This window comes from Pseudomonas simiae (genome assembly GCF_900111895.1).
Taxonomy (GTDB): Bacteria; Pseudomonadota; Gammaproteobacteria; order Pseudomonadales; family Pseudomonadaceae; genus Aquipseudomonas; species Aquipseudomonas simiae.
This window is the reverse complement of the sequence record NZ_FOKB01000003.1, coordinates 523765-638601: the sequence shown is the minus strand read 5'-3', so window position 1 is coordinate 638601 and position 114837 is coordinate 523765. Positions and strand designations below refer to the sequence as shown.

The 114837-nt window shown below is 60.8% G+C and carries 103 protein-coding genes (1 of these 103 only partly in view); 58 read left to right on the top strand and 45 right to left on the bottom strand.

Annotated elements, in window-relative coordinates; translation table 11 throughout:
• Positions 1-224, bottom strand: the 5' portion of a protein-coding gene (locus BMZ57_RS12980) for a sigma-70 family RNA polymerase sigma factor (protein ID WP_029529036.1). 283 nt of this gene lie to the left of the window's left edge; 224 of the gene's 507 nt are visible here — the first part of the coding sequence; it begins with the start codon at positions 222-224; the stop codon falls past the left edge of the window.
• A gap of 566 nt (positions 225-790) precedes the next feature.
• Here BMZ57_RS12980 and mnmG point away from each other — a divergent pair.
• The 17 genes from mnmG to BMZ57_RS12895 all read left to right on the top strand — a co-directional run bounded on the left by mnmG (position 791) and on the right by BMZ57_RS12895 (position 17041).
• Positions 791-2683: a tRNA uridine-5-carboxymethylaminomethyl(34) synthesis enzyme MnmG gene (gene mnmG / locus BMZ57_RS12975; RefSeq protein ID WP_010207706.1), complete on the top strand. Its 1893-nt coding sequence runs from the start codon at positions 791-793 to the stop codon at positions 2681-2683.
• Positions 2680-3324 (top strand): 16S rRNA (guanine(527)-N(7))-methyltransferase RsmG, encoded by a 645-nt coding sequence (gene rsmG / locus BMZ57_RS12970; RefSeq protein ID WP_038454092.1) that lies wholly within the window; start codon positions 2680-2682, stop codon positions 3322-3324. Before mnmG ends, rsmG begins: the two co-directional genes overlap by 4 nt.
• A gap of 18 nt (positions 3325-3342) precedes the next feature.
• Complete coding sequence (locus BMZ57_RS12965; protein ID WP_010207696.1) at positions 3343-4140, top strand: ParA family protein; 798 nt, start codon at positions 3343-3345, stop codon at positions 4138-4140.
• Between the two features lie 9 nt (positions 4141-4149).
• Complete coding sequence (locus BMZ57_RS12960) at positions 4150-5022, top strand: ParB/RepB/Spo0J family partition protein (protein WP_010207694.1); 873 nt, start codon at positions 4150-4152, stop codon at positions 5020-5022.
• 160 nt (positions 5023-5182) lie between these two features.
• A complete protein-coding gene (locus BMZ57_RS12955) occupies positions 5183-5590 on the top strand; it encodes a F0F1 ATP synthase subunit I (RefSeq protein WP_010207692.1) in 408 nt (135 codons plus the stop codon).
• Positions 5591-5606: 16 nt separating this feature from the next.
• A complete protein-coding gene (atpB, locus tag BMZ57_RS12950; RefSeq protein ID WP_010207690.1) occupies positions 5607-6476 on the top strand; it encodes a F0F1 ATP synthase subunit A in 870 nt (289 codons plus the stop codon).
• A gap of 133 nt (positions 6477-6609) precedes the next feature.
• Positions 6610-6867 (top strand): F0F1 ATP synthase subunit C, encoded by a 258-nt coding sequence (gene atpE / locus BMZ57_RS12945; protein WP_002555987.1) that lies wholly within the window; start codon positions 6610-6612, stop codon positions 6865-6867.
• 56 nt (positions 6868-6923) lie between these two features.
• Positions 6924-7394: a F0F1 ATP synthase subunit B gene (locus BMZ57_RS12940; protein WP_008439543.1), complete on the top strand. Its 471-nt coding sequence runs from the start codon at positions 6924-6926 to the stop codon at positions 7392-7394.
• Positions 7395-7406: 12 nt separating this feature from the next.
• Positions 7407-7943 (top strand): F0F1 ATP synthase subunit delta, encoded by a 537-nt coding sequence (locus tag BMZ57_RS12935; RefSeq protein ID WP_010207689.1) that lies wholly within the window; start codon positions 7407-7409, stop codon positions 7941-7943.
• 21 nt (positions 7944-7964) lie between these two features.
• Entirely contained in the window at positions 7965-9509 is a 1545-nt protein-coding gene (gene atpA / locus BMZ57_RS12930; RefSeq protein ID WP_010207686.1) for a F0F1 ATP synthase subunit alpha, read from the top strand.
• 50 nt (positions 9510-9559) lie between these two features.
• On the top strand, positions 9560-10420 hold the full coding sequence (atpG, locus tag BMZ57_RS12925; RefSeq protein ID WP_010207685.1) for a F0F1 ATP synthase subunit gamma: 861 nt from the start codon (positions 9560-9562) through the stop codon (positions 10418-10420).
• A gap of 27 nt (positions 10421-10447) precedes the next feature.
• Positions 10448-11824, top strand: coding sequence for a F0F1 ATP synthase subunit beta (atpD, locus tag BMZ57_RS12920; RefSeq protein WP_010207684.1), 1377 nt, complete (start codon positions 10448-10450; stop codon positions 11822-11824).
• A 44-nt stretch (positions 11825-11868) separates the two neighbouring features.
• Positions 11869-12285: a F0F1 ATP synthase subunit epsilon gene (locus BMZ57_RS12915; protein WP_003177061.1), complete on the top strand. Its 417-nt coding sequence runs from the start codon at positions 11869-11871 to the stop codon at positions 12283-12285.
• Between the two features lie 123 nt (positions 12286-12408).
• A complete protein-coding gene (gene glmU / locus BMZ57_RS12910; RefSeq protein ID WP_010207682.1) occupies positions 12409-13776 on the top strand; it encodes a bifunctional UDP-N-acetylglucosamine diphosphorylase/glucosamine-1-phosphate N-acetyltransferase GlmU in 1368 nt (455 codons plus the stop codon).
• A 228-nt stretch (positions 13777-14004) separates the two neighbouring features.
• The gene (locus BMZ57_RS12905) at positions 14005-14772 is read left to right on the top strand and encodes a DeoR/GlpR family DNA-binding transcription regulator (protein ID WP_010207681.1); all 768 of its coding nucleotides are present in this window, start codon (positions 14005-14007) and stop codon (positions 14770-14772) included.
• A gap of 10 nt (positions 14773-14782) precedes the next feature.
• Positions 14783-16615: a glutamine--fructose-6-phosphate transaminase (isomerizing) gene (gene glmS, locus BMZ57_RS12900; protein WP_010207680.1), complete on the top strand. Its 1833-nt coding sequence runs from the start codon at positions 14783-14785 to the stop codon at positions 16613-16615.
• Between the two features lie 60 nt (positions 16616-16675).
• On the top strand, positions 16676-17041 hold the full coding sequence (locus tag BMZ57_RS12895) for an avidin-fold protein (protein WP_021491439.1): 366 nt from the start codon (positions 16676-16678) through the stop codon (positions 17039-17041).
• 36 nt (positions 17042-17077) lie between these two features.
• On the opposite strand, the gene pbpC is transcribed toward BMZ57_RS12895, so the two are convergent.
• The 3 genes from pbpC to BMZ57_RS12880 form a co-directional block, all read right to left on the bottom strand.
• Positions 17078-19375 carry a penicillin-binding protein 1C gene (pbpC, locus tag BMZ57_RS12890; RefSeq protein ID WP_045791476.1) on the bottom strand — a complete coding sequence of 766 codons (2298 nt, stop codon included), beginning with the start codon at positions 19373-19375 and terminating at the stop codon, positions 17078-17080.
• A complete protein-coding gene (locus tag BMZ57_RS12885; protein WP_069672988.1) occupies positions 19356-25160 on the bottom strand; it encodes an MG2 domain-containing protein in 5805 nt (1934 codons plus the stop codon). The genes pbpC and BMZ57_RS12885 overlap by 20 nt, the downstream gene beginning before the upstream one ends.
• Positions 25161-25237: 77 nt before the next feature.
• On the bottom strand, positions 25238-25867 hold the full coding sequence (locus BMZ57_RS12880; protein ID WP_029529035.1) for a LysE family translocator: 630 nt from the start codon (positions 25865-25867) through the stop codon (positions 25238-25240).
• Positions 25868-26017: 150 nt separating this feature from the next.
• On the opposite strand from BMZ57_RS12880, the gene BMZ57_RS12875 reads away from it, so the two are divergent.
• Entirely contained in the window at positions 26018-26491 is a 474-nt protein-coding gene (locus BMZ57_RS12875) for an Lrp/AsnC family transcriptional regulator (protein ID WP_029529034.1), read from the top strand.
• Positions 26492-26513: 22 nt separating this feature from the next.
• Here the strand turns inward: BMZ57_RS12875 and BMZ57_RS12870 are convergent, their stop codons facing one another.
• Genes BMZ57_RS12870 through BMZ57_RS12845 form a run of 6 tightly spaced genes read right to left on the bottom strand, consistent with a single transcriptional unit; the run spans position 26514 to position 32194 of the window.
• On the bottom strand, positions 26514-27446 hold the full coding sequence (locus BMZ57_RS12870) for a phosphatidate cytidylyltransferase (RefSeq protein WP_010207670.1): 933 nt from the start codon (positions 27444-27446) through the stop codon (positions 26514-26516).
• A 1-nt stretch (position 27447) separates the two neighbouring features.
• Complete coding sequence (locus tag BMZ57_RS12865; RefSeq protein WP_021491443.1) at positions 27448-28068, bottom strand: lysophospholipid acyltransferase family protein; 621 nt, start codon at positions 28066-28068, stop codon at positions 27448-27450.
• Positions 28069-28077: 9 nt separating this feature from the next.
• Positions 28078-28521, bottom strand: coding sequence for a hypothetical protein (locus BMZ57_RS12860; protein WP_021491444.1), 444 nt, complete (start codon positions 28519-28521; stop codon positions 28078-28080).
• Positions 28511-29809 (bottom strand): phosphatase PAP2/dual specificity phosphatase family protein, encoded by a 1299-nt coding sequence (locus BMZ57_RS12855; protein ID WP_021491445.1) that lies wholly within the window; start codon positions 29807-29809, stop codon positions 28511-28513. The genes BMZ57_RS12860 and BMZ57_RS12855 overlap by 11 nt, the downstream gene beginning before the upstream one ends.
• A gap of 2 nt (positions 29810-29811) precedes the next feature.
• On the bottom strand, positions 29812-31560 hold the full coding sequence (locus BMZ57_RS12850; RefSeq protein WP_069672976.1) for a bifunctional alpha/beta hydrolase/class I SAM-dependent methyltransferase: 1749 nt from the start codon (positions 31558-31560) through the stop codon (positions 29812-29814).
• A 10-nt stretch (positions 31561-31570) separates the two neighbouring features.
• Entirely contained in the window at positions 31571-32194 is a 624-nt protein-coding gene (locus tag BMZ57_RS12845) for a CDP-alcohol phosphatidyltransferase family protein (protein WP_010207663.1), read from the bottom strand.
• 185 nt (positions 32195-32379) lie between these two features.
• Between BMZ57_RS12845 and hflK (BMZ57_RS12840) the strand changes: the two genes are divergently transcribed.
• The 8 genes from hflK (BMZ57_RS12840) (at position 32380) to cfaB (ending at position 41532) form a co-directional block, all read left to right on the top strand.
• Positions 32380-34284 (top strand): protease modulator HflK, encoded by a 1905-nt coding sequence (hflK, locus tag BMZ57_RS12840; protein WP_069672975.1) that lies wholly within the window; start codon positions 32380-32382, stop codon positions 34282-34284.
• A gap of 12 nt (positions 34285-34296) precedes the next feature.
• A complete protein-coding gene (hflC, locus tag BMZ57_RS12835) occupies positions 34297-35286 on the top strand; it encodes a protease modulator HflC (protein ID WP_031290624.1) in 990 nt (329 codons plus the stop codon).
• Complete coding sequence (gene hflK / locus BMZ57_RS12830) at positions 35283-36317, top strand: protease modulator HflK (protein WP_021491449.1); 1035 nt, start codon at positions 35283-35285, stop codon at positions 36315-36317. The genes hflC and hflK (BMZ57_RS12830) overlap by 4 nt, the downstream gene beginning before the upstream one ends.
• A complete protein-coding gene (locus tag BMZ57_RS12825) occupies positions 36314-38200 on the top strand; it encodes a cation-translocating P-type ATPase (RefSeq protein ID WP_021491450.1) in 1887 nt (628 codons plus the stop codon). Before hflK (BMZ57_RS12830) ends, BMZ57_RS12825 begins: the two co-directional genes overlap by 4 nt.
• A 115-nt stretch (positions 38201-38315) precedes the next feature.
• Positions 38316-38570 (top strand): BufA2 family periplasmic bufferin-type metallophore, encoded by a 255-nt coding sequence (bufA2, locus tag BMZ57_RS12820; protein ID WP_010207657.1) that lies wholly within the window; start codon positions 38316-38318, stop codon positions 38568-38570.
• 65 nt (positions 38571-38635) lie between these two features.
• Entirely contained in the window at positions 38636-39481 is an 846-nt protein-coding gene (bufB, locus tag BMZ57_RS12815; RefSeq protein WP_010207655.1) for an MNIO family bufferin maturase, read from the top strand.
• Complete coding sequence (locus BMZ57_RS12810) at positions 39472-40260, top strand: HvfC/BufC N-terminal domain-containing protein (RefSeq protein WP_010207654.1); 789 nt, start codon at positions 39472-39474, stop codon at positions 40258-40260. Before bufB ends, BMZ57_RS12810 begins: the two co-directional genes overlap by 10 nt.
• 87 nt (positions 40261-40347) lie before the next feature.
• On the top strand, positions 40348-41532 hold the full coding sequence (cfaB, locus tag BMZ57_RS12805) for a C17 cyclopropane fatty acid synthase CfaB (RefSeq protein ID WP_042571095.1): 1185 nt from the start codon (positions 40348-40350) through the stop codon (positions 41530-41532).
• Between the two features lie 5 nt (positions 41533-41537).
• Here the strand turns inward: cfaB and cls are convergent, their stop codons facing one another.
• Positions 41538-42977 carry a cardiolipin synthase gene (gene cls, locus BMZ57_RS12800; protein ID WP_044288081.1) on the bottom strand — a complete coding sequence of 480 codons (1440 nt, stop codon included), beginning with the start codon at positions 42975-42977 and terminating at the stop codon, positions 41538-41540.
• 131 nt (positions 42978-43108) lie between these two features.
• Here cls and BMZ57_RS12795 point away from each other — a divergent pair, with 131 nt between their 5' ends.
• A complete protein-coding gene (locus BMZ57_RS12795; protein WP_010207650.1) occupies positions 43109-43630 on the top strand; it encodes a DUF3617 domain-containing protein in 522 nt (173 codons plus the stop codon).
• Positions 43631-43677: 47 nt separating this feature from the next.
• Here the strand turns inward: BMZ57_RS12795 and BMZ57_RS12790 are convergent, their stop codons facing one another.
• From BMZ57_RS12790 to folE2, 7 genes are read right to left on the bottom strand one after another with little or no spacing between them, the layout of a single operon-like run.
• Positions 43678-45015 carry a dihydroorotase gene (locus BMZ57_RS12790; RefSeq protein WP_069672974.1) on the bottom strand — a complete coding sequence of 446 codons (1338 nt, stop codon included), beginning with the start codon at positions 45013-45015 and terminating at the stop codon, positions 43678-43680.
• A 3-nt stretch (positions 45016-45018) separates the two neighbouring features.
• Positions 45019-45579, bottom strand: a complete 561-nt coding sequence (locus BMZ57_RS12785; RefSeq protein WP_010207647.1) for a gamma carbonic anhydrase family protein — start codon at positions 45577-45579, stop codon at positions 45019-45021.
• Positions 45576-45989: a phosphoribosyl-AMP cyclohydrolase gene (hisI, locus tag BMZ57_RS12780; RefSeq protein ID WP_069672973.1), complete on the bottom strand. Its 414-nt coding sequence runs from the start codon at positions 45987-45989 to the stop codon at positions 45576-45578. The genes BMZ57_RS12785 and hisI overlap by 4 nt, the downstream gene beginning before the upstream one ends.
• Positions 45986-46864 (bottom strand): metal ABC transporter substrate-binding protein, encoded by an 879-nt coding sequence (locus BMZ57_RS12775; protein WP_021491456.1) that lies wholly within the window; start codon positions 46862-46864, stop codon positions 45986-45988. The genes hisI and BMZ57_RS12775 overlap by 4 nt, the downstream gene beginning before the upstream one ends.
• Before the next feature lie 11 nt (positions 46865-46875).
• Entirely contained in the window at positions 46876-47742 is an 867-nt protein-coding gene (locus BMZ57_RS12770) for a metal ABC transporter permease (RefSeq protein ID WP_010207641.1), read from the bottom strand.
• On the bottom strand, positions 47742-48413 hold the full coding sequence (locus BMZ57_RS12765; RefSeq protein ID WP_042571092.1) for a metal ABC transporter ATP-binding protein: 672 nt from the start codon (positions 48411-48413) through the stop codon (positions 47742-47744). The genes BMZ57_RS12770 and BMZ57_RS12765 overlap by 1 nt, the downstream gene beginning before the upstream one ends.
• A complete protein-coding gene (folE2, locus tag BMZ57_RS12760) occupies positions 48410-49306 on the bottom strand; it encodes a GTP cyclohydrolase FolE2 (protein WP_042571091.1) in 897 nt (298 codons plus the stop codon). Before folE2 ends, BMZ57_RS12765 begins: the two co-directional genes overlap by 4 nt.
• Before the next feature lie 128 nt (positions 49307-49434).
• Between folE2 and BMZ57_RS12755 the strand changes: the two genes are divergently transcribed.
• Positions 49435-50637, top strand: coding sequence for an N-acetylmuramoyl-L-alanine amidase (locus BMZ57_RS12755; RefSeq protein ID WP_010207638.1), 1203 nt, complete (start codon positions 49435-49437; stop codon positions 50635-50637).
• Here BMZ57_RS12755 and BMZ57_RS12750 read toward each other — a convergent pair.
• A complete protein-coding gene (locus BMZ57_RS12750) occupies positions 50634-51002 on the bottom strand; it encodes a hypothetical protein (RefSeq protein ID WP_010207637.1) in 369 nt (122 codons plus the stop codon). The genes BMZ57_RS12755 and BMZ57_RS12750 overlap by 4 nt on opposite strands.
• A gap of 126 nt (positions 51003-51128) precedes the next feature.
• Here BMZ57_RS12750 and dksA point away from each other — a divergent pair, with 126 nt between their 5' ends.
• Genes dksA through BMZ57_RS12730 form a run of 4 tightly spaced genes read left to right on the top strand, consistent with a single transcriptional unit; the run spans position 51129 to position 54420 of the window.
• The gene (gene dksA, locus BMZ57_RS12745; RefSeq protein ID WP_010207636.1) at positions 51129-51533 is read left to right on the top strand and encodes an RNA polymerase-binding protein DksA; all 405 of its coding nucleotides are present in this window, start codon (positions 51129-51131) and stop codon (positions 51531-51533) included.
• 27 nt (positions 51534-51560) lie between these two features.
• Positions 51561-52769: a zinc metallochaperone GTPase ZigA gene (gene zigA / locus BMZ57_RS12740; RefSeq protein WP_010207635.1), complete on the top strand. Its 1209-nt coding sequence runs from the start codon at positions 51561-51563 to the stop codon at positions 52767-52769.
• On the top strand, positions 52769-53413 hold the full coding sequence (locus tag BMZ57_RS12735) for a DUF1826 domain-containing protein (RefSeq protein ID WP_069672972.1): 645 nt from the start codon (positions 52769-52771) through the stop codon (positions 53411-53413). Before zigA ends, BMZ57_RS12735 begins: the two co-directional genes overlap by 1 nt.
• A gap of 44 nt (positions 53414-53457) precedes the next feature.
• Positions 53458-54420, top strand: a complete 963-nt coding sequence (locus BMZ57_RS12730) for a CobW family GTP-binding protein (protein ID WP_047542416.1) — start codon at positions 53458-53460, stop codon at positions 54418-54420.
• Here the strand turns inward: BMZ57_RS12730 and BMZ57_RS12725 are convergent.
• The gene (locus BMZ57_RS12725; RefSeq protein ID WP_010207629.1) at positions 54414-54809 is read right to left on the bottom strand and encodes a DUF3301 domain-containing protein; all 396 of its coding nucleotides are present in this window, start codon (positions 54807-54809) and stop codon (positions 54414-54416) included. The two genes, BMZ57_RS12730 and BMZ57_RS12725, sit on opposite strands and share 7 nt — an antisense overlap.
• A gap of 117 nt (positions 54810-54926) precedes the next feature.
• Between BMZ57_RS12725 and pdxY the strand changes: the two genes are divergently transcribed.
• Positions 54927-55799 (top strand): pyridoxal kinase PdxY, encoded by an 873-nt coding sequence (gene pdxY / locus BMZ57_RS12720; RefSeq protein ID WP_069672971.1) that lies wholly within the window; start codon positions 54927-54929, stop codon positions 55797-55799.
• 125 nt (positions 55800-55924) lie between these two features.
• On the opposite strand, the gene BMZ57_RS12715 is transcribed toward pdxY, so the two are convergent.
• A complete protein-coding gene (locus tag BMZ57_RS12715; protein ID WP_010207626.1) occupies positions 55925-56401 on the bottom strand; it encodes an acyl-CoA thioesterase in 477 nt (158 codons plus the stop codon).
• Positions 56402-56694: 293 nt separating this feature from the next.
• Here BMZ57_RS12715 and BMZ57_RS12710 point away from each other — a divergent pair, with 293 nt between their 5' ends.
• Positions 56695-58458 carry a cation:proton antiporter gene (locus BMZ57_RS12710; protein WP_010207625.1) on the top strand — a complete coding sequence of 588 codons (1764 nt, stop codon included), beginning with the start codon at positions 56695-56697 and terminating at the stop codon, positions 58456-58458.
• A 16-nt stretch (positions 58459-58474) separates the two neighbouring features.
• On the opposite strand, the gene BMZ57_RS12705 is transcribed toward BMZ57_RS12710, so the two are convergent.
• The 3 genes from BMZ57_RS12705 to uvrD form a co-directional block, all read right to left on the bottom strand.
• Positions 58475-58882, bottom strand: coding sequence for an SMI1/KNR4 family protein (locus tag BMZ57_RS12705; RefSeq protein ID WP_010207624.1), 408 nt, complete (start codon positions 58880-58882; stop codon positions 58475-58477).
• A 135-nt stretch (positions 58883-59017) separates the two neighbouring features.
• Positions 59018-59890 (bottom strand): Tim44 domain-containing protein, encoded by an 873-nt coding sequence (locus BMZ57_RS12700; protein WP_010207623.1) that lies wholly within the window; start codon positions 59888-59890, stop codon positions 59018-59020.
• Positions 59891-60103: 213 nt separating this feature from the next.
• On the bottom strand, positions 60104-62287 hold the full coding sequence (gene uvrD / locus BMZ57_RS12695) for a DNA helicase II (RefSeq protein ID WP_010207622.1): 2184 nt from the start codon (positions 62285-62287) through the stop codon (positions 60104-60106).
• Between the two features lie 247 nt (positions 62288-62534).
• Here uvrD and BMZ57_RS12690 point away from each other — a divergent pair, with 247 nt between their 5' ends.
• The 3 genes from BMZ57_RS12690 (at position 62535) to BMZ57_RS29775 (ending at position 66795) form a co-directional block, all read left to right on the top strand.
• Positions 62535-65408, top strand: a complete 2874-nt coding sequence (locus tag BMZ57_RS12690; protein ID WP_010207621.1) for an EAL domain-containing protein — start codon at positions 62535-62537, stop codon at positions 65406-65408.
• Positions 65409-65569: 161 nt separating this feature from the next.
• Positions 65570-66436 carry a transcriptional regulator HexR gene (gene hexR, locus BMZ57_RS12685; RefSeq protein ID WP_003177007.1) on the top strand — a complete coding sequence of 289 codons (867 nt, stop codon included), beginning with the start codon at positions 65570-65572 and terminating at the stop codon, positions 66434-66436.
• 161 nt (positions 66437-66597) lie between these two features.
• Entirely contained in the window at positions 66598-66795 is a 198-nt protein-coding gene (locus BMZ57_RS29775; protein WP_074900515.1) for a PA3496 family putative envelope integrity protein, read from the top strand.
• Here BMZ57_RS29775 and BMZ57_RS12675 read toward each other — a convergent pair.
• A complete protein-coding gene (locus BMZ57_RS12675) occupies positions 66725-67699 on the bottom strand; it encodes a LysR family transcriptional regulator (protein ID WP_010207619.1) in 975 nt (324 codons plus the stop codon). The two genes, BMZ57_RS29775 and BMZ57_RS12675, sit on opposite strands and share 71 nt — an antisense overlap.
• Positions 67700-67895: 196 nt before the next feature.
• On the opposite strand from BMZ57_RS12675, the gene BMZ57_RS12670 reads away from it, so the two are divergent.
• Together BMZ57_RS12670 and oadA are read left to right on the top strand one after the other, a co-directional pair.
• Complete coding sequence (locus BMZ57_RS12670) at positions 67896-69311, top strand: acetyl-CoA carboxylase biotin carboxylase subunit (protein WP_003195732.1); 1416 nt, start codon at positions 67896-67898, stop codon at positions 69309-69311.
• 11 nt (positions 69312-69322) lie between these two features.
• Positions 69323-71131: a sodium-extruding oxaloacetate decarboxylase subunit alpha gene (oadA, locus tag BMZ57_RS12665; protein ID WP_010207617.1), complete on the top strand. Its 1809-nt coding sequence runs from the start codon at positions 69323-69325 to the stop codon at positions 71129-71131.
• Between the two features lie 75 nt (positions 71132-71206).
• Here oadA and BMZ57_RS12660 read toward each other — a convergent pair whose 3' ends face one another.
• On the bottom strand, positions 71207-72499 hold the full coding sequence (locus BMZ57_RS12660; protein ID WP_042571084.1) for an autotransporter outer membrane beta-barrel domain-containing protein: 1293 nt from the start codon (positions 72497-72499) through the stop codon (positions 71207-71209).
• On the opposite strand from BMZ57_RS12660, the gene BMZ57_RS29155 reads away from it, so the two are divergent.
• Entirely contained in the window at positions 72498-72743 is a 246-nt protein-coding gene (locus BMZ57_RS29155; protein ID WP_137205824.1) for a hypothetical protein, read from the top strand. The genes BMZ57_RS12660 and BMZ57_RS29155 overlap by 2 nt on opposite strands.
• Positions 72744-72746: 3 nt before the next feature.
• On the opposite strand, the gene BMZ57_RS12650 is transcribed toward BMZ57_RS29155, so the two are convergent.
• Complete coding sequence (locus BMZ57_RS12650) at positions 72747-73577, bottom strand: amino acid ABC transporter permease (RefSeq protein ID WP_069672970.1); 831 nt, start codon at positions 73575-73577, stop codon at positions 72747-72749.
• Positions 73574-74395: an ABC transporter substrate-binding protein gene (locus BMZ57_RS12645; protein WP_047542424.1), complete on the bottom strand. Its 822-nt coding sequence runs from the start codon at positions 74393-74395 to the stop codon at positions 73574-73576. The genes BMZ57_RS12650 and BMZ57_RS12645 overlap by 4 nt, the downstream gene beginning before the upstream one ends.
• A 112-nt stretch (positions 74396-74507) precedes the next feature.
• Between BMZ57_RS12645 and BMZ57_RS12640 the strand changes: the two genes are divergently transcribed.
• A complete protein-coding gene (locus BMZ57_RS12640; protein ID WP_069672969.1) occupies positions 74508-75404 on the top strand; it encodes a homocysteine S-methyltransferase family protein in 897 nt (298 codons plus the stop codon).
• Positions 75405-75539: 135 nt separating this feature from the next.
• Here the strand turns inward: BMZ57_RS12640 and BMZ57_RS12635 are convergent, their stop codons facing one another.
• The 3 genes from BMZ57_RS12635 to BMZ57_RS12625 are packed head-to-tail and all read right to left on the bottom strand — an operon-like array spanning position 75540 to position 77303.
• Positions 75540-76211 carry a GNAT family N-acetyltransferase gene (locus BMZ57_RS12635; RefSeq protein ID WP_029529031.1) on the bottom strand — a complete coding sequence of 224 codons (672 nt, stop codon included), beginning with the start codon at positions 76209-76211 and terminating at the stop codon, positions 75540-75542.
• 10 nt (positions 76212-76221) lie between these two features.
• On the bottom strand, positions 76222-76668 hold the full coding sequence (locus BMZ57_RS12630; protein WP_069672968.1) for a GNAT family N-acetyltransferase: 447 nt from the start codon (positions 76666-76668) through the stop codon (positions 76222-76224).
• The gene (locus BMZ57_RS12625) at positions 76665-77303 is read right to left on the bottom strand and encodes an FMN-binding negative transcriptional regulator (RefSeq protein WP_010207606.1); all 639 of its coding nucleotides are present in this window, start codon (positions 77301-77303) and stop codon (positions 76665-76667) included. The genes BMZ57_RS12630 and BMZ57_RS12625 overlap by 4 nt, the downstream gene beginning before the upstream one ends.
• Positions 77304-77390: 87 nt before the next feature.
• Between BMZ57_RS12625 and pdxR the strand changes: the two genes are divergently transcribed.
• A complete protein-coding gene (gene pdxR / locus BMZ57_RS12620) occupies positions 77391-78929 on the top strand; it encodes a MocR-like pyridoxine biosynthesis transcription factor PdxR (RefSeq protein WP_010207605.1) in 1539 nt (512 codons plus the stop codon).
• Here the strand turns inward: pdxR and BMZ57_RS12615 are convergent.
• The 7 genes from BMZ57_RS12615 to aspA all read right to left on the bottom strand — a co-directional run bounded on the left by BMZ57_RS12615 (position 78926) and on the right by aspA (position 91232).
• A complete protein-coding gene (locus BMZ57_RS12615) occupies positions 78926-83503 on the bottom strand; it encodes a dermonecrotic toxin domain-containing protein (protein WP_069672967.1) in 4578 nt (1525 codons plus the stop codon). The genes pdxR and BMZ57_RS12615 overlap by 4 nt on opposite strands.
• A 92-nt stretch (positions 83504-83595) precedes the next feature.
• Positions 83596-84687, bottom strand: coding sequence for a polyamine ABC transporter substrate-binding protein (locus BMZ57_RS12610; RefSeq protein ID WP_010207600.1), 1092 nt, complete (start codon positions 84685-84687; stop codon positions 83596-83598).
• A complete protein-coding gene (locus tag BMZ57_RS12605; protein ID WP_010207599.1) occupies positions 84684-85718 on the bottom strand; it encodes a histone deacetylase family protein in 1035 nt (344 codons plus the stop codon). Before BMZ57_RS12605 ends, BMZ57_RS12610 begins: the two co-directional genes overlap by 4 nt.
• Positions 85719-85871: 153 nt before the next feature.
• The gene (locus BMZ57_RS12600) at positions 85872-86864 is read right to left on the bottom strand and encodes an AraC family transcriptional regulator (protein ID WP_010207597.1); all 993 of its coding nucleotides are present in this window, start codon (positions 86862-86864) and stop codon (positions 85872-85874) included.
• 50 nt (positions 86865-86914) lie between these two features.
• Positions 86915-87892 carry an asparaginase gene (locus BMZ57_RS12595; protein WP_047542435.1) on the bottom strand — a complete coding sequence of 326 codons (978 nt, stop codon included), beginning with the start codon at positions 87890-87892 and terminating at the stop codon, positions 86915-86917.
• Between the two features lie 77 nt (positions 87893-87969).
• On the bottom strand, positions 87970-89415 hold the full coding sequence (locus tag BMZ57_RS12590; RefSeq protein WP_010207595.1) for an alanine/glycine:cation symporter family protein: 1446 nt from the start codon (positions 89413-89415) through the stop codon (positions 87970-87972).
• A gap of 392 nt (positions 89416-89807) precedes the next feature.
• Complete coding sequence (gene aspA, locus BMZ57_RS12585) at positions 89808-91232, bottom strand: aspartate ammonia-lyase (protein WP_010207594.1); 1425 nt, start codon at positions 91230-91232, stop codon at positions 89808-89810.
• A gap of 182 nt (positions 91233-91414) precedes the next feature.
• On the opposite strand from aspA, the gene BMZ57_RS12580 reads away from it, so the two are divergent.
• From BMZ57_RS12580 to BMZ57_RS12560, 5 genes are all read left to right on the top strand, one after another.
• Complete coding sequence (locus BMZ57_RS12580; RefSeq protein ID WP_010207593.1) at positions 91415-92323, top strand: LysR substrate-binding domain-containing protein; 909 nt, start codon at positions 91415-91417, stop codon at positions 92321-92323.
• Positions 92324-92656: 333 nt separating this feature from the next.
• Entirely contained in the window at positions 92657-93148 is a 492-nt protein-coding gene (gene purE, locus BMZ57_RS12575) for a 5-(carboxyamino)imidazole ribonucleotide mutase (RefSeq protein ID WP_003195648.1), read from the top strand.
• Between the two features lie 11 nt (positions 93149-93159).
• Positions 93160-94245 carry a 5-(carboxyamino)imidazole ribonucleotide synthase gene (locus tag BMZ57_RS12570; protein ID WP_010207591.1) on the top strand — a complete coding sequence of 362 codons (1086 nt, stop codon included), beginning with the start codon at positions 93160-93162 and terminating at the stop codon, positions 94243-94245.
• A 104-nt stretch (positions 94246-94349) separates the two neighbouring features.
• Positions 94350-94595 (top strand): GlsB/YeaQ/YmgE family stress response membrane protein, encoded by a 246-nt coding sequence (locus BMZ57_RS12565; RefSeq protein ID WP_005792540.1) that lies wholly within the window; start codon positions 94350-94352, stop codon positions 94593-94595.
• Positions 94596-94672: 77 nt separating this feature from the next.
• Positions 94673-95209 (top strand): DUF3299 domain-containing protein, encoded by a 537-nt coding sequence (locus tag BMZ57_RS12560; protein WP_010207590.1) that lies wholly within the window; start codon positions 94673-94675, stop codon positions 95207-95209.
• Between the two features lie 66 nt (positions 95210-95275).
• Here BMZ57_RS12560 and BMZ57_RS12555 read toward each other — a convergent pair whose 3' ends face one another.
• Positions 95276-96175 (bottom strand): D-hexose-6-phosphate mutarotase, encoded by a 900-nt coding sequence (locus BMZ57_RS12555; RefSeq protein ID WP_010207589.1) that lies wholly within the window; start codon positions 96173-96175, stop codon positions 95276-95278.
• A gap of 58 nt (positions 96176-96233) precedes the next feature.
• Positions 96234-96638: an acyl-CoA thioesterase gene (locus BMZ57_RS12550; RefSeq protein WP_003176975.1), complete on the bottom strand. Its 405-nt coding sequence runs from the start codon at positions 96636-96638 to the stop codon at positions 96234-96236.
• 454 nt (positions 96639-97092) lie between these two features.
• Between BMZ57_RS12550 and BMZ57_RS12545 the strand changes: the two genes are divergently transcribed.
• The 8 genes from BMZ57_RS12545 to BMZ57_RS12510 all read left to right on the top strand — a co-directional run bounded on the left by BMZ57_RS12545 (position 97093) and on the right by BMZ57_RS12510 (position 107408).
• Positions 97093-98382 (top strand): MFS transporter, encoded by a 1290-nt coding sequence (locus BMZ57_RS12545; protein WP_010207587.1) that lies wholly within the window; start codon positions 97093-97095, stop codon positions 98380-98382.
• Positions 98383-98561: 179 nt separating this feature from the next.
• Positions 98562-99548, top strand: a complete 987-nt coding sequence (locus BMZ57_RS12540; protein ID WP_010207586.1) for a phosphate ABC transporter substrate-binding protein PstS — start codon at positions 98562-98564, stop codon at positions 99546-99548.
• Positions 99549-99932: 384 nt separating this feature from the next.
• Positions 99933-101966: an ABC transporter permease subunit gene (locus BMZ57_RS12535; protein ID WP_175439659.1), complete on the top strand. Its 2034-nt coding sequence runs from the start codon at positions 99933-99935 to the stop codon at positions 101964-101966.
• A 15-nt stretch (positions 101967-101981) separates the two neighbouring features.
• The gene (pstA, locus tag BMZ57_RS12530; protein WP_021492577.1) at positions 101982-103652 is read left to right on the top strand and encodes a phosphate ABC transporter permease PstA; all 1671 of its coding nucleotides are present in this window, start codon (positions 101982-101984) and stop codon (positions 103650-103652) included.
• 205 nt (positions 103653-103857) lie between these two features.
• Positions 103858-104691 (top strand): phosphate ABC transporter ATP-binding protein PstB, encoded by an 834-nt coding sequence (gene pstB / locus BMZ57_RS12525; protein WP_010207582.1) that lies wholly within the window; start codon positions 103858-103860, stop codon positions 104689-104691.
• A gap of 70 nt (positions 104692-104761) precedes the next feature.
• Positions 104762-105523 (top strand): phosphate signaling complex protein PhoU, encoded by a 762-nt coding sequence (gene phoU, locus BMZ57_RS12520; protein ID WP_010207581.1) that lies wholly within the window; start codon positions 104762-104764, stop codon positions 105521-105523.
• A 168-nt stretch (positions 105524-105691) separates the two neighbouring features.
• Positions 105692-106600, top strand: a complete 909-nt coding sequence (locus tag BMZ57_RS12515; RefSeq protein ID WP_069672966.1) for a response regulator — start codon at positions 105692-105694, stop codon at positions 106598-106600.
• 145 nt (positions 106601-106745) lie between these two features.
• Positions 106746-107408 (top strand): M23 family metallopeptidase, encoded by a 663-nt coding sequence (locus BMZ57_RS12510; RefSeq protein WP_010207576.1) that lies wholly within the window; start codon positions 106746-106748, stop codon positions 107406-107408.
• Positions 107409-107411: 3 nt separating this feature from the next.
• Here BMZ57_RS12510 and BMZ57_RS12505 read toward each other — a convergent pair whose 3' ends face one another.
• The 3 genes from BMZ57_RS12505 to phoB all read right to left on the bottom strand — a co-directional run bounded on the left by BMZ57_RS12505 (position 107412) and on the right by phoB (position 111080).
• Positions 107412-108752 carry a hemolysin family protein gene (locus tag BMZ57_RS12505; RefSeq protein WP_010207573.1) on the bottom strand — a complete coding sequence of 447 codons (1341 nt, stop codon included), beginning with the start codon at positions 108750-108752 and terminating at the stop codon, positions 107412-107414.
• 270 nt (positions 108753-109022) lie between these two features.
• Entirely contained in the window at positions 109023-110309 is a 1287-nt protein-coding gene (gene phoR / locus BMZ57_RS12500; RefSeq protein ID WP_197999134.1) for a phosphate regulon sensor histidine kinase PhoR, read from the bottom strand.
• An 81-nt stretch (positions 110310-110390) separates the two neighbouring features.
• Positions 110391-111080 (bottom strand): phosphate regulon transcriptional regulator PhoB, encoded by a 690-nt coding sequence (gene phoB, locus BMZ57_RS12495; protein WP_010207570.1) that lies wholly within the window; start codon positions 111078-111080, stop codon positions 110391-110393.
• A gap of 155 nt (positions 111081-111235) precedes the next feature.
• On the opposite strand from phoB, the gene BMZ57_RS12490 reads away from it, so the two are divergent.
• Positions 111236-111613 carry a COG4315 family predicted lipoprotein gene (locus tag BMZ57_RS12490; RefSeq protein ID WP_010207569.1) on the top strand — a complete coding sequence of 126 codons (378 nt, stop codon included), beginning with the start codon at positions 111236-111238 and terminating at the stop codon, positions 111611-111613.
• 111 nt (positions 111614-111724) lie between these two features.
• Here the strand turns inward: BMZ57_RS12490 and ubiA are convergent, their stop codons facing one another.
• Together ubiA and BMZ57_RS12475 are read right to left on the bottom strand one after the other, a co-directional pair.
• Positions 111725-112615 (bottom strand): 4-hydroxybenzoate octaprenyltransferase, encoded by an 891-nt coding sequence (ubiA, locus tag BMZ57_RS12480; RefSeq protein ID WP_069672965.1) that lies wholly within the window; start codon positions 112613-112615, stop codon positions 111725-111727.
• Positions 112615-113178 carry a chorismate--pyruvate lyase family protein gene (locus BMZ57_RS12475; protein ID WP_029529030.1) on the bottom strand — a complete coding sequence of 188 codons (564 nt, stop codon included), beginning with the start codon at positions 113176-113178 and terminating at the stop codon, positions 112615-112617. Before BMZ57_RS12475 ends, ubiA begins: the two co-directional genes overlap by 1 nt.
• Positions 113179-113374: 196 nt before the next feature.
• Here BMZ57_RS12475 and BMZ57_RS12470 point away from each other — a divergent pair, with 196 nt between their 5' ends.
• Both BMZ57_RS12470 and BMZ57_RS12465 read left to right on the top strand, forming a co-directional pair.
• Positions 113375-113542, top strand: a complete 168-nt coding sequence (locus tag BMZ57_RS12470) for a rubredoxin (RefSeq protein WP_010207566.1) — start codon at positions 113375-113377, stop codon at positions 113540-113542.
• Between the two features lie 37 nt (positions 113543-113579).
• The gene (locus BMZ57_RS12465) at positions 113580-114728 is read left to right on the top strand and encodes an NAD(P)/FAD-dependent oxidoreductase (protein ID WP_010207565.1); all 1149 of its coding nucleotides are present in this window, start codon (positions 113580-113582) and stop codon (positions 114726-114728) included.
• The last annotated feature ends 109 nt before the right edge of the window (positions 114729-114837 follow it).

The window sequence follows — 114837 nt, the reverse complement described above, 5'->3', positions numbered from 1 at the left end:
CGGTAACGATCAATCACCAGGCCCCTGGCGATGGTCGCCAGGTAGTCACGTGGTTCAAGGATCTGCGCTGCATGTCGCCCACCCAAGATACGCACGAACGTATCGTGCGCCACATCGGCCGCATCGCAGGCGTTATGCAACTTGCCTTTGAGCCACCCATGCAACCAGGAATGGTGCTGCTCGTAGATGTTCTGGACCGCAGCCGTGTGTGAAGAAGGGGACATAGGGCATGACAAAGTAGGTTAATGATAATCGCTATTATTAACTGCCCCGCTGTTTTCTCACAATAGATCTCTTTTTTGGCTGTGCTTACTACCGGGTGGGAGGTTTCGGATGGCTTCGTCGTGGACGAAATACCCAGGGGTGTGGCGATTTATGTGGATTAAGCCCTGTGAATAACCGCCTCTGTGCCCAGTTGATAACAGGCCCTGAAACCTGAGTAAAAACCCCTCTGTGGATAACCATCGCTTTAATCCACAGGCTTAAAGCACTTATCCAAGGGCCTCATTGGCACATGACCACAGACTTTTGAATCTCTGTACACGAAGTAAATAGGGGCCTGTAGAGATCTATCCACAGAAAGGTTGCTCAGTATAAATAAACATAAAAACAAAGATTTAATAAATTTCTCTCTTTTAATTTCTATTGTCTGTGATTCATCCACAGCTGGTTAAATTTTGTGCAAAGGGTTCTTTAGGAAGGGCTAAGTCCCTATACTTGCCGCCAAAGCTCTAAAACTCTTTCAACAGACAATTCCTGATTACCTACATAAGCAGGCACGAGGTGCGTGGTGGATTTCCCTTCCCGTTTTGAAGTGATCGTCATCGGCGGCGGTCATGCCGGTACCGAGGCAGCACTGGCGTCAGCACGCATGGGCGTAAAAACCCTGTTGTTGACGCACAACGTGGAAACCCTCGGAGCAATGAGTTGCAACCCTGCCATCGGTGGGATCGGCAAAAGTCACCTGGTCAAGGAAATCGATGCCCTTGGCGGTGTGATGGCCATGGCTACCGATAAGGGTGGTATTCAATTTCGTGTGCTCAACAGTCGCAAAGGCCCGGCCGTACGTGCTACCCGTGCTCAAGCAGACCGCATCCTGTACAAGGCTGCCGTGCGCGAAACCCTGGAAAACCAGCCGAACCTGTGGATATTTCAACAAGCAGCGGATGACCTGATCGTCGAACAAGACCAGGTACGCGGTGTTGTCACCCAAATGGGCCTGCGGTTCTTCGCAGAATCCGTGGTGTTGACCACCGGTACGTTCCTCGGCGGACTTATCCACATTGGTATGCAGAACTATTCCGGCGGTCGCGCCGGTGACCCGCCGTCGATTGCCCTGGCAAAACGCCTGCGTGAATTGCCACTGCGTGTCGGCCGCCTGAAAACCGGGACCCCGCCGCGAATCGATGGGCGTTCCGTGGATTTCTCGGTGATGACCGAACAGGCCGGCGATACGCCGATCCCGGTCATGTCGTTCATGGGGTCCAAAGCGCAGCACCCGAAACAGGTGAGTTGCTGGATTACCCACACCAATGCCCGCACCCACGAGATCATTGCCGCGAACCTCGACCGTTCGCCGATGTATTCCGGGGTAATCGAAGGCATCGGCCCGCGTTATTGCCCGTCGATCGAAGACAAGATCCACCGCTTTGCCGACAAGGAAAGCCACCAGGTCTTCATCGAGCCCGAAGGCTTGACCACTCACGAGCTGTACCCGAACGGAATATCCACGTCCTTGCCGTTCGACGTGCAGATCCAGATCGTGCAGTCGATCCGCGGCATGGAAAACGCGCACATCGTGCGTCCGGGCTACGCCATCGAATACGACTACTTCGACCCCCGCGACCTGAAGTACAGCCTGGAAACCAAAGTCATTGGCGGTCTGTTCTTCGCCGGGCAAATCAACGGCACCACCGGTTACGAAGAAGCCGGCGCCCAAGGTTTGCTGGCCGGAACCAACGCTGCGCTGCGTGCGCAAGGCAAAGACAGCTGGTGCCCGCGTCGCGACGAAGCGTACATCGGTGTATTGGTCGATGACCTGATTACCCTGGGCACCCAGGAACCGTACCGGATGTTCACTTCCCGGGCGGAATACCGTTTGATCCTGCGCGAAGACAACGCCGACCTGCGCCTGACCGAAAAAGGTCGTGAACTTGGGCTGGTCGATGATGTGCGTTGGGAAGCCTTCTGCAAAAAACGTGAAAGCATTGCATTGGAAGAGCAGCGCCTGAAAAGCACCTGGGTTCGCCCGGGGACTGAACAAGGCGATGCGATCGCTGAAAAATTCGGCACGCCGCTGACCCACGAGTACAACTTGCTCAACCTGCTGTCACGTCCGGAAATCGACTACGCTGGTCTGGTCGAAGTGACCGGCCAGGGCGCAGAAGATCCACAGGTCGCCGAGCAGGTCGAAATCAAGACCAAATACGCCGGTTACATTGACCGCCAACAGGACGAGATCGCTCGCCTGCGCGCCAGTGAAGACACCAAGCTGCCTGCGGACATCGATTACACCGGGATTTCCGGGCTGTCGAAAGAAATCCAAAGCAAGCTGGGGATAACTCGGCCGGAAACCCTGGGGCAGGCTTCACGTATCCCAGGCGTCACCCCGGCGGCGATATCGCTACTGATGATTCATTTGAAAAAACGCGGCGCGGGCCGTCAGTTGGAGCAAAGCGCTTGAGTTCGTTGGTCACCTCGCAACACGCCGAAGAGTTATCCACAGGTGCACGCCAGTTGGGCGTCGACCTGACCCCGGCCCAGCATGAATTGCTGCTGGGCTATCTGGCCCTGTTGATCAAATGGAACAAGGCTTACAACCTGACAGCGGTGCGTGATCCCGACGAAATGGTGTCCCGTCACTTGCTCGACAGCTTGAGCGTGATGCCATTCATCGAAAACGGCCGTTGGTTGGACGTTGGCAGTGGCGGCGGCATGCCTGGCATTCCGTTGGCCATCCTGTTTCCCGGCTCCCAAGTGACCTGCCTGGACAGCAACGGCAAGAAAACCCGCTTCCTGACCCAGGTCAAACTCGAACTCAAGCTGGATAACCTGCAGGTTATCCACAGTCGTGTCGAAGCCTTCACGCCTGAACAGCCTTTCACCGGAATTGTTTCCAGGGCATTCAGCAGCATGGAGAACTTCAGCAACTGGACTCGCCATCTTGGCGACCGCGACACCCGCTGGCTGGCAATGAAGGGCGTCCATCCAAGCGATGAGCTGTTAGCATTGCCGGCAGACTTCCACCTCGATAGCGAACACGCCTTGGCTGTACCCGGTTGCCAAGGCCAACGCCATCTGCTGATACTGCGCCGCACGGCATGATTGGGAACACAAGCAAGAATGGCTAAGGTATTCGCGATAGCGAACCAGAAAGGTGGCGTGGGCAAAACCACCACCTGCATCAACCTCGCAGCATCCCTGGTCGCGACCAAGCGCCGGGTGCTGTTGATCGATCTCGATCCACAGGGCAACGCCACCATGGGTAGCGGTGTGGATAAACACGGCCTGGAAAACTCGGTCTACGACTTGCTGATTGGCGAGTGCGACCTGGCCCAGGCCATGCACTATTCCGAACACGGTGGTTATCAACTGCTGCCGGCCAACCGCGATTTGACCGCGGCGGAAGTGGTGCTGCTGGAAATGCAGATGAAAGAAAGCCGTCTGCGCAGCGCCTTGGCGCCAATCCGTGAGAATTACGACTACATTTTGATCGACTGCCCGCCGTCACTGTCGATGCTGACCTTGAACGCGTTGGTGGCCGCCGATGGTGTGATTATCCCCATGCAGTGCGAGTACTACGCGCTGGAAGGTCTGAGCGACCTTGTGGATAACATCAAGCGCATCGCCGAGTTGCTCAACCCGAACTTGCAGATCGAAGGCCTGTTGCGGACCATGTTCGACCCACGCCTGAGCCTGATGAACGATGTGTCGGCGCAGCTCAAGGAACACTTCGGTGATCAGTTGTACGACACGGTGATCCCGCGCAACATCCGTTTGGCCGAAGCCCCGAGCTACGGCATGCCGGCCCTGGCCTACGACAAGCAATCCCGTGGCGCCATTGCCTACCTGGCGCTGGCCGGCGAGATGGTTCGTCGCCAACGCCGCAACTCACGCACCGCTGCAGCCCAGCCAACTTAAGGAATCCCCATGGCCGTCAAGAAACGAGGTCTCGGACGTGGACTGGATGCACTGTTGAGTGGTCCGACCGTCACATCGCTTGAAGAACAAGCGGTGCAGGCCGACGAGCGCGAGCTGCAACACCTGCCGTTGGACCTGATCCAGCGCGGCAAATATCAGCCGCGCCGCGACATGGACCCCCAGGCACTGGAAGAACTGGCCAATTCGATCAAGGCCCAGGGTGTGATGCAGCCGATCGTGGTGCGCCCGATTGGTGGCGGCCGCTTTGAAATCATCGCCGGCGAGCGCCGCTGGCGTGCGAGCCAGCAGGCTGGCAAGGAAACCATTCCGGCGATGGTGCGCGATGTGCCGGATGAAACCGCCATCGCCATGGCGCTGATCGAGAACATCCAGCGCGAAGACCTCAACCCGATCGAAGAAGCGATCGCTCTGCAGCGTTTGCAGCAAGAGTTCCAGCTGACCCAGCAACAAGTGGCCGAGGCGGTGGGTAAATCCCGCGTGACCGTGTCCAACTTGTTGCGCCTGATCGCGTTGCCGGAAGTCATCAAGACCATGTTGTCCCACGGCGACCTGGAGATGGGTCACGCCCGTGCTTTGCTCGGTTTACCGGAAAATCAACAGGTTGAAGGGGCGCGACACGTTGTCGCACGAGGGCTCACCGTTCGCCAGACCGAGGCGCTGGTTCGCCAGTGGCTCAGCGGTAAACCTGCACCGGTCGAAACGGTTAAACCTGATCCGGATATCGCTCGTCTCGAGCAGCGCCTGGCCGAGCGCCTGGGCTCTGCGGTGCAAATTCGCCACGGTAAGAAAGGCAAAGGGCAATTGGTCATCGGATATAACTCCCTCGACGAGCTTCAAGGCGTCCTTGCCCACATCCGTTGAAACATTCACTGAAACATTTGCTCATGTAGCGCGTGATCGGAAATCACTACCCGACAGTTGAATAGGGGCAGAACCGCCCCTATACTCTGCGCGCATTTTGTCGGCACAAATTATGCCAAGTTATTGATATCGGGCAGCCGACCATTGAGGAGCAAGAGTGATGGAAACCCGCACGCCAAACACGTTGCCGTTCCGTCGCTTGGCCGTTTTTCCGGTTTTATTGGCTCAATTTGTCATTTTGCTGATCGCCGCATTGGCGCTTTGGTACGGGCATGGAGTCGTTGCCGGATATTCAGGACTCTGCGGAGGCCTGATAGCCTTGCTGCCCAATATGTATTTTGCTCACAGGGCCTTTCGGTTTTCCGGCGCCCGAGCAGCCCAGGCTATCGTCCGGTCATTTTATGCCGGCGAGGCGGGGAAACTGATTTTGACGGCAGTGCTGTTTGCACTGACCTTTGCAGGTGTGAAGCCATTGGCGCCGCTGGCTGTATTCGGCGTCTTCGTGTTGACCCAACTGGTCAGCTGGTTCGCTCCCCTGCTAATGAAAACAAGACTTTCGAAACCTTAGGGCGTTTGAGGCAACCATGGCAGAAACAACCGCTTCGGGCTATATCCAGCACCACTTGCAGAACCTGACCTTCGGTCAGCTTCCTAATGGCGGCTGGGGCTTTGCCCACTCCGCAGCAGAGGCCAAAGAAATGGGCTTCTGGGCTTTCCACCTGGATACTCTGGGCTGGTCGGTCGCATTGGGTCTGATTTTCGTCTTCATTTTCCGCATGGCGGCAAAGAAGGCGACTTCCGGTCAGCCAGGTGCTTTGCAGAACTTCGTTGAAGTACTGGTCGAATTCGTCGATGGCAGCGTGAAAGACAGCTTCCATGGCCGTAGCCCGGTGATCGCACCGCTGGCACTGACCATCTTCGTCTGGGTGTTCCTGATGAACGCCGTCGACCTGATCCCGGTTGACTGGATTCCTCAGTTGGCCATGGCGATCAGCGGCGACCCACACATTCCATTCCGTGCCGTATCGACCACTGACCCTAACGCTACCCTGGGCATGGCCCTGTCGGTATTCGCGTTGATCATTTTCTACAGCATCAAGATCAAGGGCATTGGCGGCTTTATTGGCGAACTGACCCTGCACCCGTTCGGCAGCAAGAACATTTTCGTTCAAGCCCTGCTGATCCCGGTGAACTTCCTGCTGGAATTCGTGACCCTGGTCGCCAAGCCGATTTCCCTGGCCCTGCGACTGTTCGGCAACATGTATGCCGGCGAGTTGGTGTTCATTCTGATCGCTGTGATGTTCGGCAGCGGCCTGCTCTGGCTTAGCGGCCTGGGCATTGTTCTGCAGTGGGCGTGGGCTGTGTTCCACATCCTGATCATCACCCTGCAGGCCTTCATCTTCATGATGCTGACCATCGTCTACCTGTCGATGGCGCACGAAGAGAACCATTAAGACCAGTCTCGACTAGTCTGATGTCCTTCCCGGTCAAACGGGAAGGTGGCCCACCAGGGCTATGAAACGATTTGTTTTACCGCTTTAAAATCTAAAAAACCTAAACCATACGACGTAAAAGTCGGGAGGAAAGATGGAAACTGTAGTTGGTCTAACCGCTATCGCTGTTGCACTGTTGATCGGCCTGGGCGCCCTGGGTACTGCCATTGGTTTCGGCCTGCTGGGCGGCAAGTTCCTGGAAGGCGCAGCGCGTCAGCCAGAAATGGTTCCAATGCTGCAAGTTAAAATGTTCATCGTCGCCGGCCTGCTCGACGCCGTGACCATGATCGGTGTTGGTATCGCTCTGTTCTTCACCTTCGCGAACCCTTTCGTTGGTCAACTCGCCGGTTAATCACTCGTTTTTTCGAGTGATTGGTGTGTTGTGCAACGAATGAGCGAGGTATTGGCGTGAACATTAATGCAACCATTATTGGTCAGTCCTTAGCGTTCTTGATTTTTGTCGTTTTCTGCATGAAGTTCGTATGGCCTCCGGTCATCGCAGCTCTGCACGAACGTCAGAAGAAGATCGCGGATGGGCTGGACGCTGCAGCACGAGCAGCTCGCGACCTGGAGTTGGCCCAAGATAAAGCGGGTCAACAACTGCGCGAAGCGAAAGCTCAAGCAGCCGAAATCATTGAGCAAGCCAAGAAACGCGGTAACCAGATTGTTGAAGAGGCTGTTGAAAAAGCCCGTATCGACGCTGACCGTGTGAAGGTTCAGGCTCAGGCCGAGATCGAGCAGGAACTGAACGGTGTCAAAGATGCGCTGCGTGCCCAACTGGGTGCTCTGGCCGTCGGCGGTGCTGAGAAGATCCTGGGTGCCACAATCGATCAAAACGCGCACGCGGAGCTGGTAAACAAACTGGCTGCTGAAATTTAAGCGAGGGCGATCATGGCAGAATTGACCACGTTGGCCCGACCTTACGCTAAGGCAGCCTTCGAGCACGCCCAGGCCCACCAGCAGCTGGCCTCTTGGTCAGCCATGCTCGGCCTGGCTGCAGCAGTGTCGCAAGACGACACAATGCAGCGCGTGCTCAAGGCCCCGCGACTGACGAGCGCAGACAAGGCCGCCACTTTTATTGAAGTGTGCGGCGACAAGTTTGATGTGAAAGTGCAGAACTTCATCCACGTCGTTGCCGAAAACGACCGTCTCCTGCTTCTGCCGGAGATTGCCGCTCTGTTCGACCTGTACAAGGCCGAGCAAGAGAAGTCGGTAGACGTTGAAGTGACCAGTGCTTTTGCATTGAACCAAGAACAGCAAGACAAACTCGCCAAGGTTCTCAGTGCACGACTCGACCGGGAAGTGCGCCTGCAAGTTGCGGAAGACAAGTCCCTCATTGGGGGCATTGTCATTCGCGCCGGCGACCTGGTTATCGATGGCTCGATTCGCGGCAAACTCGCGAATCTTGCCGAAGCATTGAAATCTTGAGTTTGAAGGGGCAGCAGAGCAATGCAGCAACTCAATCCTTCCGAAATAAGTGAAATTATCAAGGGCCGCATCGACAAGCTCGATGTGACCTCCCAAGCCCGTAACGAAGGCACTGTCGTCAGCGTATCTGACGGTATTGTGCGGATTCACGGTCTGGCCGACGTAATGTCCGGCGAGATGATCGAGTTTCCGGGCGGCGTCTTCGGTATGGCCCTCAACCTGGAGCAAGACTCCGTAGGTGCCGTTATCCTGGGCGCTTACCAGTCTCTGGCTGAAGGCATGAGCGCCAAGTGCACCGGCCGCATCCTGGAGGTTCCGGTTGGTAAGGAACTGCTGGGTCGCGTAGTCGACGCACTGGGTAACCCTGTTGACGGCAAAGGTCCACTGGGCAACACCGAGACCGACGCGGTCGAGAAAGTTGCTCCAGGCGTGATCTGGCGTAAGTCGGTAGACCAGCCTGTACAGACTGGCTACAAGGCTGTCGATGCCATGATCCCTGTCGGCCGTGGCCAGCGTGAGCTGATCATCGGTGACCGTCAGATCGGTAAAACCGCTCTGGCGATCGACGCGATCATCAACCAGAAAGACAGCGGCATTTTCTGCGTCTACGTAGCCATCGGTCAGAAGCAATCGACCATCGCCAACGTGGTTCGCAAGCTGGAAGAGAACGGCGCACTGAAAAACACGATCATCGTGGCTGCCAGTGCTTCGGAATCGCCTGCACTGCAATACCTGGCACCGTATGCCGGTTGCACCATGGGTGAATTCTTCCGCGACCGCGGTGAAGACGCGCTGATCGTTTATGACGATCTGTCCAAGCAAGCAGTGGCTTACCGCCAGATTTCCCTGCTGCTGCGCCGTCCACCAGGCCGTGAAGCTTACCCAGGCGACGTGTTCTATCTCCACTCCCGTCTGCTGGAGCGCGCATCCCGCGTTTCGGAAGAGTACGTAGAGAAGTTCACCAACGGCGCAGTGACCGGCAAAACCGGTTCCCTGACCGCACTGCCGATCATCGAAACCCAGGCTGGCGACGTTTCCGCGTTCGTTCCGACCAACGTGATTTCCATCACCGACGGTCAGATCTTCCTGGAATCGGCCATGTTCAACTCGGGCATCCGCCCTGCAGTGAACGCCGGTGTTTCGGTATCCCGTGTGGGTGGTGCCGCTCAGACCAAGATCATCAAGAAGCTCTCCGGTGGTATCCGTACCGCTCTGGCTCAGTACCGTGAACTGGCGGCATTCGCCCAGTTCGCTTCTGACCTGGACGAAGCGACCCGTAAGCAACTTGAGCATGGTCAGCGCGTTACCGAGCTGATGAAGCAGAAGCAATACGCCCCAATGTCGATCGCTGACATGGCGTTGTCGCTGTATGCCGCTGAGCGTGGGTTCCTGACTGACGTCGAAATCGCCAAGGTCGGCAGCTTTGAACAAGCGCTGATTGCTTACTTCAACCGCGATCACGCCGACTTGTTGGCCAAGATCAACGTGAAGGGTGACTTCAATGACGAAATCGACGCTGGCCTGAAAGCCGGTATCGAGAAGTTCAAGGCCACCCAAACCTGGTAAGCCGCAGCGGGAGCCGCAAGGCTCCCGCTTGCTAACCTGATAGGTGTTACATGGCAGGCGCAAAAGAGATTCGCAGTAAGATTGCGAGCATCAAAAGCACGCAAAAAATTACCAGCGCCATGGAAAAAGTGGCGGTCAGCAAAATGCGCAAGGCACAAATGCGCATGGCTGCTAGCCGTCCTTATGCGGAGCGTATCCGCCAGGTAATTGGGCATCTGGCCAACGCCAACCCGGAATACCGCCACCCATTCATGATCGACCGCGAAGTTAAGCGTGTAGGTTATGTGGTTGTGAGCAGTGACCGTGGTTTGTGCGGTGGTTTGAATACCAACCTGTTCAAGGCCCTGGTCAAGGACATGGCGGTAAACCGCGAAAAAGGCGTCGAGATCGATCTGTGTGTTGTTGGTAGCAAGGGTGCGGCCTTTTTCCGCAACTTCGGCGGTAACGTCGTAGCAGCTATCAGCCACCTGGGTGAAGAGCCGTCGATCAATGATTTGATCGGCAGCGTGAAGGTGATGCTGGATGCGTACCTGGAAGGCCGGATTGATCGCCTCTCCGTGGTATCCAACAAGTTCATCAACACCATGACCCAGCAGCCAACCGTGGAGCAATTGATTCCACTGGTGGCGACTCCGGATCAGGAACTCAAGCACCACTGGGACTACCTCTACGAACCAGACGCCAAAGAGCTGCTTGACGGCTTGATGGTGCGCTACGTGGAGTCGCAGGTGTACCAGGCGGTGGTCGAGAACAACGCAGCTGAACAAGCGGCGCGGATGATCGCGATGAAAAACGCTACCGATAACGCCGGTGATCTGATCAGCGATTTGCAGCTGATCTACAACAAGGCGCGTCAGGCTGCGATCACCCAAGAGATCTCGGAAATCGTCGGCGGCGCTGCCGCGGTTTAACGGTTCAAATATTCAGAGGATCCAGCTATGAGTAGCGGACGTATCGTTCAAATCATCGGCGCCGTTATCGACGTGGAATTTCCACGCGACAGCGTACCGAGCATCTACAACGCGCTGAAAGTACAAGGCGCGGACACTACTCTGGAAGTTCAGCAGCAGCTGGGCGACGGCGTAGTTCGTACCATTGCGATGGGTTCCACCGAAGGCTTGAAGCGCGGTCTGGACGTTGTCGACTCTGGCGCAGCCATCTCCGTACCGGTCGGTAAAGCGACCCTGGGCCGGATCATGGACGTACTGGGCAACCCGATTGACGAAGCTGGTCCGATCGACACCGAAGAGCGTTGGGGCATTCACCGTCCAGCACCTTCGTTCGCGGAACAAGCTGGCGGCAACGACCTGCTGGAAACCGGCATCAAGGTTATCGACCTGGTTTGCCCGTTCGCCAAAGGCGGTAAAGTCGGTCTGTTCGGTGGTGCCGGTGTAGGCAAGACCGTAAACATGATGGAACTGATCCGTAACATCGCCATCGAGCACAGCGGTTATTCCGTGTTCGCCGGTGTGGGTGAGCGTACCCGTGAGGGTAACGACTTCTACCACGAGATGAAGGACTCCAACGTTCTGGACAAAGTGGCACTGGTTTACGGTCAGATGAACGAGCCGCCGGGTAACCGTCTGCGCGTAGCACTGACTGGCCTGACCATGGCCGAGAAGTTCCGTGACGAAGGTAACGACGTTCTGCTGTTCGTCGACAACATCTATCGTTACACCCTGGCCGGTACTGAAGTATCCGCACTGCTGGGCCGTATGCCTTCCGCAGTAGGTTACCAGCCGACCCTGGCTGAAGAGATGGGCGTTCTGCAAGAACGTATCACTTCGACCAAGGAAGGTTCGATCACTTCGATCCAAGCGGTATACGTACCTGCGGATGACTTGACCGACCCGTCGCCAGCGACCACCTTCGCCCACTTGGACGCCACCGTCGTACTGTCCCGTGACATCGCTTCCCTGGGTATCTACCCAGCGGTCGATCCACTCGACTCGACTTCGCGCCAGCTGGACCCGAACGTGATCGGCCAGGAGCACTACGACACCGCTCGCGGCGTTCAGTACGTGCTGCAGCGTTACAAAGAACTGAAGGACATCATTGCGATCCTGGGTATGGACGAGCTGTCGGAAGCCGACAAGCAGTTGGTAAACCGTGCTCGTAAGATCCAGCGTTTCTTGTCGCAGCCGTTCTTCGTGGCTGAAGTCTTCACCGGTGCGTCGGGTAAATACGTTTCCCTGAAAGACACCATTGCTGGCTTCAAAGGCATCCTCAACGGTGACTACGACCACCTGCCAGAACAAGCGTTCTACATGGTCGGCGGCATCGAAGAAGCGATCGAGAAAGCCAAGAAACTGTAATCCAGGCGCCCGGAAACGGGCGCTCATCAGGTTGAGGCAATCAGATGGCTATGACAGTCCATTGCGATATCGTCAGCGCGGAAGGGGAAATCTTCTCCGGTCTGGTAGAGATGGTGATTGCACACGGCGAACTCGGTGACCTTGGTATTGCCATGGGTCACGCGCCGTTGATCACCAGCTTGAAGCCAGGTCCGATCACTCTGACCAAGCAAGGCGGGGAAAAGGAGGTGTTTTACATCTCCGGTGGTTTCCTCGAGGTTCAGCCGAACATGGTCAAGGTACTTGCCGACACCGTGCAACGTGCTGGCGACCTGGATGAAGCCTCCGCTCAGGAAGCCGTCAAGGCTGCTGAGAAGGCCCTGAACGAAAAGGGTGCGGACTTCGACTACAGCGCTGCTGCTGTACGTCTGGCCGAGGCTGCAGCTCAGCTGCGCACGCTCCAGCAGATCCGCAAGAAGTAAGCGGCCATGCCGTCATGCTTCAAGCGCGATTGATTAAAAAGGGTAGCCTCGGCTACCCTTTTTCTTTTTTTGCAAAACACTTCTTTGGTCTGAAGCCGGACCGCCTAGGATTGGTAGCCACTCATGTCTCTTGAAATCGTCATTCTCGCCGCAGGCCAGGGCACCCGTATGCGTTCGGCCTTGCCCAAGGTGCTGCACCCGGTTGCCGGTAATTCCATGCTGGGCCATGTTATCCACAGTGCCCGGCAGCTCGACCCACAGCGCATTCACGTCGTAATCGGGCACGGTGCCGATGCGGTGCGTGAACGCCTCGCCGCGGATGATCTGAATTTCGTATTGCAAGACAAGCAGCTGGGCACCGGCCACGCCACCGCCCAAGCCGTGCCGTTCATCACCGCCGACACCGTGCTGATCCTCTACGGCGACGTGCCGCTGATTGAAGTGGAAACCCTGCAACGCCTGCTCAAGCACGTAGTGCCTGGCCAGATGGGCCTGCTGACCGTTGAACTGGATGATCCCACCGGCTACGGACGTATCGTGCGCAACGCCGATGGCAAGGTAGCCGCCATCGTTGAGCACAAAGACGCTAGCGAAGCCCAGCGTGCGATCACCGAGGGCAACACCGGGATCCTGGCTGTCCCAGCCGATAAGCTCGGCGACTGGATGAGCCGCCTGTCCAACAACAACGCCCAGGGCGAGTACTACCTCACCGACGTCATCGAAATGGCCGTAAGCGATGGCCTGCTGGTTGCGACCGAACAGCCCCACGACCCGATGGAAGTGCAGGGCGCCAACGACCGCAAGCAACTGGCCGAGCTGGAGCGTCACTATCAACTGCGCGAAGGCCGCCGCCTGATGGCCCAGGGTGTGACCCTGCGTGACCCGGCGCGTTTCGATGTGCGCGGGGAAGTGACCGTCGGCCGCGACGTGCTGATCGATATCAACGTGATCCTCGAAGGCCGTGTGGTCATCGAAGACGACGTGGTAATTGGTCCTAACTGCGTGATCAAGGACAGTACCCTGCGTAAGGGCGTGGTGATCAAGGCCAACAGCCACATAGACGGTGCGGTGATGGGCGAGGGCAGCGACGCCGGCCCGTTTGCGCGGCTGCGTCCAGGTAGCGTGCTGGGAGCCAAGGCCCATGTGGGTAACTTTGTTGAACTGAAAAACGCCAAGTTGGATGCCGAAGCCAAAGTCGGTCACCTGACCTACCTGGGTGATGCTACCGTCGGCGCGCGAACCAACATCGGCGCCGGCACCATCACGTGCAACTACGATGGCGCCAATAAACACCAGACCACCATTGGTGCGGACGTGTTTATCGGTTCCAATAATTCGCTGGTCGCCCCGGTTACCCTCGACGATGGCGCCACCACCGCCGCAGGCTCAACCATCAACCAGGATGTGGATAAGTCCCAACTGGCAGTAGCCCGCGCCCGTCAACGCAACATCGACGGCTGGAAACGCCCGGTCAAAATCAAGAAGACCTGACTTATCCACATTCTCGACAGCGATAAGTAACCCCCTGTGGGAGCGGGCTTGCTCGCGAATGCGAAGTGCCAGTCACCGGAAGTGGCGACTGGACCCACGCATTCGCGAGCAAGCCCGCTCCCACATTCGTGTGCGGGTAAATAAAAAATGTCCTCGCCCTCTTGACGACCTTTCGACAATAGGTTTTGATTGCCTTCGTTATCTTTCGAAACGAAACTTACCGTTACCATGTCGAAACGAAATACCCCCCAGCGACGCCACAACATCCTGACCTTGCTGAATGAACAGGGCGAAGTCAGCGTGGACGAGTTGGCCAAGCGTTTCGAAACTTCGGAAGTCACGATCCGCAAGGACCTGGCCGCCCTCGAAAGCAATGGCCTGTTGCTGCGCCGCTACGGTGGCGCGATCACCATGCCCCAGGAACTGGTGGGCGACGCCACCCAGCCCATCTCGGTGTACAAGCGCGCCATTGCCCGTGCTGCCGTCATGCGCCTGCGCGAACACGCGCGCATCATCATCGACAGCGGCAGCACCACCGCCGCCATGATCCCCGAGTTGGGCCACCAGCCCGGCCTGGTGGTGATGACCAACTCCCTCCACGTCGCCCGCGCGTTAAGCGAACTGGAGCATGAGCCAGTGCTATTGATGACCGGTGGCACCTGGGACCCGCATTCGGACTCGTTCCAGGGCCAGGTCGCCGAGCAAGTGCTGCGTTCCTATGACTTTGACCAGCTGTTTATCGGCGCCGACGGCATCGATCTGCAACGGGGTACCACCACCTTCAACGAATTGCTGGGCCTGAGCCGCGTCATGGCCGAGGTCGCTCGTGAAGTGGTGGTGATGGTCGAATCCGACAAGATCGGCCGCAAGATTCCCAACCTGGAACTGCCGTGGAGCAGCGTCCATACCCTTATCACCGATGATCGCCTGCCGCTTGAGGCCCGCGACCAGATCCAAGCCCGCGGCATTACGCTGATATGCGCGGCAATCATCTAGGAGAAACATCATGTGTGGCATCGTAGGCGCAGTCGCTGAACGCAACATCACCCCGATTTTGATCGAAGGCCTCAAGCGCCTGGAATACCGCGGCTATGACAGCGCCGGTGTGGCGGTCTTCACCAACGCCGGCAAGCTGGAGCGCATGCGCCGTCCGGGCAAGGTAAGCGAGTTGGAGCAAGCCTTGAACGGTGAGCCGCTGGTCGGCCGTCTGGGCATCGCCCACACCCGTTGGGCGACCCACGGTGCACCCTGCGAACGCAACGCCCACCCGCATTTCTCGGGCGACCTGGCGGTGGTCCACAACGGCATCATTGAAAACCACGAAGTGTTGCGTGAACAACTCAAGGGCCAGGGCTACGTGTTCACCTCGGACACCGACACCGAAGTCATCGCCCACCTGCTCAACCACAAGCTCAAGGACCTGGGCGACCTGACCGTCGCCCTCAAGGCCACCGTTAAAGAGCTACACGGCGCCTACGGCCTGGCCGTGGTCAGCGCCAGCCAACCGGACCGCGTGGTTGCTGCTCGCAGTGGCAGCCCGCTGGTGATCGGCCTGGGGCTGGGCGAAAACTTCCTCGCCTCCGACCAACTGGCCCTGCGCCAGGTCACCGACCGCTTCATGTACCTGGAAGAAGGCGATATCGCCGACATTCGCCGTGAAAGCGTGCAGATCTGGGATGTAAACGGCCAGTCCGTCGAGCGCGAAGCCGTGCAATACCGCGACGGCGCCGAAGCTGCCGATAAGGGCGAGTTCCGCCACTTCATGCTCAAGGAAATCCACGAGCAACCGTCCGTGGTGCAACGCACCCTGGAAGGTCGCCTGAGCCAGAACCAAGTGCTGGTCAACGCCTTTGGTCCACAAGCCGCCGAGCTGTTCGCCAAAGTGCGCAACGTGCAGATCGTTGCCTGTGGCACCAGTTACCACGCCGGCATGGTTGCCCGTTATTGGCTGGAAGAACTCGCCGGCATCCCTTGCCAGGTGGAAGTCGCCAGCGAGTTCCGCTACCGCAAGGTGGTGGTGCAGCCCGACACCCTGTTCGTGACCATCTCGCAGTCCGGCGAAACCGCCGACACCCTGGCCGCCCTGCGCAATGCCAAGGAGTTGGGGTTCCTGGCCAGCCTGGCGATCTGTAACGTCAGCATCAGCTCCCTGGTGCGTGAATCCGACCTGACCCTGCTGACCCAGGCCGGTCGCGAAATCGGCGTGGCGTCCACCAAAGCCTTCACCACCCAGTTGGTTGGCCTGTTGCTGCTGACCCTGTCTCTGGGTCAAGTGCGTGGCACCCTGGCCGAAGGCGTCGAAGCCACGCTGGTCGAAGAACTGCGCCGCCTGCCAGCCCGTCTCGGTGAAGCGTTGGCCATGGACAGCACCGTGGAAAAAGTCGCCGAGCTGTTCGCCGACAAGAACCACACCCTGTTCCTCGGTCGTGGCGCGCAATACCCGGTGGCCATGGAAGGTTCGCTCAAGCTCAAGGAAATCTCGTACATCCACGCCGAAGCCTACCCGGCCGGCGAACTCAAGCACGGCCCACTGGCCCTGGTGGATGACGACATGCCGGTGGTCACCGTGGCGCCGAACAACGAACTGCTGGAAAAGCTCAAGTCCAACTTGCAGGAAGTCCGCGCCCGTGGCGGCCAACTGGTGGTGTTCGCCGATGAAAAAGCCGGCATGACCAATGGTGAAGGCACTCACGTCATCAACATGCCGCATATCAACGACACCCTGTCGCCGATCCTCTACACCATTCCGCTGCAGTTGCTGTCGTACTACGTCGCTGTGTTGAAAGGCACTGACGTCGACCAGCCGCGCAACCTGGCTAAGTCGGTGACGGTGGAGTAACACGCCCCCTCCTGGAGGCCCGCCCGGGTCTCCAGGCTCCCGCGAAAGGACGCGCCCTCGATGCAACCCCCCTCCCAGATCCACCAGCGTTTGAACAACCGCCGGTTCACCGTCGCCAACAATGCCCAGGGGCTGTCCGGTTCGGGCACGGTATTTCATTACCTTGTCGAAGGTGATGCCATCTCTGGCACTTACCAGGGCGGGCGGATTCGCCTGGGCACGCAAGTGGGACGAGTGACAGGCCCGGACACTATCGAATTGCTGTTTCAGTGCCTGACCCTGGAGGGTGAGCTGCTGTCCGGTTGGTCGCGTGGCACGGTAGGCATTGATCACGCGGGTCTGACGACGCTGGCTTTTGAATGGGGCTGGTTGTCGGGGGCCATGGGCGGTGGAGAGTCCGGTTACGTGGAGTGTGTCTCCCGTTAACCAGCGCGTGTCGGTGCTGCGCAATAAGCAGCCTGATCAGGGCACAAACTCCACCTTCAACCCGCGACTCGCGCTGCGCCCCTGATCATCACTGACTCGCAACCGATACTCCCCCGACTTTCCCGGGCGCCAGTTCAGCGTGGTGTGCGGCGGACCCTGGCCGATCAAAGTTTGATCAGCAAACCAGTACAGTGTGGCAGCGTCGCTGGCGGCGTTGGCATTCAGCGGGATGCTTTCCTGGGGCTGGGACAGGCGCAATTGATAGCTCACCTGGGTCAGCGGTGAACGAATCTGCGGGGCTTCGCTCTGGTCACTGAGGCGGTTGGGCTGGCAGTTTTTCATTACGTTTGGCGGGGTACGCCGTGGAAGGCCGGCGGCGCGGTACAAGCGTTGCACGTCACTGGGCCAGAATTCGAAGACTTCTTCGCGCGTGTAGTGTGCGTCGAACGGTGGGCAGGCGGCCTTGCCGGTGCGGGTGTCGATCAGCACGGGGCGGTGCAGGTTGGACACGCGAATCGGCGACACACCGGGGATGTACCAGGTCTTGCGGGTCTGCGGGCACCAGCGGTTGGGCAACTCGCCGGACGCCGCGCAGACGTCGATGCGCACTAAGCCGGCAGGCGGTTTGTCGGCTTTGATCACCACGTTGGGCAACGCCAGGGGCAGGGCGTCGGCGATGCGGAAGAACAACGGCGCGGCGGTCTTGGCGCCGATGAATGCAGGGTTCGGCCGGCCATCGAAGTTGCCCACCCACACCACCAGCACGTAGGGACCCACCAATCCCGCACTCCACGCATCGTGAAACCCCCAGGACGTGCCGGTTTTCCAGGCGGTGCGCCAATGGCGGCCGGGCAGGCCATCCGGGCGTGGGTTTCGGCGCAGCATGTCGCGCACCATGAACGCCGCCTGGGGCGTGAGCAGTTGCGCGCCGGTGGATTGCGGTTGTTCCTGCAGATAGCGCAATGGCCGCAGGTGCCCGTCACCGGCCAGCATCACATACAGTCGCGCCAGTTCCTCCGGGGTCATTTCACCCCCACCGAGGGCCAGGGCCAGGCCGTAATGGCTTTCGTCACGCAGGCCTTTTATCCCGGCGCGTTGCAGCAATCCATACAAGGAAGGCGACTTGACTTGGCTGGCAAGCCACACCGCCGGGATGTTGCGACTACGGATCAGGGCATCCCGCGCGGTCAGCGGCCCGACAAAACTGCCGTCGAAATTTTCCGGCTGGAAGTAGCCGAAGTTACTCGGCAGGTCCTTGAGGATACTCATGGGGTGAATCACCCCTTGGTCCAGCGCCAGCCCATACAGGAACGGCTTGAGTGTCGAGCCCGGCGAGCGCCGCGACAGCACGCCATTGACCTGGCCGTGAAGGCGTGTGGATAAGTAATCCGCCGATCCCACCAGCGCCTTGACGCTCTGGTCGCGGCTGTCGATCAGGATCGCCGTGGCGTTTTCCACACCCGTGCTGCGACGCTCGGCGATGAAGCCGCTGATCAGGCGTTCGAGCAAGTGTTGCAGTGGTAGGTTGAGGGTGCTGTTCAGCTCATTGCCAGGCTGGGACGCCAGCAGTTGTTCACTCAAATGCGGCGCCAGGAACGGAATCTGCTGGCGGTTGCGCGCCTCCAGAGGCAAGTCCAGCAAACTGTCGTTACGTGGGTCTTGTGGATACGTCTCGCGCCAGTCGGCCATCAAGCGCTGCCGCGCATGTTGCAGCGACGGCCCGAAGCGTGCGCGTCGCCCCGGCTGCTGCGGAATCACCGCCAGCGCCAGTGCTTCGGACAGCGACAGCTGCGCCGCCGACTTGCCAAAGTAGATCCGGCTGGCCGCCTCGGCGCCTTCGATATTGCCGCCCATGGGCGCGAGGTTCAGGTAGGCCTCAAGGATGTCGTGCTTGCTGTAGCGCGCCTCCAGCCACAGCGCCAAGGCCATCTGCTGCAACTTGCCCGGCACCTGTCGGGTGTTCAAGTCCCACAGGCGCCGTGCCAGTTGCATGCTCAAGGTCGAGCCGCCCTGGCGCTGGCCACCGCTGTAGGTGGTCACAGCCGCGCGCACCAATGCCGGGGGGTTGATCCCCGGGTGCCAGTAGAAGTTGCGGTCTTCCTTGAGCAGCAAGGCTTCGACCAGTGAAGGCGATATCCGCTCCAGCGGTAGCCAAAGTCGGTATTGCCCGTCATCGGCCAACGTCATGCGCAGCAGCGAGCCATCATCGGCCAACACCACGCGTGATGACGTGACTGCTTGCTCCAGCGGGACATGGGGCCACAGCCGCAACCCCGCCAGCATCACCGCCGCTGCGAGCAGCGGCGTCAGGCGCTTAAGGCTGGGTGATTTCAAGCTGGCCTACTTTACCGCGCCCTTGCAGGGTGGTTTCGTACATGCCTTCGGCGTAGGCCGGTGGCGTGTTGAAGGTGCCGGCGTTGGTGGCACGCACGCGGTAGACGAAAGTGCCTACATCGCGCAGTGCGGTGCCGTACAACACCACTCGATCATCACGTACGTCCACGTACTCCGGCTGCCAGTTGCTCAGCTCGGTTTCGCCGATAGGTGCTTGCCAGCTTTCTTCTTCCTGGCTGTCCTCTTCCACGTACTCGGACGCTTCGCCTTCACCGTCCTCGCTGCTGGCGGCTTCTGGCTCCGGCGGCAAGTTATACACAGGCTCGACGCCACCGGGGAGCAAGTCGACTACGGCCACTTGTTGTACTTGGTCACGGTCGGTCGCGCGCAGGCGCAGGCGCACCAGGAACTCATCGCCTACCGCGACCGTGCTCACCGGCTCGCCCTTGAGGTCGAGGTATTCGTGGATGATCTCCAGGCCATTGTTGATCGGCTTGAGCTTGGCGCCCTTGTCGAAACCGGCTTCGCTGAGCATGTAGAACGCTGCCGGGCCGTCGGATTTTTCCATCACCAGCTTCTGCGTAGCGCCCGGCACAGCGGCGCGCGGCGGTTGCCCGGCCATCTCCAGCAATTGCTGCTGTTTGTCCCCCAGCCAGGCCGTGGCCTTGAGGGTCATGTCGCTTTGCGCACGTTGGCCGTAATTGTCCAGGGCGCGCAGCAGCAGGGCCGCCGACAGCGAGTTGTAACGCTGCTCGTTGAGGCGCTTACCGAGTTTATCCAGCAGCGCTGTAGGTACATAGTCCATCAGCTCTGGGAAATGCCGCGCCAGCAGGTGCAAGTGTTCGGCATCGTGCACCAGGGGGTCGTAGTAGAGGCCATCGCTGTCCCACTTATCCACAAGTGAGCGCCAAGGGATTTTGCGGAACAGCGTGTCAGCCTGGCGATCCTGTTTGAGCAGTTTATAGCTGGCCGCCAGGTAGGCGGCGCCCAAGTCGTTCTGCCAACTGTCCTTGAAGTAGTTTTCGTAGCGCTCGCGGATATCGCTCAATGCGCCGCTTACCAGAATCCCCTGACGGCTCAGCAGGTAACTGGCGTAGGCGCGGTTGCGCAATTCCGACAGGCCTTCGCTCGGGCCATTGGCCAGGTCCGTCAGATAGGCATTCGAACGCACCAGCAGGTCTTCCGGCACCGGCAAGCCGCGCTCCCTGGCTTCGATCAGGAAGTCGGTGGCGTACAGGCTGGCGTACGGCGCCACGTCCGGGTTTGCCGCCCATAAACCGAAGCCACCGGCCTGGTTCTGGCGCTGGCGCAGCATGCGTACCGCACTGCCGAAGGCTTGTTCGGCTTCCGGCGCGTTACCGCCCCAGATCAACGCCGGCATGGCCTTGGACACCAGCTGCTCGGTGCAGGCGTAGCCGTAGTCGTCCAGGTAATGCTTAAGGCCGTTGGCCCACACCAGCGGCGACGCCGCCACGCCCAGTTGTACGTCACGCAGTTGGCTGAACAGCTCGCGGGTGGGCTTGAGCTCTTTGCTGGCGCTGTCGAAGCGGCCCAGGCTCAGGGCGACGCGATGCTCGCTCAGTGGGCGAATCGAGGTGGTTTCGGCCACCTGGATACGTTTGCCGTCCGGCAACACTGCGACAAAACGCAAGTCCGCCGAACCCAGGGTTTCGCCGACCTTGATCTTGAACTCGGCGGTGCCTTCCTTGCGCGGTTGCAGGGACAGGGTGCTGCCCTTGTCACCCTGTACCTTCAGGCCATCGCTGGCCTGCAGTTCAAACTTCACATCCGCCGTGGTGTCGAGGTTGCTGAACACCCCGGCGCTGACGTTGAACACATCCCCCGGTGCCACAAAGGCAGGCACGTTTGGCGTGATCACGATCGGGCCGCGTACTTCGGTATTGGTTTCGCTGACACCCACACTGTCGGTGTCCACCGCCACCGCAAACAGGTGCAACTTACCGTTGAAGCTGTCCGGCACCTGGTAATGCAGCACGGTTTCTCCGGCGGGTAGATCGACCAGTCCAGACCACCAAGCCACCGGCGGCTGATGTTTGCGTTTGAACGGGTTGAGGTGATTGGCCAGGGCGCCTTCCGTATCGCCACCGGGCGCTGCCCCACTGAGCAGACGGCTGAATTCCGGCAGGATCAGGTCAAGGATCTGACTGGTGCCTACCTCCAGCGCACGCTTCTGGAAGAAGAAGCCCAACGGGTCCGGCGTCTGGTAACGCGCCACTTGCAGAATGCCTTCGTCTACCGCGTAAACCACTGCGCGGCCCGGACGGTCAGCGTTAACCTTGATATCCAGCGTCTGCCCCGGCTCGATCTTCGCCGGGCCTTCAACCTTCAGTGCCATGCGCCGCGCATCCAGGTTGATGCTGAACGGCACCACGCCGTAGGACAGCGGGCTCATGTACACCTCGGCCGAGCCCATGTCGCGCACAAACTGCACGTTGACGTAGGCATTGCCCTCAAGCCCTGCCGGTACGCGGATGTGTTGCACGCTGTTGGTGCTGTCGGCCTTGAACCACTGCTGGGTGTAGACCTTGTCGCGTTCGATGGTGATCAAGCCGGCACCGGTATACGGGGCACGAATGCTGATGGCGATCTCATCACCGGTGGCGTAGCTGGGTTTATCCAGACGCAGTTGCAGCTCGGCGTTGCGTTCCAGGGAGCGCGATGTGTTGCCGTGCCCGGCCACGCTGTAGTCGACCTGGTTGAGCAGGTTGCCGTTGGCGTCCTTTAACTGCAGGGTGAAATCGCCCGGCGTTGACGTGTTTAACGTTTGCTTGGCGCCTTCTTTCGTCATCACCAGCGGTGAGGCGGGTTGGCTGATGTTCTTGATGCGCGACTCGTACTTGTAGGCGCCGTTGGACTGTTTCACCAGCACCGACACATAACGGTGCTCGACCACTTCGCTGGTCAGGCCGTCCACCGCCAGTGGCGAAAGGTCCGGCGCGACGGCCAGCCATTGAACCTGGCGCGGCGCATCCTTGGCGACGTACGACAGCGAGTCCTGACTTTTCACACCGACCAGATAAGGTGCGGACGACACCAGCAAGGCACTTTGCGCCGCCACATTACGGCCGCCTTCGGCTTCGAACACCTGGCTCATTACCTGCAGGCGGTAGGTGCTGTTGGCGAAGCGTTGCAGGTTGAGGTCGAGCACGGCCTGGCCGTTGTCGTCGACGGTGGTTTCCGCCAGGTCTTCAGTGGTGGCGTCTTCCAGGGAGTCGTTGAGGCGGAAACGGTAATCCGGGTAACGGTCAAACGCCGCGAGCGTCGGGCTCAGGGACATCTTCGCGGTGACACGACGCCCTGATGCCGGAGCGCCGAACAGGTGCATGGCGGTGACCTTGGCCACCACCTGGTCCGGTGGAATCCAACCCTGAACAGGTGTGTCATGCAGGCTCAGGCTGACCTTCATGCGGTCCGGCTCGAAGTCGCGGACCTTGAAGCTCACGCTGCCCAGGTCGGTGCGGGTCTGCTTTTGGCCGATCAACTGCAAGGTCGCGGTGTATTCCCCGGCGGGGGCGACTTCGCTGCTGGGGAAATCAAAGGTTTCAAAACCGCTGGCGGACAGCTTCAACGGCTGGCGAATCACTTCCAGTCCGCGCGGGTCGGTGATTTGCAGTTCCACCGGCAAGCCTTGCAGGGCGCCTTTCCAATTGCCGCTGCGCACGATCATGCCCAGATGCGCGGTTTCCCCAGGCCGGTAAAGGCCGCGGTCGGTAAACAGGTAGGCGCTGAGGCGATCGATCGCACCGTCTTCTTCCAAACCGCCTACATCGAATCGCGACAGATCCAGTTGCTGGGACTGACGGGCGATCGGCAGGAACGACTGGTCATTGCCGCGAGTGACTACATACATCAGCGGCGTTTTCTCACGGCGCAGTTCATCCAGCTTGGCGAAATGCGCGTGGCCTTCGCCGTCAGTGTGGCCGCTGCTCACCGGCAAACCGTTGCGGCCGATGATGTCGACTTGCGCGTCGGCGACGGGCGAACCATTGCCGATGGACTGCACATACACATCGTGGCTGCCATCGCTGGAGCGCTTGGCGATGATGCCCAGGTCCGTCACCACGATAAAACGCAGGTCGCTGGTGCTGCTGCGGTCGTATTCGAAGGTGCGCTGGGCCGGATCATCCTGGGGGCTCAGCTTGAGCACGAAAATGCCGCGGCGCCCGCCATTGGCCGTGAGGTAGTGGCTGAGGTCCACATTGTCGTAGACGGTTTTCGCGGGGTCATTGGACGACAGCGGGATGTCCAGCGATTGACGCTCAACCATGCGGTCGAAGTATTCGTTGCCGAAGTTCGGCCGGGCAAAGCTGCCGCTGCTCTGGTCCACCAAGTGTTGCAACTGGTTGGGCAGCAGGCGGGCGATTTCCACATGGGCGCCAGGCACACCACGGGCCATGAAGCCCAGGCGTTTTTCACCGTTGAGGCTGAGCAAGGCGCCTTCAGACAGGAACTGCAGGGTGCGCGGGTACGCGGGCATGCTGATCAGCGACGCCGTAGGATTCTTCGCCAGGTAGCCGCCGATGGCTTCCAGGTTGGCGGGTACGCGTACATACACGGCGCGACCCGCCGGGGCCTTGAATTTGAAGGCGTGCAGGGTATTCAGCGGTTCGACGCTCGGCACGTGGGTCAGGTTAACCTTGCTGCTGCGGGCGAGCAGGGCGTCGTCGATGTCGTTGCTGCTGTAGGGGCGCGTGTCGTCCTGGGCTTTTTCCGGCAACAGCCAGGCCTGGACCTTACCGGCGATGGTGTCGTCGGCTACAGCGTTGGAGCTGCTGAACATCAACACCGGCTCTGGTTCACCACGCGCGTTGTCGACAAAACTCACTTCGGCGCCGGTAAAGGTCAGGCGATAGCGACCGGGCACGGTGACTTCCGCCACCAGCGGCGCGGTGCTGGCGTTGCCACCGTCGCGGGCCTTGATACCTTCGTCGAGCTTGGCGCTGACCGGCGTGCTTTCAAGTGGCGTGGCCAGGGCGGCGGAGCGTACGTAGGCGTTGAGTTTTTTCTCGTCGAAGGTGATTTCCGGGCGGTTGGGCAATTGGGCGTCGCGGTAGGCCAGGCCTTTGCCGAGGGTTACCGTGACGCGCTTGCGTAGGTTGTCTTCATCCACCGGGTGGGAAAAATGGAAGGTCGCCACCAGCTGTTTCAGCGTCGGGTTGGACGGGTCCTGGTACAGCTCGTTTTGTGCCAGGGTGGCGCGAAACGGTTGGGTGGAAAACTGCGTGCTGTATTGGTCCAGTAACACGCCATCGGCCAACAGGTCTTTCTTCGCCATGTCCAAGGTGTAATGGGCGTCGATGGGCCAGTCTTTTTCCGGTACGAACAACAGGCTGCGGTCATCTGCCCAGCGCCAGGTGCCCGCAACCGCTGGTTTGAGGGTGATGCCCTCGGTAACCGGCTTGCCGATGGCCGACAGCGGCGCCACGGATTCGCTGAAGCGCACCTGCAAGTTATCCACAAGCGGGGTTTGCTGGGTGTAGTCGGTGAGGTTCGGTTTGTGCAGCGAATAGCTCGCGGTATGCGGCTGCGGCAGGTTGGAATACCAGTGCCAGCCGTAGAAGCCGGCGGCCGCCAGCAACACCAGACCCAATAAGCCGGCACCGGTTTGGCGCGGATAAGCGCGCGCCTTGTTGCCCAGGTTCGCCAGCCCACGGCCGATGGCACGCAACCAGAACGGCGGATGCCATTGACCAAAGACGGCCCCCACCACAGTCAATAACGCACCGACAACACGGCGGCTGATCGCTTTGAACGAATCGAACATGGTGAGCATCCCTGGCTAAGTGCGGCGTATCTTACACGCCTCTTTGACACAAAAGATGACGCCGATACGCTGCGCCGCTAGGCGTGTTGTACAAAAGTGAGACGCACCGCAAAACCGATCAAAAGACTGCCGAATAACCACTGCTGCATACGCTGCGCCGAGCGATTGCGCGCCAGCCACTGGCCGATGCGCGCGCCGGTCAGTGCGTAGCAACAGTCGAACACGAAACCGACGGCCACCAGGATCACGCCCAGTAACGCAAACTGCGCCGCCACCGGGCCGGCTTGGGGGTTGATGAATTGCGGCAGCAGTACCGAGCAGAACAGCAGCGCCTTGGGGTTGAGCAGGTTGGTCAGCAAGCCGCGTTGAAACGCTGCACGCCAAGCATGGGCTGCCAGCGGGGTGTTTGCCATATCCAGAGGCGGCAGCATAGACGCGCGCAGGCATTGAATACCAAGCCACAACAGATAGGCCGCGCCACCCAGGCGCACGACATCAAAGGTCCACGGCGCCACCTTGAACAAGGTCGCCAGCCCCATGCCCGCCAAGGCCACATGGCAGGCGCGGGCCAGTCCCAAGCCAATCGCCGTGGTCAGCGCCAGGGCTTTGCCCTGGCGGGCTCCGGTCTGCAGCAGCAGGATCATGTCCGGCCCGGGCAACAGGTACGCCACCGACAGCGCCACCAAAAACAACCAAAGTTCCGCCATGTAAAGTTCCGCCATGTCTCACCCCCTAGTGTGTTGGCCAATTCTAGGGCTGAAGGGTGGGGCAGGTGCTTGCGTAGTCAGCCACAAAAGCGTCTAGTCTTGGCATTCTCTGCCACTGATAACTTGATCGGCCATTCACTTATGCCAAACCTGAAACTCGATGCGTTTGACCGCAAGATTCTCGAAGCCCTGCAACGCGACGGCCGCCTGAGCAATGTGCAACTGGCGGATGAGATCGGCCTGTCTGCCTCACCCTGCCTGCGGCGCGTGCGTCTGCTGGAAGAAGCCGGTGTGATTCGGGGTTACCAGGCCACGCTGGACCGTGACGAAGTGGGCCTGGGGATGATGGTGTTCGTTGGCGTGAAGGTGGAGCGGCACAACGACACCGAGGCCAACGCCTTTCGCGAAGCGGTGATGGCCTTGCCCGAGGTGATCTCGGCGTTCCTGGTGTCGGGGGAATCGGACTTTCTGTTGCAGGTGGTGGTGCCGGATCTGCGCGGCTACGAGCGATTTGTCACGGGCAGCCTGTTGAAACTGCCGGGGGTGAGGGACATCCGCAGCAACTTCGCGATCCAGACCGTGAAAACCCCAGGCGCTTTGCCGCTGGGGCATTTGCCAGGTTGATGTCTGAGCCCCTGTAGGAGCGTCAGGTCCACCAGTAGCGCACGAGGTGGAAGAAGATGGGGGCGGCGAAGCACACCGAATCCAACCGATCCAACATCCCGCCGTGCCCTTCGATCATATGGCCCCAGTCTTTCACGCCCCGGTCGCGTTTGATCGCTGACATCACGATGCCGCCGGCAAAGCCGAGCAGGTTGATCAGCAGCGCAATCAAGAACGACTGCCACGGGTTGAATGGCGTAGTCCACCACAGTGCCGCGCCGATCAGGGACGACAACAGGATCCCGCCGACAAAGCCTTCCACGGTTTTCGACGGCGACAGGTTGGGCGCGATCTTGTGTTTGCCGAACAACTTCCCACACACGTACTGCAATACGTCCGACAGTTGCACCACGATCACCAGGTAGGCAATCAGCAGCAGGTTGCGGCCTTCGTAGCCGGGAATGTCGAGGGTGAGCAGGGCGGGTACGAAAGACACGCAGAACACCGCGATCATCAGGCCCCATTGCACCTTCGACGCGCGTTCCAGGAAGTGCGTGCTGTCGCCACCCAGCGAAGCGAGGATCGGCAGCAGCAGGAACACGTACACCGGGATGAAGATCGAGAACAGCCCGTACCAGTCTGAATAGATCAGCAGGTATTGCAGCGGCAGCGCCAGGTAGAACGCGGCGACCAGCGCCGGGTAGTCGCTGCGGCGGGTGGGCGTAAGGGTGAGGAATTCACGCAGGGCGTAGAAGGACACCGCGTAGAACAGCAGGATCACCGCGCCGGTGCCGAGCCAGAAGGCGATGCCGATGACTACCACCATGACCCACCAGGCGTTGATGCGGGCGTTGAGGTTGTCGATGACGGCGTTTGGGCTGCCACGGGTGCGTAGCTTGAGGATCAGGCCGATCAGCGAGGCGAGCACCAGGATCGCGCCGATGCCGCCGAACAACATCAGGGTTTGGCTATCCATGTCAGACATGCTCCGGGGCAAGGGCGAGCAGGGCGTCGCGGGTGCGGGCGAGGAACAGCGTTTTTTCTTCGCCTTCTTCCAATTGCAGCGGCGCGCCGAAGCTGGTGGTGCACAGCAGGGGCAGCGGCAGTACGCGGCCCTTGGGCATGACCCGATTTAGGTTGGCGATCCACACGGGGATCAATTCGGCCTGTGGGTAACTTTTCGCCAAGTGATACAAGCCACTTTTGAACGGCAGCAAACCGTCTTCGAGGTTGCGCGTGCCTTCCGGGAAGATGATCAAGGAGTCGCCGCCTTCGAGCGCGGACAGCATGGGCTGCAGTGGGTTATCCACAGGGTCCTTGCGTTCGCGGTCGATCAGCACGCCGTTGAATACCCGGTTGATGATGTAGCGACGCAAGGCGCTTTTATTCCAGTAATCGCTGCCGGCCACCGGGCGCGTGAATTTGCGCAGGTTCTGCGGCAACGAGGCCCACAGCAACACGAAATCACCGTGGCTGCTGTGGTTGGCGAAGTAGATGCGTTGCACCGGCACCGGCGCGCACCCCAGCCACAGGCTGCGGGCACCGGTGACAGTGCGGGCCATGGAGGTAATCAGCGTGGCGACCACGGGTTCGAACATGGGAATTCCTTATCCGGCGAAAGGCAGCCAAGGGCTGGCGAGGATCACGCCCAGGGTCAGCAGCGCTTGCGCGCCCAGCAGCCAGGCTTGTTTGCGCAACAGTTTAAGGGCGCCGCGACGGCGTTCGGTCCAGGGCCGGCCAATGCGCTTGGCCGATTGCAGGCCAAGGGTTTGCAGGGCCTGGTCAAGGTCCGGGGTGCGGTCGATGTCGCGGGCCAGCAGGGCGAACAGGTCGGCGTCGAAGGCCACGCGCAACGCCCAGTATTTTTGCAGCAGCCCCAGAATAATCATCCACAGGCTGAGCAGCAGGCAGATGGTTGAAATACTCGCCATCAGCAACTGGGCGAGGCCAAATAACACACCGGCCACGGTCAGGCCTGTGGATAACTGATCCAGTGAACGGCCACGGCGCAGCAGGCTGGCGACCACCTGGAGTTCCATATCAGCGGGCATGGGGCAAACCCTCCAACGCTTGACGATGAGCAGGATGCAGGACCACATGGGCCCGCGCTGTACGAATAATAGCCAGCGCCTGGTCCACCGTGGCGGCGCGCCCGCTGTGCAGCAGCCAGGCGGCGACCGCGGTGGCGCTGCGTGAGTAGCCAAGGGCGCAGCACACCAGCACCGGGCCGCTTGAACGCAGACGCTCGATGGCCTCGGCGGCTTGCTGGCATTCGGTGGGTGTCGGAGCGATCAGGTCCAGCACGGGGATGCTTTGATACGCGCGACCCTGTGGATTAATTGGCAACTCGGCACAGAGGTCGACGATGGCGTTGAATGAATCCTGCTCTTTCGCACTGGGAATCCGTCCAAGCCACACGTTATCCACAATCAGGTCCGGCTGTGGGTGTTTGCGTGTCCACAGGCGCGAATTTATCCACGCCCCGGCCAGGTAAGGTGCATACAGCCAACGCGCCGCGGGTGTGAGCCGGCCATCGGTGCGTTTCTGAAAGCCCGACGCGCCGAGCACTAGGTAATTCACCTTGATCAGGCCCAGGGACACCGCCGGCCAGAGCAGCCATAACCAGCCGCCGCCCAGGGAAAATGCGAGTACTGCCAGTGCCAACGCCCCCAGGCCGTAGCGCAGACCCAAGCGCCAGCGCTTCGAATCCCGGGTAAGCCGTGCATTCAGCAATGGGCTTGGATGTTCCACCGGCCACAACCACACACACAGCCAACCGGCGAGGGCGCCTGTGGGTAAGTCGATAAAGTGATGTTGATAAGTGGTCAGCACCGAAATGCCGATCAACGCGAACCAGCCATGCACCAGCCAGCGCCATAACCCCTGGGTGTGGCGCTGATACATGACCCACAGGATCACCAGCAGCGCGATATGCAACGAAGGCGCCTGGTTGAACGGTTTGTCGAACCCCGCCAGCACGGCAAACAGCCAGCCGAACACGCCATTCAGTTCCGGCCGCTCGAAGGTGAAGCGCAGCGGCCAGATCAGGAAGCAACTCACGGCGATCACCTGGGCACTCAGCAAGCGCAGCGCATGCTGTTTCAACTCATGCCGGGTGTTGGGCAGCAGCAGGGAAAACCCGTAGAGCAGGTCGATGGACCAGTAGGGCACGATGGTCCAGGCCCAGAACGGCATATGGGTTTCCCAATCGAACACCAGCGTGCCGACGTCGCTGCGTTGGCTGGTCACCCACGTGGCAAAGCCGTAAGTGCTGAAGAACAGCGGCGCCAACAGCAGCAGCCACAGGACCGCGGGTTTCAACAAACCGGGTTCGCGCATGCTCAGATCTTCTGTGCCAGGGACACGGTGAAAATGCCCCATTCATCCACACGCTGGGTGATCTTGCGGAAACCGGCAGCTTCCACCAACTGATCCATTTCCGCTTGGCTACGGCGGCGCATGACCCAGGCCTGCCCCTGGCGGTGGCTGGTCAGCGCACGGGCGATCAGCTCCAGTTGCGGGTGCCATGGCTGGCCGGTGTAGACCAGATAGCCACCAGGTTCCACGGCTTCAGCGAGGCCCGCCAGTGAATTGCCAACCATGCCGTTATCGGCAAACAACTCATACAGTCCGGACACCACCGCCAGCGTCGGCTTGGGTTCCAGCGCAGCCAGATCCAAACGGTCGAATGCATCGCCTTTGACGAACTGCGCAATGTCCCCCAGGCCTTTCTCGCGAATCAGCGCGCCACCGTCGCGCACGTTGATGTCGCTGTAGTCGCGCAGCAGGATCGATTCCGGCAGCGGCGACACGCCCTGCAAGGCTTCCAGAATATAGCGGCCATGACCGGCGGCGATATCCACGATACGGACTTCGCGACCCTCCCCACGCAACTTCGCCATTGCCAGGCGCAGGAGCTCTTCGACGTTCAACTTGCGTTGGCGAATGCCACGCCAGCCGATGGAGTTGAGGTAGTTGGTGTCGATCAGCCGCCCCACCCCGCCCTTGCCGGTAGGTGTATTGCGGTACACGTAGTCCAGGGTGCTGCCGGAGTCGAAGCCGGTGTCGAAGCCCAGCTTTACGCCGTCCGACAGGCTCTTGCCCAGGCCCATGCTGGCGCGGGTCATGCGCCAGTACAGGTCGCGCAAGGAGTTGCGCGGCAGGGGGGCGGCGAGGGCTTCGGACTCGGCACAGGTGGCGCCCAGCTTGTCGGCATCCAACAGTGATGCACGGTCCAGCGGGTGTTCGAAATTTTGCAGGATGAAACGCCGGGCGCTGTTCACGGCGGTGGCGCGGTCGCGTTCGCCCAGGGTGTCGTGGAAGAAACCGGGGAGGATGTGCAGCTCTTTTTTCAGGCTCCCAAGGCGGTCGAAAAATTGCTGCTGGGGCTTGCGGTGCACCACAAAGTCCGAACCCGAGATCAGCAGCTGCGTCGGCACCTGGATCGCCTGGGCATCGGCGACAACCCGGTCGGCCGCTTCGTAGAGGCCGAGCAGCACATTGACCGATATCGCCTTGGTGATCAGCGGGTCGCTGTCATAGGACGCGACCCGCTCCGGGTCATGGCTGAGGAACTTGGCCTTGACGTAACTATTGACGAAAAAGTTGCCACGGAACTTGCGCATCAACGCCAGGCCTGGCCGCGCAAAAGGCACGTAGAGCTTGACCTTGAAAGCGGGGGAAGCGAGCACCAGCGCGCGGATTTTCGGCGCGTAATCGTGCACCCAAGTCGCGGCAATCACCGCGCCAACGCTTTGCGCGATGACCGCGAAGTTCTCTTCCTCGATGCCATAGGTGGTGCCGATGTGGTCACAGAAGGTCTGCACATCACGGGCGCTGGTGGCGAAGCTGGGGCTGTCACCGCGTTCGCCGGGGGACTGGCCGTGGCCACGGGCGTCCCACGCGAAAAAGTCGAAGTGCGGCAGGTTCAGTTCATCCACCAGGTGGGCGATACGCCCCGAATGCTCATGGCCGCGATGGAACAGCACGATAGCCTGGCGCGGCCCGTCGCTCTGCGTGGCCGGCCAGTGCCGGTAGAAAAGCTCGACGCCGTCATGGGTGCTGAAGGTGTGCTGTTGCTGTTCGCGCATTGCAAAGTCCTTATGCAGAAGGGGAGGTTTCTGGTTGTTCTTTGAGGCCCTGACGCACCCGATTGACCATGGTGTAAGCGAGCAGGGCGGCCACCAGCCACATCACCGTGTCGACCCAGCCCGCGCCCAGCCAGCCCAGCGCCACGCCGGTGGCCAGTACGCCGAGTACGAACGCGCGATCGCTTTTGCCCATCGGCCCGTCATAGCGCCGTGATGCGCCCACCATCGGCCCCAGCACGCCGGCGTATTCGCTGAACACCGCCAACAACGCCACCAGCAGCACCGGCGCCAGGCTCACGCCGGGGATCAGCGCGAACGGCAGGATCAGCGCACTGTCGGCGATCACATCACACAGTTCATTCAGGTAGGCACCCAGGCGCGACTGCTGGCCGAATTCCCGGGCGAGCATGCCGTCGATGGCGTTGAGAGCCATGCGCAGGATCATCCACAGCGGGATCAGGGCAAACAGCCACAGGTGTTGGGCGAAGCCGGCGATCAGCAGGCCGACCAGCAAGGAAATCACGCCGGCCAGCACGGTGATCTGGTTGGCGGTGGTGCCATTGTCATAGAGGCGCTGCACAAGAGGGCGCAGCAGGTTTTGAAAACGCGGCTTGAGCTGATAGATCGAAATCATGGGAGGTGACGCTTCCTTGTCCGTGGACCCGCGAAAAACTGTTCTGGAGTGTGCCGATTAATCGTGGCCTGCACCAGTGATGGCGCGTGTTTCTGGGGGTTTAGTCACGGTCTGCTCTTAAGCAAACAAAAATTTCACGCCGTGTGTTATATCGTAACTAATTGTGTACAAGCGGACGTAAGTGGATGCGAGTGGATCTGGAAGCTGACGGCGCTTCGGCGCAAGGCCTTCCGCGTTTTCAACAGGGGCTGTTCCATGCGCGCCGAGTGCGCCAGGCCGGTATCAGCCTGACGGTGCTGGCCATTGCCGGCTGGGTGCTGGCGTTGTTTGTCGCGTTGTTTGCGCCGCTGTCGATCTGGCCGGTGGTATTGATTAACTGCGCGTCGGCGTTGCTGCTGCTGGTGGCCGGATTGCAATCGGCGTGGTGGGTGGCGGATTGGCGCGCCCAGGCGTTGGAAGAACCGTTGGTTCAGCTACCGGTTGAAGACGCGAGCCGTTACGCGCGTCTTGTGGAGCGCTTTGGCCAACAGATTGGCACGCCAGTGTTGTGGCTGGGGGGGTGGTCGTTGCTGGCGCTGGTCAGCATTGTCGAGTTCTGGAACCTGGCCTTGCCCGCCGCACCGGTCGGTCAATCGGCAAGCGTTGGAGCCGCGCTCGCGTTGGGATTGGCGTTTGGTTTGCTGGTGTTTGAACGCCGCCTGGCCCAGGAGACCGCCGCGCAATGGCCGGAAGCGTCGCAACTGGCGCAATTGAGCCGGGTAGCGATTATTTGCCTGGTGGTCAGTGCGGTGTGCCTGCTCTTTGCCGGTGCGAACGCCGTCTGGCCCCTAAGGTTGGCCGTAGGGATCGGCTTGCTGCCAGCACTGGTCTCGCTGGAGTTTCTATTAAGAGCGGTGCTGTCCCTGTTCAGCCCGCGCGAGCCACGCCTCGAGCCCCGGCTGATGGCGCAAAGCTTTATCGCCGGGCTGCTGCGCTGGCCGCCGCAACCCTTGCTCGCGCTGCAGCATGAATTGCACAACCGCTTTGGCATCGACCTGCGCCAGATCTGGGCGTTTACTTACATGCGTCGGGCGTTCCTGCCGGTGTTGCTGGTGGTGTTGGCGGTAGGCTGGACGCTGACCGGCGTGCACGAAGTGCCCCTGCAAGGCCGTGGGATCTATGAACGTTTTGGCAAGCCGGTACAGGTCTTCGGCCCAGGCCTGCATGCGGGATTGCCGTGGCCATTGGGCCGCGTCATCAACGTGGAAAACGGCGTAGTGCATGAACTGGCCACCAGTGTCAGTGAAGCGGCCACGTCGGAACTGGCCCCTGCCGAAGGCCCGGCGCCGTTGATTGCCAACCGTTTGTGGGACGCCAGCCATGTGAATGACAAGTCTCAGGTGATCGCCAGCAGCAGCGGCGACAAACAGAGCTTCCAGATCGTCAATATGGATGTGCGTTTCGTCTACCGCATCGGCCTTACCGATCAGGCCGCGCTCGCCGCCACCTATAACAGCGCGGACGTAACAACCCTGCTCCGCAGCACCGCCAGCCGCATCCTCGTGCATGACTTTGCCTCGCGCACCCTCGACGAATTGCTCGGTGAACAACGCACCCGCCTGGCTGACGAAATCGGCCGCGCCGTACAGGCCGATCTGCAAAAACTCGACAGCGGCGTGGAAATCCTCGCCACGGTGGTGGAGGCGATCCACCCTCCGGCCGGTGCCGCCAACGCTTACCACGGTGTGCAGGCTGCACAGATCGGCGCCCAGGCCCTGATCTCCCGCGAACGCGGCGCGGCCAGCGAACAAACCAACCAGGCGTTGCTGCAAGCCAGCACCGCCCGCGACCAGGCCACGGCCACAGCCCGCGAAGTGAACGCGGGCGCGCAAGCGGCCAACCTGCGCTTCGCCGCCGAACAAAAGGCCTACGCCACGGCGGGGCAGGCGTTCGTGCTGGAACAGTACCTGGGCCAACTCAGCCAGGGCCTGGCCCACGCCAAGCTGCTTATTCTGGATCATCGCCTGGGTGCCGACGGCGCGCCGACGATCGATCTACGTTCTTTTACCTTGCCGGCCGATCCTTCGGTGCCGCGTAAAGCCGTTCAATAAGGAGTCGGTCTGTTGAGCGCTCATTCTCACGATCACGGTCATCATCACGGCCATCACCACCACCATCATCACGGTGATGAACAGGCTGCCGGCCCGTTCCCCTGGCGGCGTATGACCTGGGCGCTGTTGCTGGTGCTGTTTGCAGTCGCCGCCGCCAGCCTGGTGCAAGTGCGATCCGGCGAAGCTACGGTGATCACGCGTTTCGGCAACCCATCGCGGGTGCTGCTGGAACCGGGCCTGGGCTGGCGCTGGCCGGCGCCGTTCGAAGCGGCGATCCCGGTCGATTTGCGCCTGCGCACCACTTCCAGCGGCTTGCAGGATGTGGGCACCCGCGACGGCCTGCGCATCATCGTGCAGGCGTACGTGGCGTGGCAGGTACAGGGCGACGCGGACAACGTGCAGCGCTTCATGCGTGCGGTGCAGAACCAGCCGGATGAAGCGGCGCGGCAGATTCGTACCTTCGTGGGTTCGGCGCTGGAAACCACGGCGGCGAGCTTCGACCTGTCCAGCTTGATCAACACCGACGCCAGCCAGGTGCGTATCGCTGATTTCGAAGCACAGTTGCGCCAGCAGATTGATCAACAATTGCTCACTACCTACGGTGTGCGCGTGGCCCAGGTCGGCATTGAACGCCTGACCCTGCCGTCGGTGACCCTCACCGCCACCGTCGACCGCATGCGTGCCGAGCGTGAAACCATTGCCACCGAACGCACCGCCGTGGGCAAGCGTGAAGCTGCGCAGATCCGCTCCGCCGCCGAGCGTGATGCGCGGATTGTGCAGGCCGATGCCACGGTGAAGGCCGCCGATATCGAGGCCCAGTCGCGGGTCGAAGCGGCGCAGATTTATGCTCGCGCTTACGCCGGTAATCCGCAGCTTTACAACCTGCTGCGGTCCCTGGACACCTTGGGCACGGTTGTCACACCGGGCACCAAGATCATCCTGCGCACCGACGCCGCACCGTTTCGCGCCTTGGTGGACGGGCCAAAGGATGTCCAGCCATGACCGAGCGTGACACCCCGGACAGCCCATGGATCCAGGCCGGGCGCCTGGCCTTCCTGGCGTTGTACGCGGTGACTGTATTGGCGGCGCTGGCCTGGGCGTTTTCCAATGTGCGTCAGATTGACCCGCAGAACCGCGCGGTAGTCCTGCATTTCGGCGCGCTCGACCGTATCCAGAATGCCGGGTTGTTGGTGGCGTGGCCGCAGCCGTTCGAGCAAGTGGTACTGCTGCCGGCTGCTGACCGCGTGATCGAACGCCGCGTGGAGAACCTGCTGCGCTCCGACGCAGCGATCCAGGCCGACCGTGTGGCCAGTTTCGCGACGCCATTGAGTGATGCGTTGGCCGGTTCCGGTTACCTGCTGACGGGCGATGCCGGTGTGGTGCAACTGGATGTGCGGGTGTTCTACAAGGTCACCGAGCCCTATGCGTTTGTGTTGCAGGGCGATCATGTGCTGCCGGCCCTGGATCGGGTGGTGACGCGCAGCGCGGTAGCCCTCACAGCGGCGCGGGACTTGGATACTATTTTGGTCGCGCGCCCCGAGTTGATCGGCACCGACAACGGCGCCGCTGAACGCCGTGAGCGGTTGCGCGGCGACTTGGTGCAAGGCATCAATAAACGCCTTACGGAGTTGGCGTCCACTGGTTTGGGGCTGGGCATCGAAGTGACCCGTGTCGACGTGCAATCGAGCCTGCCGGGCCCGGCGGTGAATGCGTTCAACGCCGTGCTGACTGCCAGCCAGCAAGCCGACAAGGCCGTGGCCAATGCGCGCACCGACGCGGAAAAACTCACCCAGACAGCGACCCAGCAGGCCGACCGCCTGGTGCAAGTCGCCCACGCCCAGGCCAGCGAACGTCTGGCCAATGCCCAGGCGCAAACCGCGACCGTTGTTAGCCTGGCCCAAGTGAAAGACCCGGGCCTGTTGCTGCGCCTGTACCGTGAGCGCTTGCCGAAGATTCTCGGCCAGGCCGGTGCCGTGACCACGGTGGATCCGAAAGACGACTCCCGCTTGATCATTCAGGGAGCCGAACAATGAGCGCACCCATGCTGACCTCCGCCGAGCAGCGCAGCGCTGCCCGGCAATTGACCCTGGCGATGCTGGCCCTGGGTTTGCTGGTACTGGGCCTGGCATGGCGCTGGCTGGCGCCGGACCAATCCGGCGTGAGCCAACTCCTGCTGGGCGTCGCGTCGTTGCTGGTGGCCGTGCCGGTGATGCGTTCGGCCTGGTACAGCCTGCGGTTTCCCAGCCTGCATGGCATCACCGACCAACTGATCGCCCTGGCCATGCTCGGCGCCTGGGCGACGGGCGATCTGCTGACTGCCGCGTTGTTGCCGATCATCATGATCTTCGGTCACGTACTGGAGGAGCGCAGCGTGATCGGCTCCCAGGAAGCGATCCACGCGTTGGGCAAGCTGACTCGCAGCCATGCGCGGTTGGTGCAGGCGGATGGCAGCATTGTCGAAGTGGATAACGGCACGCTGAACACCGGCGATGTCGTCGAAGTGCGGGCCGGTGATCGGGTGCCGGCAGATGGCGTGGTGCTGTCGGGCCAGGCGAGCCTGGATACGGCGCCGATTACCGGTGAGTCGGTGCCGTTGGAAGCCAGTGTGGGCGTGCAGGTGTTTGGTGGGGCGATCAATCTCGACGGCCTGCTGCGCCTGCAAGTGACCCGCACGGGTAATGAGTCCACGTTGGGCAAAGTCATCGCGTTGATGCAGAACGCCGAGCGGTCCAAGCCACCGATTACGCGGCTGCTGGAACGCTATGCCGGCAGCTATATGGTGCTGGTGTTGCTACTGGCGGCGGTGACCTGGTTCGTGACCAACGACGCCCAGGCGATGCTCGCCGTGTTAGTGGCGGCGTGCCCGTGCGCGTTGGTGCTGTCGGCACCAGCCACCGCGATCGCCGGGATAGCCGTCGCGGCGCGGCATGGAATCCTGATTCGCAGCTCCGCGTTCCTGGAGGAGCTGGCGGACCTGACCTCATTGGTGGTCGATAAGACCGGGACGCTGACCTTCGGCACCTTGCGCCTGCACTCCATCGAAACCACTGCGCCGGATCGGCAGGTGCTGCTCAACCTGGCGGCCAGTCTCGGCTCCGCCAGCAGCCATCCGGTCAGTCGGGCGTTGGCGGGTTTGGCAACACAGGAACAGCTGTTGGTGTTGACGGATATTCGTGAGCGTCAGGGCTTGGGGGTAGTGGCGCAGACTGATCGGGGTGAAGCGGCCTTGGGTCGGCCGGAATTGTTTGAGCAACTGGGTATCACCACCACCGCCGTGCCGAATCACGATGGCCCCATCGCCGGGCTGGCGCTGAACGGGCAGTTTCTCGCCTGGTTGCTGCTGGCCGACAGCGTCAAGCCGGAGGCACGCCAGGCTCTGCAAGAGCTGCGTGACCTTGGCCTCGGTCGCCAACTGCTGCTCACCGGCGATCGCCAAAGCGTGGCCAACAGCCTGGCGCTGGAGGTAGGCATCAGCGATGTCGAAGCCCAGGCCTTGCCCGAAGACAAGCTCAACCGCGTGTTGGGTGAGATCAGCAACGGCTTCCGCCCGATGGTGGTGGGCGACGGCATCAACGACTCCCTGGCGCTCAAGGCCGGTGTGGTTGGCGTGGCCATGGGCGCGGGTGGGGCGGATATTGCCCTGGCGTCTGCGGACGTGGTGCTGATCGGCAGCGACTTGCGACGCCTGGGCACGTGTGTGCGCTTGAGTCGCCAGTGTCGGCAGACTTTGCAGGTCAACGTGATCATCGGCCTGGGCTGGACCTTGGCCATTGTCGTGTTCGCCGCTTTCGGCTGGTTGGGTGCGGCGGGCGCCATGATTGCAGCGGTGTTGCATAACCTCAGCACTTTGCTGGTACTGGGAAACGCGGGGCGGTTACTGCGCTTTCAGGAACCGCTTTTGAAGCTTGAAGAGTAATTTCAGAAATATTTGCACACCGCTGTAACGCCGATGAGGGGCCTCACTCTAGTGGTGTGTCGAGACTGAACAACCCGTTCGGACCGACACCCCTACGATCATGAGGAATACAACAATGAACATCAAATCCGCTGCTGCCGGTGCCGCTCTCGCAATGGCCGCCGCTACCCTGTTCGCCGGTGTTGTCACTCAGGCTCAAGCCGCCGACACCGCCGTTCACTGCTACGGCATCAACGCGTGCAAAGGCCAGAACGATTGCAAAACCAAGGACCACGCCTGTAAAGGCCAGGGTTCTTGCAAAGGCCAGGGCTTCAAGGCGATGGCCAGTGCCGATGCCTGCACCAAGGCTGGCGGCAAAGTCGGCGAATAACCGACAGCTCAGTGCACCCGCAGCGGTCGCCCACACCGCTGCGGACACTTTCCCAGGAGTGTCTTATGCCTACCTCTCTTCCGAGCCTCGGTTACGGCCTGGGTTTACGCAGCGAGTACTACCAGCAGATCCTTGAACAATCGCCACCTGTGGATTGGTTCGAAGTGATCTCCGAGAATTACCTGGTCCAGGGCGGTAAAGCCTTGTATTACCTGGATGCGATAGCCGAGCGCTATCCCCTGGTGATGCACGGTGTGTCCCTGTCCATCGGCGGGCCCCATCCCCTCGATACCGATTACCTGCAGCAGATCAAACAGCTCGCTGAGCGTATCCAGCCGGCGTGGGTGTCCGATCACCTGTGCTGGAGCCGCGGCAGCGCCCACCAGTTGCATGACCTGCTGCCGCTGCCCTACACCGAAGAAAGCCTCTACCACGTGGCCGCCCGTGTGCTCCAGGTGCAGGACGTGCTGCAACGCCCGTTGGTGCTGGAAAACGTCTCCAGTTATGTGCGTTCGAAAGCGGACGAATTCACCGAATGGGAATTCCTCAATGCCTTGGCCCACCTGTCGGGCTGCCAGCTGTTGCTGGACGTCAACAATGTGTACGTCAGCTCGCGCAATCATGGCTTCGACGCCTGGACGTTTATCCGCAACCTGCCACCGGAGAGTATCCGCCAACTGCATCTGGCGGGGCATATGGATTATGGCGACTACGTGGTCGACACCCATGACCATCCGGTGTGTGACCCGGTGTGGGCGCTTTACCAACAGACGCTTGAACATCTGGGACCCGTGTCGACGCTGCTGGAGCGGGACGACCATTTCCCACCCTTTGAAGAGCTGCTCACCGAACTGAACAAGGCCCGTGAACTGGGCGCGACGGCACTGGCCAGGAGGCCGTTATGCGCCTGACCGATTGGCAGTTGGCCTTCGAACAGCACCTGCTGACGGAAACCTCGACTGCCCGCAGTGACTTCGCCGCCACGTTGCTCGGCGGGCCGACGCTGGATGTGGACACGGGCCTGGCGATTTACCACAACGCCTACCTCTCACGGTTGCAGGAAGTCTTGCGGCATGACTTCAGCGCCCTCCTTTATTGGTTGGGCGATGACGAGTTTGCCGCGTTGACCGAGGCTTACCTGCGTCGCTACCCCTCGGCTCATTACAGCCTGCGCTGGCTGGGCGAGCGTTTCCCGGCGTTTATCCTTGAGCATTGGAGGGTGGAGCAGAGTGCGCCATTGGCGGAGCTGGCGCGCTTGGAATGGGCGTTTACCCTGGCATTTGATGCGCCGCAGGGTGAACCGCTGACGCTGAACGACATGGCGTCGTTGCCGCCCGACGCGTGGCCGGTGTTGCAGGTCTCCCTGGCGCCCTCGGTGCAACCGCTGCTGTGCCGGTTCAACAGCGTAGCCATCTGGCGTGCCAGCAAGGACGAATCCGACTTCCCCGACAGCCACACGCTAGCCCCGGCGCAGATGTGCCTGGTGTGGCGCCATCAGAATGTCTGCCATTACCGTAGCCTGGAGCCCGCCGAAGCCTCTGCCTTGACAGGAATGGCGACCACCGGTTGGAGCTTTGCCGAACTGTGCGCCGAGTTGGCAGTCACTCATGCAGAGGGTGCGCCACTGCAGGCCGTCACATGGCTGAAGCAATGGGTCCAGGACGGGTTGCTCGAGCGCCGAGCCCCATAGTAGAGCGCTATCAAATCGATAGCCTCCTACTTTGTCTTCGGATGGTCTAACCTCTCAGCAGACGTCTGAAACAAGGGGGGATCATCCATGCTCGCGCAACTTCCACCGGCCTTACAGAATCTTCAGCTACCGCTGCGTCTTCGACTCTGGGACGGCCATGAATTCAACTTGGGCCCCGAGCCCAGTGTGACCATCGTGGTGAAGGACCCCACGGTCGTGACCCAGCTGTCCCATCCAACGCTCGATTCACTGGGCGAAGCCTTCGTCGAGGGAAAGTTGGAGCTGGAAGGCTCCATCTCCGAGGTCATCCGGGTTTGTGATGAATTGAGTCACGCCCTGATCGCAGACGACGAGGGGAGTCGTCCGGTGCGCTCGATCCACGACAAGGCCACTGACGCAGCGGCTATTTCCTACCATTACGACCTGTCCAATGAGTTCTACCAGCTGTGGCTGGACCAGGACATGGCGTACTCCTGCGGTTATTTCGAAACCGGCAGCGAATCCATCGATCAGGCCCAACAAGACAAATTCCGCCACCTGTGCCGCAAGTTGCGGTTGCAGCCAGGTGAGTACTTGCTCGATGTCGGCTGTGGCTGGGGCGGGCTGGCGCGGTTTGCTGCGCGGGAATTCGGGGTCAAGGTGTTTGGCATCACCCTGAGCCGGGAGCAGTTGGCGCTGGCGCGGGAACGGGTCAAAGCCGAAGGCCTGGAAGAACAGGTGGACCTGCAATTGCTCGACTACCGTGACCTGCCGCAAGACGGCCGTTTCGACAAAGTGGTCAGCGTGGGTATGTTCGAACACGTCGGCCACGCCAACCTGGCGGAGTACTGCAAGATCCTGTTCGGCGCGGTGCGCGAAGGCGGCCTGGTGATGAACCACGGCATTACCGCCAAGCACACCGACGGTCGTCCTGTAGGGCGCGGCGCCGGGGAGTTCATCGAGCGTTACGTGTTCCCCAACGGCGAACTGCCGCATTTGGCGATGATGACGGCCGAGATCAGCGAAGTCGGGCTGGAAGTGGTCGACGTCGAAAGCCTGCGCCTGCACTACGCGCGCACCTTGGACCATTGGAGCGAGCGCCTGGAAGACAACCTTGAAGCGGCGGCGAAAATGGTGCCGGAGCAAGCGTTGCGCATCTGGCGGCTGTACCTGGCGGGTTGTGCGTATGCGTTTGCGCGGGGCTGGATCAACCTGCACCAGATTCTGGCGGTGAAACCCCATGCCGATGGCAGCCATGACCTGCCTTGGACACGGGAAGATATCTACCGTTGAGTGGGTTACAAAATCGGTGAAATCAGCCGCGCAACCCGCATGCCCAGTTGTTGAAGGCGGCGGGTTTCGCGGCTTTCTGCCTGGCTGACTTCATGGGCCAGGGAGAAGTCGTCCAGCAGCATGTGTTCGACTTCCTTGGCGAAGGCCTCGTCGACCGTCAGCAACATCACTTCGAAATTCAGCCTGAACGAACGGTTGTCCATGTTCGCACTGCCGATGGCGCTGATTTCGTTGTCAACCAACACCACCTTCTGATGCAGGAAGCCTGGGGTATAGCGGAACACCCGCACGCCAGCTCGCACAGCTTCGATCGCGTAAAGGCTGGACGCGGCGTAGACGATGCGGTGATCAGGCCGTGAGGGCAGCAGAAGGCGCACATCGACACCCCGCAGCACTGCCAGGCGCAGGGCGGAAAACACCGCTTCGTCGGGGATGAAGTAGGGGCTGGTGATCCATACGCGCTCAGTCGCTGCATGGATGGCTTCGACGAAAAACAGTGAGCAGGTTTCATAGGGGTCGGCTGGACCGCTGGCGAGCAATTGGCAGAGCACGCCGTCTTCGGGGTAGGCGTCCGGCAATATCAGTGGCGGCAGTTCTCGCGCAGCCCAGAACCAGTCTTCGGCAAACGATTCCTGCAAGCACGCCACCACCGGGCCGATCACCTGCACATGGGTATCGCGCCACGGTGCCAGCGGTGGTTGCTTGCCCAGGTATTCATCGCCGACGTTATGCCCGCCGACAAACCCGGTGATGCCATCCACCACCACGATCTTGCGGTGGTTGCGGAAGTTGACCTGAAAGCGATTGAGCCAGCCGCTGCGGGTGGCGAAGGCTTTCACGTTGACTCCGGCGTCGCGCAGGGATTGCACATAACGATGGGGCAGGGCGTGGCTGCCGATACGGTCATACAGCACGTAAATGGCGACACCCTCTGCGGCCTTTTCCTTCAATAGGACGTGCAACTGTCGGCCAAGGTCGTCGTCATGAATGATGAAAAACTGGAACAACACCGCCGTCCTGGCGTTGCGAATCGCCTCGAAGATCGCGCCGAAGGTGGCGTCGCCATTGATCAGCAAACGCACTTCATTGTTGGCCAGGCACGGCATGCGGCCCAGCTTGGGCATGGCGCGCAGCGAGGCATAGGCGCTGGAGTTACGGGCGGCCAGGGCTTCTTCGACCCATGGGCGCCAGTTCAGCTCGGCAATGGCGGTGTGCATTTCCTGGTTGGCCTGGCGACGGGCCTGGATGTAGGCGTCGAACGTGCTCCGGCCGAAGATCAGGTACGGGATCAGCGTGAGGTAGGGCATGAACATCAGCGACAATGCCCAGGCGATCGAGCCTTGGGCGGTCCTGACGGTCAGCACCGCGTGAATCGCGGCGAGGGTCCCGAGAAAATGCAGTGTGGCGATGAAGTAGGCGAGCAGGTGCGGGCCAAAAAAATCCATGGACGACGTTACTCCAGGCAATCCAAGTGCCTAACAGACCATGTCTGGTCAGGAATGTCGCTATTTTATTTGCCGTGCAACCCTGGCACCTTTGCGGCGTCTAACGCCCAACATTACCCAGGAGTTACCCGATGAATGCTCGTCTGCTGTCTTTGGCCATGATGATTGGTTTGTCGCTGCCGGTGGCGGCGCAGGCGCAGATGCTGGCGCCGGGCTTGTGGGAACTGACCACCAGCAATATGAAAGTCGATAACCAGGACCTGCCGGACCTGTCGCTGATCCTCGGTCAGCTTAAGCAACAGATGACCCCGGAACAGCGCGCCATGCTGGAAAAACAAGGCATCACCATGGCCGGTAAAGGCGTGCAGGTGTGCCTGACCCCAGCTCAAGTCGCCTCCGATTCGATCCCGCTGACCGACCCACAATCGGGCTGCAAACAGGAAGTGACCGACAAGACCGGCAATCAGTGGAAATTCCGCTTCAGTTGCCCGAAAGCCCAGGGCACTGGCGTCGCTACCTTCCAAAGCCAGAAAGAATTCAGCACCACCGTCAACGGCACCTTCAATGCCACTGGCATTCAGCAGAAGGGCAGCCTGGACAGCCATGCCCAGTGGCTGGGCAACGATTGCGGAACGGTCAAGCCTCGCGCCTGACTTCCCCCTCTGTAGGCGCGAGCTTGCGCCTACAGGTGTGCGTGGGGTCAGCGCTCAAAGTGCAGAGGCAGACCCTGGCAACTGTCGACGACCTGACCGTTGTGCCAGGCCAAGTGGCCGGAAACCAGGGTGGTGCTGACGCTGTGGCGAAAGCTGCGTTCGGCGAAGGGCGTCCAACCGCAGCGGGCCAGGATCGGCTGGCTGCTGACGGGTTTGCCTTCGGGCTCCGGTTTGATTAACACCAGGTCGGCCCAATAACCCTCACGTAGGTAGCCGCGATCCGGGATGGCGAACAAGTCGGCCACACGGTGACTGGTTTTCGCCACCAGGGTGGTCAGCGGCAGCAGCTCGTCGGCCACCAACTCCAACAACGCCGGCAGCGCGTGCTGCACCAGGGGTAATCCCGACGGCGCCTCGCGATAACGCAACTGTTTTTGTGCCCACGTATGCGGCGCATGGTCACTGCCAATCACGTCCAGACGATCACTCAACAAGGCTTGACGCAAGGCGTCGCGGTCGGCGCGGGTCTTGATCGCCGGGTTGCATTTGATCTGATGGCCGAGGCGGTGGTAGTCGCGATCATCGAACATCAAGTGGTGCAGGCAGACTTCGGCGGTGATGCGTTTTTTGCTCAAGGGTTTGTCTTCGAACAGCGCCAGCTCGCGTGCGCTGGTCAGGTGCAGCACATGCAGGCGGGTGCCGTGGCGCTTGGCCAATTCCACCGCAAAGGATGAAGAGCGGAAGCATGCCTCGGCATCGCGGATCAGCGGGTGCGCGACGGCGGGGATATGCTCGCCGAAACGCTCACGCAGCCGCGCTTCATTGGCCTGGATGCTTGGTGTGTGTTCGCAATGGGCCAGCAGAATCGTGGGAACCTCGGCAAACAGGCGTTCCAGGATCCGCGGATCGTCGACCAACATATTGCCGGTCGAAGCGCCCATGAACACTTTGACCCCGGCCACCTCGCGCGGGTCGAGGGCGGCGACGGTGTCGAGGTTGTCGTTGCTTACGCCGAAGTGAAAACCATAGTTGGCTACCGAGTGCAGGGCGGCGCGGCGTTTCTTGTCGGTCAGGGCATCCAGGTCAAGGGTGGCGGGATGGGTGTTGGGCATGTCCATGAAGCTGGTGATACCACCGGCTACCGCTGCCCTGGATTCGCTGTAGAAACTGCCTTTTTCCGGCGCGCCAGGTTCGCGAAAGTGCACTTGGTCATCGATCATTCCGGGTAGCAGCCATTGGCCTTGAGCGTCGATTTCCACGGGCTCGTTGTAGCCTTGCAGGCTGCTGGCAATTTTCTCGATACGGCCATTGGCGACCAGCACATCGGCGTCGAATTCCTGGCCTTCGTTCACCAGGCGGGCGTTGCGGATCAGCAGGCGGCTCATGGTTCAGAACTCGTTTTGCAGGGCTTTGTAGCCGCGCACCAAATCAACGTTGGTGCGTGCCACGTCTTCGGAAAATTCCGAGGCGCTGACGCTCACGGGGGGGAACTGCGAGAGGTCGGTGTGTGGCCCGATGCGGGTCGTGGAGGGCACATAGAACGCGGCGGGCAAGTCGCGGCCGTCGACCACCGAGTTGTGGCGCACCACGCAGCCGTCGCCCACGGCGCAGTTGAACAACACGCTGTTGAAACCGATAAACACACGGTCGCCGACGGTGCAGGGGCCGTGGACGATGGAACGGTGTGCAATGGACGTGAACTCGCCGATCGTCACCGCCGCGCCGGACTTGGAGTGGATGACCACGCCGTCCTGGATATTGGAGTTGGCGCCGATGACGATCGGGTCCATACCACCGCTGGCGTCGACTTCGTCGGCACGGATCACAGCGTAGGGCCCGACGAAAACGTTTTCGCCAATGATGACTTTTCCGCAGATGATGGCGGTCTTGTCGACGTAGGCCGATTCGGCAATCACGGGCAGATCGCCGGACGGATTTTTGCGGATCATGCGAGGGGCTCCGTAATGATGTGAACGTAGTCGCCGTCGATGGCGTTGTAGAAGCAGGTGGGCCGTCCGGTGTGGCACGCCGGGCCTTGCTGGTCGACGATCAGCAGCACCGCGTCGCCGTCGCAATCCAGGCGTGCTTCCACCAACTGTTGCCAGTGCCCGGAGCTTTCGCCCTTGCGCCACAACTGATGGCGTGAGCGCGACCAGTAGCAGACTTGCCCGGTGTCCAAGGTTTCCTTGAGGGCCTGGCGGTTCATCCAGGCCAGCATCAATACCTCGCCACTGCCGTGTTGCTGGGCGATGGCGGCGATCAGGCCATCGCGGTTCCACGGCAAGGCGTCGAGCACGGGTTCGAGTGGAAAGCGGCTACCGACGGCAGCCCCTTCCAGGTCGAGCATGCTCAAAGTCATGGTTTGCTCAGGGCCGTGCACAGAGTGTTGAGGTTGTATTCGAACAGACCGGTAAAGGTGCTGGCCGGGCCTTCTGCGGCGAGGGCATCGGAGTACAGCGTGCCGCCGATCTGCGCGCCGCTTTCGTCAGCGATCTGCTTGAGCAAGCGCGAATCTTTGATGTTTTCCATGAACACGGCTTTGACTTTGTCTTTACGGATCTGGGTGATCAGCGCTGCCACTTCGGCAGCGGACGGCTCGCGCTCGGTGGACAGGCCCTGGGGCGCCAGGAACTCGATGCCATAGGCTTGGCCCAGGTAACCGAAGGCGTCGTGGGAGGTGACGATGCGTCGGTTGCCGGCGGGCAGTGCGCCGAACTTGGTCTTGGCTTCGGCCAGCAGGCGATAGATTTCTTTCAGGTAGGTTTGGCTGTTCTGTTGGTAGTCGGCTTTGTTGGCCGGGTCAGCAGCGATCAGCGCCTTGGTGATGTTGTTCACGTAGATTTCGGCGTTGGCCAGGTTGTGCCAGGCGTGCGGGTCAGGGATGGTCTCGCCGTCCTCTTCCATGGTGTGGGAGATCACGCCCTTGCTGGCGGTTACCACCGTGGCTTTGGTTTCGGTGCTGGTCACCAGGCGGTCCAGCCAGGGTTCGAAGCCCAAGCCATTCTTGATGATCACCTTGGCCTTGAGCAACGCCTTGGCATCGTCGGGGGTGGGTTCGTAGGTATGAGCGTCGGCGTCAGGGCCGACCATGTTGCTGATCTGGATGTGATCGCCACCGATCTGGTGGGTGATGTCATCAAGGATACTGAAGCTGGTAACCACCTGAAGCTTGTCTGCGGCCTGGGCCGTCGACAACGACAGGACGAGACTGAACAGCACGAGTAGGGCGCGCATCGGGAAACACCTCATTGGGATGACAGCAAGGGTGGGCGGCGCAGCAAACCGTGCACCGGACCGAAGACCACGGACAGCAGGTACCCGGCGCCAGCCACCAGCACGATGGCCGGGCCGCTGGGCAACGAGTAGTAGAACGACAGCAGCAAACCCAACCACACCGACAGGCATCCCAGCACTGCCGATACCGCGATCAACACCGGCAGGCGCCGGCTCCAGAAGCGTGAAGCGATGGCCGGTAACATCATCAAGCCCACCACCATCAAGGCGCCGATGGCCTGGAAGCCAATCACCAGGTTCAGCACCACCAAGGTCAGGAACAAGCCATGGGCCAACGGGCCAAGGCGGCTGACGGTCTGCAGGAACAGCGGGTCCAGGGTGTCCAGCAGCAGGGGTTTGTAGATCACGGCCATGGCGATCAGGCTGAAGCTGGAAACCCAAAGCATGCCGGTGAGGGTGGTTCCGTCCACGGCCAGGGCGGAGCCAAACAGCAGGTGCAGCAGGTCCAGGCGTTTGCCGGCGAGGCCGAGGATCAGCACGCCGGCGGCAAGGGAGATGGGGTAGATAGCGGCGAGGCTGGCGTCTTCGCGCAGGCCGGTGCGGCGGGTGATCCAGGCGGACAAGCCGGCCATGCTTAGGCCCGCGCCGAGGCCGCCGATGGTCAGGGCGGGCAGGCTGAGGCCGGCGAACCAGAAGCCGAGGGCGGCGCCGGGCAGAATGCCGTGGGCGACGGCGTCACCGATCAGGCTCATGCGCCGCAGGATCAGGAATACCCCCAGTGGCGCGGTGCTGCAGGCGAGCACCAGTCCACCGATGAGGGCGCGGCGCATGAAGACGAAGTCGACGAAGGGCATCCACAGGTGGGCGGCGAAGTGCATCAGGCCACCTGCATCTGTGGCTGCGGACGGATCAGCTCTTTGCTTGGGCCGAATACGCAGCCGGTGCTTTTGATCTGCACCACGTGCGGGGTGTGGTGGCGTACTGCGGCGAGATCATGACAGACCACGATCAGCGTGCGACCGGCGTCGTGCCAGGCGTGGATGTGTTTCCAGCACAGCGACTGGCCTTCTTCATCGAGGGCGGCGTGGGGCTCATCGAGCAGCAGAACCGGAGCCTCCGCCAAGCTCATGCGGGCGAGCAGAGCGCGCTGCAATTCACCTCCGGACAAGGCCATCAACGGACGGTTTTCCAGGCCGCTCAGGCACCACTCTTCGAGTACCGCTTCCAGGCGCTGGCTGCGGTGTTGCGGTGACCGTTGTTGCGTGCCCCAGAAACCGGCGGCGACCAGCTCTTGCAGGCTAATGGGGAACTGTCGGTCCAAGTGTTGCTGCTGGGGCAGGAACGACAGGCCGCCACGGCGTGGAACGTCCACCGTCACTTTGCCCGCCAGCGGTTTTTGCAGGCCGGCGATAACTTTGAGCAGGCTGCTCTTGCCGGTGCCGTTGGCGCCGATGATGCCGGTGAGGCTGCCTTTTTCCAGCGTGAGGTCGATGGCGGGCGTCAGCGGTTGGCCGGGTGCGCCCCAGCGTAAAGCGGTACAGGTGATCATGCAGGGTGTCTCGTCCAGCGGCTTTCAGCCACGGCATCGTGCGCGTGCAGGCTTTCGGCGTGGATCACTTTCAGGTGGAAGGCTTTGACGGCATCCGAGCGTTTCAAGGCGAGGTTCAGGCGGCGGGCGGCGTCTTCGCAGAACATCAGGTTCTGCCCATTGGCCAGTGCGAAGGCTTGTTCGTCCGCCCGTTTTACGGCGGTTTGTACGGCGGTGCCGAGGGCAGCTTCGACGTTATCGATCAGCTCGGTGATGGGCAGGCTGGGGTGTTCGCTGTCCAATGCAATCAGTAGTTGCGCGCTGCTGCGCTGGCTGTGGGGTGTCGCGACGATGCCGTTGGCGGAGCCAAGCCAGCTCAATACGTCTTCATGCTGTAAAGGCGTGTTGGCGAAGTCTTCAAGAAATTGCTGCTGAATCAACTGCCTGGCGAGGGCAGCGGAGCAAGGACAGGTTGAGGAATAAGTAACGTCAATTTTTAGTTCCACGTGGAACATCTGGTTTTCCAGACGCGCCTCGATGCTCACCGGGTAGCCTTTCCAGCCGGCCAGGGGGCTCACCAGCGCTGGGCGTTTCAGCAGCAAATCGGTGTGGATACGCAGGTAGGCGTTGTTAGATAAACCTTCATGACTGTCGAGAAAACGCTGCAGTACATTACGCAGAAGTGCAGGCGTAAGAGGCTGTTGGTCGAGCATCTCCAATGCCAGGTACAGGCGTGACATATGAATGCCACGGGCGGCGCCATCGTCCAGACTCACGCCGGCATCCGCGGTGGCAGTCAGGCGTTGTCCGTCGATGAGAATGGGCAGGGCGATGCCACACATGCCTACCCAGTCGAGTGGCAAGGCTTGGCGTGAAGCCTGCGCGGCGATATCCGGCAGAGTCAGCGCATTCATGAGCAGGTCCATCATTGGAAATAAAAAGACATGTTATAGTATAACGATTGTGTCGACGATGGTTTTTCTGCTCCAGCCTTTTTTCAGTCATGTCGAGTACGGACGCTCCTTTATTTGCGGTATTTTTCATGCACAGACGTCAGCTCCTAAACCTGCTTCTGGCCAGCCCTCTGTTCACGTTACCGTTCGCCGCCCACGCCACGCAGATCAGCAATGCACGCCTGTGGCGTTCGGACGAAAAGTTGCGGCTGGTGTTCGATCTCAGCGGACCGGTGCAATACAAGACCTTCACCCTGAGCGCGCCGGAACGCTTGATCATCGACCTCAGCGGCGCCGGGCTCAGTGGTGACTTCTCTCAGTTGGCACTGAAGAACAGCGGGATCACCTCGATTCGCTCCGGGCATTTCGGCAAAGGCGACACGCGCATCGTGCTGGACCTCGCAGCGCCGATGCAGCTCAACAGCTTTCTGTTGCCGCCCCAGGATGGCCAGGGGCATCGCCTGGTACTGGACCTGACCAGCGCCACCCAGGCGCCGCGCCAAATTGCGGCCGAGCCCAAGCCACTGGTGGACAAGGCCCACCCCAAGCGCGACATCATTGTGGTGGTTGACCCCGGCCACGGCGGCAAGGACCCGGGCGCGGTCGGCTCCAAGGGGCAGCGCGAGAAAGATGTGGTGCTGTCCATCGCTCAGTTGCTGGCTAAACGGTTGAAACGCGAGAAAGGCTTCGACGTGAAATTGGTGCGCAACGACGACTTCTTCGTACCGCTGCGCAAACGCGTGGAAATCGCCCACAAGCACAATGCCGATATGTTTATCTCGGTGCATGCGGATGCGGCGCCGCGGGTCACTGCGTCGGGCGCTTCGGTGTATGCCTTGTCGGAAGGGGGCGCGACATCAGCCACGGCGCGCTTCATGGCACAACGGGAAAACGGTGCCGATCTGCTCGGTGCCACCCGCCTGCTCAATCTGAAGGACAAGGACCCGATGCTCGCCGGGGTGATCCTGGATATGTCGATGAACGCCACTATCGCTTCCAGCCTGCAACTGGGCAACTCGATCCTGGGCAGCCTGGAAGGCATCACCAGCCTGCATCAGAGGCGTGTGGAGCAGGCGGGTTTCGCGGTGCTCAAGTCACCTGACGTGCCGTCGATCCTGGTGGAAACCGGGTTTATTTCCAACGCGCGGGACAGTGCGCGGCTGGTCACCGCGCGTCATCAACAGGCGGTTGCCGATGGCCTGTTCGAAGGTCTGAAAAAATACTTCCAGAAGAACCCACCCATGAACAGCTACATGGCGTGGGTACAGGAACAGAAGAACGGTCAGGTCTAACAGCCGGTCATACGGCTGCAGGTGAATTTGGCGCTGGCGCCACCCGAACTGGAAAACCGGTTGAGGGTGGTCCAGCCCACACGCCGTGTATAGCCGACCCACGCTTCCCCATCCGATGCCAACCCGGTAAAGAACGTCAGCTGCCCGTAGCGGCTGTTGGTCTGTGCCCAATAGCGTTTGCCGATCACCTCGTAGCCGCGCAAGTACGTGGTGCTGCCGACCGTCGCCACACTGTAGGCATTGCCCAAGGGGTCGACACACGCGAGCAGGTTGGCGCTGCGCGTGCAGTGGGCCAACAGGCTTGGCGCCTGGGCGCAGGCAGGTCCTGCGGCAATCAATAACAGGGCGCACACCAAGTATCTCATCGGGTTTCTCAAGGCTGGAGAGTGTTGAAGCATTGCGCCCTTCGTCGTGGCGAGCAAGAGGGGATTGGCTTATTTGCATTGTTATACTATAACATTGAAAAACAGCCTGACCCGTGAACCGCTCCCATGACCGAACAAGACCTCCTGGCCCAGTCTTGCGCCGACTACATGAATGAAGCCCAGCAAGGTTTCTTCCGTGAGTTGCTGCTGAGCCAACGCACTGAATTGCAAGCACGCATCGACGCTGAGTTCCTGGTACTGCGCGAGCAGGAAACCAACAGTGATCCAGCCGATGTTGGCAGCGCCGAAGAACAGCGGCAATGGCAACTGCGCCTGCTGGAACGGGAAAAGAAGCTGCTGGACAAGATCGACGACGCCCTGGAATTGCTGGCCCGCGGCGAATACGGCTGGTGCCGCGAAACCGGCGAGCCCATCGGCCTACAGCGCTTGTTGCTGCGTCCTACCGCCACGCTGTGTATTGAAGCCAAAGAACGTGAAGAGCTGCGCGAACGCCATAGACGGGCGAGTTGACCGGCCAACCCTGATGAGGAATACCTGATGCCCAATCGTCTCCCCGTTACCGTGTTGTCCGGTTTTCTCGGTGCCGGTAAAAGCACGCTGCTCAATTACGTCCTGCGCAACCGCGAAAACCTGCGAGTGGCGGTGATCGTCAATGACATGAGCGAAATCAACATCGACGGCAGTGAAGTCCAACGCGACGTCACGCTCAACCGCGCCGAAGAAAAACTGGTGGAGATGAGCAACGGCTGCATCTGCTGCACCTTGCGGGAAGACTTGCTGGAAGAAGTCGGAAAACTCGCCAAGGAAGGTCGCTTCGATTACTTGCTGATCGAGTCCACCGGTATTTCAGAACCCTTGCCCGTGGCCGAAACCTTCACCTTTCGCGACGAAAATGAGCAAAGTCTGGCCGATATCGCGCGCCTGGATACCATGGTCACCGTGGTCGACGGCATGAATTTCCTACTCGACTATCAGGCTGCCGAGAGCCTGGCCTCGCGCGGTGAAACCCTCGGTGAAGATGACGAGCGCTCCATCACTGACCTGCTGATTGAGCAGATCGAATTCGCCGACGTGATCCTCATCAGCAAGATCGACCTGATCAGCAGCCGCGAACGCGAAGAGTTGATGGCGATCCTTGAGCGCCTCAACGCCCAAGCGGAAATCATTCCGATGGTCATGGGCGAAGTGCCGCTGAACAAAATCCTCAACACCGGCCGTTTCGACTTTGAACGCGCCGCTCAGGCCCCGGGCTGGTTGCAGGAACTGCGCGGTGAGCATGTGCCGGAAACCGAGGAATACGGCATCGCTTCCACAGCCTACCGTGCGCGCCGGCCGTTCCATCCCCAGCGTTTCTTCGACTTCATCGACCGTCCGTGGGTCAACGGCAAACTGCTGCGCTCCAAAGGTTTTTTCTGGTTGGCCAGCAAGCATAAGGAGGCGGGCAGCTGGTCCCAGGCCGGCGGTTTGATGCGCCATGGTTTTGCCGGACGCTGGTGGCGCTTTGTGCCTAAAAGTCAGTGGCCTCAGGACGAAGAAAGCATCGCGGCGATCATGGGCAACTGGCAACTGAGCACAGGTGATTGCCGCCAGGAACTGGTGTTTATCGGGCAAAACCTCGACTTCACCCAACTGCGTGCCGAGCTGGACGCATGCCTGCTCACCGATGAAGAAATGGCCCTGGGCGTCGAAGGTTGGCGCCTGCTGGTCGATCCCTTTGGCCCTTGGTATGAGGAGGCCGTCGCCTGATGCTGGCCCCGGCTATTTCCCTGCGCCCCGTGATTCGCCAGACACGCGGTGACACCCCGCTGGCGCTGTCCGGCATTCTGGAAGATGGCGTCAACCTGGCTGTGTGGGAGCGGCGGTTGCCGTTGCACATCGCCGAGTTCGGCGCCTTGCTGGTGGCGCTCAATGAGCCATTGGCCGATTCCCTGGTGATCGAGCTCAACAATGAAGACGCCGTGCCCAACCTGCAGGGTTTGGCGTCCAGTTGCCGTGACCTTGAGGGCTACGAAGGCTTTATCGCCGATGTGTCGTGGCTGGTCAGCGCGTTTGCCTGCCTGCTGGGTGCCAAACGTATCGGCGTGCGATTGAGGTTGCTGGATAAGGCGATGTGCCCACGTTTTCACGTCGATCATGTGCCGGTGCGGCTGATCACCACCTATGCCGGAGTCGGCAGCCAGTGGTTGCGCGAAGGCGTGATGGATCGCCGCCAGCTGAGCCAGCCGGATGCCGAGCCTACCGGGTGTATCGAGCAGATCCATTGCGGCGAAGTCGCTCTGTTGAAGGGCACCAAATGGCATGGCAATGAAGGTTATGGACTGATTCACCGTTCGCCCGCACTCAAGGCTGACGAACGTCGCTTGATCCTGACACTGGATTGGCTCGCATAACCGCGTAGGATCAAACGCTCTACACGGTCCGAACGATGCCCCTCATGCTGCAGAACATTCCCACCCACGTGATTGCCGGGCCCTTGGGCGCCGGCAAGACCAGCCTCATCAAGCATCTGCTCGCCCAGCGTCCGGCCAACGAGCGCTGGGCCGTGTTGATCAACGAATTCGGGCAGATCGGCCTGGACGCCGCCTTGCTCACCCAGGATGACGACGGCATTGCCCTGGGCGAAGTTGCCGGAGGCTGCCTGTGTTGCGTGAATGGTGCTCCTTTTCAGGTAGGACTGGGTCGTCTGTTGCGTAAGGCCAAGCCCGACCGGCTGCTGATCGAACCGTCAGGTCTGGGCCATCCGGCGCAGTTGCTCAAGCAGCTGCGACAGGCGCCATGGCAGGAGGTGTTGTCAGTCCAGCCCTGTGTGGTGGTGTTGGATGCCCAGGCGCTGGCAGCGGGTAAACCGTTGCCACCCGCACAGCAGGCGGCGCTGGCGAGTGCTGGGTTGCTGGTATTGAACAAGGATGAAGGGTTGGACGCGGGACAGCGCCGTGCGATCGAACGGCAGTTGCCCGAATGCCCGCTCTACTGGACCCGCCAGGCGCAATTACCCTTGGACCAGTTACCAGGCCTGAACGCGCAGGCCTCAGCCGCTGTGGATAAGGTTGAAGTGCCCGAAGGCCTTGCCCATATGCCGGCTATCTGGGGCGATCCCACGCAACCGATCTGCCTGAGCCAGGCCCAGGAAGGCGGTTGGAGTGTCGGCTGGCGCTGGCACCCAAGCCAGCAATTCGACACCCGCCGTCTTCACCAGTGGCTGACAAGCCTTGAATGGCGCCGCGCCAAATTGGTTATCCACAGCGCCGAAGGCTGGGTTTCGACCAACGCGGTGGATAACAGCGAGCTCACTTGGCAGGCCAGCGAGTGGCGCCGCGATTCACGTATCGAGTTGATTTTCAGCGAGCCACAGGACGTGGCCGCCTTGCAGGTCGCGTTAAGAGCCTGCCGTCACTGACGGTTCTTGGTGCCGTGGTCCTGACGCCACTGGCTCAGCTCGATCACTTCGGCGCTGGGCAACGGCGTCTTGATCTCGAACGGGTAGGGCGCCAGTTCGATCTGCGCACTGTGGGCGCCGAATTGGGTGATGGTTCCCGGATGGCGGGTTTCGCCGGTCACGGTGAATTCAAAGTTGTAGATGCGCGCCAGGCGCCGCCGCCCGTTGGCATCCCTCACAAGCCCTATGCGCTTGAGCGCTACGGCGCCGTCCAGCAGTTCGATGTCGAGCTTGGCGCAATGCTGCTTGACCCGCTCCAGCGCCCGCTCGCGCAGGCCGTGGTTGTGCCACACCCAGGCGGCACCGGTCGCCAGCAGCATCAACACGAAGATGTTTCCCAGGGTCAGCATGCGAAAGACTCCAACAAAGTGAGAGCAGCTTAACTGTGTCGCCGGTCTGTCGTACAGGCTGCGTTTAGTCGCATACTGCGCGGCCAGAATTTCAATGGCTTTACGGAAATCCCGCGCATGAAACGCACACCTCATCTGCTTGCGATCCAGTCTCATGTGGTCTTTGGCCACGCCGGAAACAGCGCCGCCGTATTCCCCATGCAGCGAGTCGGGGTGAACGTCTGGCCGTTGAACACGGTGCAGTTCTCCAACCATACCCAGTATGGCCAATGGGCGGGCGAAGTGTTGGCGCCGCAGCAGATTCCGGCGCTGGTGGAAGGTATCGCTGCGATTGGCGAACTGGGCAACTGCGACGCTGTGCTGTCCGGCTACCTGGGCAGTGCGGACCAGGGCCGGGCGATTCTCAGCGGTGTGGCGCGTATCAAGTCCATCAACCCCAAGGCGCTCTACCTCTGCGATCCGGTGATGGGCCACCCGGAAAAAGGCTGCATCGTGCCCCAGGAAGTCAGCGATTTCCTACTGGACGAAGCCGCAGCCATGGCCGACTTCCTGTGCCCTAACCAGCTGGAGCTGGACAGCTTTGCCGGGCGCAAGCCGCAGTCGCTGTTCGATTGCCTGGCCATGGCCAAGGCGTTGCTGGCGCGCGGGCCAAAGGCCGTGTTGGTTAAGCACTTGGATTACCCCGGCAAGCTGCCGGACGGTTTCGAGATGCTGCTGGTGACCGCCGAAGGCAGTTGGCACCTGCGCCGGCCGCTGCTGGCGTTTCCGCGTCAGCCAGTGGGCGTGGGGGACCTGACCTCGGGGTTGTTCCTGGCGCGGGTACTGTTGGGCGACAGCCTGCTGGCCGCCTTTGAATTCACCGCCGCTGCGGTGCACGAAGTGCTGCTGGAAACCCAAGACTGTGCCAGTTGGGAACTGGAACTGGTACGTGCCCAGGATCGCATCGCCCATCCGCGTGTGCGCTTTGAAGCCACGCCGATCGGTCTATAAATACCCAGAACCCAGTGTGGGAGCGGGCTTGCTCGCGAATGCGGTGGATCAGTCAAAGATGCATTTACTGACACACCGCATTCGCGAGCAAGCCCGCTCCCACATTTGAATCGTGTTCGCCGCTGTCAGCCTTTGATTTCCTGGTAGCGCTTTTCCAGCTCCTGACGGATCTGACGGCGCTGCTGGGCCTGGACGAACCGGCGCTTGTCTTCGCTGTTGTGCGGTTGCAGCGGCGGCACGGGGGCTGGTTTACGCTGGTCGTCTACGGCCACCATGGTGAAGAAGCAGCTGTTGGTATGGCGCACCGAGCGTTCGCGGATGTTCTCGGTCACCACCTTGATGCCCACCTCCATCGAGGTGTTACCGGTGTAGTTGACCGACGCGAGGAACGTCACCAGCTCGCCGACATGAATCGGCTCGCGGAAAATCACCTGGTCCACCGACAGCGTCACGACATAGCGCCCGGCATAGCGGCTTGCGCAGGCATAGGCCACTTCGTCGAGGTACTTGAGCAGGGTGCCGCCGTGGACATTACCTGAGAAGTTGGCCATATCAGGGGTCATCAATACCGTCATCGACAGCTGGGCGTTTCCGGGTTCCATAGCACACTCACGGGTTGTAGGCATTGGTTTGGGGGGGCACCTCTGCGGGTGCTGGAATCTTTGCAGCGCCATCCATAACGGGACGCCAGTGGGCGGCTTGCCGTCACGCATGCACCGATCTGTTTCCATATATTGCACCGGCTTTCTGCCGGAAGTCGCGGTGTTAACCTTCAAAAGCCCGTCTCAGGGCATTTCTTACGATCAAGGCAAACTTTTCCTTCCGCACTTTGCGACAGTTCAACGGCGTGGACGGAAGTGGGAAAAGTGTCTGTACCCTCAAGGAGCCCCTCGCCATGCACGCCATCAGCTTTATCCAGGACTTGGCCGTGATCATGTTGGTGGCAGGGGTTGTCACCATCCTGTTTCACCGCCTCAAGCAGCCGGTGGTGCTGGGCTACATCGTCGCCGGGTTCATCATCGGCCCCCACACCCCTCCGTTCGGCCTGATCCACGACGAAGACACTATCAAGACCCTGGCCGAGCTGGGTGTGATCTTCCTGATGTTCTGCCTGGGCCTGGAGTTCAGCCTGCGCAAACTGTTCAAGGTCGGTGCCACGGCGTTTATCGCGGCCTTCCTGGAAATCATCCTGATGATCTGGATCGGCTACGAGATCGGCCGCTGGTTTGACTGGAGCACGATGGACTCGCTGTTCCTCGGCGCGATCCTGGCGATCTCCTCGACCACCATCATCGTCAAGGCGCTCAATGACCTGAAGATGAAGAACCAGCGCTTCGCCCAGCTGATCTTTGGCGTGTTGATCGTGGAAGACATCCTCGGCATCGGCATCATCGCCTTGCTGTCGAGCATTGCCGTCAGCGGCACGGTCAGCTCCGGCGAGGTGTTCTCAACGGTCGGCAAGCTCTCGCTGTTCATGATTGTCGCGCTGGTTATCGGCATTTTGCTGGTGCCGCGTTTGCTGGCCTACGTGGCCAAGTTCGAAAGTAACGAGATGCTGCTGATCACCGTGCTGGGCCTGTGTTTCGGCTTCTGCCTGCTGGTGGTAAAGCTGGAATACAGCATGGTGCTGGGCGCGTTCCTGATCGGCGCGATCATGGCCGAATCCCGCCAGTTGATTAAGATCGAACGTCTGATCGAACCGGTTCGCGACATGTTCAGCGCCATCTTCTTTGTGGCAATTGGCTTGATGATCGACCCACAGATCCTGCTGCAATATGCCTGGCCGATTGCAGTGATTACCGTGGCGGTGGTGCTGGGCAAGATGTTGTCCTGCGGCCTGGGTGCGTTTATCGCCGGCAATGATGGCCGTACCTCACTGCGCGTGGGCATGGGGCTGTCACAAATTGGTGAGTTTTCCTTCATCATCGCGGCGTTGGGGATGACGTTGCAGGTGACCAGTGATTTCCTCTATCCCGTAGCGGTGGCGGTTTCGGCGATTACCACACTGCTCACGCCGTACCTGATCCGTGGCGCCGACCCGCTGTCATTGAAGATCGCGTCGGTAATGCCCAAGCGTTTGAGCCGGGTGTTCGGCATGTATGGCGAATGGCTGCGCAGCATTCAGCCTCAGGGCGAGGGCGCGATGCTGGCGTCGATGATCCGCAAAATCATCCTGCAAGTAGGGGTGAACCTGGCGCTGGTGGTGGCGATCTTCTTTGCCGGCAGCTTTTTTGCTGTGCGAATCGGAGGGTATCTGGAAGGCTGGATCAGTGATCCCAGCTGGCAGAAGGCGTTGATCTGGGGTGGGGCGTTGTTGCTGTCGCTGCCCTTTCTGATTGCGGCGTACCGTAAGCTCAAGGCGCTGTCGATGCTGCTGGCGGAGATGAGTGTGAAGCCGGAAATGGCCGGGCGGCATACCCAGCGCGTGCGAAGGGTGATCGCGGAGCTGATCCCGATCCTCTCGCTGCTGGTGATCTTCCTGCTATTGGCAGCCTTGTCGGCCAGTATTCTGCCGACCAACAAGTTGCTGGTGCTGATCGCCGTGGTCACGGCGGCAGTGGCGGCCGTGCTCTGGCGGTGGTTCATCCGCGTGCATACGCGGATGCAGGTCGCCTTGTTGGAGACGCTGGATAATCACAAGGATACGCCGGAGCACTAAGCGCCTGGGGGTGGGGTCAGCTTTCCAGCCAGACGTCCCGCGCCCAGTGCCACACCGATTCCCAGGTTTCCTCGGTGACGATTTCTTCTTCGCCGGACCACAGCACTACAGTGCCGTCTTCTTCGACGCAGTAGTAGTCGTCGCCGTCCTGGCAGATCGGGATCAGGCTACGATCAACACCGGCGTCCCAGGCGTTGGCGGCAACGTCTGGCAGGTAGGTGTGGGATTGCGGGTCGGTGACGGTCACCGGCTCCAGGCTGCCGTACACCACGTCGCTGACGGTCAGCAGAAACTCTCGGAAGACAAACGGAATGTCGATGAACAGTTGTTCCTCGATTTCCACCAGCAGGTCTTCGTCAGGCAGCTCCAAAGGAACCGGGACCGGTTCGTTGGCTTCACGCAATTGTTCGATGATTTCTTCCACGGCCGGGATCCTCTTGCTAGATGGCGCGGTTTATAGGGGCGTTTTATACAGTAGCTCGCTATAAGTGCAACCGTGAAATAGAAAACCCCGGACAGGTCCGGGGTTTTTTGTATCTGCGTGCTAAGCGTGCAGGGATCAGCCGTTCTGGCGGATACCGGCCACCAGCCAAGGCTGGTTGTCGCCCTGGGCACGTTCCATGTTCCAGCTTTCGCTGAACACTTCGCCCTGGTCGAAACGCGAGGTCTTCGACACACCGCTGAAGGTCAGGGTGGCGATGGTCTTGTCGGCGCGATCATCCACACCTTCCAGCTGGACGCGCAGGTCGTCGATGTAGGTCGACTGGAAGCCGTCGCCCAGGTCGGCGCGTTCGCGCTTGAGGAACTCCAGCAGCTGTGGGGTCACGAACTCGGAGATCTTGTCCATTTCGTTGGCGTCCCAGTGTTGCTGCAGGGACTGGAAGTGGCTACGGGCCGCTTCGACAAAACGCTCTTCGTTGAACCAGGCCGGCGCGTTGATCACCGGACGGGCTGCAGCAGGGGCTGCAGAACCACCGAAGATCGAGCCCATGGCTGGTTTTTGCTCGAACACTTCACGCTGCATCGGCGCGCCGGCTGGAGCCAGGTGCTCCTGCTGCTTGCGGCGACGGGCGGCGATAAAGCGGAAGATCACAAAGGCGATGACCGCCAGGATCAGGATGTCGAAGATCTGCATGCCCTGGAAGCCGCCGCCCATGAACATGGACGCGAGCAGGCCACCGGCGGCGATACCGGCCAGAGGGCCCAACCAGCGCGAAGCACCGCCGGCCTTGGCCGCGGCGCCGGCAGCACCGGCTGCGCCTGCGGTCGCGGCTGCACCGCCCGTGGCGCCGGCGGATGGAGCCATTTGGCTGGTCTGGTGAGTCGGTGCCGCACCGGAACTTTTGCCGCCACCGAAGCGTTTGGCGTTGGCGTCGAGGCTCATCGTCAGGCCGATGCACAACGCCATGGCGATGCTAAGAAAACGTTTCATAAAGGGAATTCCCATTTGTGGATTGCACGCGCGCCATGTTGCACAGGTGTCGTGACACTGGCTAGCGACATAATGTTTCGGGCTTTTGCGTAGGACCGATTCAGAATGGTCTGTAGGACTTATTACAGATATTGGCCCGCGCTCGTTAAATACAAGGGCGGGCCAATAACCTTCATGTAGGCAAATGTTTCAGCTCTGACAGCGGGGAAGACCTCAGAGGGCTTCGAGTTTCGCGTAACCCATCATCAGCCACTTGCTGCCTTCGGCGAAGTTCACCTGCACCCGTGCCTGGGCACCCGCGCCTTCGAAGTTGAGGATCACGCCTTCACCGAACACTGAATGCCTGACCTGCTGGCCAAGGCTGAACTGGGTTTCCGGGATTTCGGAGCCGGCAAACAGGCTGCTGGAGTTCTGCTGCTGGCCTCCGCCGAATGGGCGGCTGACGCTGTTGGACAGGCGCACTTCCTGGATCAGACCCTTCGGCACTTCACGTACGAAGCGTGACACCTTGTTGTAGGTCTCGCTGCCATACAGGCGTCGGGTCTCGGCGTAGGTCATCACCAGGTTCTGCATGGCGCGGGTGATGCCCACGTATGCCAGGCGGCGTTCTTCCTCAAGGCGGCCGGGTTCTTCCAGGCTCATCTTGTGCGGGAACAGGCCTTCTTCCATGCCCACCAGGAACACATACGGAAATTCCAGGCCCTTGGCGCTGTGCAAGGTCATCAGCTGGATGCTGTCTTCATGCTCATCGGCCTGGGTATCACCGGCTTCCAGCGACGCGTGGCCGAGGAACGCAGCCAGCGGCGTCAGCTCTTCGTCTTCCTCGGTGTTTTCGAAGGCACGGGCGGCGCTCACCAGTTCCTCAAGGTTTTCTACCCGGGCCTGGCCTTTCTCGCCTTTTTCCGCTTCGTGATAGGCGATCAGCCCGGACTGTTCGATTACCGTCTGGGTCATCAAATGCAGGGGCATTTGCGCGCACTTGGCCGCCAGGTTCTCGATCAGCTCGACAAACACCCCCAACGCACCGGCTGCGCGGCCAGTCAGGCCTTTATTGACGATGAGCAAGCGCATGGCTTCCCACATCGACACATCGGCATGGCGTGCGTGATCGCGGATGGCTTCGACGGTTTTTTCGCCGATGCCGCGCGCCGGGATATTGATCACCCGCTCCAGCGCCGCATCGTTGCCGCGACCTTCCAGCAAGCGCAGGTAGGCCATGGCGTTCTTGATTTCGGCGCGCTCAAAGAAGCGCTGGCCGCCATAGATGCGGTACGGGATGCGCTCGCGCAGCAAGGCTTCTTCCAAGACCCGCGATTGGGCGTTGGAACGGTAAAGGATCGCGATGTCGCTGCGCGCCAGGCCGGTCTTCAGCGCGCTTTCGATGGTTTCCACCACGTAGCGCGCTTCATCGTGCTCGTTGAACGCGGCGTACAGGTTGATGGCCTCGCCTTCGCCGCCGTCGGTCCACAGCTCTTTGCCCAGGCGCCCGGTGTTGTTGGCGATCAAGGCGTTGGCGGCCTTGAGGATGCCGGCGGTGGAGCGGTAGTTCTGCTCCAGGCGGATGGTCACCGCGTCTGGGAAGTCTTCGGAATACTGGTAGATGTTCTCGATTTTCGCGCCACGCCAGCCGTAGATCGACTGGTCGTCGTCGCCCACCACCATCAGGCTGTCGCCACCCTTGGCCAGCAGGCGCAACCAGGCGTACTGCACGGCGTTGGTGTCCTGGAACTCGTCCACCAGGATGTGGCGGAAGCGCTTCTGGTAATGGGCCAGCAGGCCTGGGTTGTCACGCCACAGGTCGAGGGCGCGCAACAGCAGCTCGGAGAAATCGATAACCCCGGCGCGTACGCAGGCGGCCTCGTAGGCTTCATAAATGCTGCGCATGGTGGCCAGGAACAAATCACCGCTGGCCTGGATATGTTGTGGGCGCAGGCCTTCGTCTTTCTGGCCGTTGATGAACCATTGCGCCTGACGCGCCGGCCAACGCTGCTCGTCGAGGCCCAGCTCGCGGATGACCCGCTTGACCAGGCGTTGCTGGTCATCGCTGTCGAGGATCTGGAAGGTCTGGGCCAGGCCCGCCTCCTGCCAGTGTGCCCGCAACAGGCGGTGTGCCAGGCCGTGGAAGGTGCCCACCCACATACCGGCCGGGCTGATGCCCATCAACTGCTCGATGCGATGGCGCATCTCGGCAGCGGCCTTGTTGGTGAAGGTCACCGACAGGATGGAATGCGGGGACGCGTTTTCGACCTGGATCAACCAGGCGATACGGTGCACCAGCACTCGGGTTTTACCGGAGCCAGCACCGGCCAGGACCAACTGACGGCCAACAGGGGCCGCTACGGCCTGGCGTTGGGCATCGTTGAGGGAGTTCAGCAAAAGGGAGAGATCATCGCGCATCGGCGCATTCTATGGCCCCCGGGGAAGTGGGGCAAATACCAATGCCGGGTGGTCGACCGAAAACCACCCGGGTGATGACCGGTCGGTCAATGGCCGCAGCCCGCGGGGCGTCTCGCTCGAGCCCTCTGGCACCGAAGTTTGCGCCGCACGACCGTGCAGATTTTATGACGTAGAGCAGTTTGGCCCAGGCGCTTGCTTGTGTATGCTCCGTCGACGTTTCGGGCTCACCATTATAAGAACACTGCCTATGACCTTCAGCACTGATCTGCTCGGCCCCTCAGCGGCGCCCGCGCAGGTTCTTCGCAAACACTACGCCACGGAGATGGCGGTCGAGCGCACGCGCCTGCTGTATCAGGGTTCGCTGTTGCCGACCCTGTTGATGCTGGTGAATGGCCTGGTCTGCGCCTGGCTGTTGTGGAACCCCAAGCAATACCTGCTGGACAGTATCTGGCTGGTCTGGCTGCTGGCCCTGGTGGCGATGCGTGTGATCCAAGTGGCGGCGTTCGACTCGGCCATGCCCAGCCGCCAGGCTCAGCCGGTGTGGCGGCGTATGTTCATGCTGGGTTCGGCCGTCAGCGGTCTGACCTTGGCCACGGCCGCCATCGCGCTGGTGCCGGTCGATAGCTTCATGCAACAGGCCTGGGTGTTCGGCCTGATCGGCGCGGCGACGCTGTCCGCCAGTGTGGCCTATGCCGTGAGCCTGCCGGCGTTCTTGTCGTTCGCCTTGCCGTGTCTGGTGCCGGCGATCCTGTACCTGTTCTGGACCGGCGACCCGCAGCAACGCGGTTGGGGTGTGCTGGGCCTGATCCTGCTGGCATCCTTGAGCCTGGTGGCGTGGCAGGTCAATCGCCTGATCCAGCGTGGGCTGCTGCGGCGGTTTCAGAATCAGGCACTGATCGAACATCTGCAACAGGCACAACAGCGCAGCGAGCAACTCAATCAGGAGCTGGTGCGCGAAGTTGAACAACGTCGTCAGGTCGAGCACGAACTGCGCGAAGCCCAGGTCGGCCTGCAGGACCGCGTGGCGCAACGCAGTCAGGAGCTGGACGCCACCCATCTGGCCCTGAATAAAAGCGAAGCGCGCCTGGCCATGGCGCTGCAAGCCAGTGAGTTGGGCCTGTGGGACTGGAACCTGCAAACCGACGAAGTCCATCACACCCAACTCAAGGAGTTGTTCGGCCTGGAGCCGGAATACGTCACGGCCATGCTCAGCCACCTCAAGCCGCGCTTGCACCCTGATGACCTGCCGCTGCTCAAGCGTGCCTTGGTGGAACACCTCAAGGGCCGCAGCGAGGACTACCAGGTGGAATACCGCGTGCGCCACGGCGATGGGCACTGGGTGTGGATCGAAGACCGTGGCCGCGCCGTGGAGCGTGCGCCCAGTGGGCGGGTGACGCGCATGCTGGGTACGCGTCGCGATATCACTGCGGGCAAGGCCCTGGAAGAACAGCAGCGTTTGGCGTCGACAGTATTCGAGGCCGCCAGCGAAGGCATCGTTATCCTTGACCCGGACTACAAGCTGATCGCCGTGAACCAGGCGTTCAGCCGTGTCACGGGTTTTGAAACCGACGACATGATCGGTCGCAATGTGGTCGAACTGCCCAGCAGCCGCGATGCCCGCCGCCACTTCCCAGTGATCCGCCAGGCGTTGCTCAGCCACGGTACCTGGCAGGGTGAACTGGTGGAGACGCGCAAGAACGGCGAGCTGTATCCGCAGTGGCTGCAATTGAATGTGGTGCGCGATGTCCGAGGAAAAGTCAGCCACATTGTGGGCTTCTTCGCCGATCTCTCGGCGCGGCGCGAGTCGGAAGAGCGCATGCGCTACCTGACCCATTACGACGAATTGACCGGCCTGGCCAACCGCTCGCTGTTCCGCGAACGGCTGCGCGAGGCTCACCAGCGCGTACGCCAGGGCGGGCGCAACCTGGCGTTGCTGCATATCAACCTCGACCGCTTCAAATTGCTCAATGACAGCCTCGGCCATGAAGTTGCCGACCAACTGCTGCAGAAAATGGCACGCCGCCTGATCAACGCTTTACCTGAGGCTGACACCATCGCGCGTCTGTCCGGGGACGAATTCGCTGTGCTGTTCGACGCCTACGGCAACCTGTCCAGTCTTGCGCGAGTGGCCACGCGGTTACTGGCCAAACTGCGGGTGCCCGTGACGGTGGAGGGGCATGAGCTGGTAGTGAGTGCCTCGATGGGTGTCAGCCTGTTGCCGGACAATGCGCGGGAAATTTCCGCATTGGTCAGCCAATCCAACATGGCCATGCAACATGCCAAACACCTGGGCGGTAATAACTTCCAGTTCTACACCGACAGCCTGCAAGCCAGCACCCTGGAGCGCTTACAGCTGGAAAACCACTTGCGCAAAGCCATTGAGGAGGGCCAGCTCACGGTGTTCTATCAGCCGAAACTCTGCCTGGCCACCGGCAAGCTGAATGCTGCCGAGGCGTTGATCCGCTGGGAGCATCCGCAGTGGGGCATGGTGCCGCCGGGGGACTTTATCGGCCTGGCCGAAGAGACGGGTCTGATTGTGCCATTGGGCGAGTTCGTGCTGCGCGAAGCCTGCTGGCAGGCTTGTGAATGGCAGCGCCAGGGGCTGGCGCCGATCCGGGTGTCGGTGAACCTGTCGGTGCATCAACTGCGCCAAGGCAAGTTGGTCAGCCTGGTGCGCCAGGTGCTCGAAGAAACCGGCCTGGACCCGCAATACCTGGAGCTGGAGCTGACCGAAAGCCAATTGCTCGACAGCGTCGAACACATCATCGCCACCTTCCAGCAACTGCGGGACCTGGGCGTGAAACTGGCGATCGACGATTTCGGCACGGGTTATTCGTCCCTGAGCTATCTCAAACGCATTCCCGTGGACTATGTGAAGATCGACCAGACCTTCATCCGTGGGCTGGGCCAGGGGCGTGAAGACGCGGCCATCACCCGCGCCATCATCGCCATGGCTCACGGGCTGGCGCTCAAAGTGGTGGCCGAAGGCGTGGAAGATCAACAGCAGCTGGATTTCCTGCGCGGTGAACGTTGTGACGAGGTGCAGGGCTATTTGATCAGTCGGCCGATGGAGGCCAAAGGGCTGGCAGATTTGTTACGGAAAAATGCAGATTTTCCCTAGTGATGCCTGGGGCCGCCCTGTGGCTACAACTTGGCCGCCCTTAGATTCAAAGGGGGGCAGGGCGATTTAGTGATGCGCCGGACGGGCAAAACGGCAATTCTTGTAGTATAACTACAAGCTTGCTACATCCCTGGCCCTGCCCATAACAAGAGTCCTGCCCTTTGAACCTGTTGCAACATATCGCCCAGTCGCGCCACCTGTTACGCAAATCGGAACTCAAGGTTGCCGATCACGTGCTGCTTGACCCTGCGGCTGTGATGCACAGTTCCATGGCCGACCTGGCGCACAGCGTGGGCATCAGCGAGCCGACCATCGTGCGCTTCTGCCGCGCCATCGGCTGCTCCGGGTTCCAGGACTTGAAACTCAAGCTGGCGCAAAGCCTGGCCGCGGGTGCCAGCTTTGGCCAATTCGCGATCCATGAAGACGACTCCGTCGCCGACTACAGCCTGAAAATCTTCGACACCACCCTGCACACCCTGATGGAAGTGCGGGAGAAGCTCGACCCGGTGGAGTTGCAAAAGGCCGTGACCGCCATGTCCCAGGCCCAGCGTGTCGAGTTCTATGGCTTTGGTGCTTCTGGCGCGGTGGCTGCCGATGCCCAGCACAAATTCTTCCGCTTGCTGCTCACCGCAGCGGCCTACAGCGACCCGCACATGCAGGCGATGTCGGCGGTGACCTTGAAGCCTACGGACGTTGCCATCTGCATTTCCCAGTCGGGCCGTTCCAAAGACCTGCTGATCACCGCCAACCTGGTGCGTGAAAGCGGTGCATCGCTGATCACCCTGTGCCCGAGCCAGACGCCGTTGGCGGAACTGTCCACGGTCAACCTGGCGATTGATGTGCATGAAGACACGGAAATCTATACGCCGCTGACCTCGCGTATTGCCCATCTGGTGGTGATCGACGTGCTGGCGATGGGCGTGGCCATGGCGCGCGGGCCGAGCCTGGTCAACCACCTCAAGAGCGTGAAGCGCAGCTTGCGCAGTCTTCGCCTGTCGCCTAAATCGGTCAAAGCCCTCGACGATTGATTCAAAGTCACACTCGGTCAAATGTGGGAGCAGGCAAGCCAGCTCCCACAGTGGATTTGCGTCAGCTTTAGAAGATTCATCGTCCTGTAACCCCCGCGCCGCCAAACCGTCATCGCCCAGGGCCATCCTGAACTCCCCGTACTCGCATTGGGAGACTCCAAATGGCCCGGCCCTACGAAGACAGCAACAGCTCCGTCAAAACCCGTCGTCAGCAGGAAGACCAGCGCCGCATGGCGTTCCGTCGCGCAATCGAAGACCGTTGCGAGGAGCGCCAACTGCTCCAGAGCATCAGTGACTACCCGGAACTCCATTGGCAGGCACCCGCGGCTGCCCAGCGAAACGCTCAGCCAGTGCGCTGATCTGCACCCGCTCGCTGCGGATAAAGCCCAGGAACGCATGGGCCACCGGTGACAGGCGCTTGGCTTTGGCTTGCACCAGGCACCAACTGCGGTACAGCGGCAGTTCTTCCACCGGCAGCTCCTTGAGCCCGCCGGTGGCCAGTTCCATGTTGACTGCGTGACGCGTCAGCAGGGCCACGCCCAACCCCGCGCATACACATTCACGCTGCGCCTCGGCCGAGGCCACTTCCACCGTCTGGGTGAAGTGCACGCGTTTTTCCTTGAAATACTCTTCGCAGGCCAGTCGCGTGCCGGAGCCTGGCTCGCGCAGCAACAGTGTGTAGGGTTCCAGGTCCTGCAGGCGCAGCGGCCCTTGCAGGCTTAGCGGGTGATCGTGTGGCGCCACGGCGACGATCGGATTGTTGAGGAACGGCAGGAATTCCAGGCCCATGTCCTGGGGCACCATGGACATGATCACCAAGTCATCGCGGTTGTCCGAGAGCCTTCGGATCACCTGGGCGCGGTTGACTACCGTGAGGTGCAACTGCACTTCCGGATGCTGGCGCTTGAAGGCGGCAAACAGGTGCGGCACGAAGTACTTGGCGCTGGACTCAATCGCCAGCTTGAGCTGGCCTTGCAGCGAACCCTGCATATCCGACAGCTGCATATCGAGGTTTTCCAGGCGCCCGAAAATGTCGCGACTGGCGCGTTGCAAGGCTTCGGCGGCCTCGGTCATGTAGAGCTTTTTGCCGACATAATCGAACAACGGCTGGCCGATCAGCTCTTCCAGCTGGCGGATTTGCAGACTCACGGCCGGTTGAGTGAGGGACATTTCCTCGGCTGCGCGGCTGTAGGAGCGCAAATCGCAGACTTCATTGAAGATCTGCAATTGACGCAATGTCATACGCATCAATGATTTACGCATTATTTCAATCCTTTCGCCCCAGGCCGTCCGGCCAACTATAAGTCTTTACTTATGCACGACCCAATAATTATTGATTTTTGTTAATCCCTCTGCAGGCTTAGTGTGTGTCTCGCGACTGTCATGAAACATTTGGTCACGCGCCGACCCGGGTCTAGCGGGTCGAAGAACGCAGCAATCGGCTCAAGGGAATTTCCAAGTGATAAAAAAGATCCTGATCGCCAACCGTGGTGAAATCGCCGTACGAATCGTGCGTGCCTGCGCCGAGATGGGCATTCGCTCGGTCGCGGTCTATTCCGACGCCGACCGCCACGCGTTGCACGTCAAGCGTGCCGACGAAGCCCACAGCATTGGTGCCGAGCCCCTGGCCGGCTATCTGAACCCGCGCAAGCTGGTGAACCTGGCGGTGGAAACCGGTTGTGATGCGCTGCACCCTGGTTACGGCTTCCTGTCGGAAAACGCCGAACTGGCAGACATTTGCGCCGAACGCGGCATCAAATTCATTGGCCCGTCGGCAGAAGTGATTCGCCGCATGGGCGACAAGACCGAAGCGCGCCGCAGCATGATCAAGGCCGGTGTACCGGTCACGCCGGGCACCGAAGGCAACGTTGCGGATATCCACGAAGCCCTGACCGAAGGCGACCGCATCGGTTATCCGGTGATGCTCAAGGCCACTTCCGGTGGCGGTGGCCGTGGTATCCGTCGCTGCAACAGCCGTGAAGAACTTGAACAAGCCTTCCCTCGCGTGATCTCCGAAGCCACCAAGGCCTTCGGTTCGGCGGAAGTGTTCCTGGAAAAGTGCATCGTCAATCCCAAGCACATCGAAGCGCAGATCCTCGGTGACAGTTTTGGCAACGTGGTGCACCTGTTCGAGCGCGATTGCTCGATCCAGCGCCGCAACCAGAAGCTTATCGAGATTGCCCCCAGCCCCCAGCTGACCCCAGAACAGCGCGCCTACATCGGCGACCTGTCGGTGCGTGCGGCCAAGGCCGTGGGTTACGAAAACGCCGGCACCGTGGAGTTCCTGCTCGCCGAGGGCGAGGTGTACTTCATGGAGATGAACACCCGGGTGCAGGTGGAACACACCATCACCGAAGAAATCACCGGTATTGATATCGTCCGCGAACAGATTCGCATCGCCTCCGGCCTGCCGCTGTCGGTGAAACAGGAAGACATCCAGCACCGTGGTTTCGCGTTGCAGTTCCGCATCAACGCTGAAGACCCGAAGAACAACTTCCTGCCCAGCTTTGGCAAGATCACCCGTTACTACGCCCCCGGCGGCCCTGGCGTGCGTACCGACACGGCGATCTACACCGGTTACACCATCCCGCCGTTCTACGACTCCATGTGCCTGAAACTGGTGGTGTGGGCGTTGACCTGGGAAGAAGCCATGGACCGCGGCCTGCGAGCCCTGGACGACATGCGCCTGCAAGGTGTGAAGACCACCGCCGCCTACTACCAGGAAATCCTGCGCAATCCGGAATTCCGCAGCGGCCAATTTAATACAAGCTTTGTGGAAAGCCACCCTGAGCTGACCAACTACTCGATCAAGCGCAAACCCGAAGAGCTGGCCCTGGCCATCGCCGCCGCCATCGCCGCCCACGCAGGCCTGTGAGGAATATAAGAATGAGCAAGAAAATCTTCGTAACCGACACCATCCTGCGCGACGCCCACCAATCGTTGCTGGCGACCCGCATGCGTACCGACGACATGCTGCCGATCTGCGACAAGCTCGACAAAGTCGGCTACTGGTCCCTGGAAGTCTGGGGCGGCGCGACCTTCGACGCCTGTGTGCGCTTCCTCAAGGAAGACCCGTGGGAGCGCCTGCGCAAACTGCGCGCCGCGTTGCCCAACACTCGCCTGCAGATGCTGCTGCGCGGCCAGAACCTGCTGGGCTACCGCCACTACAGCGACGACGTGGTCAAAGCCTTCGTCGCCAAGGCTGCCGTAAATGGCATCGACGTATTCCGCATTTTCGACGCCATGAACGACGTGCGTAACCTGCGCGTGGCGATCGAAGCGGTGAAAGCCGCCGGCAAACACGCCCAAGGCACCATCGCCTACACCACCAGCCCGGTGCACACCGTCGAAGCTTTTGTGGCCCAGGCCAAGCAGCTGGAATCCATGGGTTGCGACTCGATTGCGATCAAGGACATGGCCGGCCTGCTGACGCCGTACGCCACCGGCGAACTGGTCAAGGCGTTGAAGGCCGAGCAAAGCCTGCCGATCTTCATCCACTCCCACGACACCGCCGGCCTGGCTGCGATGTGCCAGCTCAAGGCCATCGAAAACGGTGCCGACCACATCGATACCGCCATCTCCAGCTTCGCCTGGGGCACCAGCCACCCAGGCACCGAGTCGATGGTCGCCGCCCTTAAAGGCAGCGAATTCGACACTGGCCTGAGCCTGGAACTGCTGCAGGAAATCGGCCTGTATTTCTACGCCGTGCGTAAGAAATACCACCAGTTCGAAAGCGAATTCACCGCGGTCGATACCCGCGTTCAAGTCAACCAGGTGCCCGGCGGGATGATTTCCAACCTGGCCAACCAGTTGAAAGAGCAGGGTGCGCTCAACCGCATGAACGAAGTGCTGGCGGAAATCCCGCGTGTGCGTGAAGACCTCGGCTTCCCGCCGCTGGTCACTCCGACCTCGCAGATCGTCGGCACCCAGGCGTTCTTCAACGTGTTGGCTGGCGAGCGCTACAAAACCATCACCAACGAAGTGAAGCTCTACCTGCAAGGCGGCTACGGCAAGGCGCCAGGCATTGTGAACGAGAAACTGCGTCGCCAGGCCATCGGCAGCGAAGAGGTGATCGACGTACGCCCGGCCGACCTGCTCAAGCCGGAAATGACCAAGCTGCGCGGCGAGATCGGCGCGTTGGCCAAGTCTGAAGAAGACGTGCTGACGTATGCCATGTTCCCGGACATCGGGCGCAAGTTCCTCGAAGAACGCGACGCCGGCACCCTGGCGCCTGAAGTGCTGTTGCCGATCCCTGAAGCCGGCGGCGTGGCGCGCGTCGGTGGCGAGGGCGTACCGACTGAATTTGTGATCGACGTGCACGGTGAAAGTTACCGCGTGGACATCACCGGTGTGGGCGTGAAGGCTGAAGGCAAGCGCCATTTCTACCTTTCCATCGATGGCATGCCGGAAGAAGTGGTGTTCGAACCGCTCAACGAGTTTGTCAGCGGTGGCAGCAGCAACCGCAAGCACGCTACGGCGCCGGGTCATGTCAGCACCGCAATGCCGGGCAATATCGTCGACGTGCTGGTCAAGGAAGGCGACGTGGTCAAGGCCGGCCAGGCCGTGCTGATTACCGAAGCCATGAAGATGGAAACCGAAGTGCAGGCCGCTATTGCCGGCAAGGTGACCGCGGTTCATGTGGCCAAGGGCGACCGGGTCAACCCTGGCGAAATCCTGATTGAAATCGAAGGCTGATCCAGCCTTCGAAACTACCGTTTAATCCTCGGGGGGGCAGGTGCCCCCCTTTTTTTTGCCCGAAATCTGGCAGGTTTAGAAGCTCATCTTCCATTGGCCCATCAAGCCTTGGTTACGGCTGTTTGTACCGGCTTGGACGCTGTAGGTCAGGCCTACGGTGTGCTGTGTCGACAACGCGAGGTCCAGGCCAGCGTGCAGGTCCAGGCTATTGCGGTCCAGCGAGGTGCCATTGATGGTGAAACCGTCTGCCATGGCCGGCAGGGCTCGATAGGACTGGCGGACCTGGCTGTCGACGTCACCGTAGAGGTGTTTCCAGCTTGTGCTGAGGTGAGGTGTGAGGCTGATCTGGTTATCGAATCGATACAGCGTTGCCAAGCGCAGGCCAAAAGTGCTGCTCAGGTTTTGCTGGGTTTGTGCGCCGACGTTCAGCGCGGTCAGACCTCCCGTTTCCTTGAAACTGTCGCGGTGGTAGCGCTGGAAGCCGAGGCCTGCGAAGGGTTCGATGCTCAGATCCGCGACGCCCAATTGATAGCCCATTTCAGAGAACAGGGTTTGGCTTTGAGCGTTGTATTTGCCCTTTAGCTGCTCCTTGTAATCAAGCAGGTTGACGTTGCGCTTGTTCTGGCCAGCATGGTCGCTGTAGATCGCACCCAGGCGCAGGGCCAGCGGTCCGTCCTGGCGCACGGCATAACCCCCCAGGTGCCAGCTGTCCAAGTTGGCGGAGAAACGTTGGGCATCGAGGTTGCTGGTGGATTTCGCGGCGATGACACCGACTCTCCACGCGTCATCCAGTGCCCAGTCGGCACCCAGCAACAGGCCTTGGCTTTCGTATTTCATCCCGGCGCTGCCGCCTTGTTTGTCGAGGCTGCCGCCGTTGCCCAAGCCTTGCACCCAGACGTGGCCTTCGTCGTCGGTGGGCAACGAGCGCAGGGTCGAGAGCAATTGGTTGCTCAGGTGCTGCGTGGTGTTGTGCGTTGCCGTGGCAAGGTTGGCGTTCTGGCTGCCGGCCAACTGCTCAAGGCTTGCGCCGATCCCTCCGGGTTGTTTGCCCAGTGCATCGCCGAATTTTTCCAGGGCTTTGATTTGCTCGGAGTTCAGTTCTCCGGACTCCAGTAACCGAATCAACGCGGGCTCCAGCACCTTGGCCACCTGCAAGCCATTGTGGGAGGTCGCTTTCTGAGTGAGATAACCGTCGAGGGGCTCCGCGTTGGCTTCGGGCTCGTAAGGCCACGCGTCGGGCAGCGCATCGTCGGGTTGAAACGGATACGGCAGGTATTCGATATCGCCTCGCGCCTGCGCGGTTTGAAGGCTGGCGGCGCTGAGGGCAAGGGCAATGACAAGTGCGAGTCGGTGTTGTGTAAAGGACATGAAATCCCAACCTCTGATGAATGAGGCCGGGAATTTAGCGAGATCGCGGGGTGATAACTGTCAGGCCAACTACCCCTGGTTTGCGGGAGTTGTCTCTAGTCCGGCGCGATTAAAAACGCATCTGCTGTGGCCGCGTATCGAACACGGTGAAGGCAATCAGACCCTCAAGTCGCTGAACGCGGTGTTCCGCCCCTTCGGCTTGCAGATGGGCGTGGTCAAGGTCCGTCGTAAATGGAGCGACTGACCCTCACCCGCGCCGTACGTAGCCCTTGCCGTAATGCCGCTCCATCCGTGCCTGGATCAGTTCCAGGCCGAGGGACATCACCCAGTAGATGATTGCTGCGGTGGTGAGCATCTCGATGTAGCGATAGCTTGAGCGTCCATAGGACTGCGCCAGGAACATCACTTCCCACACGCCCATCACTGAGATCAGGGACGAGTCCTTGAGCATCGAGATGAACTGGTTGGTGGCGGGCGGGATGATGGTGCGCATGGCCTGGGGCAGGGTCACGTGCCAGAAGATCACACTGTCACGCATGCCCAACGCCAGGGCCGCTTCGCGTTGGCCTTGAGGCACGCCGAGGATGCCGGCGCGAAAAATTTCGCTCAGGTAGGCGCCGTAGTTCAGCGACAACGCGATGATCCCGGCGACGATGGCGCCTGGCACCAGGCCCAGTTGGGGCAGGCCAAGGTAGATCAGGAGGATCTGGATCAGCAGCGGCGTACCGCGAAAGAACGACGCGTAAAAGCTGGCAATGCCAAAGGCCACGGCGCTTTTGGACAGGCGCCCCAGCGCGGTGACAAAGCCCAGTATCGACGAGGCCACGATTGCGCACAGGCACAGGAACACTGTCAGCGCTGCGCCTTGCAGAAAACCGTTAGGCGCCAGGTGCAGGCCGACCAGGTTGGGCAGTTTGTCGAGAATGATCGAGAACTTCAGGTCAAAGCTCAGGAAAAAACTCGCAAACAGGCAAAACAGCGCGGCCCAGGTCAGGTACAGCCGCGTGCGGAAACCCAGCAGGCGCTGAAGCCGCGATGCATTGACCGGCGGCTTGGGAGGCGTTGGAAATGCTGTCATTGGCTGATGTCAGCGCCGATCCATTTTTGCGACAGCTTGCTCAAGGTGCCGTCCTGTTTCAGCTGCGCGAAGACTTCACGCACTTTGCTGTCCCACTGCGGGTCGCCTTTTTCGATGGCCACCGAATTGGGCTCGGAATACAGCGGCTCGCCGGCCAGCTTGAAACGCTTGTCCTGGGTCAGGCGCGGTTGGGCGGTGACCAGGTTGGTGAGGATCGCATCCAGACGCACGCCGGCGCCCAGGCCCAGGTCCTGGAAGGCCACGTTGTCGGTGTCATACGGGGCGATCTGCACATCCTCGAATGGATATTGCAGTTGGGTGTCCTCGGCGCCTTCAATCACCAGGTTTTTATTCAGGTAGCTCTCGTAGCTGGAGGCGCTGGTGAGGCCGACTTTCTTGCCGCTCAGGTCCTTGGCGCTGTGGATGCGATCATCCTTGGCGTTGACCACGATCACCGCCGGCGACGCGTAATACTCCACGGGGAAGTCGAACACTTCGGCGCGAGCCTTGCTCGGGGTCATGGAGCAGATGCAGATGTCGTAGCGCCCGCTCCAGCGCCCGGCGGCGATCACGTCCCAGGACGGGGTCTCAAGACGCAACTTCACACCGAGTTTCTGCGCCACGGCCCTGGCCACGTCAACGTCGAAGCCATCCAGCTGGTTTTGCTCGTTCAAGAACGAGAACGGTGGATAGCTTTCCATCAGCACGCCCACCAATTCTTTGTTCTTCTCGATGCGATCCAGCGTCGCACCGCCGAAGGCTTGAGTCGAGGCGGCCAGCAGGGTCAGGCCCAGGGCCAGCAGCGGTTGAAGTTTCATGAAGGACACCGTTAGAAAAAAGAGTTGTTATGTACCGAATGGAGCGTATTAAATAGTTATAAGAACGACTCTCATAGTTAGTTATTTTCATAAGCTTATGAGTAAAAAGCATATGGCCACAGCAACAGTAATTCTCGATGGCGGCATGGGCCGTGAACTGCAGCGCCGCGGCGCGCCGTTTCGGCAGCCGGAGTGGTCAGCACTGGCGTTGAGCGAAGCACCGCAGGCGGTTGAAGCGGTGCATGCGGCTTATATCCAGAGCGGTGCCAATGTCATCACCAGCAACAGCTACGCGGTGGTGCCGTTTCACATTGGCGAGGAGCGGTTTGCCGCCGAGGGCCAGGCCCTGGCGGCCCTGGCCGGTACGCTGGCACGACGTGCTGTGGAAGCTTCCGGTCAGGCCGTGCGAGTAGCGGGTTCGTTGCCGCCGTTGTTTGGCTCATATCGCCCCGATCTGTTCGAGCCGCAGCGCGTGGCCGAGTTGCTGACTCCACTGGTGCAGGGCCTGGCGCCCTACGTTGACCTGTGGCTGGCGGAAACCCAGAGCTCCATCGCTGAAGCGCGTGCGATCCAGGCCGGGCTGCCGCAGGACGGCAAGCCGTTCTGGCTGTCGTTTACCCTCAAGGACGAAGACACCGACGACGTGCCGCGCCTGCGCTCCGGCGAGCCAGTGGCGGACGCGGCCGAAGCGGCGGCGCAGTTGGGTGTGCAGGTGTTGTTGTTCAACTGCAGCCAGCCGGAAGTGATCGGCGATGCGATTGATGCCGCGCGCCAAACCTTCGAGCGGCTCGGCGTGCACATTGAAATAGGGGCCTACGCCAACGCCTTCCCGCCGCAACCCAAGGAAGCCACGGCCAACGATGGTCTGGACCCACTGCGCGACGACCTTGACCCGCCGGGCTATCTGCACTGGGCTGCGGATTGGCAGGCACGTGGCGCCAGCCATTTGGGCGGGTGCTGCGGGATTGGGCCGGAGCATATCGCCGTGTTGGCGCAGAAGCTGGGTTAATTGAACCCACACAGGCCCAAATGTGGGAGCGGGCTTGCTCGCGAAAGGGGTGGGTCAGGCGACATCGTCGTTGGCTGAAACACCACCTTCGTGAGCGAGCCCGCTCCCACATTCATGTTGTGGTGACCGTGGGGGCTAGGCTCGGCACTCTGCCAGTGTGTTGAGTTGGCCTGAGGTTGTTTGATTCGCCTCCGACAACCAGCGCTCAAACCCCGCCTCAATCGCCGGCCATTCCGAATCGAGGATCGAGTACCACGCGGTATCTCGGTTCTGCCCCTTCACCACCATGTGCTGGCGGAACACCCCTTCAAAACTGAATCCCAAGCGCTCGGCCGCATATTTGGAACGGGCATTGCCGTTGTTGCATTTCCATTCCAGTCGGCGATAGCCCTGCTCAAATGCATACTTGCCCAGCAAGTACACCGCCTCGGTGCTTTTGGGCGAGCGCTGCATCGGCGCACCGAAGGTGACGTGACCAATTTCAATACGACCTTGCGCCGGCACGATGGACATCAAGCTGAGGATGCCCTGTACCTGACCGGTCGCGCGGTCGATCACGCTGAAAAAGTACGGATCACTGTTGGCGGCGTGATTGTTCAGCCAGGCATCGAATGTGCTGCGCTCGGGAAACGGCCCATAGGGCAAGTAGTCCCACAGTTTTGGATCCGCTCCTGGGCCATGGAGGGCGTGGAACAAGTCGTCGCCATGGCGGGCCGGATCGAGTTTTTCCAGGCGGATAAAGCGTCCTTCCAGCAGTTGAGCTGTGGGCGCCGGGACGCCTTTCCAGTTGGCGAGAGAGGTCATCATGCTGCGCTCCTTAAAGGCCTTTGCGAAATTGGATGAAGCCAGGGCGTTCGGCGATGCGTTCGTAGAGTTGGATCGCGGTGGCGTTGGTCTCGTGGGTCAGCCAGTGGACCTTGCAGCAACCGTCAGCTTTGGCGGTGGCGTAGACGAACTCGATCAGTTTGCGACCCACGCCGGTGCCGCGTTCGGTCGGGACCACCAGCAGGTCCTGTAGGTAGCAGGAGTTCTCGATGCTCCAGTTGGAGCGGTGGTAGATGAAGTTGACCATGCCCACCGCCTTGCCGTCCTGCCAGGCCAGGGCCGAGTGGGTAGGCTCGCTGGCGTCGATCAGGCGCTGCCAGGTGCTTTGGGTGACGGCGTCGGGCAGTTCGGTGTTGTAGAACGTCAGATACGCTTGCCACAGCGGCAGCCAAGCGGCGTGGTCGGCGGCGGTGACTGGGCGGATGTCGATCTGGCTCATTCTGTGGCTCCTTGGGGAATGAAGCGTGCGAGGGTCTGGTCACGCACATCGATGCTGGCGGCAAGGCCTTCGCGTACACCGGCGATATCCGCCGAGCTGCGGTTCTGGCTGAGTTTGCGTTTACCGATCAGGCGCTCGATCGGCAGGGCGAAGCCGACGATGGCTTTGAGCATGCCGTCAATGTAGTCGGCCGGGGCGTCGCTGACTTTCCACGGCTGCGCGCGACTGCCTTCGTGGCGATCGGTCAATGCCGTGACCACGGCGAGCAGGCGCTGGGCGTCGCTGAATACCTCGGCCTTGCCGTAAGCGTGCACGGCGATGTAATTCCAGGTGGGTACCACTTTGCCGTGCTCGGCCTTGGCCGGGTAAAACGCCGGGCTGATGTAGGCCTCGGCACCGGCAAAGATCACCAGGGTTTCGCTGCCGTTGTGCAGGTCTTGCCATTGTGGATTGGCCTTGGCCAGGTGCCCGTAGAGCGTGCCGTTCGGGCCCTCATCCGGGTTGAGCAGCAGTGGCAAGTGACTGGCCAGCAGGCCGTGCTCACCAAACGTCACCACTTGCGCCAGGCGAGTGTGTTGGATCAGCTGATGCAGTTCGGGCAAATCATCGAGGGCGAATGAGCGTGGTGTGTACATGCAAATTTTCCTTGGCGAATGCTTGCATCGTAGGCAGGCTAATGGCTCGTTGTAAGAGCCATCTGGAACCAATTTCATAGGTCCAATATGTCGCCTGTCTCGCCACCCCTGTCATTCAACCCCGCCGGTATTGAGTTGGATCGCCGTCAGGGCCTGACTCGCCAACTGTATGACGCCTTGCGCCAACGAGTACTGGACGGGCGGCTGGTCAGTGGCACGCGCTTGCCTGCTACCCGTGACTTGGCGGCCGCGCTGTCGATCTCCCGCAACAGCGTGGTGCGTGCCTACGATCAGCTGTATGCCGAGGGTTTCACGGAGAGCCGCGTGGGTGACGGAACTTATGTGGCGAAACTGCCCACTGCAAAAAAGCTGTCCACAAACCTGTCCACAGGGTTATCAACAGGCTTATCCCCAGGGTTATCCACAAATCCCTCTCAAAACCCTCAAGCTGCGCCGGTAAAAGTTATCCACAGCGCAGCGCTGGGGCGCTTGGAAAACAACCATTTGCCCCTGCCGCCCACGGGGCCACCGCGCGCTTTTCGCGTGGGTGTGCCGGCGTTTGATCTGTTCCCCTTTGACGTTTGGGCCAAGCTGAATGCGGCTTTTTGGCGCAAACCGGACTTGGAACAACTGTGTTACGGCAACCCCGCAGGCGACCCGCGATTGCGCGGGCTGATCGCCGCGTATCTACGCAGCTCGCGGGGCATGCAGTGCTCGGCTGAGCAAATTGTGATCACCAGTGGAGCGCAACAGGCAATTAGCCTTTGTGCACAGTTGCTGGTGGCGCCTGGCGATGGTGTGGCGATTGAAAACCCTGGCTACCGTGCGGCCGGTCATGCCTTCGCGTTGGCTGGCGCACAGCTGCGCGGCGTGGCGGTGGATGCAGAGGGCATTGATTGCAACGTGTTGAACACCTTGAGCGATTGCCGCCTGGCCTATGTCACCCCGTCTCATCAGTACCCGTTGGGCGTAGTCATGAGCCTGGCCCGGCGTCTGGAGTTGTTGGCCTGGGCCGAGCGTAGCGGGGGGTGGATCATCGAGGACGACTACGACGGCGAATATCGCTACAGCGGCGCCCCGTTGGCCCCGCTGGCGGCCTTGGATCGCAGCGGGCGCGTGCTTTATGTGGGCACCTTCGGCAAAGTCGCATTCCCCGCATTGCGCCTGGGTTACCTGGTGTTGCCGCCGACGCTGGTGGAGGCGTTCGCCCAGCGCCGCGCGGTGGATGTACGGCATTCGGAGGTCAGCACCCAGGCGGTGATGGCGGAGTTCATGGCCACGGGGCATTTTCAACGGCATATCCGACGCATGCGCCGTGCTGCACTCAGTCGGCGTAACGCGCTGCTGAACGCCTGGTCGGGCGAGCTGGCGGGCGTCGGCAGTCCGCCCAATGCCGCTGCGGGCCTGCACCTTACAGTACGGGTGGACAGCCTCGCTCGCGAACAGCAACTGCTGGCGCAAGCGCGCTCGGTTGAGGTGGAGATCAGTGCCCTGAGCAACTACTGGTTGCCCGACTCCAGCACACCCCCCGATCAACGCGCCGGGCTGGTGCTGGGGTTTGCCGCGGTGCCCGAGGCGGCGATCAGGCAGGCGCTGGGCCGGTTGCGCAAGGCCTGGACAGGTTAGGCGACAGGCTGAGGTGGTTTAGCCTTGAGGAACAGCGAGCGCGCCAACTGTGGACCGATTTCTCTACGGTACACGGCGATGTCGCTCAACGATTCGCGTTGGCCACCCATCTTTCGCTGCTTGTGGGTTTTCAGGTGGGCCGCGGTGTAGGCCTCGTTCGGACCGGTTGGGGTGGGGTAGTGAAAGTGTGCATACCACAGCGGGAGTTTGGTTGTGGCGTCCACCACCGTGTATTCCCGTAGATAGCCCTTGTCGCGACCCCTGAGTTTAATGCGCTCGCCAACCGGTGGATCGACCGTCACGGCGCCCTCATGCAACAGTATTTCGATATGTGCGGCCTCCGGTGGGCGGCGCTTGAGCACGTCGATCTTGACGCGTTTGCCTTCTCGGTACAGTTTTTTGCCTGCCTCATCCAGGTTGCGGCTGGCCAGCGCGGCTGACGGCGAGTCGATTCCTGTCAGGTTGCTGGCGGTCAATGCGTCTTCGATGTCCAGGCTGGCCTGTTCCAATTTTTTGGCGTGCCGATGAAAGCTTTCTTCGATTTCCACTGGCAGCTGTGCGGTTTTTTTAGCCCAGGCTTCCTTACGGGTGATAAATGCGTCGACGCCATCGATCAGATCCAGGCCCGAATTGATGGCAATTTGCAGATCGCGGACCCGGGTGCGTGGAACGGGCTTGAGCACATGTTCCTGTTCCACCCAGACCCCGGGCTCTTTCTCGTGGAAGGTGGCAATAACCTTGCCCGTCATCGGCTCCTTCACATCGACCAGCGCTTTGCCGTCTTCAGCGGGAGTTTCTCGCTGTTCGCCGACCACTATCCCCTTAGAGCGCGTCTTGATGTACTTACGCTTCACTCTGGAGGTGGCGTTGGACGGGCCTGGGGTGGGTTCAAGTGTTTTGCGCTCGCGAAGCAGGGCCGTCAGTTGTTTCTTTGCGCGTTGGGCAAACTCATCCACTTGCGTGCGCAGGTTTTCGAGGTCGGGCCTGTTGAGGTCGGTGGGAAACTCCGCCGGCAGGTCCACGAGGTTCTGATCAACCCTGGAGAACTGGTCCGTCAGGCTATCCAGTGTTTCGATCAATTGCTCCAGGGGGGCCACATTGACGGGTTGCACGGCCTCCCTGAAGCTTTGCACCGTCAGCTCCGCCGCGTCGACGATGCGGCGTAAGGCCTCCCTGGCATCGACGCGCGATGGCGACTCGCCTTCTGTTACGCACAAGAAGTGGCTCAAGCTGACCTTGAACGCCTTGAGGTCATCAACGTCATGGCCTGACGCGAAGTTATCATCGCTTTGGACCAGCTCTGCTCCCAACGCACCCAGGTCCAGGGCCTGCTCGCGGCGTTCTCGTACATATTCCAATCGATCGATCATGGCCTGTGTCGCGGTATACAAGTCGCGATAGTGAACCGTAGGCCAGGTATCTTCTTGAATATTCTCGATATCGAAGTGGCCCTGTGAGGCTTGCAACTGTTTGCGAAATGGAATTCCTTGTTCATAGATGGCTGAACGCGCCAGCAATAGCTGGTGTTTCAGGTAACTCGCCATGCCGTCCTGGTAGTTGGGAACCGTGTCGATGATCTTCAAGGATTTAAGCTGTGAAATCGGCACGTCTATCTCTTTGAGGCGCGTATCGATCTGTTCGAGAAAGGTGGCCCTGGCCAACTCCTTTGCGTCATCCGCAGCACTGTCGATGGCGCTGCGCAGTTTTTCAAGACTGGCAGTGCGCTCGGCTCGCGTGTTTTCAAATAGCTCCAGTTTTTGACGTAAGTCAGCGATTTTCGGTGGCCTGAGGGCTTCACCTTTTTTGCGCCGACTGCGCAGGCCTGCGCCACGAAGACGCAAGCGTGTATCGACAAACCATTGGCCCAGTTGGTTACCGATTAGCAGCGGACCGTGCCGGCCCGGTTGTTGCGGATCGACGATCAATACTGCGTCGTTTTCATCGACGATCACTTCAAACCATCGCTCACCCACCGGGGCGTACCAGTGTTGGTCTTTGGCATAGAGATTCAGGTAGGGCCCGGCGACCGTATGTTGTTCGCCTAATTTATCGGGCTTGGGTAACGTGAAACTGTCCAGGAAAGTCCCCAGGCTTGACGAGTTGCGGGTTACGGCGCCACTGATATGCAAGGTGTGCTCGTGGCCGACGGGAGGTCCTACGCCATCAACCGTAGGTTTTTGAATGAGCTCTGGCTTGGCCGCAGGCGGTGGCAACTCTGGCAGTACGCCAGGCTTCTCGATGGCCGGCCCGGATCCAGGCCCAAGCCGTGTGGCTACGTGCGTCGCCAGCACCATACCCAGCGTCAGGAAGATATCCACCAGGGCCGAAATGCCGGTTGTACGGTCGTCGATTTCTTTGGCGTCGACCATCTGTTGCAAGTCATCCATCAGTTGCCAGATCCAGGTCGCGGCGCCCACTGAGCGGCCCATGAACGGCAGCACGGTGTTAAAGATCAGCCACCCGGCGTTCTTGAGGCTTTGCCAGCGCGCCTCGGCGTTGGACAGCGATTGGCGATCGGCCAGCGTAACCATTGCAGCGGCGTTGGCCTTGAACAGTGTTGCGAAGTAATCACCGCGCAGTACCTCCTGCCCCAAGTCGATGGGCCCGGTCATCACTAATGCGTTCAGCGGGTCGTTCACCAGGCTGGTGAGCACCCAGGGCGAGGGCAGGCTGCCGGGAAAGACAAACTGTGCGTAAGCCGTGCGCACATTGTCAGGCAGCCAAGCCAGCACCGATTGGCGCAATGGGGTGTCTTGCTTGATCGCGTACAGCAGGTTGGAGGGCGATGGGAACTCCATCAACTGTACATCGGACAGCGGACGATAGAGCAGGCAAGGCCCCTTCTTCGGGTCTTGAGGACCAATGATGAACATGTTGCTGACCACGTCGACTGAGGCGGTCAGGCGCAACTTGGGGCGCAGGGACAGCGGGCGAATGACGATGGCCGCGCCGTCGACTTCACGGGCCGCGCTGTCAGGACTCAAGGCGGCACAAACGTAGCGATAGCCTTGTTCACTCACCCCGAAGACGCGCTGAACTTTGCACTGCAGCGCCAGCAACGGTAATTGCAGGCGTAGGTGAGCGATGTAGAGCTGTTGCCGACGCAGGGATTCGACCGGGTCGTCAAGGAGTGTGCGCTTGACCAGGGCCGGATAGCGCTCACCGACATTCGCCTGGGTAATCAACGCTTCCAGGTAGGCAGCCGTCATCCAGGCAGGCACATCGCTGCCGTTTTTATAGCTGACGGTTTTGTTGCCCAAAGGCAGGGCTATCAGGTTTTCCAGGGCCAGTTGCGCCAGCGTCAGGGTTTGGATCTGGGTATTGCCCGGCACAATCAAGGTGCCCCAGGCCTGCACGCTGGTAATGGTGATCCGTACATTGTTGAGTGTTGCGCGGGCAACCTCTGGGTGCTCAGTGAGCATGAGCGTATGAATGGCATCCAGGGCGAATTCATCGATGGACTTGATGCCATCATCAAAGGCTTTACCCGCGTCCTGAAAGTGCTGGGCCGCCACATCCATCGAGTATCGCCCATAGGCTGATTGATCGGTGGGAGACGCGTCGAGCAACCAGGTGGGCAGTGCATGATGAACCGCGTCGAGCCTGGATGGGGCTATCAGTGACAGCAAGTCAACCGTGTTGCTGGGGGCGGCTTGGGCCACGGTGGCTACCACTTCGCCGTTTTCGAAGGTGACCGCGCCGATCGCTTGAATTTGCAAGGCTATAAACGTGCAGGCCTGTTGCTCGAAAAAATTGCCGGCCGGCTCGAACAGGCGCCAGTGCATCGAGGAAGACCGTGCAATGGCACCGTGAGTGCTCAAGGATTCGCCAAACTCCTTCTGGCTGTTGAAGGCGGCGTAGCCAGTGCCAATCGAATAGCTGAGGATAATTTCACGCTCCCCGAGGCGCCCGATCAGCACCGCCAACGCTGCCAGGTTGGAGTGGCTGACCTGCGTGGCTTGCTGCACGTCGATATCAATCAGGTAGGCCTTGGTGTTGTACTTGTCGTGGAGCTGGCGGTCGGCGTAGTCGGGATAGAGAAAAACGTTCCTGGCGACGTTGCACTCATCTTCATCCCAGCCCTCGACGCTTTCGATATTCCAGATTCTGCGCAAGGCATTGGCAAAGCTCTGCCAGCGCGGGCCGTTCTCTTGCGGGCTCTGGTTCCAGAACAGAAGTTGCTGCTCTTGGTACGCGACGGGCAGCAGCGGTGCCAGCTCATTGATCAGGCTGCCGACAGTGTCCACCTTGACCGGCAGATGCACGTTCGGCCCGAGGGTGGTTTGATAGATCAGGTAATGCTCGCCGTCGATCCAGGTCACTGTGGTGTTGGACATCACGCACCGGGACAGCGCCCCGGTAAGCGATTGGGCGTGCGGCGTACCGGGCAGGATCACCTCTGCAGTGATTTGCCAGCCGGGTGTGATCAGAAGCGCCAGGTCGGGGTCAATGTCGAGGTCGGGATACAACTCGCGTAAGCTCGAACGCAGGGTGGCCGCGGCTACTTCGCGTAATGAAGGGCCGGTGGTCAGTTGGGTCAGTAAATCTTTGGCGCTGGAGGGGAATGTGGGCAAGAGGGGCTCCTGACAGGCAAGGTGATGAGGGCTGCCGAATGCAGCTCAAGACCTCAATCACGCTAAAGCGCAGGTCTGTCAGGAGGTGGTATTCAGATACCCGACTTGATCTTGCTCCAGGCTCGGGTCCTGGCGCGCTCCGCGTCACGGCCCAAAGGTTTAAGGGTATACAGCGTGGCCATCGCCGCCTCGGTGGGGTACAGGTTGGGGTTGTTGCGAATCGAGGGGTCAACCTGTTCGGTGGCGTCTTTGTTCGGGTTGGGGTAGCCGACGAAATCGCTGATCGGCGCGATCACCTGCGGTTGCAACAGGTAGTTGATGAAGGTGTAGGCGTCCTGCGGGTTTTTCGCGCCTTTTGGGATGGCAAGCATGTCGAACCAGATCGGCGCGCCTTCCTTGGGCAGGCGCATATCTACGGTCACGCCATTTTTGGCGTCCCTGGCGCGGTTGGCGGCCTGGGAGAAGCTGCCGGAGTAACCGACGGCCACGCAGATGTCGCCATTGGCGATATCGGCCATGTACTTGGAGGAGTGAAAGTAAGTGACGTAGGGGCGGATCTTCAACAGCAGCGCTTCGGCCTTTGCATAGTCCTTGGGGTTGCTGCTGTTGGGGTCCAGACCCAGGTGTTGCAGGGCCAGGGGCAGGATTTCCGACGGGGAATCGAGCAGGGCCACACCGCATTGCTTGAGCTTACTGATGTTTTCTTCTTTGAAGATCAGGTCCCAACTGTCCACCGGCGCATTGACGCCCAGCGCGGCCTTGACCTTGTCGGGGTTGAAACCGATGAGAATGGTGCCGTACATGTACGGCACGGCAAATTTATTGCCTGGGTCATTGGCTTCGATCAGCTTCATCAGCTTGGGGTCGAGGTGCTTCCAGTTCTGTAACTGGCTGCGGTCCAGAGGTTGGAAAACTCCGGCCTCGATCTGCTTGGCCAGGAACACATTGGATGGCACCACCACGTCATACCCGGCGTTGCCGGTGAGCAGCTTGGCTTCCAGGGCTTCGTTGGTGTCGAAGATGTCATACACCAGTTTGATCGTGGGGTTCTGCGCCTTGAAGTCTTCCAGTGCCTTGGGCGTGATGTAGTCGAACCAGTTGTAGACCCGCAGGGTTTTCTCTTCGGCGTGGGCCATACCGCTGATAACGGCAGCGCAGAGGACGAGTGACTTGAGCATGTTCATTGGGCTGCCCCTTCAAATCCTTCAAGAACGTTGACGGCATTGATGCCGATTTCTTCCACGGCATAGCCGCCTTCCATCACGAACAGCGTGGGTTTGCCCAGGTCGGCGATGCGTGCACCCATTGCCAGGTAGTCCGGGCTGTCGAGTTTGAACTGTGAGATGGGGTCGTCCTTGAACGTGTCCACACCCAGGGACACGATGATGATGTCGGCGCCATAGCGCTCGATCTCTTTACAGGCTTCCTCAAGCGCTGCACTCCAGCGCTCCCAGCCGGATCCTGCAGGCAGCGGGTAGTTGAAATTGAAGCCTTCGCCTGGGCCTTCACCCAATTCGTCGGCATAGCCCAGGAAAAACGGAAACTCCGCCTCGGGGTGGCCGTGGATCGACGTGAACAGCACGTCGCGGCGTGCGTAAAAAATCGATTGGGTGCCGTTGCCGTGGTGGTAGTCCACATCCAGGATCGCGACCTTTTTGTGGCCCTGATCAAGAAAGGCTTGGGCGGCAATGGCGGCGTTGTTGAGGTAGCAATAACCGCCCATCAAGTCGCTGGCGGCGTGATGTCCCGGTGGTCGGCACAGCGCGAAGGCACTGTGGGCGCCTTGCTGGATCGCCTGTTGCGCGGTGAGCGCGACTTGCGCTGCGCTGTACGCCGCTTGCCAAGTGCCGGCGGTAATCGGCGCGCCGCCGTCGAAGCTGTAGTAACCCAGCTGGCCGTGCAGGCTGGTGGGCAATACCCTGCGCAAGGTACGGGCGGGCCAGGTATAGGGCAGCAGGTCGCCATCCGTGGCGAATTCAGTCCAGCGCGCCCAGGCGCCTTTGAAAAATTCCAGGTAGTCGCGGCTGTGGATGCGTTGCAGCGGCGCCAGGCCAAAATCCTGCGGCGCTTGCACCGGGCCCAGTTCGCGGTCCTTGACCCGTTGCAGCACGTGGTCCGCGCGCGAGGGCATTTCGAAGCAGGGCATCAGTTGCCCGTCCATCAATTCGCACCGACCGTGATGCAGGTGATGATCGTCTGAGTAGATCGTCAGCATTTTTTGTTCTCCGCAGGCTGTATCAGTGGATGCAGTCTTGCGGCGGGACGGTTTTAAGAAAACGGCAAGAGCGGCCAAAAGGGGATAAATACGGCCAAATTGTGTGACCGCAATTCGCCCCGCTAGCGCGCATCGAACCGTCATTGCGAGGCGTCAGGGGCGAAATTGACTGGGTGCCACGCCGCTCCAGCGTACAAATGCGTGGCGAAAGCTGGCGGTTTCACTGAAACCGAGCTGTTCCGCGATTCGGTAGATCGGCAGTTCGTCCTGCCCCAGCAACTGCTTGGCGCGCTCGAAGCGCAGCTCATCGAGCAGTTCCTGGTAGCTGCTGCCCAAGTCATGCAAATGCCGACGTAAGGTTCGCGCGGAACAGTTCATCTGCGCAGCCAAGCCTTCAATGCCGGGCGCGGCGTGGAGCTGGGCGGCGAGCAAATGGCGGATCCGACCCAGCCAGGCCTGGCGCCCGGTAAACTCCAAGTTCTGCTTGCGACAGCGATCGGTCATGGCTTGATGGGTGACGGCGTCGGCCAGTGGCAGCGGCTGGTCGAGCCAGCGCTTATCAAACGCGAAGGCGTTGGCGCTGGCTTCAAAATGCAGCGAGCACGCGAAGCACTCGTGGTAGCGCGCGTGATAGTCCGGCGCGCTGTATTCGAAACGTGCACCGAGTAACGGCAGCGGCTGGCCCAGCAGGTCGTCGCAGATGATTTTCAGCGAAACCAGGCAGAATTCGACGTTGAACATTTCCAGCGCGGGCGTTTCCCGGTAATCGGCGGCGGTCAGCCAGATACGTTCGCCGTCGTTTTCCAGGCTCAGCTCGAAAAGTGTTCCCAACAGCGCCGGGTAGCGTAGCGCCAGGCGCAACGCGTCACCGAAGGTGGCACAGGTGAGCAGGGCATAACCGAGCATGCCGTAGGACGACACATGCATCTTGCGGCCCAATTCGAGGCCAATATCCCGCCGCAGCGCGACTGCGTTGGTACACACACGCATCTCCTGGTTGGTGGTGATGCAGGCGTCGGCGCGGCTCAAGTCGGCGGCGCAGATACCGCTGCCCGCGAGCAACGTTTCAGCCGGCAAGCCTTCGGCCTTGAACGCGTTAATGACCAGCGAGACGGCGTTGAGGGTCGTGAGGTGGGAGTGCAACATAGGGGCTTCCAGCCAGAGGATGGCTGGAAGTGGAGCAAGTTATATGCCGCTCAGCGCAGCTCGCCGCACAGGTCCAGCTCTACCAGACGGCGGACCTCCTGGGTATCGAGCCCGGCGCCGATCAGCGCGTTGAGCTTGCCGAACGCGGCCTCACGGGTCATGCCGCCACCGGACAACACGCCCACGCCACGCAAACGACTGCCGGCTTCGTAGACGTCCAGTTCCACGCCGCCTTCATGGCATTGGGTGATCGCGACCACGACCACACCTTGCGCCTGCGCACGCTGAAGGCTGGCGAGGAACTCGGGGTTATCGCTGGGCCCGGTGCCGCTGCCGAAACATTCCAGGATCAGCGCTTGAATGCCGCTGCCAATCACCGCGTCCAACTGCGCCGCACCGATGCCCGGCACCAGAGGCAGCACGCCGACGCTGGCCAAGGCTTTGGGCTGGCGATAGTCCAAGGCCTTGGGAATGGACTCTGCACGCGCAGCACCGCCCTGGCGATTCAGCGCCGCGAATGGATTGCGACCGAAGCTGCGAATTTTCGCGCAACGGGTCGGTGCCATCAGCGCGCCGTGGAAGTACAGGTGCACACCCGGCGCGATGCCTTTGCCCAGCGCCGCCAGGGCGCCGCTGACGTTTTCCCAGGCATCGCTGTCGGGCACGCCGGCTGGCAGCATCGAGCCGGTAAACACCACCGGTGCAGGCAGGCCGAGCAGTTGAAAGCTCATGGCCGCCGCGCTGTAGGCCAGGGTGTCGGTGCCGTGCAGGATCAGCACGGCATCGCAGCCGTCGTCCACGGCCTCAACCACGGCGGTGCGCAGGCGCTGCCAGTAAGCGGGGGTCATGTTGGCGCTGTCGATCAACGGGGCCATTTCCTGGAAGCGCCAGGCAGGCGCTGGCAGGTGTGCCAGCTGTTCGCGCATGCGTGCTTCGAAGCCGGATGCGGGAGCCAGGCCATGGGTGCTGGCCTGCATGCCGATGGTGCCGCCGGTGTAGAGCACCATGACGTTACTGGATGAGGACATCGATAATTCTCCTGAACGAAAAACGCCGCACGGCCTTGAGCATGCCCAAGGTCGTGCGGCGTGTCATCTATCTACGCTTAGCGTTGCACTTGAGCGTTCAGCTCAGCCGACGTTGCTGCTTCAGGTTTTACCGGGTTCGCCGGCCACGCCTTACGGTCCAGGTCCAGATCAGGAAACTGACTGGAGTCGAACACCGGCGTCTTGATACCCGCCGCGCGCTGGTTGTCGTAGTCGTTCAGGATGCGCATGGCGATCTTGAACAGGAACGCCAGGGCGAACAGGTTGACGAACGCCAGCATCGTCATGGTGATGTCGGCGAAGGCAAACACGGTGCTCAGGTTCTCGATGGAACCCCAGAAAATCAGCACCAGCACCAGCGCGCGGTAGCCCATCAACACCTTGCGGTTGTTGCCGACCAGGAAGCGCAGGTTGCTCTCGCCGAGGTAGTAGTTGTACATGATCGAGGTGAACACGAACAACGCCAGGGCCACCGAGATAAACATGCGACCCCAGTCGCCGACCACGGCCGCCAGGGAGTTCTGGGTCAGGGCAATGCCGTCGCCTTCGAAGCCTGGGGTGTAGAAGCCGGAAAGCAGGATCAGCAACGCGGTACAGGTGCAGATCACGAAGGTGTCGAGGAACACGCTGAACGCCTGCACCACGCCTTGGGCGATCGGATGCTCTACCGACGCCACGGCTGCCACGTTAGGCGCACTGCCCAAACCGGCTTCGTTGGCGAACACGCCGCGCTTCACACCCATGATGATCGCGCTGCCCACCAGGCCGCCGAAGGCTTGGTCGAGGCCGAAAGCGCTCTTGACGATGGTCGCGAGCATGGCGGGTACGTGGTCGAATTGCAGCACGATCACGTACAGGGTTACCGCGATGTAGACCAGGGTCTTGACCGGTACCAGCAGGTCGGCAATCGAGGCGATGCGCTTGATCCCACCGATGAACACCAGGCCCAGCAATACGGCCAGGGCCAGGCCGGTGTAGGTGGTGTCCAGGCCAAAGGCGTTGTTCAGCGAGTGAGTCACGGCATGGGCTTGCAGGCCGTTGAACGCAAAACCGAAGGTCACCAGCAGCAGGAATGCCATGACCATACCCAGCCAGCGCTTCTGCAGGCCGTGCTGGATGTAGTAGGCCGGACCGCCACGGTAGGTGCCTTCGGCGTCGGTGCGCTTGTACAACTGGCCGAGGGAGCACTCGATGAAGCTCGACGACATGCCGACCAACGCGGTGACCCACATCCAGAACACGGCACCGGGACCACCCAGGGTCACGGCAATGCCGACACCCGCGATGTTACCGGCACCCACGCGGCCGGCCAGGCTGAGCATCAGCGCCTGGAAGGAGCTGAGCTGGCCGGCGCTGCTTTTGAGGCTGTCTTTAAACACCGAGAACATGTGGAAAAAGTGGCGCAACTGAACGAAACGCGAGCGAATCGTGAAATAACCGCCGAGCCCGACAATGAGCACGATCAGTACTTTCCCTGAGAGGAAGTCGTTGATGACTTCGAGCATGGAGTGTTCCTCGCTGATTTTTCTAATGGCAAACGCAGGACGGTTCAATGCATCGCTCGGCACCAGGCAGTGCACGACGCTTGGACCCCAATCCTTTTGCGGGTGTTGTTATTCATGCGGTTTCGCGCTGTCCAGGACCTCGATAACGACGATCTCTGACGCGAAGAGGGGCGGCACTATACCTAGGCGAGCGTGATCCGTCTGCACAGGCCGATTAAAGGTTTCAGCACGCTCGAGTTGGGCAAGGAGGGTTTGCAGGGCGATATTGGATTTTTTATGGGCGTCATTTCACAACCTTGAGGCAAAAAAAAGGGCCTGAAGAACGAGCCTTCAGGCCCTCAAAAGGTGAGAGGTGTCTAGTCCCTCAACCTGGTGAGCGGTGCAACAAACGCTTAGGCCTTCAGGGGAACCAAGCGTGGAGCAATCATGTTTTCGGGGCGCAGGATGTCGTCGAGCATGGCGTCGTCGAGCAAGCCTTCTTCGCGCACCAGTTCCAGCACGCCGCGGCCGCTTTCGAGGGCGATACGCGCGATGCGGGTGGCGTTTTCATAGCCGATGTACGGGTTCAGCGCGGTGACCAGGCCGATGGAGTGCTCCACCAGTTCGCGGCAGCGCGCTTCGTTGGCGGTGATGCCGACGATGCAGTGTTCGCGCAGCATGTCCATGGCGCGTTGCAGCAGGCGGATCGAGTCGAAGATCTTGAAGGCGATCAGCGGCTCCATCACGTTCAGTTGCAGTTGGCCACCTTCGGCTGCCATGGTCAGGGCCAGGTCGTTACCGATGACCTGGAACGCTACCTGGTTCACGGCTTCCGGAATCACCGGGTTGACCTTGCCGGGCATGATCGAGCTGCCTGGCTGACGCGCTGGCAGGTTGATCTCGTTGATGCCGGTGCGTGGGCCGCTGGACAGCAGGCGCAGGTCGTTGCAGATCTTCGACAGCTTCACCGCAGTGCGCTTGAGCATGCCGGAGAACAGTACAAAGGCGCCCATGTCGGAGGTGGCTTCGATCAGGTCGGCGGCTGGAACAACCGGTTGGCCGCTGATAACGGCCAGGCGTTGTACAGCCAGGGCCTGGTAACGCGGGTCGGCGTTGATGCCGGTACCGATGGCGGTGCCGCCCAGGTTGACTTCGGTCAGCAGCTCGGGCGCGAGGGTCTTCAGGCGCGCCAGGTCTTCGCCCAGGGTGGTGGCGAAGGCGCGGAATTCCTGGCCGAGGGTCATCGGCACGGCGTCTTGCAACTGGGTGCGGCCCATTTTCAGCACGTGGCTGAACTCTTCGCCCTTGGCGGCGAAGGCCTGGATCAGGCTGTCGAGGCTGGCGAGCAGCGCGTCATGGCCCAGCAGCAGACCCAGGCGGATCGCGGTCGGGTAGGCGTCGTTGGTCGACTGCGCCATGTTCACGTCGTTGTTGGGGTGCAGGTACTGGTATTCGCCCTTGTTGTGGCCCATGGCCTCCAACGCGATGTTGGCGATGACTTCGTTGGCATTCATGTTGGTTGAAGTGCCAGCGCCGCCTTGAATCATGTCCACCACGAACTCTTCGTGGAAATCGCCGCGGATCAGGCGGGCACAGGCTTCGCTGATGGCAGCGTGCTTGGCTTCGCTGAGCTGGCCCAGTTCGCGGTTGGCGTCAGCCGCCGCTTGCTTGACCATTGCCAGACCGACCACCAATTTCGGGTAATGCGAAATCGGAACGCCCGAGAGGCGGAAGTTGTTCACCGCTCGCAGGGTCTGGATGCCGTAATACGCTTGAGCAGGTACTTCGAGTACGCCAAGCAGGTCTTTTTCGGTACGGAAAGATGCAGCGGAGGACATGACGGAAATCATCTCGATATGGACCCGGAACTGGCCGGAACGCTGCGAATGCTAGGCTTGTAGAACTTTTTGGGCCAATGCTGTTAAACACTGGCCTATGCACAAACGGCATAATGCAGGTGTGACCCGGTTATCATGACGGGCGTGTGTGCCAAAATGGTGCATACCCGTGGGAGGAAGTGATGAACCTTGAGAGCAAATGGCTGGAAGACTTCAGCGCCTTGGCGGCCACCCGCAGCTTTTCCCAGGCGGCAGAGCGACGCTTTGTGACCCAGCCGGCGTTCAGCCGACGTATCCGTAGCCTGGAGGCGGCGTTGGGCCTGACCCTGGTCAACCGCTCGCGCACGCCGGTGGAATTGACGGCAGCGGGGCAGTTGTTCCTGGTGACTGCGCGCACGGTGGTTGAACAGCTCGGCGAGGTTCTGCGCCATTTGCATCACCTGGAAGGCGGGCAGGGCGAAGTCATGCAAGTGGCAGCCGCCCACTCCCTGGCCCTGGGGTTCTTCCCGCGCTGGATCGCACAATTGCGTAACGAAGGCTTGAACATCGCCACGCGCCTGGTCGCCACCAACGTCGGTGACGCGGTACACGCGCTGCGCGAAGGCGGCTGTGATCTGATGCTGGCGTTCTACGATCCGGACGCCGCCATGCAGATGGACGCCGAGATCTTCCCGTCGCTGCACCTGGGCAACACCGAAATGCTCCCGGTGTGCGCCGCTGATGCCGACGGCAAGCCGCTGTTCGATCTGGAAGGCGAGGGCAGTGTGCCGCTGCTGGCCTACAGCGCCGGCGCGTTCCTCGGGCGTTCGGTGCATTTGCTGCTGCGCCAGCGTGCGCTGCGTTTTACCACCGTGTACGAAACCGCCATGGCGGACAGCCTCAAGAGCATGGCCCTGGAAGGCCTGGGCATCGCCTGGGTACCGCAACTTAGCGTACGGGCGGAGTTGGCCCGTGGCGAACTGGTGGTGTGCGGCGGCCCGCAATGGCATGTGCCGCTGGAGATCCGCCTGTATCGCTGTGCGTTGGTGCGCAAGGCGAACGTGCGGTTGTTGTGGCGCAAGTTGGAAGGTGGCGCGGCCCAAAGCGCCTGAGCGCGATGCAGATCAACTGTGGGAGCGGGCTTGCTCGCGAAGACGGTGTATCAGACACCGCTATTTTGACTGCTCCAGCGCATTCGAGAGCAAGCCTACTCCCACAGGGTTTTACAGCGTCCCTGGCTGACTCTTGAGTCAATAAAACCGCCGGTTTGCGCCACTGGACAGATGGTCATTCCAGGGGCTGTTTATCTTGATTATTACGGTATACTGCGCGGCCTTCGGCCGGTCCAACCGGCCTTAATTCGTACAACAAGCCACGCCGGATTTCCCGCGTGGCTTGTTGTTTTTTGACGCGCCTGCGGGCGCCCAGAGAGAAGAGGCACGACGATGAGTGCATTGGTTGGCGTGATCATGGGCTCCAAGTCCGATTGGTCCACCCTTAGCCACACCGCCGATATGCTGGAAAAACTCGGCATTCCGTATGAAGTGAAGGTGGTCTCTGCCCACCGCACCCCGGATTTGCTGTTCCAGTATGCCGATGAAGCAGAATCCCGTGGCATCGAGGTGATCATCGCCGGTGCCGGCGGTGCGGCGCACCTGCCAGGCATGTGTGCGGCCAAGACCCACCTGCCGGTGCTCGGTGTGCCGGTGCAGTCGTCGATGCTCTCGGGTGTGGATTCGCTGTTGTCCATCGTGCAGATGCCGGCCGGTATCCCGGTGGCGACCCTGGCGATCGGCAAGGCCGGTGCGATCAACGCCGCGTTGCTGTCCGCCAGCATCCTGGGCGCCAAGCACCCGCAGTTCCACGCGGTGCTGAAGAAATTCCGTGCTGAGCAGACAGACAGCGTGCTGGACAATCCAGACCCACGCATCGCCTGAGGTTGTTGACGATGAAAATCGGTGTAATCGGTGGCGGCCAACTGGGTCGCATGCTGGCTCTGGCGGGAACCCCGCTGGGGATGAACTTCGCTTTCCTGGACCCGGCGCCGGACGCCTGCGCGGCTGCCTTGGGTGAACACCTGCGCGCTGACTACAGCGACCCGGACCACTTGCGCCAACTGGCCGACGAAGTCGACTTGGTGACCTTCGAGTTCGAAAGCGTCCCGGCCGAAACCGTTGCGTTCCTGTCGCAGTTCGTCCCGGTGTACCCCAGCGCCGAAGCCTTGCGCATTGCCCGTGACCGCTGGTTCGAGAAGAGCATGTTCAAGGACCTGGGCATTCCGACCCCGGCCTTCGCCGATATCCAGTCCCAGGCAGACCTGGACGCTGCAGTCGCCAGCATCGGCCTGCCGGCCGTGCTGAAAACCCGCACCCTGGGTTATGACGGCAAGGGCCAGAAAGTCCTGCGCACTGAAGCTGATGTGGTCGGCACCTTCGCCGAACTGGGCAGCGTCGCCTGCCTGCTGGAAGGCTTCGTACCGTTCACCGGCGAAGTCTCGCTGATCGCCGTGCGTGCCCGTGATGGCGAAACCCGTTTCTACCCGCTGGTGCACAACACCCACGACAGCGGCATCCTCAAGCTGTCAGTGGCCAGCACCGACCACCCGTTGCAGGCTTTGGCGGAAGATTATTCCAGCCGTGTGCTCAAGCAACTGGATTATGTAGGCGTGATGGCGTTCGAGTTCTTTGAAGTCGACGGTGGCCTCAAGGCCAACGAAATCGCCCCACGCGTGCACAACTCCGGGCACTGGACCACCGAAGGCGCCGAGTGCAGCCAGTTCGAAAACCACCTGCGGGCGGTTGCGGGCTTGCCATTGGGCTCCACGGCCAAAGTCGGCGAGAGCGCCATGCTCAACTTCATCGGCACCGTGCCTGCGGTGGAAAAAGTCATCGCCATCGACGACTGCCACCTGCACCACTACGGCAAGGCCTTCAAGGCCGGGCGCAAGGTCGGCCACGCCAACCTGCGCTGCAAGGACCGCGCAACGCTGGAAGCGCAGATCCTCAAGGTTGAAGCGCTGATCGCCGAGCAATAAGGTGAGCCCGACGGGAACCATTGGTGACCGTCGTCTCTCTGATTGCAGGATGCCAAAGCCTGACTAGGCTTTGGCATAGCTCACTTCAATCAGAGGGAAATGCCATGGGTATCATCGGAACCATTTTTATCGGCTTGATCGTCGGCCTGCTGGCGCGTTTCCTGAAACCAGGCGACGACAGCATGGGGTGGATCATGACCATCCTGTTGGGTATCGCTGGCTCTCTGGCCGCGACCTACGGTGGTCAGGCACTGGGTATCTACCAGGCCGGTCAAGGTGCAGGTTTCATCGGCGCGCTGGTGGGTGCCATTGTGTTGCTGGTGATCTACGGCCTGATCAAAAAGAAGTAATCAGCCGACAAAGTCCTCTGCGCTGCGCAGGCGCAGGGGGCTAGAATGCTCGGCACTTGTACTTGCCGAGCTTCTCCATGCGCCGTCTTCTGTTGACTCTCCTTTTGCTGGGCCCTGGCCTGGCGCACGCCGGTGAACTGCCGGAAACCGACTGGCTCGACCTGATGCCGCTTTCCGACCAGAAAGCCCTCGAAGCCATGCCCGAGATCGATCACAACTCCCCCGAAGCCCAGGGCACCTTCACCGACAAAGGTGGCCTCAAGCAAAGCAAAGGCTTGCCGGCGGTGATGTATTCCACCAAGACCGTGGCCGCCATGAACGGCAAGAACATCCGCATCGGCGGCTACCCGGTGCCGTTGGAAACCGACGCCAAGGGCCGAAGTACTTTGTTCTTCCTTGTACCGTATCCGGGCGCCTGTATCCACGTGCCGCCGCCGCCGCCCAATCAGCTGGTGCTGGTGCGCTATCCCAAGGGGCTGAAGCTGGATGATATCTACACGCCGCTGTGGGTCACGGGCACGCTGAAGGTGGAGAAGGTCAACAATGACCTGGCCGATGCGGCGTATGCGCTGGATGCGGGGAAAGTACGGGTGGTGAAGGAGTCGGATTTATAAGGCGCGGCACATGACCCAATGTGGGAGCGAGCAAGTCTCACCGCCGCTCCCACATTTCGATTGGGCTTACAGGGCTATAGCGGCGATGCTCACGCCCAGCGTATGGCTTTCACCCGGTGCCAGGCTCACCACGTCATCCAGCACATTCGCCGTCTCGATGCACAGCATGCCTGTCCAGCCATCATCGGCCATGTCGTCAAATGCCTTGGCGCGTTCGGTCCACGGGTTCCAGATCACGGTCGACTTTGAGCCTTCGCTGGTGAGCTGGATACGGCGTTGCCAGTCTTTGTCGACGATAGTCAACTGTGACGGCGTATCGAGGTAGATGCGATCGGTCTCGGCGGTGAAGTGCAGCAGGCCGGATTGTGTCTTTTCGGTCCAGCCGTCGGCGGTATCGATATAGGCGCGCCCGTCCAGCCCTTCGACCTGCGCATTGCGCACATCGCTTACGGCGAAGTAGGTGTGCAGCGCCTGGCTGAGGGTCACGGTGTCGGTACCACGGTTGTGGCTGGTCAGGCGGATATGCAGTTGCTCATCCAGCAGCAGGCTCAGTGTCAGGTCGACCTGATGGGGCCAACCAGGAAAGCCGCCTGCCGGCACCGGCAGTACCAGATCCACGCGTAGCGCTTCACCTTCAAGCTCGGTCGCGGCCAATTCCCACAACGCTGTGCGCACGAAACCGTGTGCGCCAGCGGGCTGCTCGCTCTGACGCATCGCTTTCACGCTCTGCGGGTTGCGGTCAAATACGCCAAACCACGGCCAGCACACCGGTACGCCGGTGCGAATGCCCTTGCCCTTTTTGAACACCGCTTCAGGATTCGGCCAGATCAGTGGCTGTTCGCCGTCGCGCCCATAACTGAAGAGATGCGCGCCCTGTTGGGCCACTATCAGTTCGGCACCGTTGTGGCGGATGCGCCAGCAATCCAGCTCGTCGATTTTCACGGTTTCAACGTGGGGCGTCGGCATAACAAAGCACTCTTCATGGCAGGCAATGGGGCAATTGACCGTCAAAACCCGGCGAGGTTTAACGTGCGCGCGATGGAACCGAGCGCGTGCGGCCGCTGCCGTCGATGGCGACGAATACAAATACCGCCTCGGTCACCTTGCGCCATTCGCTGGACAGCGGGTCGTCGCTCCACACTTCGACCATCATCTGGATCGAGCTGCGGCCGATTTCCAGGGCCTGGGTATAAAAGGAGAGCTGTGCGCCCACCGCGACCGGCACCAGGAACGCCATGCGATCAATGGCCACAGTGGCGACACGCCCGCCTGCAACCTTGCTGGCCATGGCGGTGCCGGCCAAGTCCATCTGCGCGACCAGCCAGCCGCCGAAGATGTCGCCAAAACCGTTGGTTTCACGCGGGAGCGCGGTGATTTGCAGGGCGAGGTCGCCTTGCGGGATAGGATCTTCTTGTTCGAGTTCGATCATGCCGAGGGCCTCTGACCCGTAACGCTTCATGGGTATTTCAAGTGGATAGCCGTCTTCGAAAAAAACGTTTCAGCACCAACATACACCGCGTGATGCGTTTCTCGTAAGGCGTACTAAAGGGAAACTCTGCCAAATCGGCTGGATGGCGCCCAACGACGTTTTGGCACAGCAGCCCCTCAAGACTGCGGTTCTTGCGCTTGCAAGGGCCGAGTATATCGAGACCCTGGCGCCACGACGACCTCTGGGCGTTCATTTGGTCGGCATTTAGCGGCTGTATCGCGGCTTTTTCCGGCAACTGTGCTTATCGGCGCAAATAAACAGCAGGAAAGGGGAATATTGCGCCCCTATAAATGGTTATTCGCTCAACGCTGTGCTTTTTCTAGCGATTTGCTATCTTGCCAAACCTGCCGCAAGTCCCGCTTGCCATCCTGATTACTATAAGAGAAGCCTTGCTATGTCCTCCGTGCCCGCAAGCAGTGCGCAACCGTCGCGCCCGCTGACCCGCAACGACTACAAAACCCTGTCGCTGTCTGCCTTGGGCGGGGCGCTGGAGTTTTATGATTTCATCATTTTCGTGTTTTTCGCCACCGTGGTCGGAAAACTCTTCTTCCCCGTGGACATGCCTGAATGGCTGCGCATGATGCAGACCTTCGGCATCTTCGCCGCCGGCTACCTGGCACGCCCCCTGGGCGGCATCATCATGGCGCACTTCGGTGACCTGTTGGGTCGCAAGAAGATGTTCACCCTGAGCATCTTCATGATGGCCGTGCCGACCCTGATCATGGGCCTGCTGCCAACCTACGCGCAGATCGGTCTGTGGGCACCGGTGCTGTTGCTGCTGATGCGCATCATCCAGGGCGCCGCGATTGGTGGTGAAGTGCCTGGCGCCTGGGTGTTCGTCTCCGAACACGTACCGCCGCGTCACATCGGCTACGCCTGTGGCACCCTGACCAGCGGCCTCACTGCCGGTATTTTGCTGGGTTCGCTGGTGGCCACTGCGATCAACACGCTCTATAGCCCGGAGCAGGTCTCGGATTTCGCCTGGCGGATCCCGTTCCTGCTCGGCGGCGTGTTCGGCCTGTTGTCGGTGTACCTGCGTCGCTGGCTGCATGAAACGCCGATCTTCGCCGAGATGCAGCAGCGCAAGACCCTGGCCGCCGAGCTGCCATTGCGCGCGGTACTGCGGGATCACCGCGGCGCTATCGTGTTGTCGATGCTGCTGACCTGGCTGCTGTCAGCTGGCGTGGTGGTGGTCATCCTGATGACCCCGACCGTGCTGCAGACCGTCTACCACTTCAGCCCGACCGTGGCGCTGCAGGCCAATAGCCTGGCCATCGTCACCCTGAGCCTGGGCTGCATAGCCTCGGGCGCATTGGCTGACCGCTTCGGTGCCGGCCGCGTGCTGGTTACCGGTTGTGCGCTGTTGTTGGCAACGTCCTGGACGCTGTATCACAGCCTCATGGCCCACCCGGATTGGTTGTTCCCGCTGTACGCCCTGACCGGCCTGTTCGTAGGCACCATCGGCGTGGTGCCGTACGTGATGGTCAAAGCCTTCCCGCCCGTGGTGCGTTTCAGCGGCTTGTCGTTTTCCTACAACGTGGCCTATGCCGTGTTCGGCGGGCTGACGCCGCTGGCAGTGTCGCTGCTGATGAAGGAAAGCCCGATGGGCCCGGCCTATTACGTTGCCGCGCTGTGCTTGATGGGGATGGTGGTGGGTGGGTATCTGTGGAAGCGTTCGCGCTGACGCTTTGACAATGACCGCTCCCGCGCCCTGCGTGGGAGCGATGGCAACGCCTCGCTATGCCCCTTCTCCTTGCCAATAGTGGCCTTTCATCTAACTGTCACATTCCAGACATAGAGTGTTCACACGGCCTCCCGATACTTGGCCCCGATCCAACTATCCCTATCTGCTAGGAGCAAGGCATGAAACTGAAACGTTTGATGGCGGCAATGACTTTTGTCGCTGCTGGCGTTGCGACCGCCAACGCGGTGGCCGCTGGTGTTGACCCGGCAATTCCGGCTTATGTTAAGACCACTGGTGTGTCGGGCAACTTGTCCAGCGTTGGTTCCGATACCCTGGCTAACCTGATGACCCTGTGGGCCGAGGGTTACAAAAAGGAATACCCGAACGTCAACATCCAGATTCAAGCTGCCGGCTCCGCTACCGCGCCACCTGCGCTGACTGAAGGCACCTCCAACCTGGGCCCGATGAGCCGCAAGATGAAGGACACCGAACTGGCGGCCTTCGAGCAGAAGTACGGCTACAAGCCAACCGCTATCCCGGTTGCCGTGGATGCCCTGGCTGTGTTCGTGCACAAGGACAACCCGATCCAGCACCTGACCATGGAACAAGTCGACGCGATCTTCTCCTCGACGCGTCTGTGCGGTGGCAAAGCCGACGTGAAAACCTGGGGTGACCTGGGTGTGACCGGCGACCTGGCCAACAAGCCAGTACAACTGTTCGGTCGTAACTCGGTTTCCGGCACCTACGGCTACTTCAAAGAAGAAGCCCTGTGCAAAGGCGACTACAAGCCAAACGTGAACGAACAACCTGGCTCGGCTTCGGTCGTGCAGTCGATCAGCTCCTCGCTGAACGGCATCGGTTACTCGGGCATTGGCTACAAGACCGCCAGCGTGAAAACCGTGGCCCTGGCCAAGAAAGGCAGCACGGATTTCATCGAAGACAGTGAAGAAAACGCCCTGAACGGCAAATACCCGCTGTCGCGCTTCCTCTACGTTTACGTCAACAAAGCCCCGAACAAGCCTCTGGCCCCGCTGGAAGCTGAGTTCGTGAAGCTGGTTCTGTCCAAACAGGGCCAGGAAGTTGTGGTGAAAGACGGCTACATCCCACTGCCAGCCAAAGTCGCCGCCAAGGCCCTGGCTGAACTGGGTCTGAAAGAAGGCAACTGATTGCCTCTGCGGGGCCGGAGTACCGGCCCCGCATCCGAATTTTCTAGTCCGCTGCCAGCCTTGCTTCGCGGCGGCTTTGTTGCGTCACTGCACTGTCATCTTTCTGTCATACAGGATCGCTAGGGTGTGCGCATGAATGATCTGGCCAATTCCACCATGACGACGACTTCTCCCCCCAAGCGCATTGACTTCAATACGCCTGAGCTGCAACGCAAGCGCCGCATTCGCGCGCTCAAGGATCGCCTGACCCGTTGGTATGTGCTGGTCGGCGGCCTCGCCGTCCTCGGCGCCATTACCCTGATTTTCTTCTTCCTGGCCTATGTCGTCGCGCCGCTGTTCCAAGGCGCCTCATTGACCAAGGAAGACGCCCTGACTCCCGCCTGGATCCAGGACGCGGGCAAGCCGTTGATGATCTCCCTCGAAGAACAGAACCAAGTCGCCATGCGGGTTTCCGACAAGGGCCAGGCGTTGTTCTTTAATGTGGAAACCGGCGCTGAACTCAAGCGCGTCGACCTGCCACTGCCCGCTGGCACCAGCGTTGCCTCTATCGGTGAAGACCAGCCCGGTAGCCCGTTGGTGATCCTGGGTCTGTCCAATGGCCAGTCCATGGTGTTCCGCCACACGTATAAGGTGTCCTACCCGGACGGCAAGAAAACCATCACGCCTGCGATCGAATACCCCTACGGTGAAACGCCGATCGTGCTGGATGACGCCGGTCGCCCGCTGGAGCACGTCGCCCTTAATGCCACTGATTCCACCTTGGTGGTTGCAGGTTCCGCCGGTTCGCATTTGAACGTGCTGTCCCTGAGCCGCGAAGAAAACATGATGACCGGCGAAGTCACCAGCGAGCAAAAGCGCATCGAACTGCCGCAGATGACCGAGCCAGTGAAGGCGATCTTCATCGACCCACGCCAGCAATGGTTGTACGTGATCAACGGCCGCGCCCTGGCCGACGTGTTCAGCTTGCGCGACAAGAGCCTCAATGGTCGTTACAAATTGCTCGAAGACGGCAATGCCGAGGTGACCGCCAGCACGCAGCTGGTGGGCGGTATCTCGCTGATCATCGGTAACTCCAAGGGCGGCCTGGCCCAATGGTTCATGGCCCGCGATCCGGATGGCGAGCAGCGCTTCAAACAGATCCGCACCTTCCAGATGGGCACCACGCCTATCGTAGAAATTTCCGCCGAAGAGCGCCGCAAAGGCTTCACCGCCCTCGACGCTTCCGGCCAGTTCGGCGTGTTTCACAGCACCGCGCACCGCACCCTGTTGGTCGACCCTGTAGTCGATGGCCAAGGCGTGTACGGCATGTCGCCACGGGCCAACCGGGTGATCGTCGAAGCCGGCGGCAAGCTGCAACCGTTGATGCTCGATAACCCGCACCCGGAAGTGTCGTGGAGCGCGTTGTGGAGCAAGGTCTGGTACGAGAACTACGACGAGCCTAAATACGTCTGGCAATCGACCGCCGCCAACACCGACTTCGAACCCAAGATGAGCCTGGCCCCGCTGACTTTCGGCACCCTGAAGGCCGCGTTCTACGCCATGCTGCTGGCGGCGCCACTGGCCGTTGCCGCGGCGATCTACACCGCCTACTTCATGGCCCCGAGCTTGCGCCGCAAGGTCAAGCCGGTGATCGAACTGATGGAAGCAATGCCGACGGTGATCCTCGGCTTCTTCGCCGGCCTGTTCCTGGCGCCGTATGTGGAAGGGCATCTACCGGGCATCTTCAGTCTGTTGATGCTGTTGCCGATTGGCATCCTGGTCGCCGGTTTCGTGTTCAGCCGCCTGCCTGAGTCGATCCGCCTGCGGGTGCCCGATGGTTGGGAAAGCGCGATCCTGATCCCGGTGATCCTGTTCATGGGCTGGCTCTCGCTGTACATGAGCCCGTACCTGGAAACCTGGTTCTTTGGCGGCGACATGCGCATGTGGATCTCCCATGACCTGGGCATTACCTACGACCAGCGCAACGCCCTGGTCGTCGGCCTGGCCATGGGTTTCGCGGTGATCCCGAACATCTATTCCATCGCCGAAGACGCCGTATTCAGTGTGCCTCGCGGGCTGACCCTGGGCTCGCTGGCCCTGGGCGCCACGCCGTGGCAGACCATGACGCGCGTGGTGATCCTGACCGCCAGCCCGGGCATCTTCTCGGCGCTGATGATCGGCATGGGGCGTGCTGTCGGCGAGACCATGATCGTGTTGATGGCCACCGGTAACACCCCGGTGATGGAGATGAACCTGTTCGAAGGCCTGCGCACCTTGGCGGCCAACGTCGCGGTGGAAATGCCCGAGTCGGAAGTGGGCGGCAGTCACTACCGCGTGCTGTTCCTCTCGGCGCTGGTGCTGCTGCTGTTCACCTTCATCATGAACACCCTCGCCGAGCTGATCCGTCAGCGTCTGCGCAAGAAATACTCGTCGCTTTAAGAAAGGTAGAAGTCTGTGAAACAGAACTCCCTGAATGGATGGTTCAAGAGCGGCGCCCCCGGCGTCTGGATCAGCGGTGGCGCGGTGTCCATCGCGGTCATCATGACCATTGGTTTGTTGGCCGTGATTGCGGTACGTGGTTTGGGCCACTTCTGGCCAGCCGACCTGATCCAGGCCAACTACACCGTACCGGGCCAGGCCAACCATATCGTCATCGGCGAAGTGGTGCAGAAAGAAGAAGTACCGCGTGAGCGCCTGAAAAGCGCTGGCCTGCCTGTGCCGGAGCAAGGTCCGGAATTCATGACCCGCGAGCTGATCAAGGTCGGCAACCGCGACCTGAACGGCAACGACTTCACCTGGATCGTCGGCGAGTGGCTCAAGGACCAGACCACGCCTGCGAACCTGATGACCATCGAGCGCCGTGAGTGGGGCAACTTCTACGGCACGCTGGTCAACGTCAAGCAGGATGGCAAGGTCGTCGCCGAAGGCGAAGCCGCGTGGCCGGAACTGCAAGCCCGTGTCGAGCGCGTCAACAAGCTGGCCGCCCAACTCAAGACCCTGGAGAAGTCCGACATTGGCGCGATCAACGCCGGGCTTGAACGCATCCGTCTGCACGGCCGCAAACTGGAACTGGAAGGCAAGCTCGACGCTGCCGCCCAGGCCGACATGGACGCCGACCGCGCCGAGCTGAATGCCCGCTACCAGGACATCGAAGCGCGTCTTGCCGACCTGCATGCCCAGTTCAACCGCGACGCCCTGACCGCCCGTGACGGCAACGGCAAGGAAGTCGAAATCGGCATCGGCAAAGTGGTGCACGCCTACCAGCCGAACGCGATGGGCACGATCACCAAGGTCGGTTTCTACTTCAGCAAGGTCTGGGAATTCCTCAGCGACGACCCACGGGAAGCCAACACCGAAGGCGGGATTTTCCCGGCCATCTTCGGCACCGTGATGATGACCCTGATCATGGCGATGATCGTCACCCCGTTCGGCGTGCTGGCGGCGGTGTACCTGCGTGAATACGCCAAGCAGAACACCCTGACCCGCGTCATCCGTATCGCCGTGAACAACCTGGCTGGTGTGCCGGCCATCGTCTACGGCGTGTTCGGCCTGGGCTTCTTCGTGTATGTCTTGGGCGGCTCGGTCGACCGCCTGTTCTTCGCCGAAGCCCTGCCGGCGCCGACCTTCGGTACGCCGGGTCTGTTGTGGGCCTCGCTGACCCTGGCACTGCTGGCGGTGCCGGTGGTGATCGTAGCCACTGAAGAAGGCCTGGCGCGGATTCCTCGCACCGTACGTGAAGGCTCCCTGGCCCTGGGCGCGACCAAGGCGGAGACGCTGTGGAAGATCGTGCTGCCGATGGCCAGCCCGGCGATGATGACCGGCATGATCCTCGCCGTGGCCCGCGCCGCCGGTGAAGTGGCGCCGCTGATGCTGGTCGGTGTGGTGAAACTGGCGCCGTCGCTGCCGCTGGACGGCAACTACCCGTACCTGCACCTGGACCAGAAGATCATGCACCTGGGCTTCCATATCTATGACGTCGGCTTCCAGAGCCCCAACGTTGAAGCCGCACGACCGCTGGTGTACGCCACCGCGTTGCTGCTGGTGCTGGTGATCGCCACGCTCAACTTGTCGGCGGTGTGGATCCGTAACCACCTGCGCGAAAAATATAAAGCGTTGGACAGCTAATTGAAGTGAGCGCGGACTGAATGGGGGAGCGGGCTTGCTCGCGAAAGCGGTGTATCGGAAACACATGTGCTGACTGACACACCGCTTTCGCGAGCAAGCCCGCTCCCACACCGAACTGCGCCAGACACAGCTTTTTAGTAAGCCGCCAGCCCGATCCAGAAGCCTGCGGTTCAATGAAACGAATTGGTAGCACAGGGAGCATCCCATGCAACAAGACACCCACACCCACGGCATCAACATGTCTGCCCTGGGGCGCGACAAGCAGAGCCTGAGCCTGGCCCAGGAAACCGTGGCCATCGAAGTGCCGGGCCTGAGCCTGTACTACGGTGAAAAACAGGCACTGTTCGACGTCAGCATGAACATCCCCAAGCAGCGCGTGACCGCCTTCATCGGCCCGTCGGGTTGCGGCAAGTCCACACTGCTGCGGACCTTCAACCGCATGAATGACCTGGTGGACGGCTGCCGCGTAGACGGTGCGATCAACCTCTACGGCACCAACATCTACCGCAAGGGCGAAGACGTGGCCGAGCTGCGTCGCCGCGTGGGCATGGTGTTTCAGAAGCCCAACCCGTTCCCCAAGACCATCTACGAAAACGTGGTCTACGGCCTGCGCATCCAGGGCATCAACAAGAAACGCATCCTCGACGAAGCAGTCGAGTGGGCCTTGAAAGGCGCGGCGCTGTGGGACGAAGTCAAAGACCGTCTGCACGAGTCAGCCCTCGGCCTGTCCGGTGGTCAACAGCAGCGTCTGGTGATCGCGCGGACCATCGCCGTTGAGCCGGAAGTGCTGCTGCTCGACGAACCGTGCTCGGCACTCGACCCGATCTCGACGCTGAAAGTCGAAGAGCTGATCTACGAGCTCAAGTCCAAGTTCACTATCGTCATCGTGACCCACAACATGCAGCAGGCGGCGCGGGTTTCCGACTACACCGCGTTCATGTACATGGGCAAACTGGTGGAGTTCGGCGATACCGATACCCTGTTCACTAATCCGGCGAAGAAGCAGACCGAAGACTACATCACCGGTCGATACGGCTAGAGAGCTGTGGTTCTCATCGCACTGACGCTGCGGTTCTCCGCACCTTACCGGACGCTCCAAGGACGCCAACATGATTAGCAAAGAAGGCCTTACCCACCACATCTCCGCGCAGTTCAACGCCGAGCTTGAGGAAGTGCGCAGTCACCTCCTGGCGATGGGCGGGCTGGTGGAGAAGCAAGTCAACGACGCCGTGACTGCGCTGATCGAGGCCGACTCGGGCCTGGCCCAGCAAGTGCGTGAGATCGATGACCAGATCAACCAGATGGAACGCAACATCGACGAAGAATGCCTGCGCATTCTGGCCCGTCGCCAGCCGGCGGCGTCCGACCTGCGTTTGATCATCAGCATCTCCAAGTCGGTGATCGACCTGGAGCGCATCGGCGATGAAGCCACCAAGATCGCCCGCCGCGCCATCCAGCTCTGCGAAGAAGGCGAAGCGCCACGCGGTTACGTGGAAGTGCGCCACATCGGTGATCAGGTGCGCAACATGGTGCGCGATGCCCTTGACGCCTTTGCCCGCTTCGATGCTGAGCTGGCACTCTCGGTGGCGCAGTACGACAAGATCATCGACCGCGAATACAAGACCGCGCTGCGTGAACTCGCGACTTACATGATGGAAGACCCACGCTCTATTTCGCGGGTCTTGAGCATTATCTGGGTACTGCGTTCTCTGGAGCGCATCGGCGACCACGCACGCAATATCTCGGAACTGGTGATTTACCTGGTGCGCGGGACCGACGTTCGGCACATGGGCCTCAAGCGCATGAAGGCCGAAGTTGAAGGTTCGGCGGATCTTATCCCTAATGTTCCGGGCGAATCTGACGATAAGTAAGGTTGCCCGAGAAATTAACGCCCGGCCTTTGGTCGGGCGTTTTTGTTTGCGGCCACTGAATTTTTTGCACGTTGAGTGAGATAAATTCCCAACGTGACTACAGAGTTTTGGCAAAATGCCACCAGTCAGGCGTGTTGCGTGCCGAAGTGTTAATAGGATGAAGGGTCGATGAGTAAAGTCAGTGTGTTGGTGGTGGATGACGCCTCGTTTATCCGCGACCTGGTGAAGAAGTGCCTGCGCAACTACTTCCCCGGGATCAAGCTTGAAGACGCGGTGAACGGCAAAAAGGCCCAGGCCATCCTGATGCGCGAGAGCTTCGACCTGGTGCTGTGCGACTGGGAAATGCCGGAGATGTCTGGCCTTGAACTGCTGACCTGGTGCCGCGAGCAGCCTCACCTCAAGGCCATGCCGTTCGTGATGGTGACCAGCCGTGGCGACAAGGAAAACGTGGTCCAGGCCATCCAGGCCGGCGTTTCGGGCTATGTCAGCAAGCCGTTCACCAACGAGCAGTTGCTGAACAAGGTCAAGCAAGCCCTGCACAAGATCGGTCGCCTCGACGCGCTGGTCGCCAGTGCACCGACCAAAATGAACTCGGCTTTCGGCAACGATTCACTCAGCGCGCTGACCGGTGGCAAACCGGAAGCCGCACGCGCAGCGCCGGTTGCTGCTGCGGCGCCTGTGCCCAACAAAGGCCTGCTCAACAACCCACCGGTACAGGCACCTTCAGCGGCGCCGGCCGGCGGTCGTGGCCAGGGCCAACTGCGCCTGTCCAGCTGCAGCCAGCAATGCGTGATCAAGGCGCTGAGCATCAAGGAAGCGCTGCTGGTGGTGCGCCGTGGCGAAGTGTTGCCTCAGGTACTGGAAAGCGCCGTGCTCGACCTGGAGCAGGGTGAGAATGCCGAAGTGGCCCGTCTCAACGGCTACCTGCACGCCATCGTCGCCTTCGAACCCAAGCCTGACAGCGATTGGTTGCAGCTGACCTTCCGGTTTATCGACCAGGACGCGCAGAAGCTCGACTACATCTCTCGCCTGATCGCACGGGGTACGGCGCAGAAGCACTTTGTGCCGGGTGCCTGACCTCTTGATACCGGAAATTGACCGATTATCTGACTGTCGGCGTCTGCCTAAATGAACGTGGATATTTGTTTCAGCGGGCTGCCAGTCTAAAGTTGTCATGATCCCTTGTTAGCCTGCCGTTCCGTTATCCCGGCAGGTTCACGCCATGCTCATGCGCTTTTTGCTGTGCTGCGGGCTGGCCACGGTCACCGTGTCGACCCAGGCCATGACCCTCTACAAATCCATCGATGCCAATGGCGTGGTGTTTTTCAGCGATCGCTATACGCCGGGTGCCCAGGCATTCGTGATGCAGGAGCGCAAGCTCGAACGGCCGATACTTGACAGGCCGCCTTCCCGTTACCCACCTCAGGCGCACCGCTATCCCTTGCCCTGGCGTGGCGGGCCGTTTCGTATGACCCAAGGCCCCAACGGCACGTTCAGCCATACAGACGCCAAAAGCCGGTACGCCATGGACATCGCCATGCCCGAAGGTACGCCGATCATTGCGGCACGCAGCGGTGTGGTGGTGAAGACCGAAAACGAGCAGGCCGGGCGGGGCAGTGATGCGTCGGGGAATTTCGTGAGGGTGCGCCACGATGATGGCACCGAGGGCGTTTACCTGCACCTCAAGCAAGGTTCGGTCAGTGTCCGGGCTGGGCAGCGTGTGGCGGTGGGGAGCCCGCTGGCGTTGTCGGGTAATACCGGCAACAGCAGCGGGCCGCACCTGCACTTTGTGGTGCAGCGCGCCACCGAGGCGGGGCTGGTGTCGATCCCGTATGAGTTCAACCAGCCGGTGGGTGCATTGCCCAACTTTGCGTTGGGCAATTGAGGGTCAATCCAGCAGAAGTACCTTGGCCAACACGATCTTCGGCCCTTTCATCTTCTTGATGATGATCCGCAAACCTTCCACCTCCAGCACTTCTTCCTCTTCCGGCACGCGCTTGAGGGTGTCGTAGATCAGGCCGGCCAGGGTTTCGGCCTCGATGTGGTCCAGGTCGACACCCAGCAGGCGTTCGACCTTGAAGAGCGGGGTGTCACCGCGCACCAGCAGCTTGCCCGGCTGATAAGCCAGGATGCCGCGTTCGGCCTTGCGGTGTTCGTCCTGGATATCGCCCACCAGCACTTCCAGCACGTCCTCCATGGTCAGGTAGCCGATGATCTTGCCGTCGGCCTCTTCCACCAGGGCGAAATGCGCGCCGCCTTTGCGGAACTGCTCCAGCAGCTGCGACAACGGCATGTGTCGCGACACACGCTCCAGCGGGCGGGTCAGCTCAGCCAGGTTGAACGACTCGGGAATGTGGTCCAGGGCTGCCAGTTCCAGCAGCAGGTCCTTGATGTGCAAGAGGCCGACAAACTCGTTGCGCACCGCGTCATACACCGGGTAGCGGCTGAATTTGTGGCGACGGAACAGCGCGAGGATTTCCTTGAGCGGCGCATTAAAGTCCAAGGTGACCAGGTCTTCCCGGGAATTGGCCCAGTCCACCACTTCCAGCTCGCCCATTTCCACGGCGGAAGCCAGTACACGCATGCCTTGGTCGCTTGGGTCCTGGCCACGGCTGGAGTGCAGGATCAGCTTGAGTTCTTCGCGGCTGTAATGGTGTTCATGGTGCGGGCCAGGCTCGCCTTGGCCGGCAATGCGCAGGATGGCGTTGGCGCTGGCATTGAGCAGGTAGATCGCCGGGTACATGGCCCAGTAGAACAGGTACAGCGGCACCGCCGTCCACAGCGACAGCAGCTCGGGCTTGCGAATCGCCCAGGACTTGGGCGCCAGCTCACCGACCACAATGTGCAGGTAGGAAATCACGAAGAAGGCGGCAAAGAACGACACGCCCTTGATCACTTCCGGCGACTCGACGCCCACGGCGCCCAGCAGCGGTTCGAGGATGTGCGCGAAGGCGGGCTCACCGACCCAACCCAGGCCCAGGGAGGCGAGGGTAATGCCCAGCTGGCAGGCCGACAGGTAGGCATCAAGCTGGCTGTGCACGGTACGCAGGATTTGCCCGCGCCAGCCGTTTTTGTGGGCGATCGCCTCGACCCGGGTGGCGCGCAGTTTGACCATGGCAAATTCCGCCGCAACGAAGAAACCGTTGAGCAGTACCAGGATCAGTGCAAAAAGAATCATGCCGAAGTCGGCGAAGAGTGTAGCGAGGGTGATACCAGGGGAAGGGTCCATGATGGGGTTTTGCAGGTTCCGTGTTTTCAATAAGGGGTGGCAGGTGGGCCTGAAGGGCAGGCGCAAGTCGGCCAATGTAGCGGCTGACGGGGCGCTTGCCTAGTGCCCACTGCCGGGCGGGGCGTGGAATACGCACTTCGACACGCTGGAAATCTAATGTGGGAGCGGGCTTGCTCGCGAATGCGGTGGGTCAGTCAACACCTTCATGGCTGACCCACCGCATTCGTGAGCACGCCCGCCTTCACCTTTCAGGTTTGGGTCGTTCTCAGGTTATTCATCGGCAGTGCCCCCCCGCGAACGGGTCATCTGCGTCGGCGGAAAATGGCAGGTAAACGTACTGCCATGCCCCAGCACGCTGCTGATTTCCAGGCGCGCACGGTGGCGCAAGAGCACATGCTTGACAATCGCCAGGCCGAGCCCGGTACCGCCGGTATTGGAGTTGCGGCTGGAGTCGACGCGGTAGAAACGCTCGGTCAGACGCGGCAGGTGCTTGGCGTCGATGCCGATGCCGGAGTCTTGCACGCTCAGGTGCGCGCCCTGTTCGTCGGTCCACCAGCGGATGCGGATATTGCCTTTGTCCGGGGTGTACTTCACGGCGTTGAACACCAGGTTGGAAAACGCACTGCGCAACTCACCTTCGCTGCCTTTGAGCAGCACGTTCGGGTCGGCTTCCAGGGTGATCTGTTGCCCACGTTGGCCGGAGAGGGCCAGGGCGTCGTTCTTGATGGTTTGCAGCAGGCTTTGTACGGCGACGGGGTGGTTATCCGAGGGATAATCGGTCGCCTCAAGCTTGGCCAGCAACAGCAGGTCGTTGAGCAGCGTCTGCATGCGTGAACCTTGCTGCTGCATCTGCTGCAGGGCTCGGCTCCAGCGCGGATTGATCTCGTCGACGTTGTCCAGCAGCGTCTCCAGGTACCCACAGATCACGGTCAGAGGCGTACGCAGCTCATGTGAGACGTTGGCGACGAAGTCTTTGCGCATCTGTTCCAGCTGGTGGATGCGGGTGACGTCGCGCACCAGCATCAGGTGTTCATTGTTGCCGTAGCGCGTCAGGTACAGCTGGATGCGTACGCGGTCATTGGTGGGTGAGGGAATTTCCAGGGCTTCTTCGTAGTTTTCCTGCTCGAAGTACTCCTTGAAGCGCGGATGGCGCACCAGGTTGGTCACCGGCTGGCCGCTGTCCTGGGGCGTTTTGAGGCCCAGCAGGGTTTCGGCGGCGCGGTTCCACCATTCCAGGTTGCCGTCGCTGTCGAGCATGATCACCGCATCCTTGAGCGCGGCGGTGGACTCCTGCACCCGGTCAATCACCGCTTGCAGGCGCCCGCGCACCCGTTGGTCGCGTCGTTGCAGGTGGTAAATGCTGTCGAACACTTCGCCCCACAGGCCGTAGCCATCGGGCGGTGCTTCGTCGGGTTTGTGCTGGCGCAGCCATTCGTGCAGGCGCAGCAGTTGCTTGAGGGTCCAACCCAGGTACAAGGCAATGCCGACTGCCAGGCTCCAGCCGTAGTAGCCACTGACCAGGCCCACCAACAGGCAGCCGGTGATCAGCAAAAGCATGTGGCGGATCAGGGTGCCATGCCAGTTTTGGTTCACTTAAACATGCGTCCTTGTCAGCTGTTAAGGAAAAAAGGGACGGGCTCAGCCTTTGGTGGAGAAGCGGTAGCCAGTGCCGCGCACGGTTTGTACCAGATTCTCGTAGGCCTCGCCCAAGGCTTTGCGCAGGCGGCGGATATGCACATCCACGGTGCGCTCCTCCACATAGACGTTGCCGCCCCACACTTGGTCGAGCAGTTGGCCACGGGTGTAGGCGCGTTCCTGGTGGGTCATGAAGAACTGCAGCAGGCGATATTCGGTAGGGCCCATCTCGGCCGGCGTGCCGTCGATGGTCACGCGGTGACTGATCGGGTCCAGCAACAGGCCACCGACTTCAATCGGTGCTTCGCCATCGGTCGGGCCGGCGCGGCGCAGCACGGCTTTCAGGCGTGCGACCAGTTCGCGTGGGGAAAACGGCTTGGTGATGTAGTCATCGGCACCGACTTCCAGGCCCTGGATCTTGTTGTCCTCTTCGCCCTTGGCGGTGAGCATGATGATCGGGATGTCCCCGGTCAGCTCGTCACGCTTGAGACGGCGGGCGAGTTCGATGCCGGAGGTGCCGGGCAGCATCCAGTCCAGCAGGATCAGGTCCGGCTTGCGGTCGACGATAATGGCATGGGCCTGCTGGGAGTTCTCCGCCTCCAGGCAGTCGTAGCCGGCCATTTCCAACGCAACGGCGATCATCTCGCGGATGGGCGCTTCGTCGTCAACAATCAGAATGCTCCTGCCAACCATGCTCAAAAATCCTCTTGTCATTTAACTGTCTTGCGCCGCATTAGATAACGGAATTATTGCAGTCGTGTGACAGTAATTTAGTCGCTCGGGCAATTCCCGCCTCTCTGGACTACGCTTTGGGTCCGAATCCTGACAACCAAAAAAGGAAGGTTCCGATGACTTACAGCACGATTTCCTGGAAAGCCCTGCTGGTAACGGCAGCGTTGACGCTACCGACCCTGGCGTTCGCGGCGGAACCCGCGATGACGAAAGACGGGATGCTGGTGGACCACAAGGGCATGACGCTCTACACCTTCGACAAGGATGCCGACGGCAAGTCAGTGTGCAAGGACCAGTGCGCGACCAACTGGCCGCCGCTCAAGGCTGAGTCCACCGATACGTCGACGGGCAAATGGACGGTGATCACTCGCGACGACCAGACCAGCCAGTGGGCCTATGACGGTAAGCCTGTCTACACCTACAAGGATGACCACAAGGCGGGTGACAAGACGGGTGATGGCAAGGGTGGGGCGTGGCATGTGATCAAGCCCTGATCACCCCTGTAGGAGCCAGCTTGCTCGCGAAGGGCGTTAACGATAACGCTGGGTGCCTGACACACAACAGCGCTCTCAGGTTTTTCGCGAGCAAGCTCGCTCCTACAGCATTCAGCGAAATGCGTAGTCCGCCACAATCCCGACAAATATCGCCAGCCCGGCCCAGTGGTTGTGCAGAAACGCCTTGAAGCACTTCATCCGGTCCTTGTCGCGGGTGTACCAGAACTCCCAGGCAAAACAGCCCGCCGCCGCCAGCAAGCCCAGGTGGAACCAGCCGCCCAGCTCGAACCGTGCGCCCGCCAGCAGCAGGCACGCCAGCGAAAGGCCTTGCAGGGTCAGGATGATCACGCGATCAGCTTCACCAAACAAAATGGCGGTGGATTTCACGCCGATTTTCAAATCGTCATCGCGATCGGTCATCGCGTAATAAGTGTCGTAGCCCACCGTCCACAGCAGGTTGGCGATATACAGCAGCCACGCGGCGGCGGGCAGGCTGCCGGTCTCGGCGGTAAACGCCATCGGCATACCCCAGGAAAACGCCGCGCCCAGCACCACTTGAGGGTAATAGGTGTAACGCTTCATGAACGGGTAGCTCGCCGCCAAAGCCAAACCACCGAGGGACAACAGGACAGTGGTGGCGTTGGTCAACAGCACCAGCAGGAAACTGATGCCCATCAGCACCGCAAAAAACACCAGCGCTTCCTTGGAGCTGATCTTGCCGCTCACCAGTGGGCGCTGCTCGGTGCGCTTCACATGGCCGTCGACCTTGCGGTCGGCCCAATCATTGATCACGCAGCCGCCCGCCCGGGTCAGCACCACGCCCAGCACGAAAATCACAATATTGATCAGGGACGGCGAACCTTTGCCTGCAATCCACAGTGCCCACAGCGTCGGCCACAGCAGCAAGTAAATGCCGATGGGTTTGTCCATCCGGGTCAACTGAATGAAATCCCAGGCCCTCGGGTTCAGGCGGTTCAGGGATTTGAGCAGGCTTTGATACATCAGCAGTTCTCCGGATGGGCATGCAGCGCGTGCCAGAAGCTCGGCAAAAAGATCTCCGCCACCAGCACGCTCAGCGAACCGCGATCGAAGCGTGAGCGGCGCGCCCACAGCCCGTCGGTCTGGACCGTCGTGGGCAGCCATTGTCGCGGGTAATGGCACACCTCAATGGCCTGGCGGGTGAATGCCTGGTCGCAAAACAGCAATTCACCCAGTGAACGGCTGCCCAACTCATCCATATGCAAGCCGTCGCCCTGCAAGGCACTGCGCGCCGCCACACTGCGCGCGAACACCCAAGGCTGGCCCTGCCCACGCAAATACACTTCACGCACCCAGCCGATAGTGGCCGGGGCCAGTGCCAGGGCAGCGCATTCATCATCGCGCAGTGGCTGCCACCCTTCGAACAGTGGCGTCACGCTGAAACCGTCGCTGGACAGCCACGTCAGCCGCCGTGTCAGTGAGTCTTCGTTGAACAGCCAATTGAGGGTCAAAGGCGCAGGCGCAGGGTGCAGAAGGCTCTGGGTCAGCCATTGGCAAGCATCGGAAGAGTCGATTGAGTGCGGCACGGTGAGTCAGTATTGGCAGCAAAAGAGGCGGCGAGCTTACCATGGCGTCCCTGGTTTTTGCCGGACCGAACTGGCTGTTTGCGTCGATCGTGCTTGCATCTGCCCGCCCCGATCAGTACAAAACGCCCTGAGCCGCACGGCAACGCTGGATCCATCGACCGTCGGCCAAACTGCCTGGACCCTGAGGAAGTAAGTAATGAAGAAGTGGCAATGTGTAGTCTGCGGCCTGATCTATGACGAGAAAGACGGCTGGCCGGATGACGGAATCGCTCCGGGAACCCTGTGGCAAGACGTCCCGGAAGACTGGCTGTGCCCTGACTGCGGCGTGGGCAAAGTGGATTTCGAAATGATCGAAATCGGCTAATTTTCAGCTTTCAGATAAGTACTACAAGGAGAAAGGAATGAACGCACCTGTCGTGATCATCGGCACAGGATTGGCCGGTTACAACGTGGCCCGGGAGTTTCGCAAGCTCGACAGCGAGACCCCATTGCTGCTGATCACCGCGGATGACGGGCGCTCCTACTCCAAGCCCATGCTCTCCACCGGCTTTGGCAAGAACAAGGAAGCCGATGGCCTGAGCATGGCCGAACCCGGCGCCATGGCCGAGCAACTCAAGGCCGAAGTGCGCACTCACACCCGCGTCAGCGGCATCGACCCCGGCCACAAGCGCCTGTGGATCGGCGAGGAAGCGGTGGCGTACCGCGACCTGATCCTGGCCTGGGGCGCAGAAACCGTGCGTGTGCCGGTGGAAGGCGATGCGGCTGAACTGATTTTCCCTATCAACGATCTCGAAGATTACGCACGCTTTCGTGCCGCCGCTGCCGGCAAACGCCGTGTGCTGCTGCTCGGCGCCGGCCTGATCGGCTGTGAATTTGCCAATGACCTGATCCTTGGCGGTTATGAAATCGACCTGGTGGCACCGTGCGAGCAAGTCATGCCGACCCTGCTGCACCCGGCCGCCGCCGCAGCGGTACAGGCCGGCCTGGAAAGCCTTGGCGCGCGCTTCCACCTGGGTCCTGTCCTCAATCGCCTACAGCGCACCGCTGACGGCTTGGAAGCCCATCTGTCGGACGGTGAAGTGATCGCCTGCGACCTGGTGGTCTCGGCCATCGGTCTGCGTCCACGCGTGGACCTGGCCGCCGCCGCCGGCCTGCAGACCAACCGCGGGATCATGGTGGATCGCCACCTCAAGACCTCCCACGCCAATATCTACGCCCTGGGCGACTGCGCCGAGGTCGACGGCCTGAACCTGCTGTACGTGATGCCGCTGATGAGCTGCGCCCGCGCCCTGGCCCAGACCCTGGCCGGCAACGCCACCGCAGTCAGCTACGGCCCGATGCCGGTGACCGTCAAGACGCCGGTCTGCCCACTGGTGGTCTCGCCACCGCCTCGCGGCACCGAAGGCGTCTGGAGCGTTGAAGGCGAGGGTGCCGACATCAAGGCCTTGTGCCGCGACGCCAGCGGCCGCCTGCTGGGCTACGCACTGACCGGCAGCGCCGTGATGGAAAAACTCGCGCTCAATAAAGAACTTCCACCGTTGCTGGCGTAAATAGCGGTCGTTCTGTCGGAATAACCGCGTTTTTCACCCTAGAAAGGTCGCCGCGAGACTGGCGGAGCGTGCGAGGGCATGCCATCCTCACTCCCGTCTGCCGCAGAGT

Coding starts and splice junctions, on each gene's coding strand:
- BMZ57_RS12715 (WP_010207626.1), bottom strand. CDS start 56,401: ATGGAACCCGGAAACGCCCAGCTGTCGATGACGGTATTGATGACCCCT.
- BMZ57_RS12765 (WP_042571092.1), bottom strand. CDS start 48,413: ATGATCACCTGTACCGCTTTACGCTGGGGCGCACCCGGCCAACCGCTG.
- BMZ57_RS12795 (WP_010207650.1), top strand. CDS start 43,109: ATGAATGCTCGTCTGCTGTCTTTGGCCATGATGATTGGTTTGTCGCTG.
- BMZ57_RS12725 (WP_010207629.1), bottom strand. CDS start 54,809: ATGCTGACCCTGGGAAACATCTTCGTGTTGATGCTGCTGGCGACCGGT.
- BMZ57_RS12470 (WP_010207566.1), top strand. CDS start 113,375: ATGAAGAAGTGGCAATGTGTAGTCTGCGGCCTGATCTATGACGAGAAA.
- BMZ57_RS12675 (WP_010207619.1), bottom strand. CDS start 67,699: ATGCGTAAATCATTGATGCGTATGACATTGCGTCAATTGCAGATCTTC.
- zigA (WP_010207635.1), top strand. CDS start 51,561: ATGCCCAATCGTCTCCCCGTTACCGTGTTGTCCGGTTTTCTCGGTGCC.
- BMZ57_RS12605 (WP_010207599.1), bottom strand. CDS start 85,718: ATGCTGACGATCTACTCAGACGATCATCACCTGCATCACGGTCGGTGC.
- BMZ57_RS12650 (WP_069672970.1), bottom strand. CDS start 73,577: ATGACAGCATTTCCAACGCCTCCCAAGCCGCCGGTCAATGCATCGCGG.
- BMZ57_RS12645 (WP_047542424.1), bottom strand. CDS start 74,395: ATGAAACTTCAACCGCTGCTGGCCCTGGGCCTGACCCTGCTGGCCGCC.
- ubiA (WP_069672965.1), bottom strand. CDS start 112,615: ATGTATCAAAGCCTGCTCAAATCCCTGAACCGCCTGAACCCGAGGGCC.
- BMZ57_RS12570 (WP_010207591.1), top strand. CDS start 93,160: ATGAAAATCGGTGTAATCGGTGGCGGCCAACTGGGTCGCATGCTGGCT.
- phoB (WP_010207570.1), bottom strand. CDS start 111,080: ATGGTTGGCAGGAGCATTCTGATTGTTGACGACGAAGCGCCCATCCGC.
- BMZ57_RS12635 (WP_029529031.1), bottom strand. CDS start 76,211: ATGATGACCTCTCTCGCCAACTGGAAAGGCGTCCCGGCGCCCACAGCT.
- BMZ57_RS12750 (WP_010207637.1), bottom strand. CDS start 51,002: ATGAGATACTTGGTGTGCGCCCTGTTATTGATTGCCGCAGGACCTGCC.
- hflK (WP_021491449.1), top strand. CDS start 35,283: ATGACCGAGCGTGACACCCCGGACAGCCCATGGATCCAGGCCGGGCGC.
- BMZ57_RS12660 (WP_042571084.1), bottom strand. CDS start 72,499: ATGTCCTTTACACAACACCGACTCGCACTTGTCATTGCCCTTGCCCTC.
- BMZ57_RS12545 (WP_010207587.1), top strand. CDS start 97,093: ATGTCCTCCGTGCCCGCAAGCAGTGCGCAACCGTCGCGCCCGCTGACC.
- uvrD (WP_010207622.1), bottom strand. CDS start 62,287: ATGCGCGATGATCTCTCCCTTTTGCTGAACTCCCTCAACGATGCCCAA.
- BMZ57_RS12540 (WP_010207586.1), top strand. CDS start 98,562: ATGAAACTGAAACGTTTGATGGCGGCAATGACTTTTGTCGCTGCTGGC.
- pdxR (WP_010207605.1), top strand. CDS start 77,391: ATGTCGCCTGTCTCGCCACCCCTGTCATTCAACCCCGCCGGTATTGAG.
- atpD (WP_010207684.1), top strand. CDS start 10,448: ATGAGTAGCGGACGTATCGTTCAAATCATCGGCGCCGTTATCGACGTG.
- BMZ57_RS12755 (WP_010207638.1), top strand. CDS start 49,435: ATGCACAGACGTCAGCTCCTAAACCTGCTTCTGGCCAGCCCTCTGTTC.
- BMZ57_RS12550 (WP_003176975.1), bottom strand. CDS start 96,638: ATGATCGAACTCGAACAAGAAGATCCTATCCCGCAAGGCGACCTCGCC.
- BMZ57_RS12735 (WP_069672972.1), top strand. CDS start 52,769: ATGCTGGCCCCGGCTATTTCCCTGCGCCCCGTGATTCGCCAGACACGC.
- BMZ57_RS12640 (WP_069672969.1), top strand. CDS start 74,508: ATGGCCACAGCAACAGTAATTCTCGATGGCGGCATGGGCCGTGAACTG.
- BMZ57_RS12885 (WP_069672988.1), bottom strand. CDS start 25,160: ATGTTCGATTCGTTCAAAGCGATCAGCCGCCGTGTTGTCGGTGCGTTA.
- folE2 (WP_042571091.1), bottom strand. CDS start 49,306: ATGAATGCGCTGACTCTGCCGGATATCGCCGCGCAGGCTTCACGCCAA.
- BMZ57_RS12600 (WP_010207597.1), bottom strand. CDS start 86,864: ATGTTGCACTCCCACCTCACGACCCTCAACGCCGTCTCGCTGGTCATT.
- BMZ57_RS12790 (WP_069672974.1), bottom strand. CDS start 45,015: ATGAGCCGCCTGCTGATCCGCAACGCCCGCCTGGTGAACGAAGGCCAG.
- BMZ57_RS12915 (WP_003177061.1), top strand. CDS start 11,869: ATGGCTATGACAGTCCATTGCGATATCGTCAGCGCGGAAGGGGAAATC.
- BMZ57_RS12625 (WP_010207606.1), bottom strand. CDS start 77,303: ATGTACACACCACGCTCATTCGCCCTCGATGATTTGCCCGAACTGCAT.
- BMZ57_RS12825 (WP_021491450.1), top strand. CDS start 36,314: ATGAGCGCACCCATGCTGACCTCCGCCGAGCAGCGCAGCGCTGCCCGG.
- atpE (WP_002555987.1), top strand. CDS start 6,610: ATGGAAACTGTAGTTGGTCTAACCGCTATCGCTGTTGCACTGTTGATC.
- BMZ57_RS12490 (WP_010207569.1), top strand. CDS start 111,236: ATGACTTACAGCACGATTTCCTGGAAAGCCCTGCTGGTAACGGCAGCG.
- atpG (WP_010207685.1), top strand. CDS start 9,560: ATGGCAGGCGCAAAAGAGATTCGCAGTAAGATTGCGAGCATCAAAAGC.
- hisI (WP_069672973.1), bottom strand. CDS start 45,989: ATGACTTTGAGCATGCTCGACCTGGAAGGGGCTGCCGTCGGTAGCCGC.
- BMZ57_RS12630 (WP_069672968.1), bottom strand. CDS start 76,668: ATGAGCCAGATCGACATCCGCCCAGTCACCGCCGCCGACCACGCCGCT.
- BMZ57_RS12700 (WP_010207623.1), bottom strand. CDS start 59,890: ATGAAACGTTTTCTTAGCATCGCCATGGCGTTGTGCATCGGCCTGACG.
- cfaB (WP_042571095.1), top strand. CDS start 40,348: ATGCTCGCGCAACTTCCACCGGCCTTACAGAATCTTCAGCTACCGCTG.
- BMZ57_RS12690 (WP_010207621.1), top strand. CDS start 62,535: ATGACCTTCAGCACTGATCTGCTCGGCCCCTCAGCGGCGCCCGCGCAG.
- BMZ57_RS29155 (WP_137205824.1), top strand. CDS start 72,498: ATGAAATCCCAACCTCTGATGAATGAGGCCGGGAATTTAGCGAGATCG.
- pdxY (WP_069672971.1), top strand. CDS start 54,927: ATGAAACGCACACCTCATCTGCTTGCGATCCAGTCTCATGTGGTCTTT.
- BMZ57_RS12580 (WP_010207593.1), top strand. CDS start 91,415: ATGAACCTTGAGAGCAAATGGCTGGAAGACTTCAGCGCCTTGGCGGCC.
- BMZ57_RS12730 (WP_047542416.1), top strand. CDS start 53,458: ATGCTGCAGAACATTCCCACCCACGTGATTGCCGGGCCCTTGGGCGCC.
- BMZ57_RS12955 (WP_010207692.1), top strand. CDS start 5,183: ATGGAAACCCGCACGCCAAACACGTTGCCGTTCCGTCGCTTGGCCGTT.
- hflK (WP_069672975.1), top strand. CDS start 32,380: ATGCGAGTGGATCTGGAAGCTGACGGCGCTTCGGCGCAAGGCCTTCCG.
- BMZ57_RS12935 (WP_010207689.1), top strand. CDS start 7,407: ATGGCAGAATTGACCACGTTGGCCCGACCTTACGCTAAGGCAGCCTTC.
- BMZ57_RS12845 (WP_010207663.1), bottom strand. CDS start 32,194: ATGATTTCGATCTATCAGCTCAAGCCGCGTTTTCAAAACCTGCTGCGC.
- BMZ57_RS12785 (WP_010207647.1), bottom strand. CDS start 45,579: ATGATCCGCAAAAATCCGTCCGGCGATCTGCCCGTGATTGCCGAATCG.
- cls (WP_044288081.1), bottom strand. CDS start 42,977: ATGGATTTTTTTGGCCCGCACCTGCTCGCCTACTTCATCGCCACACTG.
- BMZ57_RS12860 (WP_021491444.1), bottom strand. CDS start 28,521: ATGCCCGCTGATATGGAACTCCAGGTGGTCGCCAGCCTGCTGCGCCGT.
- BMZ57_RS12515 (WP_069672966.1), top strand. CDS start 105,692: ATGAGTAAAGTCAGTGTGTTGGTGGTGGATGACGCCTCGTTTATCCGC.
- BMZ57_RS12870 (WP_010207670.1), bottom strand. CDS start 27,446: ATGGATAGCCAAACCCTGATGTTGTTCGGCGGCATCGGCGCGATCCTG.
- BMZ57_RS12895 (WP_021491439.1), top strand. CDS start 16,676: ATGCAACCCCCCTCCCAGATCCACCAGCGTTTGAACAACCGCCGGTTC.
- BMZ57_RS12505 (WP_010207573.1), bottom strand. CDS start 108,752: ATGGACCCTTCCCCTGGTATCACCCTCGCTACACTCTTCGCCGACTTC.
- pstB (WP_010207582.1), top strand. CDS start 103,858: ATGCAACAAGACACCCACACCCACGGCATCAACATGTCTGCCCTGGGG.
- BMZ57_RS12770 (WP_010207641.1), bottom strand. CDS start 47,742: ATGCACTTCGCCGCCCACCTGTGGATGCCCTTCGTCGACTTCGTCTTC.
- oadA (WP_010207617.1), top strand. CDS start 69,323: ATGAGCAAGAAAATCTTCGTAACCGACACCATCCTGCGCGACGCCCAC.
- BMZ57_RS12565 (WP_005792540.1), top strand. CDS start 94,350: ATGGGTATCATCGGAACCATTTTTATCGGCTTGATCGTCGGCCTGCTG.
- bufB (WP_010207655.1), top strand. CDS start 38,636: ATGCCTACCTCTCTTCCGAGCCTCGGTTACGGCCTGGGTTTACGCAGC.
- phoR (WP_197999134.1), bottom strand. CDS start 110,309: ATGCTTTTGCTGATCACCGGCTGCCTGTTGGTGGGCCTGGTCAGTGGC.
- purE (WP_003195648.1), top strand. CDS start 92,657: ATGAGTGCATTGGTTGGCGTGATCATGGGCTCCAAGTCCGATTGGTCC.
- BMZ57_RS12560 (WP_010207590.1), top strand. CDS start 94,673: ATGCGCCGTCTTCTGTTGACTCTCCTTTTGCTGGGCCCTGGCCTGGCG.
- BMZ57_RS12965 (WP_010207696.1), top strand. CDS start 3,343: ATGGCTAAGGTATTCGCGATAGCGAACCAGAAAGGTGGCGTGGGCAAA.
- BMZ57_RS12710 (WP_010207625.1), top strand. CDS start 56,695: ATGCACGCCATCAGCTTTATCCAGGACTTGGCCGTGATCATGTTGGTG.
- glmS (WP_010207680.1), top strand. CDS start 14,783: ATGTGTGGCATCGTAGGCGCAGTCGCTGAACGCAACATCACCCCGATT.
- glmU (WP_010207682.1), top strand. CDS start 12,409: ATGTCTCTTGAAATCGTCATTCTCGCCGCAGGCCAGGGCACCCGTATG.
- dksA (WP_010207636.1), top strand. CDS start 51,129: ATGACCGAACAAGACCTCCTGGCCCAGTCTTGCGCCGACTACATGAAT.
- BMZ57_RS12880 (WP_029529035.1), bottom strand. CDS start 25,867: ATGGCGGAACTTTGGTTGTTTTTGGTGGCGCTGTCGGTGGCGTACCTG.
- phoU (WP_010207581.1), top strand. CDS start 104,762: ATGATTAGCAAAGAAGGCCTTACCCACCACATCTCCGCGCAGTTCAAC.
- BMZ57_RS12905 (WP_010207681.1), top strand. CDS start 14,005: ATGTCGAAACGAAATACCCCCCAGCGACGCCACAACATCCTGACCTTG.
- atpB (WP_010207690.1), top strand. CDS start 5,607: ATGGCAGAAACAACCGCTTCGGGCTATATCCAGCACCACTTGCAGAAC.
- BMZ57_RS12850 (WP_069672976.1), bottom strand. CDS start 31,560: ATGCGCGAACAGCAACAGCACACCTTCAGCACCCATGACGGCGTCGAG.
- BMZ57_RS12865 (WP_021491443.1), bottom strand. CDS start 28,068: ATGTTCGAACCCGTGGTCGCCACGCTGATTACCTCCATGGCCCGCACT.
- BMZ57_RS29775 (WP_074900515.1), top strand. CDS start 66,598: ATGGCCCGGCCCTACGAAGACAGCAACAGCTCCGTCAAAACCCGTCGT.
- BMZ57_RS12510 (WP_010207576.1), top strand. CDS start 106,746: ATGCTCATGCGCTTTTTGCTGTGCTGCGGGCTGGCCACGGTCACCGTG.
- BMZ57_RS12465 (WP_010207565.1), top strand. CDS start 113,580: ATGAACGCACCTGTCGTGATCATCGGCACAGGATTGGCCGGTTACAAC.
- BMZ57_RS12960 (WP_010207694.1), top strand. CDS start 4,150: ATGGCCGTCAAGAAACGAGGTCTCGGACGTGGACTGGATGCACTGTTG.
- BMZ57_RS12775 (WP_021491456.1), bottom strand. CDS start 46,864: ATGCGCGCCCTACTCGTGCTGTTCAGTCTCGTCCTGTCGTTGTCGACG.
- BMZ57_RS12555 (WP_010207589.1), bottom strand. CDS start 96,175: ATGCCGACGCCCCACGTTGAAACCGTGAAAATCGACGAGCTGGATTGC.
- atpA (WP_010207686.1), top strand. CDS start 7,965: ATGCAGCAACTCAATCCTTCCGAAATAAGTGAAATTATCAAGGGCCGC.
- BMZ57_RS12590 (WP_010207595.1), bottom strand. CDS start 89,415: ATGCTCGAAGTCATCAACGACTTCCTCTCAGGGAAAGTACTGATCGTG.
- BMZ57_RS12810 (WP_010207654.1), top strand. CDS start 39,472: ATGCGCCTGACCGATTGGCAGTTGGCCTTCGAACAGCACCTGCTGACG.
- BMZ57_RS12595 (WP_047542435.1), bottom strand. CDS start 87,892: ATGTCCTCATCCAGTAACGTCATGGTGCTCTACACCGGCGGCACCATC.
- bufA2 (WP_010207657.1), top strand. CDS start 38,316: ATGAACATCAAATCCGCTGCTGCCGGTGCCGCTCTCGCAATGGCCGCC.
- BMZ57_RS12855 (WP_021491445.1), bottom strand. CDS start 29,809: ATGCGCGAACCCGGTTTGTTGAAACCCGCGGTCCTGTGGCTGCTGCTG.
- BMZ57_RS12610 (WP_010207600.1), bottom strand. CDS start 84,687: ATGAACATGCTCAAGTCACTCGTCCTCTGCGCTGCCGTTATCAGCGGT.
- aspA (WP_010207594.1), bottom strand. CDS start 91,232: ATGTCCTCCGCTGCATCTTTCCGTACCGAAAAAGACCTGCTTGGCGTA.